Below are 115,343 nucleotides of genomic sequence, written 5' to 3' on the forward strand. Positions count from 1 at the left end.
CCACGGCATTCTCCCCCACCGCGTGAGCGCCCAGAATGAGCTCCCGACGTCGATCGGTGATCATTTTCAGGAAGCCGCGCTGCCGATCATCGATCACCGCACGATCCAGTGACGTGTACGGCACCACCGTGACCACGCACAGTGCGTCGCGACGTCGAGACTCAACTTCGGTGAGACCGACGCCGGCATAGTCGGGATCGGTGAATCCGCCGGCCGGAAGCAGCTGGTTCGGGGTGCGGCGGTTGGCATCCAGAACAGCGTTTTCGGCTGCTGCCTCCCCCTCCGACTGGGCGGCCTGCACCAGCATGTCCCGGCCGTTGGCGTCACCGACGGCGAAAATGTGCGGCACCGAACTGCGAAAATACGCGTCCACCGCAATCGACGAGCGGCTCGTGGCGACGCCGGCGGTCTCGAGGCCGAGGTCGCCGACATCCGCTGGCCAGCCAGTCGCCATGATCACGGTATCGAAGCTGCCGCACAGCGCCTGACCGTTCTCGGTCCAGTTGAGTGTGATCGAGCCGTCCGCGGCGCGGGCGAGCCCGGCAACCCCGCCAATGCCGAGGCGGAGGACGATGCCCTGTTCGATGAAGGCCGCGGCCACCGCATCGGAGATGGATTGATCAGAGGTGGCGAGCACCCGGTCGGCCAGATCGAGCAGGGTGACGGCCGAACCGAAGGAACTGAACACCGTGACCAACTGCGCACCGGTGTTTCCGCCGCCGATGACGGCCAGCCGATCCGGCACCCGCGGGAGGTCGAGCACGTGTTCCGGCACGGTCGCGAGCTCGGCACCCGGAACCGGCAGGCGGCGGGAATGACCGCCCACACACACCAGAATAGCGTCGGCCGTGATCGCGCGCCCGGTCTCCAATCGGAGCGTGTAGGCGTCCTCGAACCGGGCACGACCCTCAAGAATGAGCTCAACGCCCGCGTCTGCAAAGCGGGTCGCCTCGTATTTCAGGGAACGCACCCGATCGACGGTCTGCCGCACTCGATCCACGGTCGCTGGCCAGTCGACCGGGCGTTCGATCACGGAGATACCGTAGGCGTCGGCGGTTCGGATCTCGCGCATGAGCCTCGCGGTTTTGGCGAGTACGCGGGTCGGTACGCATCCGGTGTTCACACAGGTGCCACCGAGGCGATCTGACTCGCAGACGGCAACAGAGGCACCGAGTTCTGCCGCCCGCAGGGCTGCAGCCGTTCCGGCCGGGCCGGCACCGATCACGATCACGTCGAAGTGGTCGGCCATTCGCCCGGTGGACGCGCCCGTGGCTTCGGGGATTGGGGCAGCGGTCATCTCGGTCTCCCACCGTTGAACGTGACCGAATCCTGGCAGCGTCGGCTGGGAATCGACCGGTCTCCCAACGCCCGACGAACCTCGAACGGGGGGTGGGCGTGATCAGGGAATCCAGGGTTGCTGCGCGGTAATCTTGACGCAGCCCACCCGGGGCACAGATAGGATTATTTCAATCTCCGGTGGGCCTTCACACCGTGCGCCCGAGGACGCTCGCACGGATGCGATACCGCCCCTCCGGGGGTGGTTCCACGGCATCCGACGGAGACAATTCATGGATCTCAGTACTGTGACACGTGTCATCGCCGCACACCAGCGCAGCGACCTCGACGTGCTCGGGCCGACCGTGGTGCCGCTGGCCGGCGGATCCGAACTGTTCGCCGACCCGCGCGCCGACCTCACGGGCCTGGTGGATTTGCAGGCCTTCGGCTGGACCGCGCTCACGATCACTGACCAGGGGCTCGAGATCGGTGCGACTTGCACCCTGGCCGAGCTCTCCCGGCTGCCACGGCAGGCGGGGTGGGCGGCGCATCCGCTGTTCTATCAGTGCTGCACAGCCCTGTTCGGCTCGTTCAAAGTGTGGAATGTCGCCACCGTCGGCGGCAACCTGGCCACCTCGCTGCCGGCCGGCCCCATGACCACCCTGGCCGTCGCGCTCGACTCCGACCTGCTGGTCTGGCGCGGCGACGGCAGCGACGACGTCGTGCCGGCCCGCGACTTCGTCACCGGCAATATGACCAACATGCTCGCGCCCGGTGATGTGCTGCGCTCGATTCACGTGCCGTTGGCGTCCCTGAACGCCCAGACGGCGTTTCGCAAGATCGCCCTGTCGCCGCTCGGGCGATCGGGCGCAGTGCTCGCCGGGCGGTTGGACGCTGACGGATTGTTTGTACTGACCGTCACAGCCGCGACGCTGCGCCCGGTGCAGTTGCGCTACCCGGAGTTGCCTACCGCCGAGGTTCTCGCCGGCGATATTGCCGCGATCGACTGCTGGTTCACGGATGCCCACGGCGCCGCCGACTGGCGACGCGCGATGGGCGTGTTGCTGGGCGACGAGATCCGCGCTGAACTGGCTGGAGGTCAGTCATGACCTTTGAAAAAGTGCGAGTGGACAGGACCAGTATCACCTTCGAGGTCAATGGCGCCGAGATCGAGGCGACGCCGAAACCCGGCCAGTGCCTGCGCACGCTGCTGCGCGAACACGAGCACTTTGAGGTGAAGAAAGGCTGTGACACCGGCGACTGCGGCGCCTGCACGGTGCAGGTCGACGGCACGCCCGTGCACTCCTGCATCTATCCGGCATTCCGGGCCGCCGACACGCAGATCACGACCGCGGCCGGCCTCGGCCAACCAGGCCACCTCGCCCCGGTGCAGCAGCGTTTCGTCGACGCCGCCGGCTTTCAGTGCGGTTTCTGCACGCCCGGCATGGTCGTCACCGCCGCGGCGATCGAAGCGGATGCCGGCACCAACCCTGCCGACCTGCCCCGCTTGCTGAAGGGCAACCTGTGTCGCTGCACGGGCTATCGGTCGATCCTCGACGCGATCACCGGCCAGCACACTCCAGTGGAGGGCTCATGCCACGTTGCGCCGGAGCACGAGCAGGCCGAAGCGTCGAGCCTCGGACCGGTACGAACAACCGGCCGACCCGCGCCCCACTCGAATTCGGCTGGACTGGCCCCGACCGGGCCGGTCCCAACTGGCGAGTCAGGGTTCCGCGCGTCCGGGCTGGTCGGCACCTCTCCCGGCGCCATCGCGGGCGAGCGCGTGGTCAGCGGGCTCGAACCGTACACCCTCGACGTCGCGATCCCCGGACTGCTGCACCTCGCGGTGCTGGGGAGTCCGCACGCGCACGCGCGCATCCGCTCTCTTGATTTGGCTAAGGCCGCCGCGCTGCCCGGCGTGCACCGCGTGCTCACCCACGCCGACTCCCCCGCGACCCTGTTCTCGACCGCGCGCCATGAGAGCCGGTTCGACGACCCCGACGACACCCTGGTCTTCGACGCGACCCTGCGCTTTCGCGGGCAGCGCGTCGCGGCGGTCGTGGCCGACTCGGTGGCCGTCGCCGAGGCCGCCTGCCGGCTGATCGAGGTGGAGTACGACTTGCTCGAGGCCGTGTTCGACCCGAAGCTGGCCACGGAGCCCGGCGCCCCGCTCGTGCACGGCGATAAGGACCCGGTCATCTCGCGCCTGGCCGAGCCTGGCCGCAACCTCGTCGCCGAGCTGCACGGCGAATACGGCGACGTAGAGGCCGGCCTCGCCAAGGCGACCACGATCGTCTCCGGCAGCTGGCACACGCAGCGCATCTCGCACACACACCTGGAAACCCATGCCACGATCGGCTGGCTCGAACAGGGCCGGCTGAATCTGCGCACTAGCTCCCAGGTTCCGTTTTTGGTGCAGAAGGAGATCTGCCGCCTGTTCGACCTCGACCCGGCCGGGGTGCGCGTCTTCACCGCCCGGGTCGGTGGCGGCTTCGGCGGCAAGCAGGAGTTGCTCACCGAAGACTTGGTCACCCTCGCCGTGCTGAAAACCGGGCGACCGGTGCAGTACGAATTCACCCGCACCGACGAGCTCACCATCGCCCCGGTACGGCATCCCATGATGCTCGACGTCACCCTCGGGGCCACAGCCAACGGCCGCCTGACGGCCCTGAAACTCGGGGTACTCGCTGACACTGGCGCCTACGGCAACCACGCCCCCGGTGTGATGTTCCACGGCACGAGCGAGTCTGTCGCGCTGTACAACGTGCCCAACAAACGAGTGGATGCCCAGAGCGTCTATACAAACAACCCTCCGTCGGGCGCCTTCCGCGGCTACGGCCTCGGCCAGATCATCTTCGCGATCGAGTGCGCGCTCGACGAACTCGCCCGCGAACTCCACGTGGACCCATTCGAACTTCGCCGGCTGAATTCGGTGCAGCCCGGCGACCCGCTCGTGGTCACGCACGAGGAAGGACCCGACCTGATCTTCGGAAGCTACGGCCTCGACCAGTGCCTCGACCTGGCCGAAGCGGCGCTGGAGCGCGGCAATGGGACCGACGTTCCAGCTGGTCCCCAGTGGCGGGTCGGTACCGGCATGGCGTCGTCGATGATCGCGACGACGCCGCCGCGCGGCCACCGGTCGCAGGCCTCCGTTCAGCTGCTCCCCGGCGGCCGCTATCTGGTGCGGGTCGGCACGACCGAATTCGGCAACGGCACCACGACCGTGCACGGCCAGATCGCCGCGACAGCGCTGCACACAAGCGTCGACCGCATCGATTTGGTGCACTCCGACACAGACGCCGCCGGCTACGATTCCGGCGCGTTCGGCTCGGCCGGGGTGGTGGTGGCCGGCAAGGCCGTGCTCGCCGCGGCGAGCGCGCTGGCCGAAACGCTCGGTTCGGCCGCGGCGTCGTTCAGCGGGCAGAGCGACCCGACGTGGCTGCTCGAACGGGATGGCTTATACGCCAGCGAACCAGCCCCGTCGGCCGGGTCAGCTACTTCAATGCCCTCAAAACTTCCGGGCCAGGGGACGGACGGACTCCACCCGGTCGTGTCGCTCAACCCGGGCTCGATGGAGTCATTCGTCGCGCTCGACGAACTGGCCGCCTGGGCCGCCACGAACGACGTCGACCTCACCGCCGTACGCCGTGAAGACGGCGCCGTGCGCTCCCTGGCCTTCAACGTGCACGCCTTTCGTGTGGCTGTGAACACCGATACGGGCGAGGTGCGCATTCTGCAGTCAATCCAGGCCGCCGACGCCGGCTTCGTCATGAATCCAGAGCAGTGCCGCGGGCAGATCGAGGGCGGCGTCGCGCAGGCGCTCGGCACCGCCCTGTTCGAAGAGGTCGTGCTCGACGGCGCCGGCGCCGTGACCACCAGGGTGCTGCGCAACTACCACGTTCCCCAACTGGTGGATCTGCCGGTCACCGAGGTTTACTTTGCGCAGAGTCACGACGTGCTCGGACCCTTCGGCGCCAAGTCGATGAGCGAATCGACCTACAACCCGGTCGCACCGGCGCTGGCCAATGCGGTGCGTGACGCGATCGGCATCCGTCCCACCGAGTTGCCGATGTCGCGCGACCGCATCTGGCGGCTGCTGCACGGCTGAGCGGTCCCGAAAAATCCGCTCCCCGGGGTTGGATCGCGTCGGAACAGGGCATCCAACCCCGCTCGAACATTGAGGTGTTTCGGGACATTGCGCGAAAAGCGTGCGCAACGCCCCGAAACACCTCAAACTCGCAACTCCACGAATACCCCGCACCGCTGCTCAACTTCTGAGACCTGAGCGACGGGGCGGGGTCGAGTTTTCCGCGGGAATGCGAGTTTTGAGCGAGGAGCGGATGACCCGTCCCCGACGCGGGCCGCCTCGAAACCACGCCCGCCCCGAACGCCCGAGCCGTGAGATATTTCGGCCGGATCACGGGGCATGTCGGGCACGTTTCCAAACCTCCAAATGGGCTGAATCCGATTTCAGTAGGGTGAAAACAGGCACAGCAGCCGCCGGTAGTCACACCCGAAAGGACCGCATGACCTACCCCGATCTCGTCATCCGCTCCGAACGGGTACTGACCGCGCAGGGCTTCATTCCGGCCGCCGTCTGCGTCACGAACGGGGTCATCACCGCGATCCTCCCGATCGATGCGGTCATCGAAGGCCCGCCACGAGCGGATGCCGCCACCCCCGACCAAGCGCCGACCGCCATCACCCTCCGTGAGGAGCGCCTCGCCCCCGACGCGGTGCTCATTCCCGGCCTCGTCGACACGCACGTGCACGTCAATGAACCCGGCCGCACCGAGTGGGAGGGCTTCGCGAGCGCGACCCTCGCCGCCGCGGCCGGCGGGGTCACCACGATCATCGATATGCCGCTCAACAGCATTCCGCCGACCGTGTCGGTGACCGCGCTGGAACGTAAGCGCCAGGCGGCGGGGGCGAAGGCATCCGTTCATGTGGGGTTTTGGGGCGGGGCGATTCCGGCCAACCTCGGCAAGCTGCACGAGCTGAGCGATGCCGGAGTGTTCGGGTTCAAGGTGTTTCTGTCGCCCAGTGGGGTCGACGAGTTTCCGAACCTGTCGCTGACCGAGCTGGAGGCCGCCGCCGTCGAGATCGCCGTGTTCGGCGGGCAGCTGCTCGTGCACGCTGAGGATCCGCAGGTGCTCGACGGCTCGGTGAACGGCGGCGGTGACGGCTACCGCGACTTCGTGGCCAGCCGGCCGCCCGAGGCCGAGACGACGGCAATCGAGCAGGTCATCGAGGTAGTGCGGCGAACCGGCGTGCGCGCCCACATTCTGCACCTGTCCTCGGGGAAATCGCTGCCACTGCTGCGCGCGGCCAAGGGGGCCGGCCTGCCGATCACCGCCGAAACCTGCCCGCACTACCTGTACTTCTCGGCCGAGTGCATCCCTGACGGGGCCACGAGCTACAAGTGCTGCCCGCCCATACGCGACGAGGCCAACCGGGCGCTCCTCTGGGCCGGACTCGGCGACGGTACGATCGACTTCATCGCCTCTGATCATTCACCGGCCACCCGGGAACTCAAACTGGGCCACGGCGGCGACTTCGGCCTCGCCTGGGGTGGAATCTCCGGCCTGCAACTCAGCCTCGCCGCGGTGTGGTCGGCCGGCCGCGCCCGCGGCGTCGGCCTGGAGCAAGTCGTCGAGTGGATGAGCACGGTCCCGGCCCGCTTCCTCGGCCTCGCCGGTCGCGACGGCCTGGCCGGCAAGGGTGCCATCGCAGTCGGAGCGGATGCCGACCTCGTCGCGTTCGCCCCGGCCGAAGATTTCCTCGTCGACGCCGAATCCCTTCGGCACAAGAACAAGGTCAGCGCGTTCGACGGCGCCCTTCTGGTCGGCCGGGTGCGCACGACCTGGCTTGCCGGCCGCGAGGTGTTCTCGGTGCACGACGATGTCGCCGGGCGGCCGACCGGAGCGTTGCTCGCACGGTGATTGCGGCATCCGTTCTTCTCGAAACAACCAGCAGGGAGCACCAGATGTCGATCGTTCTCGGATCCAACCGGTATGGCAAGGCGGAAAACCGCATCGTGCGCATCTACCGGGACACGCCGCGGCATGAGATCCACGATGTGAGCGTCTCGACAGCGCTGCACGGCGATTTCGCGGCGGCGCACCTCGTGGGTGACCAGCTGCACGTGCTGCCGACCGACACGCAAAAGCAGACCGCATAGTCGTTCGCGAAGGAGAAGGGGCTGCTGTCGATCGAGAGCTACGGCATCGACCTCGCCACGCACTTCGTAGACCACATCGAACCCGTCGCGGGGGCGCGCATCGAGATCGAGGAGTTCGCGTGGGAACGCGTGGTCGTCGACGGTACCGAGCACAACCACACCTGGGTGCGGCGCGGCCAGGAAATACGCACCGCGGCGATTTCGGTCGAGGGGACCGGGCCGGCGCAGCAGGTGTGGGTGGTCGGCGGGCTGAAGGACCTGGTGATTCTCAAGTCGACCGGGTCGGAGTTCGCCGGATTCATGCAGGATCCGTACACGCTGCTGCAACCGACCAACGACCGGGTGATGGCGACGTCTTTGACGGCCGGCTGGCGGTTCATGACCACCGACGTGGACTGGGAGGCGACCTATGCCGGCATCAAGCAGATTCTGATGACCCAGTTTGCGCTCGTACACTCGCTCGCGCTGCAGCAGACGCTGTACCGCATGGGCGAGGCCGTACTCGAGGCGTATCCGTTCATCGCCGAGATTCGGCTGTCGGCGCCGAACAAGCATCACTTTCTGTACGACCTGTCGCCGTTCAACGTGGCGAACGACGACGAGGTGTACCACGCGGCCGACCGGCCCTACGGACTCATTCAGGCAACCATCACCCACGACGACGCGCCTGACGCTGGTCCCGCCTGGGACTCGTACACCGGGCTGATTTAGGTACTGTGCCGTACAGCACTGCGGAGATCCCCGGCCGAACCGGGCCGCCCAGCCGATTTCACAGCGTAGAGACGGTAATCTCCGCTGTTGTGCACAGAACCAGTTCTCCCGAAGTCTTTCGCGGTCACATCTTTCACATTTCCGGCGCTCCTAGCGTCGATCAGGCCCGAGAACACCTCGTGTCGGTGCCCGACGGCGCCCTGGTCACCGGCCGCGACGGCACGATCGCCTGGGTCGGCCCATTCGCCGAGCTGCCAGCCCCCTTCGCCGCGCTGCCGGTGACCCGAACCGGGTTCATCATTCCGGGGTTCGTCGACACCCATATTCATTTTCCACAGACCTACACGACGGATGCCTACGGCGGCGGCCAGCTGCTGGAATGGCTCGACGAGTGCGTTTTTCCGTCCGAAGCCCGGCTGGAGGACCCGGGATTTGCGCGACAGGTGGCGCGCGATTTCACCAGAAGGCGGGCATCCGTCGGCACGACCAGCGCCCTCGTGTTCGGGTCGGCGTTTGCGCCGGCGCAGGACGCGCTCTTTGAAGAAACCCAGGCGGCCGGCCTGCGGCTGGTCAGCGGGCGCGGCATCCAAACGGTGGGCACCGACTCGGCCGTCGCGCTCCTGACCAGCGAGGAGCGGGCTCTCGACCTCACCGCCGCCGAGATCGACCGCTGGCACGCCGTCGACACCGGTACGGCCCACACCGCGCTGCTGCAGGTGGCGATCGTGCCGCGATTCAGCCTCTCGGTGACGCCGATGACCTTGGCCGGGCTCGGCGAACTCTACGACTCGGTGCGCGGGCGCGGCGTGTACTTTCACAGCCACCTCAACGAGAACGACCGGCCCGGAACCGGCGAGATCGCCGCCGTGCGATCGGTGTACGGCACGAAGACCTACCTCGACACCTACGACGGATGCTTCCTGCCGGGCTCGGCCCGCGGCGGCGCTTCGCTGCTCGGGCGGCGCAGCATTCTGGCCCACGCCGTGCACTGTCAGGACACGGAGCTGGCCCGCCTGGCCGACACCGGCACGTCGATCGCACACTGCCCGACCTCGCAGGGGTTCCTCGGCTCTGGCACCATGCCGTGGCGCCGCACAACCGGTTTCGGCGTGAACGTCGCGATCGGAACGGATGTTGGCGGCGGCGACGAATGGCTCGTCACGCGGGTGCTCAACGACTGCTACAAGGCGCATTTGTCGGAGCCTGGCGAGGCCGGCGTGGCGATCGACCCGGCCGCGCTGCTGTTCACCGGAACCCTCGCCGGCGCGCGAGCCCTCGACATGGAGGAGCGCTTCGGCAACTTCGACCTCGGCAAGGACGCGGACTTTCTGCTCATTGACCCCGATCGCTGGGAGCCGCTCGCGCTCGTGCTCGCCAACGCCGTGCGCGCCGACGACGCCGCGCTGGCCGCCGAGCAGACCCTGTTCGCGCTGCTGCTCGCTCTACGGGAGCCCGCGATCACCGGGGTGTACGTGCGCGGTCGCCGGGTGAGCGTGGAGTAGTCGCGGCGGCGCGCATCCGTTCGCCGAGCCGGCCGGCCCGCCGCGCGGGAGGTGCGCCAATTCGCGGGTGGCGAAAGGCCTGGCGTCGAGGCCGGCTCAGCTGCCTCGGTAGGTCGAGTAGGCGAACGGCGAGAGCAGCAGGGGTACGTGATAGTGCTCCGCCGCGTCGGCGAGGTCGAACGTGATCATCACCTCCGGGTAGAAGGTGTCGCGCCCGGCCTGCGCGAACCAGGCGCCGGTATTGAAGCTGATGCGGTACCGGCCGGCCGGCAGCGCGGCCGGGCCGAGCGCGGCGAGGCGACCGTCGGCATCCGTTTCGCCGGTCGCGACCACCCCCCACGCGATGCCGACGCGCTGCTCCAGCGCGACCGCCACACCCGCAGCGGGCCGGCCGGTGACGGAATCGAGCACGTGAGTCGTGACGTGGCTGGGTACCGTGAGGTCACCGAGTTCCAGTCCGGGCGCCCGCTCGGTGCCGTCCGCGCTCATACCGCGCCAGCCTCGAGGAGGGCGGCAAGGCGCAACAGGGCAATGTCGCGCAGCTCGTCGGCAACGATCTCCGCCTCAAGGTCGCCCGGCAGCAGTATGCGCCGGTTCAGCTCGGCGAGGATCTCGGCGCGAGTGCGCCCGGCCGCCCGAATCAGAAACACCCGGCCAAAACGGGCCTCATAGTCACGATTGCCAGCCGCGAGCAGGGCAGCCAGCTCGGTATCGTACGCGTCGGCCGAGGCCTGTTCCCGGCGGGAGAATTGCTGCTCGGCCCCGGTTCCGGTCGGCGCCTGACCGATGCGCGGATGCCCCGCAAGGGCTTCATCCACCTCCGCGCGTGCCAGCGGGGTCGCGGCCCGCCGAGCGGCGTCGACCAGCGCACTGGCGTCGACGTAGGGGGCGCCGGCCGCGACCTCGTCGGCCCACCGTTCGACGGCCAGGCAGGTGTGCAGGCGGTCGCGCAGCGCCGAGACCGAGAGAGTCAACATGGTGCCCAATCTACTCACCACGGTGCCTCGAGTTCGTCGAGGTCTTCGTACACCTGCGTGATGGCGGCGATGCGCCTGCGGGTTTCGCGCACGTGTGCCCCCATCGCGCCCGTCGCGAGCAGGTTGATCAGGCTCATCGCAGTGGCGTAGCTGTCGAAGGCCGAAGCGCTATCGATCGGGCATTCCAGCCAGACCGCCGCGCCGTCGGCATGTTTGCGGGCAGACGGGTCGGCGATCAGCACGAGCGGAATCCCCCGCCGCTGGATCGCCGCGACCAGCTGCCCGAAGCCCGCAGTGCGGCGCCGAAAACCGAGCAGAACGACCACGTCGTGCGGGCCGAGGCCGGCCAGATCCTCACCGATCGACTGCCCGGGCAGCGGCGCAAGTCGTACGCTCTGGCAGGCCTGGGCGAGTTGCTGGCGCAGGTGCAAGGCCAGCGGGTAGCTATTGCGCAGCCCGATCACGACGACGTTGCCGGCGTGCGCGATCAGCCGAGCCGCGGCATCCAGTCGGCCGTCTTCGAGGTTCTGCAGCAGCCGGCGCAGGTTCTCCTGCTCACCCTCCAGGTGCGCGGCCAGACGCGACGGCGTACCGGCGGATGCTCCCGGCCCACCCACCGGGGCGCCGTGACTGCGCAGGGTGCGCGCGTGTTCGCGAACCTCGGCGGAATCCTGAAAGCCGAGCCGGCGAAACAGCCGCGACACGGTGGCCTTGGACACACCGCTCAGCCGGGCCAGCTCGGACGCGTTATAGACCGCGAGATCACTCAGATGATCGAGGAAGAAATCGGCAACCCGCTGCTCCTGCGGCGATAACTCGCCGTAGCGACCGTCGATGCGCTGCCCGATGTTCATCGTGTCCGTCACCTCAAAGCCGCACGTGCGTCGAACTCGGAGTCCATCTCGTCCGCGTCGTACTGGTCGGCCAGGGCCAGTACCGCTGCTTCGAACGCATCAAGCGCGACAGCCACGTCGGCCTCGGTGACCGATTCGTCGGGGTGGTGACTGACGCCGCCGAGGCAGCGCACGAACAACATGCCGATGTCGGTGAGCGCCGCGATCGCCATGGCGTCGTGGCCGGCCATCGAGAACAGCGTCGGCGACGACTCACCACCAGCCAAGCGGATGCCGGTCGCCACGGCCGCCCGCAGGTGCGGACTGCAGTGCGCGGCCGGCGCGCCATGAGTCTGAACGCTCGTCAGCGTCAGCCCTCGACGTTCGCAAATTTGCTCCGCCGTCTGCTCGATCAGGGCCCACGCCCGGTCACGTTGCGGATCAAACTCGCCGCGCAGGTCGAGACTGAACTCGACCCGGCCCGGAATGACATTCACCGCGTCGGGAAAGAGCGCGAGGTGACCGACCGTGCCGATGAGTTTGGCTTCGCGCGCGATGCTCTCGATCGCAAGAATGACCTCGCTCGCCCCGGCCAGGGCATCTCGGCGCAGCGCCCACGGGGTGCCGGAGTGCCCGGCAGCCCCCTCGATCACGACCTGGAACCGTCGGGCTCCGGCGATCGACGAGACGACGCCGAGCGCGAGGCCGGCGTCGTCGAGTACCGGGCCCTGTTCGATGTGCGCTTCGAGGTAGCCGATGAGTTCGACCGGGGTGCGCGCCGCCTCGCCGATCAACGCCGGGTCGAGGCCAAACGCACGGTAGGCCGCGTCGAGGCTCACACCGTTCGCATCGAGCAGGCCCCACCACTCGTTCTGCCAGGTTCCGGCGAGGGCGCGGCTGCCGAGCAGGGTGGTGCCGAATCGGGTGCCCTCTTCGTCGCCGAAGGCGGCCACCTCAAGGGCGAACGGTAGGGGGCGACCCGACAGCGCGAGGCGTTCGGCCACGGCGATGGCGAGCAGCACCCCGAGGATTCCGTCGTACCGGCCCGCCGCAGGAACCGTGTCGAGGTGCGAACCGAGCAGCAGCGCGGGTAGCCCTGGGGCGGCTCCTTCGAGCCGACCGCACTGGTTGCCCGCGGCATCCTGCCAGGTGGCCAGGCCGGCCGCGGTCATCCACTCGGCGGCGAGGGCGTTCACTGCGGCGTGTTCGGGCGAGAGGTAAACCCGCTCGATCAGGGCGTTCGGAAGGGAGCTGTGCCGCGCGAGCTCATCGCAGCGGGCGAGAATGCCGGCCGCAGTCGTCACAGGGCATCCTGTCGGGCGTTATCGGCGTACACGTCGTAGGCGGCGCCCACACCGCTGCCACCGACAACGGATGCCCCGGCGCGGCGCAGCACCTGCTCGAGCGCGGCCAGGGTGGTCAGCACGGTGTCTTGGCGGGCGTTGTAGCCCATGGTTCCGATGCGCCAGATTTTGCCGTGCAGCGGACCGAACGAGGTCCCGATTTCAATGCCGAAGTCGTTCAGCAGGGCGCCGCGCACACTGTCGCCGTTCACGCCGTCAGGAATCACGACGGCGACGACGTTGTTCATCTTGTGCCCGAGGTCGCCAAACGTATCGAGGCCGAGACCCTGTACGCCGGCCAGCATCGCCGCACCGTGCCGACGGTGCCGCGCAACGGCCTGCGGCAGCCCTTCGTCGACCAGTAGGCGGGCGCATTCGCGGGCACCGTAGAGCATGGTCGTGGCCTCGGTGTGGTGATTGAGCCTCTTCGGACCCCAATAGTCGAACAGCATCGACAGGTCGAAGTAGTTGGACCGGATCGGGTTGGCATTCGCCACCTCCCCCGGTTCGCGCAGCCCGGCCTCGATGCTCCTGCGGGCGTTGATCACGCCCGCGGCACGTGGCGAGAACGTCGACGGCGCCGACCCGGACGGACCGGCCAGGCATTTCTGCAGGCCGGCGGTGACGGCGTCGAGGCCCCAGGCATCCGTTTGCACCGTATTGCTGCCGAGCGAGGCGGTGACGTCGGTGTAGAACAGCACGCCGTGGCGGGCGCAGATCTCGCCGAGTTCGTCGAGCGGCTGCATCATGGTGGTCGACGTGTCGCCGTGCACGATGGCGAGCAGTTTCGGGCGGGTCTCGGTGATGGCCTGTTCGATCGCGGTGGGGGTGAAGACCTGGCCCCAGGGCACTTCGCGCACGTGCACCTCGGCGCCGGCGCGTTCGGCGATTTCGCGCAGCAGATGGCCGAAGCGACCGAAGATGGGCACGAGCACGCGGTCGCCGGGTTCGATCAGCGAGACCAGGGCGGCCTCGATGCCGGCCCGGGCGGTGCCGTCCACGAGCAGCGTGTGCTCGTTCGTGGTGCCGAAGACGGTGCGGTACAGCGCTTGCGTCTCGGTCATGTAGCCGGTCATGGCGGGGTCGTACTGGCCCACCAGTTGGGCCGCCATGGCGCGGAGCACTCGGGGATCGGCGTTGATCGGGCCGGGACCCATGAGAAGCCGCGCGGGCGGGTTGATCGGAAGGCTGGAAATGTGTTTCACTCCCTCGGCATGGTGAAACAGGTGTTTCAGGTGCTCATTTTAGGCAGCAGACATTTCACGCACGTTACGGGAATGTCGCAGTACTGAAACCGGGTGGCTCAGGAGAGCACTCCGGCCAAATCGGAGGCGGCATCCACGAGCGCCAGGTCGCTGAACCTCGGGCCAACCAGACACAGCCCGAGCGGTGCACGGCCCACCGACAGCAGCGGCGCCGACAGGGCCGGGTAGCCGCCGATTGCGGCCAGGCAGGTCAATGCGAGGGTGGAACTGCGGGTGCGATCGAGGCGTGCCGGGTCGTTGTCGCGGTGGGGCGCGGTCGACGTGGTACTCGGCAGCAGCAGGACCCGGTCGTTCAGAATGTGGTCCAGCCGTTCGCGGGCGACACCGAGCACGCCCCGGGCCGCACGGTCGGCGCTGCCGGTGACCTGCGACGCCCAGGCGAACCGTGCGGCCACGTCGGGCCCCAGTACGCCGGGGTGCGCGCGCACCCACCCGCCGTGGATCTGCCAGGCCTCGGCCGCCTGCACGGTACGAAAGGCCCGGAACAGGGCTGCGATATCGCCGACGTCGACGAGATCGACCGGCAGTCGGCTGGCAGTGCCGAGAAACGCCGCCTGCACGTCGTCCTCCAGACCGAACACAACGGATGCCGCCACCACATACTTCTGCGGCGCAATACGTTGCAGGTGCGATTCCACTGACGCGTCCACGGCCGCCCGAAGCACGACGGGGCTGCGGGTGAGCCAGCCCACCGCATCGAACCGTGGCGCGAGCGGCAGCAGTCCACTGCGATTCACGGCGTCCTGGGTGCTCCGAAGGCCCCACAAACCTTGGTACGACGCGGGCACGCGGATGGACCCAGCGGTGTCGGTGCCGAGACCGATGTCGGCGTGGCCGAGCGCGACCGCTGCGGCAGGACCGCTCGACGACCCGCCGGGCAGGCCAGCGGGCACCCGCGGGTTCGGCGGGGTGCCGTAGTGCACGTTGGCTCCGGCGATGCTGTAGGCGAATTCGTCGGTCTGAGCGATACCGCGCACACTGGCGCCGGCGCCGAGGAGGGACCGCAGGGCCGGGGCGCTTTCCGTCGCAACGGACTGCTCGCGCAGGTACTCCGGAATGCCCGCGCCAACAGCAAAACCGGCCACGTCATAGAGGTCTTTGACGGCGACGGTCAAACCGTGCAGCGGGGCGCCGGTTTCGCAGCCGGATTCGCTGCCGATCAGCGGGTTGCCGAGTACCCGCCAGACGCTGGTGTCGAAGGCCGGCACCGCTGCCGAGCGCGCCGAATCAACCACGAAAGTCGGCTACTCGAATGCGGGCGTGCACGCCGGTGACCCGGTCGACCACCTGCGAGATGTTGAAGTCGGTCGCGGCGCTGAGATAGGCGTAGGCGAGGGTGCGATCCATGCCGTAGCGGGCGGCGAGCAGGTTGATTGCCGCCCGCACGCACTCGCGCACGGCCTCGTCGAGGTCGACGTTCAGCCCGGTCGGCACGAGAAAATCCTTCGTCTCGGCGAGTGGGCCGACGATCAAGCCGAACTTGGCGAGGGCATCCGCCTGGCTGATCACGTCGAAACGTACCCTGACGCGTAGGGAGGCCTCCATGGCCGTCAGGGCGACCTCGCCGTCGCCCTGGGCGAAGTGTGGGTCGCCGACGTAGGCGAGTGCGCCGGGAACCTGCACCGGCAGGTACAACGACGACCCGACGGTGAGCAGATTGATATCGAGGTTGCCGCCGTGCGAGCCCGGCGGCACGGAATGCGCCCGCACGTCGCCCGCGACGGCGACGCCCATGATGCCGAGGAACGGGTTCAGGGGAAATCGCACCACCCGGTCGGCGCCGGGATGGAGCGGCAGTGTGCCCACCTGACGGCCCTCGAATTCCTCAACGGCCGCGAACACGCTCACATTTTCGGTACCGAGCGGATACTCGCCCGGCAGGGCGCCGCGACCGTGCCGGTTGGAGATGATTCCGTAGGGCACGCGTGGTGTCGCCTCGAGCACGGTCATTTTGAGCAGGTCGCCGGGCAGGGTCCCGCTCACGTGGATCGGGCCCGTTACTACGTGCGGGCCGTCGCTGCCCGGGTCGCGGTCGATGTCCGAGGCGGCCAGTGCGACGGCGTCGTCGAGTACGAATTCGCGCGGCACGCCGTGTCGGCCGAAGAACGCGGCCGGGTCGCGGCCCTGATCTTCGAGCACACCCTCATGGCTGATGGTGTCGATGACGACCTCGTCGCCCGACTCGACGGTGATCACGCCGACGTCATTCGCGCAGGGCAGACGACCCCAGAGCACGGTATTGATCGTCGCCGGAAGGTAGTGCGTGGAGCCGATGTTGCCGCGCTGCGGCTGGAGAATCAAAGCGGACATCATGGCCTTCCAGACAAGCAGCGTGCCGAAGGATGCGTCGAGCGGCGCATCGTTGTTGATCCGGCGGGGGCCAGGCCGAATCGGTGCGCATCTTCACGCGTCAGGGTAGTAAATATTGGTGCTCTATCTGCGAGCGTATAGCGCCACGGCCAGTCACCCCCGTGGTGGGGGGATCATGGCCGCCGAACGATTGGCCCGTACGATGGCAGGCATGCAGACGTCGCAGCCCGCCAGCCACGCCGCCGGGCTGGTGCTCGCCGCCGGAGCCGGCTCACGCTACGGTCAGCCGAAGGCGCTCGTGTACGACGACGCCGGGCGTTCCTGGCTTCAGCACGCCGTCGACGTGCTGACAGCAGGCGGATGCTCCCCCGTGATCGTGGTGCTGGGTGCGCGTGGGGCGGAGGCCGCGGCGCTGCTAGCGCCCGCGGCATCCGTTCTGCTCGTGCAGGCTACCGATTGGGCCGACGGGCTCTCTGCCTCGCTGCGTGCCGGGCTGCTCTGCGCTCTCGATCAGCCCGGTCTGACCAGCATCGCGGTGGTTCCGGTGGATGTGCCAGACCTGAACGCGGCGACCATTGCTCGGGTACTCGAAGCCAGCACCGAGAACAGTCTGCGCCAGGCCCGGTTCGCCGGGCAACCCGGTCACCCGGTCGTGATCGGCCGCGCACACTGGGAGCCCATCATCGCTGGTGCGACCGGTGACACCGGCGCCGGTCCCTACTTGCGCTCGCACTCGGCCAAGGCCGTCGAGTGCGGCGATCTCGGCACCGGACTTGATGTCGACCGGCCGAACTGAACCGTTCGTAAACTGCCGGGCCCACCTTAGGAAACCGGGACCACGATCTATCGTGGGCCCAGTTTCCAGGCTCGGGCCCGGAAATAGCGGGGCTAACGTCGGGCGGGCACCCGGGTGAGTGCCGCGTAGGCGCGCGACGCTCCGGACTGCAGGGTCAGGGATGCCGCGAGCGCGTCGAGGCGGGCGCGCGCGGAGCCGGTGAGGAGCAGCATCCGCTCGCAGGCCTCCCGCAGGCCGAGCACGGTCGCGGTGTTGGGCGGCAGAGACGTACCGAAGCCGGCGTCGTCGAGGGCGGTCGCCCCGGCGAACTGGTCGGTGGAGAACGGCAGCACGACGAGCGGCACCCCCTCGCGCATCGCCTCGGTGACCGAATTATTGCCGCCATGGGTCACGGCGAGGGCGGCATCCTGCAGCAAGCGCACCTGCGGCAGGAACCCGCGCACCAGCCAAGAGTCGGGGACGGGACCGAGCACGGTGGGGTCGGTCGCCCCGACAGCGAGAGCGACCCGCACCGGCAGGCCTCTCAGGGCGGCGGCAACGCGCGTAAGCACATCACCACGTACCGAGAGAAAACTTCCAAAGCTGACGTAGACCACGGGCAGGGAGTCTGAAGCCAGCCACGCCTCGACCTCGGGATCGACGGCTTCGGTGCGCACGGCCGAGCCGAGAAAGACGTGCGGCGACAGCGACATGGTGCGCTCGGCGGCGTGCAGCTCGGCCGGGTAGTTGAGCAGCAGCACGTCGCCGCACTCCTGGAAGGCGTCTCGGCTCGGCTTTGCCTGGGGGTCAAGCTCTCGCAGGGCGTCGTTCCACTGGGCGGTGAAGTCGTCGCGTACGGCCTCGCACTCGTCGTGGAGCAGGGCGAGTTCCGTGGCGGCGGGCGAGAACACGGCAGGCCAGGCCGGCGGGTAGCCGTAGACCTCGGTGCCAACCGGCAACGCCGACGGATGCCCGAGCACGACGTCGGCGTAGGGCACCTCGGCGCTGAGCAGCCCGAGCCGCGCGCTGAAAGCCAGGTGGTCGACGATGACTTGGTCCGGCTTCACCCGGGCGACGATGCGCTGCACCTCGCGGGCAATCTCCACCGGGTTGTAGAGCAGGTCGTTGCTGCGCGCCTCGGCTTGAAAACGCAGAGTGTCGACCATGCCGCGGCGGGTGGCATCGAAGAAGCCGCGCAGGGCATCGTCTTCACCGACGGGCTGCTGTTCGGCCCGAATCGTGCCGGGGTTGGAACCGCGGCCTAGCTGCAGATTCTCCCGTTCGAATCCGAACGCGGTTACGATGTCGGCCGTCGCGGGACCGGTCGCGACCACGACACGTTCGCCGGCCTGCGCCCAGGCGGTGCCAAGCGTGGCCAGCGGGTAGAGGTGCGAGGCGTAGTCGGGGCTGATGATCAGCAGGGTCACGAGACGCTCAATTCCCAGGCGATCGGCTCGCTGGCCACAGCAACGTCACGGTATACCTCCGTCAGGGTTGACGCCATGGCTTCGATGGTAAACCTGTTCGCGACCATGCTGCGAGCCCGTGCCGCGTTGGCGCCACCATGCGCTCCCGCCGCCAGGGTCAGCGCGTCCGTGATGGAGTGGCCCAGGGCGTCGCCGTCACCGGTGTCGACGAGAAATCCGGTCACGCCGTGCTCAACGTAGGTCGCCGGTCCGCCGCCATTGGGCGCAACGACCGTTAGCCCGGTGGCCATAGCCTCGAGCAGGGCGATGCCGAACTCCTCTTTCATGCTCGCGCAGACGTATACCCCGAACGGAGCCGCGAGGCCGGGGCGTCCGTAGCGGGCGGCGGCCAACCAACGCGCGACCGTGTCGTTGGCGCGGTGTCCGGCCAGCAGCAGCCCCCGGGCCGATGTCGCCGTGCCCGTCACCGCGGCCTGCATACGCTGCAGCTCAATGCCCTCGTCACGCGACGGATGCTCGAGGTCACCACCCACAATCAGCAGGTTGGAACGAGCCTGCAGGCTCGGGTCGCCGCTCCACGCCTCGACCAGGGCGGCCATGCCCTTCACCCGGTGCAGTCGGCCGACGCTGATCAGCAGGGGCAAACCGCGCCGCTCGAGCGGGAGCGTACCGAGCAGGGCGTCGAGCTGATCGAAAGCCAGAGCGGCCGGTTCGGCCTCGGCCCTGGCGTGCGCCTCGCCGGTGACCAGCAGTCTGCCGCCGGTGAGACCGAGCGAGCCGAGGGCATCCGTTCTCGAACGGTCGATCACCGCGAGGTCGATGCCCTCGGGAATGACGGAATGCCGTTCGGGGTGCGCGTCGATGTCGATGCCGATCAGCCGTTCGATGTCCTGCTGCAGTTGCGGGCGCGGAAAGAGCACGGTGTGGGCGGCATCCGCTGCCAAGCGCTGCACCAGGCGGGCACGAAACCAGAAGTGCTCGACGGCGTCGACCGAGCCGAAGTTGGCTCGGGTGAGGGCGCCGCTCGATTCGAGGGAATCGATCACGCCGTGCGGGTCGGGTGCCACGGTGAACACCACCGGAATGTCGAGGTCGCGGGCGACCGTGGCCGCGGCGAGGCTGCCGACGTCGGCCATGCGCAGGTGAATGGCGTCAACCACGCCGGCCGAGCGCAGAATACGCCGGATGCCGCGCTCAGCCGCGATCCGGCGCGGCCAGGCGTCGATGGAGGGCACCGGGCCGCCGACGAAGGGCACTGCCGCGAACGAGTGTCCCGGCTGGGTCGATCCCACGTCGGCGAGGGCGTTGAGCGCGGACTCGTGGCTGCCGCGCGAGATAGTGATAACCCGGTCGATTCCGGCCGCCGCAGAGCCCGGTCCCCCGGCCGGACCGGCGACGAGGGCGTCGCCGAGGCGCACCAGCAGGGTGGCGATGCCGCCATTGTCGCCGGCGCCCACTTGGGAGAGTTCACCGTCGATGTCGGCGTGCAGGAACAACTGAGCGATTGTGGAGGTCTGGTTCCACGGGGCGTGCGCGGTGGCCGGTGCCGTGAGGTCGAACAGAGCCAGTCGGGCGACGGCCGCGAGCTCATTGGCCTCGGCGCTGGTGTCTGCGGCATCCGCTTGCGAGAGCGCGCTGAGCAGCGAGATTATGGCAGGGTTGGAGGCTCGGTCGCCGAGGGCCGCGATCGCGGCCGCGCGGGTATGCAGGTCCTCGGTGGAGTCGGTGGCGACCCGACGTAAGAGCCGCTCTGGAACGCGGCCGGGAATGAGGCCGATGGTTTCGACCAGGCGGGCGCGGGCGTCCGCTTCGGTCGTGCCGAGCAGGGTGCCCTCAAGAAAGAGACCGACATGATCGGCGGCCGAGGTGCCCCATTGCTCGAGCGTGCGCTGGGCGAGCATGCCGCTGAAACCGCCGCCGCGCACGAGCGTGACCAGTCCGGCGATGGCGTCGTAGCGGGGCAGCCGGGTGCCGAGTGCCCAGGCCGCGTGCTCGCGCAGGAAGGCCGCGTCGTGGTGCAACAGTGCCACGAGCACTTCGTCGGCCGAGTCGTCGAAGACCTGGGCGAGGGCGTGCACGGCCGCGATTGCAGTGAGTTGGTCGCTCGGGTCGGTCGCCGCCTGGGCCAGCAAGCGCACCGCCCGAACGCCGCCGTCGCGAGCGGCCGCGACCGTGAGGTCATCGGCCCGCCGAATTCCGTCGAGAATTGTGGCGGCAGAGCGCTGCTGGTCAAGGGCGGTGTGGGTGGCCACGCTGACTCCTCCCCGCGAAAACTAACGCGGATCGATCACGGCGATTCGGGCTCGCCGCCAGTGAACGGGGATCTGTATCGGCCATTTCAGGCCGAGAACGTCACGAATCCGAGCGTCTGTGCGGCCGGATCAGATTTAGCTAGCCGGGCTAGCTAATTCCCCACTCGTCATCATTGCATGAATCAGAAGACTTAAGCTGGGAGATTTCCAATTTTGAGGCCAACCCCATCAATACAAATAGAGCCACGCCCCAATGAATGGAGCGTGGCTCTAAAAAGGAATGTGATTTAGCCGAACAGAGCGGTCACCTTTGTGAGCGTTTGATAGATGCCGAAGGCAAGCGGAATACCCACCAATGCCCAACCTACGATGAGTTGCAGGGTCTTCATGCGCGCGCCTCCCGGGCTGCCGTGCCGACAAGCGGCTTTTCTGGTTCGTGGTAGTCGGAGTGAACCGGTCGTACAAAGAGGTTTGCCACGAAGCCGACGACGAGCAGCCCGACCATGGTGAGCAGGGCTGGCTGGTAGGCGGCGGCGGTCAACTCCCCCGGAGCACCCTGGGCGTCGAGGAACGAGTTCACGATGAGCGGCCCCGCGATGCCAGCAGCCGACCAGGCGGTCAACAACCGACCGTGGATAGCACCCACCTGGAAGGTTCCGAACAGGTCACGCAGGTAGGCCGGCGCGGTGGCGAAACCGCCGCCGTAAAACGAGATGATGATGAAGGCCAGGACCACGTACAGTGCCGTCGTGCTCGGCCCGAACAGAGCCAACAGGAAATACAACACCGTGCCGACGCCGAGGTAGACCATGTAGATGTTCTTGCGCCCGGTTTTGTCCGAAGTGGCCGACCAGATGAAACGTCCGCCCATGTTCGCCAATGACAACAGGCCCACGAATCCACCCGCGACTACGGCCGAGACCAAAGAGTTGCCGTCGTTCTGCCGGAAGAAGTCCTGGATCATCGGGGCGGCCTGCTCGAGAATGCCTATGCCGGCAGTCACGTTGCAGAACAACACGACCCAGAGCAGCCAGAACTGGCGGGTGCGAATGGCGTTCCGGGCCGAAACGTGATTGGTCGTGACGAGCGCCTGCGCCTTCACCCGCGACGGATCGAACCCGGCCGGAGTCCACCCCGGCGCCGGCACCTTGATCGTGAAGGCGCCGAACATCATGTATGCGAGATAGATCACCGCGAGGGTGAGAAAGAGTTTGCCGACGGAATCACCGCTGGCGACCCAGTTCGCCGATCCGGAATTCGGATCGTAGAAGCTGAGCAGGGCGGTTGAGACCGGGCTGGCGATGAGAGCTCCGCCACCAAAGCCCATGATGGCCATGCCGGTTGCGAGGCCCGGGCGGTCCGGAAACCACTTGATGAGTGTGGAAACCGGGGAGATGTAGCCGATCCCCAGCCCGATGCCGCCGATGAAACCGTAGCCGACATAGACCAACCAGAGCTGGTTGCTGAAGATTCCGAGAGAACCGATGAGGAATCCGCCGGACCAGAACAGCGCAGCGACGAACATCGCCTTGCGCGGCCCGTTCGTGTCTACCCAGGTGCCCATGATGGCCGCTGAGAGGCCGAGCATTACGATGGCGATCGAGAAGATGACCCCGATCTGAACCAGGCTGGCATCAAAGTGCGCTACCAGCGCCGTTTTGTACACGCTCGTGGCGTAGGCCTGGCCGATGCAGAGGTGCACGGCCAGTGCTGCCGGCGGGATGAGCCAGCGGTTGAATCCGGGTGGGGCGATGGTGCGGTCTCGATCGAGCCAGCTCATTGAGGTGTCCTTGCTGCCGGAAGGCGATAGCGACGTTGCTGTCGGATAAAAGCCTATCCGAATGTTTCAACCGAATTTTCTATTCGTAACGTGCCCATTTAACACTTTGAGGGTATTTCCCCCGAAGGGCAAGGCAGGATAGACCTATGACACGCTCAGCTCCGATCGAAGACATCAACGAAGATAATCTCGTTGTCACTCCGCCCAAGACCCATGCGGCGGGAGTCGAAGCAGTGGTCGTGGCGCTCGACCGGGGCATCGCCCAGGCCGGCGTCGCGCGCACCGCCCGTTCGCTGCTGCGCCTGAATCAGCGCGACGGTACCGACTGCCCCGGATGCGCGTGGCCGGAGTCCCAGGGACACCGGAAGACCGCAGAATTTTGCGAAAACGGCGCGAAGGCCGTCGCCGAGGAGAGCACGCTGCGCACCGTGACACCGCAGTTCTGGGCCGAGCACTCCATAGCCGAGCTCGCCACCAAGACCGAGTACTGGCTCGGCAACCAGGGCCGCATCACGCACCCCGTCGTGATCCGACCGGGCGACACGCACTATTCGCAGATCTCCTGGGACGACGCCTTCGAGCTCATCGGCGAGCAGATTCGCGCCACCGTGCCCGACCGCTCCGTTTTTTACACCTCCGGCCGCACGGCTAACGAGTCGGCGTTCATGTACCAGCTGTTTGCCCGGTCAATCGGCACCAACAACCTGCCGGATTGCTCCAACATGTGCCACGAATCGTCGGGCTCGGCGCTGAACCCCACAATTGGCATCGGCAAGGGCACCGTCTCCCTCGACGACATTCACCGGGCCGAGCTCATTATGGTCGTCGGCCAGAACCCGGGCACCAACCATCCGCGCATGCTGTCGGCCCTGGCTGAGTGCAAGGATAACGGCGGCAAGATCGTGGCCGTCAACCCACTGCCCGAGGCCGGTCTGTTCAACTTCATGGACCCGCAGACTCCCAAGGGTGTCATCGGAAAGGGCACCAACCTGGCCGATGAGTTTCTGCAGATCAAAGTCGGCGGCGACCTCGCCCTGTTCCAGGCGCTCGGCCATCTGCTACTCGAACAGGAAGCCCGAGTGCCCGGGTCGGTCATCGACCATGAGTTCGTGGCGGCGAACACCGACGGCATCGAGGCCTATCGGGCAGCCCGTTCGATGATCGACTGGGACGAGACCTTCCGCGCCACGGGCCTCGAACGTGCCGCGATCGAAACGGTCGCCCGCATGCTCGTGGCGAGCAAGGCCACCATCATCTGCTGGGCGCTCGGACTGACCCAGCAGCCGCACTCGGTGAATACCCTCAAGGAAATCATCAACCTGCTGCTGCTGCAGGGGAACTTCGGCAAGCCCGGTGCGGGAGCGTGCCCGGTACGTGGCCACTCCAACGTGCAGGGCGACCGCACGATGGGCGTCTGGGAGAAGCCCAAGGAGCCTATGCTCGCCGCCCTTGACGCCGAGTTCTCGATCGTCTCCCCTCGTGAGCACGGCCTGGACTCCGTCGACACGGTGGATGCCTTCGTGCACGACCGAGTCGACGTGTTCGTCTCGATGGGCGGTAACTTCGCCCTCGCCTGTTCCGACACCGACCTGCTCGAAACGGCCATGCAGCGCGTCCGACTCACCGTGCACGTCTCCACCAAGCCCAACCGCTCGCACGTCATGCACGGACTGACCTCACTCATTCTGCCAACGCTCGGCCGCACCGATACCGATGACAAGCATCCGTCTGGCCGCCAGGTGCTTTCGGTGGAAGACTCAATGTCGGTGGTGCGCACCACCCAGGGGCGCCTGGAGCCGGTGTCGGAGCACCTGCTCGCCGAACCCGTCATCATTGCCCGTATGGCCCATGCCACGCTCGGCGACGACCACCCGGTCGACTGGAAGGCGATGGCCGAGGACTACGACGTCATTCGCGATCACATCTCGCGGGTCGTGCCCGGCTTCGACGACTTCAACGCCCGGCTCAAGACGAAGAACGGATTCGTGCTGCCCAACCCGCCGCGCGACACCCGCAGCTTCGCCACCGATATCGGCCTGGCTCGCTTCACGGTGAGCCCGATCGAGTACCTCTCGGCGCCCGAGGGGCACCTGATTCTGCAGACCATCCGCAGCCATGACCAGTACAACACCACGTTTTACGGGCTCGACGACCGCTACCGCGGGATCAAGAACGGGCGCCGGGTCATCTTGATCCACGAAGACGACGTCACCGAGCTGGGCTTTGTCGACCGCGATATGGTTGACGTGATCAGCACTTTCCAGGGTGTCGAGCGTCGGGCCGACACCTTTCGCCTCGTGGTCTATCCAACGCCGCGGGGCTGCGCGGCCGCGTACTTTCCAGAAGCCAACGCGCTCATGCACCGCGAGCTGGTGGCCCGCGAGTCGAACACACCCGGTTACAAGGCCATGACCGTGCGCTTCGTACCGGCCGCCAGGCCGGCCTGAGCGGCGCCTGAGCTGGGCGGCCGCGCGCGGGTGTGGCGCCACTGCGCGGGTTCTGCGCCAAGTGGCGGGCGCGTCCACGGCACCACTGCCAGGCCCTGCGCGGGACCTGAGCCAGTACGCAGGAGTTCGGGCTCCTGCGCTCTCCTCGTAGAGCACCCTGCGCGGGACCTGAGCCAGTACGCGGGAGTTGCGGCCCGGCCAGAGCTCCCGCGCCACACGCCAAGCTGGAGTTGAGCCAGTGCGCTCGAGTTGCGCCTCCCGCGCAGCGGCGCAGCTCCGGCGAACCGTCAGAGCGCAGGCCTAGGCGGCCTGCTCGTTCCGGCTCACGATGCGGTCGCCGCCGGCATAGATGACCATGGAGTCGCCGCGGAGAAAACCGACCAGGGTCATGCCCACCTCAGCGGCGAACTCAGCGGCGAGTGATGACGGCGCGGAGACCGCCGCAAGCACCGGAATGCCCGCCATCAGGGCTTTCTGGGTGAGTTCGAAGCTCGCCCGGCTCGACACCATGAGCACGGTGCCGGTCAGCGGCAGCCGGTTCTCCTTGACCGCCCAGCCGATGACTTTATCGACGGCGTTGTGCCGGCCGACGTCTTCGCGCAGCACGAGCAGCGCGCCGGTCGCAGCATCGAACAGGCCGGCCGCATGGATGCCGCCGGTCTTCTCGAACACGTTCTGCCCGGCCCGCAGCCGGTCGGGGAAGGTCGTGAGCAGTTCGGCATCCACTCGTGCCGGGTCATCCGCTATGGCGAAGGACGACTTCGTGCGCACGGCGTCGATGCTCTCCTTGCCGCACAGGCCGCAGGAGCTCGTCGTGATCAGGGACCGTTCCAGGCTCGGTGCCGGCGGTGTGACCCCGGGTCCGAGGGTGACGTCGAGCACATTGTAGGTGTTGACACCGTCTTCGGTGGCGCCGGCACAGTAGCGGGCGGTGTTGAAGTCGTCACCCTTGGTGATGACGCCCTCGGACACCAGAAAGCCGGCAGCGAGGTCGATGTCGTTACCCGGGGTGCGCATCGTCACGGCGAGGCGGCGGCCGTTCACTCGAAGTTCCAGTGGTTCCTCGACCGCGAGCAGGTCCTCGCCGGCCAGGGTTGGCTTGCCGACCGTGAGCCGGGTGATTTTACGTCGCGCGGTGATTCTGCTCATGCTGAAAGTCTGCCACGGGTCGGTGCTGGGAGTGGCGTTCGCCACCGCGGATTTCTCGCCTCACGGCGGCCGGAGTCATCGATTTTCCGCTCTCCAGCGTCAACCGAACCATCTCAGCTCTGTACTCCGGGGTTACACCCCCAGCCTTGCGTTCTTTCCGTGCCATATTCGCAATCCAATCAGAGGTTATGAAGAACCACTGACCGGAAACCACGGGTCACCGCAAGCAGAATCGCTCGGCGTGTCGTAGTTCTACCGGCATAGCCTGCACGGGGGCCGCGGTTCAGCCGCCGATGTAGCTCATTTCGATCTTTTTCGCACCGGATGCCCGCAGCTCGCTGGTCTTCGCGCTGCGCAACTGCGAGTACCGGTCGGTGCGCTCCCGCCAGAGGTGCGCCATGACGGTGGAGAGCTCTTCGTCGGAGCAGCCGCCGCGCATGAGTGCGCGCAGGTCGTGGCCCTCGGTGGCGAACAGGCAGGTGAACAGTTTGCCGTCGGTCGACACCCGGGCGCGCGAGCAGGTCTGACAGAAGTTCTGGGTGACGCTCGAGATGACGCCGATCTCGCCGCCGCCATCTTGGTAGCGCCAGCGGCGGGAGGTCTCACCGCTGTAGTTCGGGGCCACCTCCGTGAGCGGCAGCTCGGCGTGGATGCGAGCGATGACGTCTTTCGACGGCACGACAGCGCCCATCTCCCAGCCGTTGCTCGTTCCGACGTCCATAAACTCGATGAATCGAAGAATGTACGGGGTGTCTTTGAAGTGCCGGGCCATGGCGACGATGTCCTGATCGTTCTTGCCGCGCTGCACGACCATGTTGACCTTGATCGGGCCGAGACCGACTGCCTCGGCCACGTCGATACCGTGCAGCACCTTGGCGACCGGAAACTTCACGTCGTTCATGGTTCGAAACGTGGTGTCGTCGAGTGAGTCGAGCGACACCGTGACGCGCCCCAGGCCGGCATCCTTGAGCGCCTGCGCTTTCAGGGCCAGCGCCGACCCGTTGGTGGTGAGAGCGATGTCGATCTCGCCGCCGGAGGGGGTACGCAGCTCGGCCAGCATTGCGATGAGTTCCTCGAGACCCTTGCGCAGAAGCGGTTCACCGCCGGTCAGGCGAATCTTCTCGACGCCGTGCGCGACCGCGATGCGGGCGAGACGGGTCAGTTCTTCGAAGCTGAGCAGTTCGTCGTGTTCCATGAACGCGAAGTCTCGCCCGAAGATCTCCTTGGGCATGCAGTACACGCAGCGAAAGTTGCAGCGGTCGGTGACGCTCAGACGCAGGTCGTGCAGCGGCCGGTTCAGCCGGTCGGTGACCAGCCCGGTGGGGGCCTCGAGCTTCACCGGAATATCGGCCCGCTCTCGGAAGAAGCGCGGAACTGGTTCTGAAACGTCGGCGCCGGTCATGTATCCACCCTAATCCTCGTGCCCCCGCCCGGCATGCCCAGAACACCGGTAATAAGCGGATGCCCAGCGCCGTTACAGAGATGGCCCGGGCCGGGAGAATTCCCGGGCCGGGCCATCCGCTGGTCTGGTGCGCTCCGACCTAGCCCTTGACGTAACCGTTGGGGTTCAGCACGTACTTCGTCGCCGCACCGGCGTCGAATTCGGCGTAACCACGCGGGGCGTCTTCGAGGCTGACGGCCTTGGCGTTGACGGCCTTGGCGATCTGCACCTTGTCGTGCAGGATCGCCATCATCAGCTGGCGGTTGTACTTCATCACCGGGCACTGTCCGGTGGTGAAGGACAGCGACTTGGCCCAGCCGAGGCCCAGCCGTATCGACAGCGAACCGACCTGGGCGGCCTTGTCCTTGGCGCCCGGGTCACCCGTGACGTACAGGCCCGGAATTCCGAGGGCTCCACCGGCCGCGGTGATCGTCATGAGCGAGTTCAGCACGGTGGCCGGAGCCTCGTGGTCGGCGTCCTTACCGTGGCCGCGCGCCTCGAAACCGACGGCGTCCACGCCGGCGTCAACCTCGGGTACGCCGAGGATCTGCTCGATCTGCTCCCCCGGCTCCCCCTTGCTGAGGTCGATGGTCTCGCAGCCGAAGCTGCGGGCCTGCGCGAGACGTTCGGCGTTCATGTCGCCGACGATGACGACGGCCGCGCCGAGCAGTTGGGCCGAGACGGCGGCCGCGAGGCCCACCGGACCGGCACCCGCCACGTAAACGGTCGATCCGACGCCGGCACCGGCCGTGTAGGCCCCGTGGAATCCGGTCGGGAAGATGTCGGACAGCATGGTGAGGTCCATGATCTTCTCGAGCGCCTGGTCCCGGTCGGGGAACTTCAGCAGGTTCCAGTCGGCGTAGGGCACCAGCACGTACTCGGCCTGGCCGCCCACCCAGCCGCCCATGTCGACGTAGCCGTATGCACTGCCCGGGCGGTCAGGGTTGACGTTGAGGCAGATGCCGGTCTTGCGTTCCTTACAGTTGCGGCAGCGGCCACAGCTGATGTTGAACGGTACCGACACGATGTCGCCGACCTTAATGAATTCCACGTCGGGGCCGGCTTCGACCACTTCGCCGGTGATTTCGTGACCCAGCACCAGGTTGCTCGGTGCGGTCGTGCGCCCACGCACCATGTGCTGGTCGGAGCCGCAGATGTTGGTGGTCACGGTCTTAAGAATGACACCGTGGGGTACCTTGCGGCCGACGTTGGCCGGGTTGACGCCCGGTCCGTCTTTGAGTTCAAACGTGGGGTAATCGATGTCGATGACCTCGACGACTCCCGCGCTCTTGTAGGCAACTGCTCTGTTCCCCGTCATGAACTACCTTCCTCATTGATCTTCGCGGGCACGATCGGAGGACCTGACCCACAGTGGATGATTGCTGCTGATTTTTTGACTGCAGCCCTTTCACTCCACCACGGATCACAGAAAATACAATCAGCAAATTCCCAGTTCGCGAGAGCGGGTCAGGGCTTCCACACCTGCACAATGGATGGCCGTGGTCCGGCCCACGCGCCGGCCGGCGCAGCAGCGCCCAGGGGCACGTAATCCGGGAACCGGCTGGCCTGGGCCGCCCAGCTGCCGTTCTCCCCCGGATGCTGCACCGCCACGTAGACCATCGACTGTTCAGAGCGAATGACCGGCCCGCAGGTCTCGGCCTGCCGCGGCACCGAGAGGAACTGTTGCACCCGCCCGCGCTCGGGACCGGTGAGCGGAACTTTGAACAGGCCGTCACAGAAGCCGATCGTGCTCGGGGCGCCGTCGGTGGAGATCCACAGGTTTCCCTCGGCGTCGAAGGCCACGTTGTCCGGGCAGGAGATGGGCGAGACCTTCTCGCTCGGGAAGCCCGCGAAGTAGGTGCTCGAATTCGTCTTCGGATCGCCGCAGACGAGCAGCAGATTCCAGCCGAAGGTCACCGCGGTGGCGTCGGAGCCGGTCTCGGTGATCTCGACGATGTGGCCGTCCCGGTTCATCGTGCGCGGATTGGGTTCGGTGGCGCCCTCCTTGCCCGGCAGTCCACGATCGGTGTTGTTGGTGCAAGCGACGTAGATCTTGCCGGTCACCGGACTCGGTTCGACGTCCTCGCAGCGGTCCATTTTGGTGGCGCCGACGGCATCGGCTACCAGACGGGTGTTCACGAGCGCGTCGTCGGTACTGAAGCCGGGCACCTGGCAGATGCCGTCGATGACGAGAGCCACCCACTGGCCGGTGCCGTCGAACTGGCCGTCGGCGGGCAGCTGGCCGGTGCCGGTGATCTCCCCGGCCGGCGAGTTGCCGGTGAACCGGGCCACATAGAGCGAGCCTCGGGTGAGCAGGGCCTTGTTGTGCACGCGGGCCTTCGGACTCTTCTTCTTGTCGAACCGGTCGTGGGAGACGAACTTGTAGAGGTAGTCGAAGCGTTCGTCGTCGCCCATGTACGCGGCGACATGGCCGGTCTTTCCCACGATCACGTTGGCGCCCTCGTGCTTGAACCGGCCGAGCGCGGTGTGCTTGACCGGGGGCTCGTTCGGGGCCTCCGGGTCGATCTCCACGATCCAGCCGAACCGGTTGGGCTCGTTCTCGTTGCCGGCGACGGTGGCGTCGAAGCGGTCATCGACCCGTTCCCAGAGCCGGCCGGTGGGGCGGTCGGCCAGGCCGTACCGGGCATCCGCTGGGCTGGTGCCCGGCGTGCGGAAATACCCGTTGAAGTTCTCCTCGCCGGAGAGCACGGTGCCCCAGGGGGTGGTGCCGCCGGCGCAGTTGCCGAGGGTGCCGAGCACGGTGCGGCCGGTCGGGTCTGCCCTGGTCTTCAGCAAGTCGCTGCCGGCGGCCGGTCCGGTGATGGTGAACGGGGTGCTCGCGGTGATGCGGCGGTTGAGGCGGTCGCCGACGCGGTAGGTCCAGGGTTGCCCGGCGCGCTTTCGTTCGAGGGCGACCACGGACATGCCGTGGGCCATCATCGCGACGCGACGCTGATCATCCGCTTCGGCCGAAGTTGTGGCTGGCGCGAACATGATGCCCTCGTTGGTGTACTCGTGGTTGGTGACGAGAATTCCGTTTCGCCCCTTGTGATCCTCGAGAATGTCAAGGTAGTCGTTGTTGTAGCCGAACTGGAGCGCCTGCGACGCGGCGCTCTGGTGGGCTGGGTCGAACCGATCGGTGGCGGCGAACAACGGGTCGCCCCAGCGGATGATCGGGTTCCAGGAATACCCCGACGGTACCGAGAAGGCATCGACGGCCGCCGGAACCGGCGCGATCGGCGTGAACGAGAGGCCGCCGCCGGCCGGACCGCCCGGTGCCGCCAGCGCGGGAGTCGTCTGGCCAACCCCCAGCACGATCGCCGCTGCGCCGACGCCAACGCCCGCGAGCAGGGAACGACGGCTCAGTGCCGCTCCGACGATGTCGCGAAAATAGTCGTTCGTACTCTCATTGGGCACCGGGTGAAAGCAGGCATCTGCACACTTGAGGTGACAGGTGACCGCACTGCGCTTACCGAGCGTATGGCCATCCATCGGCAGCAGAGGGATCAGCGGCCGGTCACGATCGGTGACGCTCAAACGGAGATCCTTGGCTTCACGATTCAACATGCGGGCACTCCTCATGGTTTTGTGAGCCCCGAACTGGGGGCAGAACCACCCTCCCGCCGCCCGGTGACTGGACGGTGAACCGAATATGAACGCTCGGTGCCGATCAGTGTTACAGGACGATGAGCCCGATCACCCAGACGGCGGCGAAACCGGCGACGCCCTGGATTGCGGTGGCGGCGCCGGTGCGCTCGAGGATCACACCAATGATGGTGCCGAACAGAATGATCAGACCGATGTTACCGAGGGTGGCCCCGAAGGCCCCGGTCATGGTCGGGGCGATCGTGTCGACCGGCAGACCCAACGCGAAACCACCGACCAGCGCCCCAGCGAGCAGCGCCAGGAATGGGTTGATTTTCAGCTTCGCGGTGGCGAAGACGATGGCGGCGACGAGAGCCACCAGGATGGCGATGCTCAGCATTGAGACGGCCCTTCTATTTCAGGGTGGAAATAATGGGTCTGGAGAACGAGGGAAACGACCTGCGCTGTGGTCTCGCGTACGCGTTCGGCCGCGTGTTCTTGCAGGTCGTCTAGGGCCACCGGGCCACCGGCGATCGAGAATGCGGCAGTGATACCGGATGCTGCGGTGTCGGCCGGCGAGAGCGCCACCCGCCCGGCGATGACGACGACCGGGCATCCGGTCGGCGCCAGACGTGCCACGGCCACGGCGACCTTGCCGCCGAGCGATTGAGAGTCGAAGCTGCCTTCACCGGTGAGTACGAGGTCGGCGCTGGCCATCTTGTCGGACAGGCCCACGGCATCCGCTACCAGAGTGGAACCGGGTACCAGCTCGGCGTGGAGCAACGGCACGAGGGTGGCCGGCATGCCGCCAGCCGCTCCTGCGCCGGGCCGGCCCTGCATGTTCTCGCCGGTTTCAGCGAGCACGATGGCGGCGAGATGGGCTAAGCCAGCGTCGAGCTCAACGACATCGTTGGGCTGTGCGCCCTTTTGCGGGCCGAACACGGCGGACGCGCCGTTCGGGCCGCAGAGCGGGTTGTTCACATCGACCGCGACGCGCCAACTGACCTCGCGGGCGCGCGGGTGCAGGCCGGTCAGATCGATAGCCGCAATCTCGGCCAAGCCGGCGCCGCCGGGCGCGACCGGTTTGCCGGCGGCGTCGAGAAAACGCGCGCCGAGCCCGGCGAGCAGGCCGGTTCCGCCGTCGGTGCTGGCGGAGCCACCGACGCAGAGCAGAATCTCGTCGACCCGCTGATCGAGTAGTTCCCGTGCGAGCAGGCCAACCCCGAAGGTGTCGGCGCGCTGGGGCTGGGGCGGGGCATCCGCTGTCAGGGGCAGGCCGTTGGATTCGGCCGCTTCGATGAGCCCGGTGCGGCCGTCGGCGGAGGTGGCATATCGAGCCCGTCGGCTGCGCCCGAGCGCGTCGACGGTGAGCATGGTGCGGGGCAGGACGCCCCAGACTGCGGCAATGGCATCGAGCGTTCCCTCGCCGCCGTCGGCCATCGGGCAGAGCGTGAGGTGAAGGTCGGGCCGACCGAGTGCAAGGCCGGCGTCGCGGGCACCCTCGGCCATGGCAGCGGCCGCTTCGGCCGCGCTGAGGCTTCCCTTGAACGAGTCCGGCGCGATGACTATGGTGAGCGGCTTCAGCGCCGGGCGATCGTGCATTGGTTCAGGCTAGAACACAACCAGACAGATATTCAGGTGGAATGACACCACATTTCTCTGCAATTCGTGGGCTATTCACTGTGCATCGTGCACATAGCGGGCGGCGACGGCTGCCAGTACGACGCGCATCCGCACGGCGGCATTGAACTGCCGGAGGTTGAGGCCGGTCAGGAGCTCGATGCGGTCGAGTCGCGGATTCTCGCCACGACGCGTTATCGCGCTGCCGCTCCTGGCTGAGCAGCATCTGAACGGTCAGCACGAGCACCTGCGCGACCGGCAGCACCTCGGCGGGGATCCCGGTGACCCCGACGACGGCCACGACCTGTCCGTCGACGATCAACGGAATATTCACTCCGGGCCGGGGTCCCTGATGCTCGTCGCCGGGAGCGATGTGCACCGCTTCCCCGCGAACAGCGGCATCCCGGGCGCCGTCATGCAGGGTGCCGATGCGGGCAGTATCCAGTGACCCGATGATCACCCCGCCCGCATCCATGATGTTGACGTTGTGCAGGAGGCTCGGCGCGACCTGCTCGACCAGGCGCTGGGCGAGCTCACGGGTGATCCTCGCGGTGCCGGGTGCACTGCCGGTCGGTATTTCGTCGGTCACTTAACCATGTAGATCGCAGGCTCCGGCTGTTTCACGAGCATCCGCCCATGGCGCATGTCGGTGGAGTGACATACACTTTTACCTAGAAGACATATTCGATAGCAGGTGATTTCGACGACATTTTGCTCGAACTCATTGTGGGAGTTTTTTAACCCTCGCTCATCAGGTTTTTACCATTATCGCCCACCCCGAGCCACCCGTCACGAGCCTAGGGAGCCCACCTTGCCCCACATTATTGACGCACCGGTCGACGTTGAGCTGTCCCCCGATGGCGACCCACGCGCGTTCATCTGGAATCGGTTCGAACACACCGTCATCGGTCAGCCGCAGGCCGTATTCAAACGCACCCGGTGGTGGGAAAACGAGGGAACCCCCACCCGCATCGACACCGAACTGTGGCGGCTCGATGCCTGCCGTGGCAGCGAAGAGCAGCACCGTTACGACCTGCGCCGCGGCACCGATGGGTCCTGGACTTTAGCATTGGACTGGGGATGAGTACTGCAGCAGGAGCCTTCGCACACCTGCACGTTGCGAGCGCCTACTCGACCCACTACGGGGTGACGCTTCCCGAAGCCCTGGCCGGGCAGGCGGCCGAGCAGGGCGCGAATTTTCTGGCTGTCACGGACCGTGACGGACTCTACGGCGCCGTCAAACACGTGCGCGCCTGCGTGGACGTCGGCATCCGCCCCGGGCTCGGCGCCGAACTCGCCGTGCACGACGACCAGTATCGCCCGCTCGGCCGAGTGGTCGTGCTCGCCCACGGCCAGACGGCGGGTAGAGGCTACGCCGCACTCTGCCGCGCGGTCAGTGCCGCCCACAGCACCGATCGAGACGCGCTTCAACACGGCGCCGCCAGCCACGGCGCACCCCAGAACAGCACAGCCCAGCACAGCACCGCACATGGCGCAGCTGCCGGCCCGAGCATTTCGCGCGCCCGCCTGGCCGATTTGGCCGGCTTGGCCTCCCTCACCGTGCTGCTCGGCCCCGATTCCGACGTCGGCCTCGCGATCGGTCGACGCGACAACACGGATGCCGCGGCGCGGCTCGCCCACTGGCAGCGCGCCCTGCCCGAAGGTGCCGTCGTGCTCGAGATCGTCTGCCACCTCGCCGAGAGCGGCACCATCGGCAGCGTGACCCCGGCCACCCGCCTGCTTGCCCTGGCCGAGAACGCCGGACTGCCCGCCGTGCTCAGCAATGCCGTGCGCTACGGCACCCCCGACGAAGCGGTCACCGCCGACCTCGCCGATGCCGCCCGCTTTCTGCTGCCGCTCGCCGAGCTCGAGACCCCGCAAACCAACGGCCAGGCCTGGCTCAAACCGGCCGGCGCGATGCGCCAGGTGGCGCGCATGGTCGTCGACGCCGGCCTGCACGACAACGGGGCACTCGAACGACTGCTGGGCGACACCGAGCAGCTCGCCGACCGCTGCAGCCTCGACCCCGTGAGCGATATCGGCCTCGGTCACCCGCGCATGCCGGAGGCGCGCATCATCGGCGTCACCGGTGACCCGGTCATCGAATTGTGGCGCCGCGCCCGAAGTGGCATCGCCGAGCTGTACTCCGCGAGCGGCTCACGCGCGGTCGAAGCGGCCCACCATCAGCTCGCCCATGAGATGAAGACGGTCGAACACTTAGGCTTTGCCAGCTACTTTCTCACCGTGTCGCGGGTGGCCGACATTATTCGCGGAATGGGCATCCGCATTCAGGCCCGCGGTTCGGGGGTCGGGTCGGTTCTCAACTATGCGCTGCACACCTCCTCGGTCGAGCCGATCGCGAACGGCCTGCTCTGGGAGCGTTTTCTCTCCCCCGAGCGCCAGACCCTGCCCGATATCGACATCGACGTCGAGTCAGCGAGGCGGCACGATATCTACCGCGAGGTCTTTCGCGCTTTCGGCAGCGACCGGGTCTCGCTCATGTCGATGACCAACGCCTACCGGGGCCGCGGCGCCGTGCGTGACGCCGGCCTCGCGCTCGGCCTGCCCGACGCCCAGATCAACGTGATCGCCAAACAGATGTGGCGGTTCAACGCCCGTGACTTTCGCCGCGCCCTCGAGGAAAAGCCCGAACTCGAGGCCCTTGCCACCGAGGTGCGCGAGTCGCAGCAACTCGATCTGCTGGTCGACCTCACCGCGAAACTCGACCGGCTCCCCCGGCATATCTCGGTGCACCCCTGCGGCGTGATCCTCTCCGACGCGAGCCTGCTCGACCGCACCCCGGTGCAGGCGAGCGGCATGGGCCTGCCCATGTCGCAGTACGACAAGCACGACATGGACCCGATGGGCCTGATCAAACTCGACATTCTCGGCGTGCGCATGCAGTCGGCCATGGCGCACGCTGTTGAAGAGCACCACCGGCTCACCGGCGAGAGAATCGACCTCGACCGGGTACCGCTCGACGATGCGAAAACGTTCGAGCTGATTCGTTCCACCCGCACCCTCGGCATCTTTCAAATCGAATCCCCCGGCCAGATGGAGCTCGTCGGCAAGCTGCAACCCGAGGTCTTCAACGACCTCACCGTGGAGATCTCGCTGTTTCGGCCCGGCCCGATGAAGAACAACATGCCGCTCAAATATTTGCAGGCCAGGCACGGCGAGGTCGCGCCCGACTACATCCACCCCCGCTTCGAGCCTATTCTGCGCGAAACGAAGGGCGTCGTGATCTTTCACGAACAGGTCATGCGGCTGTTCGACGAACTCACCGGCTGCGGCCTCGGCAAAGCGGATGTCTTTCGCCGCCACCTGGGGAAACCGGAGCAACTCCCCCAGATCGAGGAGTATCTGCGCGAGAAAGCGCTCGCCCGCGGCTTCAGCGAGAAAGTCATCGACCAGATCTGGACGGTGCTCGCAGGGTTCGGCAGTTTCGGCTTCGCCAAGGCGCACGGCGCCGCCTTCGCCTTGCCCACCTACCAGTCGGCCTGGCTGAAAACCCACCATCCGGCCGCCTTTCTGGCCGGGCTGCTCACCCACGACCCCGGCATGTGGCCGAAAGACCTCATCGTGGCCGAAGCCCGGGTGCTCGGGGTGCCGGTGCTCCCCCTCGACGTGCAATCGAGCGCGCTGGACTACCGCGTGGAAGATCTCGCCGACGGGAGTCAGGGCATCCGTTTGGCGCTGCCGGAACTGGTCGGCAGCACGGAAGGCGAGCGGGCGCGCATTGCGCAGCATCAGCCGTTCGGCTCGCTGCAGGACTTTCGTGACCGTGTGCACCCGCGGCGGCGCACGTTCGAGGCGCTGGCCCGGGTCGGCGCCCTCGACACGTTCATCGGTTACGACCGCACCCGGCGGCACGAACTGCTCGCGCATATCCAGTCGCTGCGTGGCACGGCCGTGGTCATCCGTGCCGATCAGCTCGCCTTCGAGGTGGAGTTGCCGGTGCCGCGCTACTCCGGCGACCGTGCGGGTACCATCACCTCGCTCGAGCTGCGCGGTCGAACCCAGACCGACCTGGAACTGCTCGATCTGAACCTGGCCATCGGGTCACACCAGATGAAGCGCTTTCACGCCCTGTTCAAGGAGCTGGGGGTGACGCCGGCGAGCGAGCTCGGCAACCTGCCCGGCGGCACCGAGGTGCTGCTCGCCGGGGTGCGGCGAGCCACGAACACGCCGCCGATGCGCGGCGGTCGCCGCGTGGTGTTCATCAGCCTCGACGATGGCACCGGCCCGGTCGCGAACGTCGTGTTTTTTCACGACGCGCAAGAAAGGGTCGGCGGGCAGGTGTTCCAGACCAATTACATGCTCGTGCGCGGTCGCACCCGGCGGTCCGGAGCGCGCGGCGTCTCTGTGACCGGGGAGAACCTGTGGAACCTGTTCGATGTAGCCCGCCAGGTGAAGGAGCGGCACGCCGTCGAACGTGCTGCCGCGGAGGAAGCGGCCAGCGCTGCCGCCTACGCGGCCGAACTTGCGGCGCATCCGGCGCTGCGCACACCGGCGCAGCAGTCGTCGGGCGGTGGCACCCTGCACCAGCTCACTGCGGCGCAGAGTGCCTAGCCAACGAGCGACCGGCCCCGCTGGCCGGGCGCTACTGGCCCGGGGCTACTGGCCCGGGGCTACTGGCCCGGGGCTACTGGCCCGGCGGCGGCGGCGCGTCCGGCGGGGCGGGTGCGGCCGGCGGAGCGACCGGCGCCACGACCGGCGGGGCCACGACCACGGGCGGCGGAATGTACTTCGGGGCGAGTTCGTCGAAGGCATCACCGCCGTACTTGGCGTTGACGACCGACATCACGACCGGCCACATGCGGTGCCGTGCCGTCGCGATCTGGTCACGCCCAAAGAACTGCCGCCGCTGGCTGAGTGCTCCCGTCACACTCACCACGGCGACTACCGTGGCCACCTTGGTGCTTGCGCCGCTCATCCAGGTATCCTTGGCGCCATCCGTCGTTCCGGTCTTGCCGATCATCGGTACATACGGCTTGGTGTTGGCATTCGATTGCTGCCCGGTGCCGCTCGTCATCACCCGGTGCATGGCGTAGGCCATGCCGGCGGCGACCGTCGAATCCACCGATTGCGTGCAGACCGACGGCGGCACTGCGATCTCCGCGCCGCCGCGGTCGACGATACGGTCGATGGCGATCGGCGAACAGGTGACGCCCTTATTGGCGATACCGGCGAAGGCGACGGCCATGGTCAGCGGCGCAACCTCATTGGTTCCGATCACGGTTGCTGCGGACTGCGACAGCGGGTTGCCGTCGGCCCGGTGTACCCCGAACGCCTCCGCAGTTTTGCGGATACCGCAGAGGTCGAGCCGCTTCGCCATGCCGATGAAGCCGGTGTTGATTGAGCCGACGGTGGCTTGCAGCGCACTGTAGTTGGCGCCGGATTCGTTGGCGTCATTGCGCGGGTTGAAGGGTGGTTTCTCCTTGTCGTAGTTCTGGGGTCCGAGGCAGCTGTCCTGAAAGGTTCCCCAGTTGGATTTGCGCCGGGAATCGACACGTTCGTTGAGCGAGTGGCCTTCCGTGAGCCAATCCGCCAGGGTGAAAACCTTGTAGGTCGATCCGGGTTGGAATCCACTTGAGCCGCCCTCGGCGTAGTCGGTGGCGTAGTTGATTCCGGTGTAGTTGGCGCCGGTCGCCTGCACCGTGGGGTCCTGGCTGTAGTCCTTGTTCTGAGTCATGGCGAGCACCCGGCCGGTGCCGACCTGCACGCTCGTGATCACCGCGCCCACGTCCCCGCCGGCGTAAACCTTGGGGACCTGCTGATTCATGGTGGTCACGGCCGCACCCTGCACGTCGAGGTCGAGGGTCGTGTACACGTCATAGCCGCCGCGTCGAAAATTGAGCATGCGGGTGGCCGCATCGGCGCCGAAGGTGGGATCGGTCTGCAAAATCTTGGTCACGTAGTCGCAGAAGAACGCGTTCGCCGCCGCTGTCTGGCAGCCCGTGCTCGGCTCGGTGATCACCGGTTCGACCGGCGCCGCCATGGCGGCGTCATAGTCGGCCTGAGAGATCTTTTTGTAGCGCAGCATCTCGCGCAAAATGTAGTCACGACGTTGTTTGTTGGCGGCGTAGCCGTTGGCGGCCCCGTTAGTCTCGCTCGCGGGCTTGTCGAGCTGAAACTTGACCGGGTTGTTGACGATGGCAACGAGACTCGCCGCCTGCGGCAGGGTGAGGTTGGCCGCGGTCGTGTTGAAGTAGTAGTTGGCGGCCGCCTCGATACCGTAGACGGTGCCGCCGAAGCCGGTGATATTAAAGTACTGCTGCAGGATGTCGTGCTTGCCGTACTTTTTTTCCACTCCGATGGCGAGCCGCATCTCCTTGAGTTTGCGGTCGGGCGTGGTCTCGGTCGCCGCCGTGTAGCACGCGTCGTGCGCCCGCTTGTCGGTGAGCACCTCGCACTTCTGCACGAGCACATTCTTCACGTACTGCTGCGTGATGGATGACCCGCCCTGGGTGTTCCCGCCGGCCACCGTCGTGGCCGTGGCGCGCAGGGTCCCCTGCAGATCGACCCCGCCGTGCTCGTAGAACCGCGGGTCTTCTCCCGACACCGCGGCATCCTTCACGAACTGGCTGATCGCATCCCACCCCACTTCGATGCGATTCTGGTCGTAGAACGAGGCGAGTAGTTCGGCGGTTCCGTCACTGCGGGTGGCGAAGATGTCGCTCTTCTGCGAGAGCGGTTCGATGTTGACGTAGCCCGGCAGGTTCTCGAACACGGAGATCGTGTTGGTGGCTGCGATGCCCGACAGTGCCACGACCGGAGTCACCGAGACGGTAACCAGAACCCCGGCAGCGGCGCTCATGGCGACGAATCCGAGCAGCCCGCCGAGAACACCGTGAAACGTGCGCCGCCACGATTGCGCCGCGCCGGTCGGAACCTCTGTTACCTGCACCACATTGACCCCCAGCTGAGTCCATCCAGTGCGAGAGCCCACGCCTGCACATCGGTTCGTAATTAAATGTCATGTTAGTCAGATGCGGGCGCTCGCGTGTTGGGCTGGCCGTCATGAGAATGTATCGGCTTGGTACCGGTTTGTGAGTAGTATCCGGTGAAAGTGCTGGAGGTGATGAATGCGAACGTTCGGCATCGAAGAGGAATTCATCTTTCTGAAGCCATCGACCTTGCAACCGGCGAACGTCGGCGACGAGGTGCACGCCGAACTCCTCGGCCGCTCCCCGGTGTCGCGGTTCGTCAGCCACGAGTTTCTCGCCTCGCAGATCGAGCGGTCGACGCCGGTGTTTGATCGCTTTGAACAGGCATCCGCTGATCTGCTCGCCTTTCGGTCCCGTCTGGCCCGCGCGGCCGTCAGTCGGGGGGTACTCGCCGCCGGTGTCGGCGCGCCGTTCCAGACCGAGGGCTGGCCCGAGGTGACCGATGTGGAGCGGTATCACACCGTCGAGACCGAGTTTCGCGGCTTGGTTCCCGACCACCTCATCAACGGGCTGCACGTGCACGTCGGCATTCCGAGCCGCGACGCCGGCGTCCAGGCGCTCAATCGGGTGCGCGTCTGGCTGCCGACGCTGCTCGCGCTGGCGGTGAATTCGCCGTTCTGGCACGGTGCCGATACCGGCTTCTCGAGCTGGCGGAGCGTGCACATGCGCCGTTGGTCCACGATCGGCTGCCCGCCGGTCTTCACGGATGCCGCCGATTACGATCGACGCATTCGCCGTCTGGTCGGCGTGGGCGGCACCTACGACCTGCGCACGATCTGGTGGAATGCCCGCCTGGCCGAGGACCATCCGACCGTGGAGATTCGGGTCTGCGACGCCCAGCTCGATGCGCCGTCCACCCTGCTGCTCGCCGCCCTGACCCGTGCGGTCATAACGACCGCGCTGCGCGACGGCGAAACGGATGTCGCCCCCATCGATATCGCGCCGGAACTGCTCGATGCTGGCCTGTGGCATGCCGCTCGCGAGGGCATGGAGTCGACCCTGCTGAACCCCGTGTCGGGAACTCTGGAGGGAGCATCCGCTGTCATTGAGGCGCTGCTACGCTACGCCGGCGATGCCATCGACGAGGGCGGCAATCGTGATCGAATTGTGGGGCTCCTCGCCCGGACGCGGCGGCTCGGCACTGGAGCCGAACGCCAGCGGGCCGCCATGAGGAACGGCGGGCAGCCGGCGCTGGCCGCGCTACTCACGCAAGCGCTGACAGCGCACGACTAGATCTTCAGCGACGGGTGAAGCTTGGCGATCGACCAGATCTTCTTCGAACGGCTCGCGAAGACCGAAACGGCGAACGCTCCGATTCCGAAAGCGATCAGGGCGAGAAGGTCAACCAGAATCGCGCTCGTGAAGCCCTCCGCGATGAGTCGCCGCACCCCGTCGACCGCGTAGGTCATCGGCAAGGCCGGGCTGATCCACTGGAAGAAGCCGGGCGACGTCTGTACCGGGTAGGTGCCTCCGGCCGAGGCCAACTGCAGGATCAGCAGTAACAGGGCCACCAGTCGTCCGCGACCGCCGAGCAGGGCGATCAGGCTGTGGTGAATAGCCGTGAACACGAGCGCGACGATCACCGTGAAGGCGGCGAGGGCCGCGAAATTGGCTGCCTCCAGCCCCACCAGAAAGTGCAGCACTGCGAGCAGCAGCCCGGCCTGCAGAAGCCCGAACAGCAGCCCGGGCGCGAGGCCGGTCAGCGCCACCCGCACCGGCCGGGCAGTGGATGCGACGGCCTGCGGCGACAGCGGACGGAACAGAAAGTACATGCCGATTCCGCCGACCCAGAGCGCGAGCGGAATGAAGTACGCCGCGATTCCCTCGCCGTAGAACCCCACGGCGTTCTCCCGCACGTGCTCGGCAGCGACCGGTTCAGAGGTGACGGCAGCCAATTCGCTGGCCTGCGCGCTGGTGTAGCTCGGCACCTGGGTAACGCCCGACTGCAGCGAGGTACTCAGGGTGTCGGCACCGGTCGCGAGCTGGTCGAGGCCGTCGGCGAGGGTGCTCGCCCCGGTGCTGGCCGTCGTCGCGCCGAAGGCAAGCGTGCTGGCGCCGGCCGCAGCGCTGTCGGCACCGGTGGCGAGCGAGGCTGCGCCGGCGGAGAGCGACGCCGCGCCGGTGGAAACGGATCGGGCTCCGGCCGAGACGTCAGACGCTCCCGTTGCGAGAGTTGCGGCGCTGTCGGCCAATGTGCCGATGCCGGTGACCAGCGGTGTCGCGCTCTGGTTCAGTGTGTAGGCGCCGGTCGCGACTGTCGCGGCGCCCGCCGCGAGGGTAGCGATCGATCCGCCGCCGGTGGCGAGGGCGGCGTTCAGTTGGGTCAGGGTCCAGTCGGGGTGCGCCGCGGTGAACGCGGCGACCGTGCCGAGGGTGGTGGAAACGGTCTGGGTACCGGCGGCCAGCTGGGCGGTCGCGCTGGGCAGCGTGCTCACGCTCGCGTCGAGGGTCGCTGCGCCCGTCGCTAGGGCTGCCGAACCGCTGGCGACCTGCGCCGCGCCGCCCGCAATGCTCGAGGCACCCGCGGCCAGGGTACCGGCGCCGGTGGCGAGGGTGTGGCTGCCCGCATCCACTTGGGAGACCCCACTCGCGAGCGTGGCAGCGCCGGCGGAGAGCGTGCCGAGACCGATCACGAGTTGCGCCGACCCGTCACTCGCGCTCGTGGCGCCGTCGCTGAGAGTCAGGGCACCGTCAGCCGCCAGCGCGAGGTCGTCGTGCACACTCGTAAAGCCGAGGTAGACGTTGTCGAGATAGGTCGCCGAGATTGAGGTCGACAGCTCGGTGCGAATGGCTGCGGTGACCGATTTCGTGACCTGGCCCACGATGAAGTTCGATGCGTCGTCGGTGTACACGCGCAGGCGGGCCTGCTCGGGGGCGAAAACGGATGCTGCGGTGCCGGTCGTCGTGGCGACTGAGTTCACAGCGCCGGGGTTCACAGCGGTCGAGGCCAGGGTGCTCGAGAAGTCGGCGGGAACGACGAGCACGGCGAAATTCTCGTTATCGGCGAGCGAGCTGCGGGCATCCGCTTCGCTGGTGGCACTGCTCCAGGTGAAGCCGGCACTGTCGCTGCCCACGAGGGAGTCGACCAGGGCGGCGCCGGCGTCGATGGTCTGCTCGGTGCCGTCGGTGCCGGTGACGTTCGCGGCCACGTCGTTGTCGACGATGACGGCGTGCAGTTTGCCGATGTTGCCGCTCGTATTCCAGTTGGCCGAGAGGTAGACGCCGCCGTAGATGGCGGGAACGGCAGCGATCATGAGCAGGGCCAGGATGGCCAGGCGAGATGACCGAAAACGGGACAGCTCGATGCTGGGCAATGAGAATGTCTTGGCCATGGTTCAGGCCTTCCGGGTGGGCGCGGTCAGGATTTCGGCGGTGCGAGTGCGGTCGGTGAGGGTGCGGCCGTACTCCAGATCGAGCAGGTACACCGGGCGCGCCGGCGCTGGGTGGACGTCGGCGTCGATGCGTTCGAGGATCTCGACGAGCTCCTTGGGATCCTGCCCGCTCGCCGCGATCGTGAGGTCGTGCCAGCCCGCCATGCGCAGAACGAGCAGTGCGGCCCAGGCGCGGGTGCGGTCATCCGTGTCGCGCAGGGTGTCGACGTCATCGACGATAAGCAGGCGTGGCCGGCCGATCAGAGCCACGACCACGCCGAGCACAGCGCGATCAAGTGGTTGCAGGTCGACGATGCGATCGGTGCCGGTCAGTCGCGGTAGGCCGGCGTGACTTTGCTCGAGGATTTCGCCGGCCCGCGCGTCGACCTGGCGCAGCAACGCGTTCACCCGAACCAAGCAGAGTGCCACCGTTTTCGCGCTGACCAGCGGTTTCCACCACGGTTGGCGCAGCACGAGGGCGGCCGCTATCTGGCGCTCCACCGTGAGATCGTCGTCGAGGCGGTTTACGATGGGCGTCTCGGCGAGGGCCGACAGGTGCCGCACCTGCCCGCCGCTCTGGCGCAGCGGATGCCCGAACACGGTCGCCGTTCCGGCGAACCCACGCAGGCGGCCGGCCAGAGCGAGCAGCAGGGCTGTCTTGCCCGAGGCGAACCGGCCCGACACGACGAAGAGTGCTCCGACCGGAATAGCGAGGTTCGTGGCGCCGATCACGGTCTGACGCCCATTGCGAATCGTGAAATTGCTCGCCTGGATGGCTAGGTCGATTTCAGGCGAGTCGATAGCGGGGGCCGAAGCGGAGTCGAGGGTCATGCAGAGTTCCATCCAACGTTGGGTTGTGCGGGGCGCGATGCCGCCGTAGTATTTTCAATACCGAGAGTATCCAATACCCAAAGTATTCACTTGTCAACAGCAATCCGAAAGGCACTCATGGACGAGAGGCCAGGCACGACACCCGAGATGGCATCAGGAACGGCTCCAGCTCCTGGCACCTCACCCGTTCACGCGGCCGACTCCGCGCTTGCACCCGAGGCGTCGCCCCATCTCGCACCAGCCTTGGCGCGCGACGTCCTGCCACCGGCTCGCAGGCGACCGCTACGCACCGACGTGCGGGCGGATATTCTGCGGGCGGCGACCGAGCAATTCTTCGAATCCGGCTACCTCGGAACCAAGCTCGTCGACGTGGCGACGCGGGCCGGGTACACCAAGGGCGCCGTCTACTCCAATTTCGGCTCCAAGCAAGCCCTATTCGGATCGATCCTGAATGAGCGCCTGGCTACCCTGCTCAGCGGGCGGCTCGCGACCATTCTCGGCGATGAAAGACGGCTCGACGACGCGGCGCTCGCCCGCATCGCCCGCCGTCTGGCCGAGACCCTGGTCGAAGACGGCCCCTGGCACCTGCTGCTCATGGAACTGGCCGTTCATGCGGCCCGCAACCCTCAGGCCGCCGATCTCTATCGCCAGAGTCGGCAGAGCGTGCGCCTCGCCCTCGGCGCGGTGATTCTGGAACGCGCCGACCAATTCGGCATCGACCCGGCTGACCACCGGGTGGACGTGCTCGCACCCCTCGTTATGTCGGCCACCAACATCCTGGCGCTCGAGCGCATTCTCGACCCGGACTACTTCACGAACGACGTGCAGTCGCGCATGATCGAGGCGCTCCTGGTGGGGACTCTGCGATAGTTTTTAGCGCAATTTGAGCCCCACCACCAGCCTGTGGAGAACTTCAACGGGATTGTAGCAATTCGGTCACCTGTGACCCCATGCGAAATGCGTCGCGCCGTCGCCCGCTCGGCGACGGACTCTAGCTCGGCCAGCCCGCTCAGGTGCTGTTCACGCCCGTCGGCTACCACTGGAACTACGGCGACGGCAGCACCATGTCGAGCCCCACCGGCGGAGCCAGCTGGGCAGACCTCGGCCTCACCGAATTCTCCACCGCCCCCACCAGCCACAAATACACAGCCAAGGGCACCTACACCGTCACCCTCACCGTCGACTACCGAGCCGACTACAGCTTCGGCGACCAAGGCTAACGCCCCGTCGAAGGAACCGTGTCCGTGCCATCCGCTCCGTTCACCGTCGTTGCGGCGAAGGAATCCACCGTGCTCGTCGCCGAAGACTGCAACGCCAACCCCCACGGCCCCGGCTGCTGACCGGGCCGCACTACCCCACGGCCCGGAGTGGAAACCGGGCCGCGGGGCTACATTGCTAAGGCAGCAGGCGGTCCCCGGCCTTTTTCGGCAGCCGGGCTGCCGCCGCGCGGGCGATTGCTGTCGCGGCTTCGTCGGCAACTGCGTCAAAGTCGACGCCGTTGATCGAATCAGAAACGGATGCTTCCGCTGCCGACCGTGCAGCTGCGGCAGCGGTCGCCGCCGAGGCACCAACCGATGGTGACGCCGCTGCTGAAGGCGCTGCCGCTGAAGGCGCGGTAGCCACCGAGGGCGACGCAGGGCCGGCCCCGGTCGAACGCGACGACGCACCAGCCGGAGCAGCAGGGGAAGCGGATGCGCCACTGTGCGCGGGCGCGGCGTCCCGCAGGGCGGCTCCGGCCGTTCCGCCGAGCAGCCCACCGAGGAGATCCTTGATACCGATTCCCATGGTGGAGCCGAGCACGGCGTCGACCTCGCTGAAGCCCGACGCAACGTTCTTCGAGAGCTGGCTGGCACCATCCGTTGAAATGACCGTGAGCTGGTCGATGTTGCCCATCGGGGCGGCGAGCTCGTGTGCGATCTGCGGAAGCATTTCGACCAGGCGCAGCTGGATGAGCGCCTCGGACTGCTGGGCGACGGCCTCGGCCGAGAGTCGGGTGGCCGTTGCCTCTGCGGTACCGCGGGCAAGGATGGCGTCGGCCTCGGCCTGGCCCTCCGCGCGGGTGGCGTCGGCGTTGGCGACACGGCTGTCGCGATCGGCGGTGGCCTTGGCCACGGAGGCTTCGGCGGCCGCGATCGCGGTCACGCGGATGCGGTACGCGTCGGCGTCGGCGATTGCGTTAACCTCGGACTCGAGTTCGGCCTTACGCAGGCTGGCGCGTCGCTGGGCGGTGAGTTCCTGCTCCTGTACGATCGCCTGCTGCGCCTTCGCCTCGGCGAGTGGCTTGGAGGCGGCAGCCTCGGCGGCGGCTTTGTCGGTGTCGAGCTGCAGAGCGGCCTTGCGCAGGGCGAGCGTGTTCTGCGCCTCAGCGATGGCCTGCTCGGCGGTGATCAGGGCTTCCTGTGACTCGCGATTGGCCACGTGCTCGGCCACCTCGGCTTGGCGGCGCACCTTGGCCTGCTCGGCACGACCGATGTCGCGGATGTAGTCGTTCTCGTCGGTGATGCCCTTGATCTCAAAGGAGTCGACGTCGAGGCCCTGGTTGGCGAGCGATTCACGAGCCGTCGCGAGCACCGAGCTGCCGAGTTCATCGCGCTTCTGGATGACGGTCATGACGTCGGTCGCTCCGATCGAGGACCGCAGCGAACCGCTCAGTACCTCCTGAGCGAAGCCATCGATGTTCTTGTCCTGCCCGAGAAAGCGCTGCGCGGCAGCGCGAATCGCGGCTGGGTCGTCGCCGACCTTGACGATGGCGACGGCCTCGACCGAGAGCGTGATGCCGTTGCGGTCCTGCGCCACGGCAGTGATCTCAATCGCCCGGCTGCGCAGGCTGATCTTGAACGCCTTCTGAAAGAAGGGGGTGATAAACACGCCCTGTCCGTGCACGACGCGCTGGCCCGATTCCTCGAGCGTGGCACCATCGACGATGGTCTTACGGCTCTTCTTGCCGGTAATGATGAGGGCCTCATCCGGCCCTGCATTCTTATATATCGTCTTGGCGTAGATCAGGCCAATGAGCAGAACCACAACGATCGTGAAAATGATCCCGGGGATCGGGCTGAACAGAAAATCGAGCATGGAGTCCTTCCGAGGCGCAAGCCGCGTACGTCGTTTCGGCGATCCGGTCGAGCGACCTCGGCGCCGATCTGTTCCTCCAGTGTCGCAGGCCACAGCGCCGGATGCGAAAGTCGTCGAGACGCAGTGCCAGCCGGTGTGGCCATTTCGGCCTGCCAACCGTCGTTTCACGGCATCCGCCCTGGCTCATTTCCCTCCCGCGCAGTGGCGCAACTCCTGCGACAGTCGCCAATAGCGGCGGGCTACCCGTCGATGAAGTCCGCAGCGGCGCGCAGGAACGCGGCGGCCGCTAGGGCGCGAGCCGCGGCATCCGTTTCACGAACGCCAGCGCCATCCACCCCACCTGCCTCGCCAGCAGATGCCGCGAGCGGGTCGACCCCGTCCGCGCCGCCCGCAGGCGCTACGCCAGCAGCCGCGTCGAGCAGGGCTGAGATAGCGCCCGGAATCGCTGCCGCGCCGGCCCCAAGGCCTGAAACCGAGCCCGACCCGGTGGCGCCGCCGCCAGCCGAGCCAACACCGCCACCCGCACCCGCGACAGCACCAGCACCAGCACCAGCCAGCGCCCCCAAAAACAGTCGCGACTTCGCCGCCCGCGGACCGTTGAAGTCGGGGTTCTGCCGCGGCTGGCTGGAGAATGCCTCCCGCACCTTGACCAGAAATTCCGCGTTGGTCAGGCGATTCGCGCTCGGAACCACGAGCAGGCTGGCCGCAACGGTGAAGTCACCGTGCCCGCCGGTCTCATAGGCGACCTCGGTGGGCTTGCACGCGCTGAACAACACCTCCCGAGCCAACGCGCGCTTGCCGGCCCGGGCGGGCGTGCCTCGCTTCAAACGGTAGTTCCTGCTCGTCTGCTCATCGGGAATGATGAACCGCGCCCGCCGCCCGTGGGGAACGGATGCCGCACTCAGGTCCGCCACATCGGCCGGCTGCAGCTGCAACCGGCGCTGACCATCACCCGAGTGGCAGGAGTCGAAGAACGCCGTGAGGCTGACGCCATCGGGCAGCTGGTCGAAGATCTCGCCCAGGTCGTCGTCGATGATCAGGTTGCCGTCGCGAAAGTCGATCGGGCAGAGCGCTTCGTCGTACTTCGTCTCCTCGTTGCCAGCCTCGGATTCGTCGCCATCGAGGTCGTCGACGTAGGTGCCATGGCCGGCGTACTGAAAGACCAGCACATCGCCGGCGACACTGCTGGCGACCAGGTCGAGCAGCCCGAGCAGAATGTTCTGCCGGGTCGCCTCCGCGTCGAGCAGGGTACGCACCGCGAACCCGGCGATGCTGAATTGCACAGCCCACGCCTCGGCATCCGCTACGCAGCCGTAGAGGGCATCGCCGCCCGGATAAGCGTTGATACCCACGCAGAGCGCGTGGTGAGTGCCGACCGGCCGTGGCGACGACGGTGCGGGAGCAGGCCAGAGTTCGTCGCCACGGTTCCGGGTCGCCGGAAATGACTGGATGCGCGAACTGCCGGTGACCCGCCGAGCCACGCTGTCCATGGTGGAAATATCGTTGTCGAAACCGCCGTGACTGGTCGAGGTGCTGCGGCTGGTGAGCGGGCCGCTCGTGGTTTTCGACCAGATGATGTCTGCCGCGCCGCCGACCCCGGGTGACCCACTCGCGCCGGAGAGCCCGAACAGCTGAGCCAGCACGGGGTCGGCACGCAGGCATTCCTCGAGGCCGAGAATGGGCGAGAATTCCTCGGGCTCGAACGAGGCCCGCACGAGGTAGAGCAGGGATTTTCCGTAGGCACCGAGGCAGGTGTCGTCGCGTTCGAGTTTCTCGGTCATGGTGAACATGGCGAGGGATTTCACGCCGTGGCCGACCAAGGGCACGATCTGCTTCTCGAAGACGTCGGTGCGCACGGCCGGCGCGAGCAGGCTGAACGTTTCGATGGCCGCCACTCCGGCCCTGAGCGCGGTCGGCAGAAAGAAGGAGTGAAAGATCGACCCGGCGCTGTGCCCGACGGCGTGCACGGTGATCGTGTCGGGATGGGCTGCGCAGTAGGCGCCGAGTGCTTCGGCGACGTAGCGTGCGCCGCCGTCACCGGCCGAGGCTGCCTCCGCCGAACGCTTCATCTGCCCCCAGATCGCCTGGCCCTGCCCGAATCGCGCGGCAAGTTCGAGTACCCGGTCTTTCGCCTCGTCGAGCCAGCCGCGGCGACCCTGGGCCCAGTCGCCGACCGCGCTCGTGATGGCCCCGGCGAGGCTGGTCTCCCAGACGAAGTGGATGGGGTAGACGCCGTTCGACTTCCACCAGTCCACCTGGGTGGCCGCGATGCGCAGCCCGGATTGCTCATCGACGAGCCCGCCGTGGGCATAGAACACCACGGGAACGACGCCGCCGTGCTCGGCCACGAAGGCCGGCAGGTGGGTGGCGAAGATGGCGTCGACGTCTTTCTTCGTGGTCGTGAATGCTCCGGTCGGCGAGAACTTGCCGGCGCTGAGGTTGACCACGTGCGGCCGCAGTTTGTCGAGTTCGCTCTGCGGCAACGGCGGCTGTCGTTTCGTGGACGGTGCCGGCTTCGTGGGGGTCGTCGGTTCGGGCATGGCGCAGGTCCTCTCACGGGTGACGGGCGGGCGCTGCGATTATGGCTCGCACGCGTTACTGCGGTGTTACTGGGCCGCACACCTTGACAGACCCGGGGTTCGGTTGCATATTGCAGACACAAACGGATGCTGCGGGGGTCGCTATGACGACTGGTGCGGAGGCGACCGGTGCGCAGCCGGCCGGAGACACCGTGTCGAGCAACCCGGCGCACAGCGGCCTGCAGGTGAGCCTGACCGTGCTGGCCGAAGGGCCATTCACGAAGGCCAGGGCGGCTGGGCAGGACACGCTGCTCACGACGACCCTGCGAGTGCCGGTCGAGCGCATCGGGCCGGGGCCGCGCAGCGCCCGTTTCGACGTGATCGTGCGGCGCCCGGGCGAGAAGCCGTTCAGTCTCGAGCTCGGATCCCCCACTCCGCCGTGGATGATCGTCGACGAGAAACCTCCCGACACGCTCCCCGAACTGTTGCAGGACAGCCGGTTCTTGGCGCAGCAGGTGTACGCGGTGGCGGCATCCACTCTCGCGCTGTTCGAGTCGACCCTGGGGCGTCGCATGGGCTGGGTCAATGGCGGGAGACTGACTATCAGCGCCTACGACCGGGTCTCCTATCGGGAGTCTGGTTACTATCGCGACGACGGCCTGATTCGCTTTGGGCACAAGCGCGACGGCCGCACCAGCAAGGCGGTGCCGCTCGCCCTGTTTCGTGATCTCGTGGCGCACGAGGTGACCCACGCGATCGTCGATGGCTACCGGCCCAAATGGGCCGACAGCCACGCTGAACTCGACCAGCTCGCCCTGCACGAAGCCATCGCCGACCTCGTTGCGCTGCTGTCGGTGTTCTCGACCCAAAGCCTGGTCGAGCAGCTGCTGACCCAGGCCGAGAACCTCGACCTCGCTACGCTCGACGAAGTCACCCTGCGCGATGACCTGTTTCGCCTCGGCGACGGATTATTCAAACGCGGCACGGCCAGGCCATCGCTAGCCGACGACATCGTGTCCGGCTGGCGCACGCTGTCCGACCCGCACCTGCGTGGCGGCGCAATCGTGCAGGTGCTGCTGCGCGTGGTGGCCCGGCTGTGGCTGCAGCGCCTTGACCTGCCCGGCGGCCGCTCGAGCCTGTACCAGGTGGCGCGCGCCGGGGCATCCGTCGGGCGCCAGGTCTTGAGCATGCTCATTCGCAGCCTCGGCTATATGGGGCCGGTCGATGTGACCTGGGAAGATCTGCTGCGCGGCATTCTCGCCGCCGACCTGGCGGTCGTTCCCGACGACGACCTCGACTATCGGGGCACCGTCGTGACAGCTTTCGCCGAGGCGGGAATCGCGTTGCCGCCGGCCACCGATCTCTCGGGCGTCGCGGAATTTGTGAACCTCCGCTACCCGGTTCGACTGGCCGCGCTGGCTTCGGATCCGGAGGAAATCGTGCGGTTTCTCTGGGAGAACCCCACCCTACTCACGGCGGCGAGAATCGACCCGACCCGGCCGATCGCCGTCGAACGGGTGCGCCCTACCCTGCGGGTCGGCCCCGACGGCTTCGTGGTGTCGGAGATCGGCGCCACCTTCACCCAGGAATTTCGACTGAGCGCCGCGGAAGCCCGCACCCTGGGCCTCGTCACTCGGGCACCGGTGTTTATTCGCGGCGGCGGCCAGCTGCGCTTCGACGAGGGCGGACGCCTCAGCTTCGCGGCCCTCAAACCGATTCTCGACCCTGACCGCCAGCGCGCCAAGCTGGCCGCCGCGCAGTTGGCCACCCGCCGAGCGGATGCCGCCGCTCCCGTCACCCCACCGGCCGCAGCCCCGCCCGTGCCGCAGCGAATTACCCGAAAAATCGCGGCGCCGGCCCCCGAGGTTTCGGCCGACCGCCGGCCGACCTTTCACCCCTGAGTTTCAGAACGCCGTGCCCCACGCCGTCGACTTTCCCGAAGCGGAGGCCTCCAGTTGCGCTCGCTGCGCAAACTTACGCCCGCGCAGCTGCGCGTTGACCTGCTTGATCACCTCACCCCGGCTCGAACCGGACTGCAGCCCGTCCAGCAGAAAGTGCGTGAACGCGCCGTTGTACCGGCCGTCGAAGCTGGCATCGGCGGCGGTCTGGTCGGCGCGGCAGGCGGCGAACAGCACCGGTTTCGCCGCGGCTCTGGAGGTACGAACCAGGTCGCGCAGGGTGCGGGTGTCAGCACCCTCGGCCTCGGCACCGTCCCGGCCGAGCGGTGTCGGCGGCGGTACGAAGCGCGGGCGCCGGTCGTCAAGCGTGGGCACGAGGTCCATGGCGCGCAGCCCGCTGCCGCTGTGACAGGTGTCGAGGATCACATCGAGCAGCACGCCTTTCGGCAGCCGTGCGAACAGGTCGTGCAGCTCGTCGTCGACGATGAGCGAGCCCGGGTCCCACGCGGCGCCGTTCTGCCGCAGGTCGTAGGTGGCGAAGGCCTCATCGACTTGGTCGACTTCGTCACCGTTCATATCGGGCAGCTGCGTGCCGTGGCTCGACATGGTGAAAACGATGTGATCGAGGTGCTCCCCCGGCGTGTTCGCCCGGTCGAGCGCCTCGGTCAACGCGCCAAACACCGCGTCCTTGGTCGCGGCCTGGTCGGTCAGAACGGTGATGCTCGCGTCGGCAAATCCGAAACACGAGGTGAGCAGCGTGCTCACATCGTTGGCATCGTTCACGCAACCATTCAGCCAGCTCGCCATCGGCAGATTCTCGAACTTGTTGATTCCCACGCACAGAGCGAATTGAGTCATGGTGGTCCTCATCCGTCAGAGCCGGTACAAGCGGATGCCGCGGGTGCCGGCTGCACACTCCGCGCGAACCGAGGGTAGCCGCACGGGCGTTACCGGCGAGTTACTCGGACGGCGCTGCCACGGTTCGAAAGCATCCGTTTTGGGGGTGTCGGCATTGACAACCACGCCGGTGCTGGCCATTCTGGGCGGTAGCAGCACCCGTCGTCTCATTGCGGGTCCGCTGTGTACTCTTTCGCGGATCGAGCACTCATGGGATTTTCAGCGGCAGGATTTTCAACGACAGAGGGCTGGGATTTTCGCGTGCTGGGCTACTGGCAGCTGCGCTACAACGGTGTACAGGTCGCGGTCGGCGCACGTCAGCAACGACTGCTCGCCGCCCTCGCCCTGCTGCACGCCCAGCCGCGGCACGTGCTCGCCGCAGTGCTCTGGCCCGACAGCCCCGAGCGTCAGTCGGCCGGAAACCTGCGGGCGAGCGTCTTTCGCATCTCGCACGAATTGCCGCGGCTCCTGAACGCGACTGACCCTCTGCAACTCGACGCCGCGGTGCGCGTTGACCTGCGCGCGGTACGGGAATTGATCACCGAGATCACCCTGAACGGCGCGGGGTCGGTGAGGCCCGAATCGATCGACTTGCTCCAGAAAGCCGACCTGCTGCCGGGCTGGTACGAGGAGTGGGTGATCGACCAGCAAGATCATCTACTGAACCAGCGGGTCGATGCGCTGGAAGCCCTGGCCCGCGCCTATCTGGTCGCCGGCAGTTTCAGCCGCGCCCTCGGGGCAGCACGAGCAGCGGCGGTCGTCGACCCGCTGCGGGAGAGCGCTCAGCATCTGCTCGTACGCTGCCACCTCGCCGAAGACAACTACGCGTCGGCCGTGCAGGTGTACCGCAGTTTTCGGGCACACCTGGGGCGGGAACTCGGCGTCGAACCGTCGGCCCATTTCGCTGAGTTACTCGGGCTGGATTCCGGAGTCATCGACACCCGCCTGCTCGTACGGGCGATGAAAACCAGCTGAGTTCCTGCACGTTTTGCCGGTAAATTTCGCGACACGCCGTGACTTGCAGCTATGGTGACCCGTAGTTTCCGGTCGGTAGCTCGGCGTATCGTGATTCACCCGGCATAGCGTGCAGGACACGTCGCCGCGTGGAACGAAATTAGAACGTCGTGAGGCCGTGCGCGCGAAACTGCTCGCGCACCCGCTCCTGCAGGGCGGCATCCGGCGGTTGCACACGGTGCAGCGGATACGGGATGGCCAGGCGGTTCCATTTGTCCTCGCCCATCTGGTGAAAGGGCAGCACCTCGACCCGGGAGACGTTGGGCCAGCGGGCCACGATCTCGGCGACGGCGTCAACGTTGTCGACGGCGTCGGTCAGCCCGGGAACGAGCACGAAGCGCACCCAGACGTTGGTGCCGCGCGCGCGCAGCCGGTCGCCGAAGGCGATGGTCGGTGCCAGCTCCCGCCCGGTCACCTCGCGGTAGGTGTCGGGCCTGCCCGATTTCACGTCGAGCAGCACGAGGTCGGTGTGATCGAGCAATTCGTCGGAGGCACTCGCGCCGAGATACCCCGAGGTGTCGAGGGTCGTGTGCACGCCGAGCTCATGGCACTCGGCGAACACTCGCGCGACGAAGGCCGGCTGCATGAGCGGCTCCCCGCCGGAGAGCGTCAGACCACCGCCGGTCGCCGTGAACACGGGCCGATACCGACGGATGCGGGCGAGCACGTCGTCGATCGGCGTGAGTGCGCCGTCACGCATTTTCCAGGTGTCCGGGTTGTGGCAGTACTGGCAGCGGAGCAGGCAGCCGGAGAGAAAATAAGTCAGCCGGGTGCCCGGCCCGTCGACCGCGGTCACCAGTTCCCAGGAGTGCACGCTCGCGACCGTGCCGGCGCGATGGGCATCCAGTTGTTCATGGTGAAACTCAGTTTGGCCCAGCTGTATGGCCACCATTTCAGACGCTCGTGTGGAAGGTCCGGCTGATCACGTCGAGCTGCTGCTCGCGGGTGAGTCGCACGAAGTTCACCGCGTAGCCCGACACCCGGATGGTCAGCTGCGGGTAGTTCTCAGGGTGTTCCATGGCATCTTCGAGGGTTTCGCGGTTGAGCACGTTGATGTTGAGGTGGTAACCGTGCGACAGCGTGTAGGCGTCGATCAGGCCGACCAAATTGGTGATCTGCTCCTCGGGCGTGTGGCCGAGCCCGGTCGGCACGACCGTGTTGGTCAGCGAGATACCGTCTTGCGCTTCGGAGTAGGGCAGTTTTGCCACACTCAGGGCCGAGGCGAGCATGCCGTGTGTGTCCCGGCCGTTCATCGGGTTAGCCCCCGGTGCGAAAGGTGCTCCGCCGCGGCGGCCGTCGGGCGTGTTTCCGGTCTTCTTGCCGTAGACCACGTTCGAGGTGATGGTGAGCACCGACTGGGTGTGCACGGCGTTCCGATACGTCGGGTGCGTACGAATCATGGCCATGAAGGTTTCGACGATGGTGACCGCGATGGCATCGACCCGGTCGTCATCGTTGCCGAACGAGGGGTACTCGCCGTCGATCACGTAGTCGACGATGAGGCCGGTGTCGTCTCGCACCGGGCGCACACTAGCGTATTTGATGGCGGCGAGGGAGTCGGCGGCCACGCTGAGGCCGGCCATGCCGCAGGCCATCGTGCGCAGAATGGTGTCGTCGTGCAGGGCCATCTCGAGGCGTTCGTAGGCGTACTTGTCGTGCATGTAGTGGATGCAGTTGAGTGCGTCGACGTAGGTTTCGGCGAGCCATTCGAGGCTCGCGAGGTAGGCGGTCCAGACAGTGTCAAAGTCGAGCACATCCCCGGCCAGCGGTGCGGTGACGGGGGCGATCTGCTCGCCGGTCAGTTCGTCGCGGCCGCCGTTGATGGCGTAGAGCAGCGCCTTGACGACGTTGACCCTGGCACCGAAGAACTGCATCTGCTTGCCGACCCCCATCGGCGAGACACAGCAGGCGATCGCCGCGTCGTCGCCCCAGGCCTCACGAATGAGGTCGTCGGACTCGTACTGAATCGCCGAGGTATCGATGGAGACCTGCGCGCAGAACCGTTTGAATCCCTCCGGCAGGGCGTCGCTCCAGAGCACCGTGAGGTTCGGTTCTGGCGCTGGGCCCAGGTTGTACAGGGTCTGCAGAAACCGGAACGCGGTCTTGACCACGAGGGTGCGCCCGTCGAGACCGATGCCGCCGAGCGATTCGGTCACCCAGGTCGGGTCGCCGGAAAACAGCTGGTCGTATTCCGGGGTGCGCAGAAAACGCACGATCCGCAGCTTGATCACGAGGTCGTCGATGAGTTCCTGCGCCTGGCTCTCGGTCAAGACGCCGGCCTGAAGGTCACGTTCGAGGTAGGCGTCGAGAAAGGCGCTGTTGCGGCCGAACGACATGGCCGCGCCGTTCTGCTCCTTGACCGCTCCGAGGTAGGCGAAGTACAGCCACTGCACCGCTTCGGTCGCGCTGGCAGCCGGCCGGGCAATGTCGAAGCCGTAGGACGCGGCCATCTGAACGAGTTCTTTCAGGGCCCGCACCTGCTCGGCGTTCTCCTCCCGGGAGCGGATGATGTCTTCCGTGCTCGGATGCTCGTCGAGCGCGGCGCGTTCGACCTTCTTAGCCGCGATCAGCGCGGTCACACCATAGAGCGCGACGCGGCGGTAGTCGCCGATGATGCGACCGCGACCGTAGGCGTCCGGCAGCCCGGTGATGAGGTGACTGTGCCTGGCCCGCTTGACGGCCGGCGGATACACGTCGAACACGCCGTCGTTGTGGGTCTTGCGGTACTTCGTGAAGATTGTTTCGAGCTCGGGCGAGACCGGGTAGCCGTAGGTTTCGAGGCTCGTCGCGACCATGCGCCAGCCGCCGTTGGGCATGATGGCGCGCTTGAGCGGAGCATCCGTTTGCAGGCCGACGATGATTTCGTTGGGCCGGTCGATGTAGCCGGGGGCGTGCGCGGTGATCGATGCCGGTGTCGTCGGGTCTACGTCGTAGACGCCGAGCGCCCGCTCCCGGGGAAACATGGCCGACAGGCGGGCCCACAGGCAGAGGGTGCGCTCGGTCGCCCCGGTCAGAAAGTTCGCGTCTTCGGTGAACGGCGTGTAGTTGCACTGAATGAAATCGCGCACGTCAATGCCGTGCTGCCAGGGTCCGGCGGTGAAACCGGCCCAGCCATCGCCGATGCTGGGAGCGGCGGTCGAGGCGGAACGCGGGCTGTCGAGGAGGGTCATACCTCCACGCTAGCGACGGGGCTGGCGGCTGTCTCGGGCCGTAAGTCCCGACTTCTCCGTCAGCGGATGCTTACCGTTTCAGCTCCGGAAACTGGTCGTCGCGCCACTCGTCGGGCAGCCGGGTGCCGGCGGCGGCGGCATCGTCTTCGCGCTCGCGGAGCTCGACCCGGCGGATCTTGCCCGAGATGGTCTTGGGCAGCTCGAAGAATTCCACCCGTCGTACTCGCATATAGGCGGGCAGGCCGGTGCGCGCGTGTCGAAGTACGGCTTCGGCAGTCTCGGCGTTCGGTTCCCAGCCCGGGGCGAGGTGAATGTAGGCCTTGGGAATGTTCAGCCGGGTGGCGTCGGGCGCGGGAACGACGGCGGCCTCGGCGACTGCGGGGTGTTCGAGCAGCACGCTCTCCACCTCGAACGGTGACACCTTGTAGTCGCTCGACTTGAACACGTCGTCGGTGCGGCCGATGAAGGTGAGGTACCCGTCGGCATCCACGTTGGCAACATCGCCGGTGTGAAAGAAGCCGCCGCGAATGGCGTGCGCGGTGAGGTCGGGTTCGCCGTGGTAGCCGCTCATGAGGTTGACCGGGCTCTGGGAGAGGTCGAGGCAGATCTCGCCCTCGTCGGCCGGCAGCTCGGTGATGGGGTCGAGCAGCTTGATCGAGACACCGGGCAGGGGCAGCCCCATCGACCCTGCTTTCAGCACGGATCCGGGCCCGTTTCCGACGATGGCGGTGGTCTCGGTCTGGCCGAACCCGTCGCGGATCGTCAGTTTCCAGCCGTTGTCGATCTGCCGGATGACCTCGGGGTTCAGTGGTTCGCCGGCCGAGAGCAGCTCCCGGAGGGCGGCGGGGCGGGCGCCAACATCCGCTTGGATGAGCATGCGCCAGACCGTGGGCGGCGCACAGAAGGTGCTGACTCTGGCGCGATGCAGCTGCGCAATGAGGGCGTTGGGATCGAACTTGGAGTAGTTGTAGACGAACACGGTCGCCTCGGCGATCCAGGGGGCGAAGAAGCAGCTCCAGGCGTGTTTGCCCCAGCCGGGCGAGCTGATGGCGAGATGCACGTCGCCGGGGCGGAGCCCCAGCCAGTACATGGTGGACAGGTGGCCGACCGGGTAGGAGGTCTGCGAGTGCAGCACCATTTTGGGTTTGCTGGTGGTGCCGGAGGTGAAGTAGATCAGCGAGGGGTCAGCGGATGCGACGACAGTCTCGATAGGCTCCGGCGTGACTCGGTAGGAATCGGCGAAATCGGCCCAGCCGGGTTGCGGGGCACCGACGCCGATGCGCCCGTAGTCGCCGGGAACGTCGGCGAATTTGGCCACGTCGGCCGAGTTGGCGATGACGTGGGTGACGCCGCCGCGCTGCACCCGGTCGGTCAGGTCGTGCGAGGCGAGCACGGCGCTCGTGGGCATGATGACGGCGCCGACCTTCATGATGGCGAGCATGGCTTCCCAGATTTCGCGCTGGTTGCCGAGCATGAGCATGACGTGGTCGCCGCGCCGCACGCCCTGGTGACTGAGCCAGGTGGCGACCTGGTCTGACCGGTGGGCCATTTCGTCGAAAGTGAACTTCTGCTCGCTGCCGTCTTCTTCGACGATCCACAGCGCTATCTTGTCGTTGCCGCGGGCGAGCACATCGAACCAGTCGGTGGCCCAGTTGAAGTGGTCTCCCACGTCTGGCCATTCAAATTGCTGCGCAGCGCGGGCGTGATCGTCGCGCAGGGCCAGAAGCTGGTCGCGCGCTGCCCGGTAGTTGCTCGTGCTCGTGTTGGTGTTCGTGCCCACCTGGTGAGTCATACGCCGTTGTCTCCTCGAACGAGTCGCCAGAGTGAAACGGCGACAGTCCATTCTGGCAGTGCTCGCGGTCGGCCCGCACCGGGCCGATAGTCTGCGAGGGATGACATCTGAAAATGCGCCCGTCCTGCCCGCCATGGTCACGGCCAACGAGATATTCGCGCGGGTCGACTACCGCGCCGCTGTTCGGGCGGTGCAGAAAGCGCTCCTGGGCGGGCTTGACCCGGCGCAGGATTTCGCCCGGCAGGTGCTGCCGGTCGCAAACGGCCAGTTGCTGCTCATGCCCACCGAGGCGCCGGATTTCGTCGGTATCAAGGTGGCGTCAGTCGCTCCGGGCAACCCGGCGCGAGGCGTCGAGCGCATCCAGGGCGTCTACCTGCTGCTCGATGCCGCGACGCTGACCCCGGTCTGCCTGCTTGACGGCGCAGCGATCACGACCCTACGCACTCCGGCCGTGTCGGCCGCCGCCGCCGACGTCCTGGCTCCGGCTACCGTGGAACATCTGGTCGTGTTCGGAACCGGGCCGCAGGCCAGGGGACACATTGAGGCGATGCGAGCCATCCGCTCGATCGATCAAGTGACGATCGTGGCCCGCGACCAGGCCCGTGCCGAATTGTTCGCCGCCCGGGTGCGTGCGAGTAGTCTGCCGGCCCGGGTCGGCATCGCGGCCGATGTCAGTACGGCGCAGCTCATCGTGTGTGCCACGACCGCCCGCACTCCCCTGTTCGACGGAACCCTGGTGCCCGCCGACTGCTGCGTGGTCGCGGTCGGTTCGCACGAAGCGGATGCCCGCGAGCTCGACTCCGGGCTCCTCGCCCGCTCCCAGGTGATCGTCGAAGACCCGGCGACGGCGCTGCGCGAGGCCGGTGATGTGATCATGGCCTCGGCCGAGGGTGTGATTCTGCCGGGCGACCTCGTGCCGTTGCGTGACCTGGCGATCGGTGCGATCGCCGTAGATCTGGGCCGGCCTCGAGTCTTCAAGAGCACGGGTATGTCGTGGGAAGACCTGGTCATCGCAACGGCGGTCTATCGGGCTGGCGAGCTGTGAGAAAAGCGACACGGCTTATCGTTAGGGGTGACCTTCTCGATTCGTTCCTTCGTGCCCGCCGATCTGCCGCGCCTGCTCGCGCTCAACAATGAGGCCGTTCCCGCGGTCAACGAGCTGGATGCCGATGCGCTGACTTCGCTGGCGCTGCACAGCCACCTCGCGTTCGCCGTTGTCGACGACGACGACGTCGCCACGGTGCTCGGCTTCGCCATTCTGTTCGTCGCCGGAGCGGAGTACCAGAGCGAGAACTACCGCTGGTTCTCGGCCCGGTCCACTGATTTTCTCTACGTCGACCGCATCGTCGTGGCCGACGGGTATCGCGGGCAGGGCCTCGGCCAGGTGCTCTACGACGCCATCTTCGGCGCTGCCCGCCGTTTAGAGCTCGCCGAAGTGCTCTGCGAGGTCAACCTGGAGCCGCGGAACCCGGGCTCCCTCGCCTTCCACGACCGGCTCGGCTTTGTCGAGGTCGGCCAGCTGTCGACCAAGGGCGACACCGTCGTCGTGAGCCTGCTGGCGGCATCCGTTTAGTGGGTCGCGGGCCCGTTAGTCGTTTTTCGTGGGCACCGGGCGGGGCAGGTCGAGGCGTTCGAGAATGGCCTGAAGGTCGCCGATCATCGCGAGCTGCCGATTGTTGATCTCCAGCAGCGCTTCGATGTCGGTCTTGGCAGCGATGTTCGTGTCAAAGTCATGCTGGGCCAAGGCTGCGGCGATCGCATCCTGCCGCTTGGCCGAGATGAGCAGAATCGCGCCTTGCAGACCGGCGAGCATGCTCAGGAACAAATTGAGCAGAATGAACGGGTAGGGATCCCACCCTGACGCGAATGAATTCGCCCCGGCCCACAAAATCATGAACAGTATGAAGCCGCCGACAAATTTCCAGCTGCCCATGGAGTTTCGCATGGTGTCGGCGGCCCGCTCCCCCGTGGTCAGGGATTTCTTGTGCTGCTGGTGCCAGGTGATCGTAAGTCCGCGGCGGGCACTCGCGGTCTTCGGCGCGAGGGGCGGCGCCGTAGCAGGACTCGGCTCGGCGGCGGCCGGCCCGGAGGTGCCGGGCGCGGCATTTGTTGACACAGTATTCATGGGCACAGTGTATGGCTGCGGGCTTCAAAAGATCTTGTTGGGGCTTGTACAGCAGCGCCTGCACAGCGCAAACAAATCTCTGTATACACAAACCCCTTTTCGTTGAGAGCACTATTCGGGCTCGCCGCGAATCGCCTGCGATAGAGTCCGTCGAAACGGGGACAGACGAACTGCTCTGTATACACACTTTGTCTGGGAGTTCAAGGGGGAGCGGAAAAATGCTCTCGCCCCCTATGGTCGATCTGACGCGAGTTATCGCTTGCGCAGAACCAAGCCAAGGGACAACCCTCGATGCGAATTACCTGCCCGTTTTGTAAGTCTCAGGCCGACCTGAAACCCAACCCCGCGCAGGCACTGCGCATTACTCTTCCCCTTTACGTTCTCAAGTGCACCGGTTGCGAACGCACCAGCATTCGCGTTGAACCGGTGCGCCTGGCGCACACTCTCGCCACGGCCTAATTGCTCAGCCCACCGCACGGCCGACATCGCCAACCGGTCGCGGACGATTCCCAATTGCAGAAGCGCAGACACCACTGATGATTGCGAGCCGTCCACGTCGGGATGGGTGCTGGTCTCGGCGAATTGCCGTTCAAGCGAGTACCGGATTTCGCGGATCTGAGCCACTTCATTTCGGGAACAGGGCGCCAGCTTCGGAGGGGATGCACCGCAGGTTTCGGCGTCAGTTCAGCCTCAGCCGGCCGAAACGGATGCCGGTGCGCTGGTCAGTCGCGCCAGTGCGTCGTCTTCGTGGTCACTCAGCCGACTTTCGGCCAATGCACCGTCCCCGCCCAGTACAGCCTCGGCGATGCCGCGATGTTCAGCGATCCACTCCTCGGTGACCCGGTACGAGTCCTGCAGCACGGTCAGGCACATGCGCGTCTCGGTCATGAGAGTGCTGTGGATGCGCGCGAGGCTGCGACTGCCACTCAACGCGACGAGGTGTTCGTGAAAGGCCATGTCGGCGTCGCTCATGGCGGCGCGGTCGCCGGTGGCGGCCGCATTCTCCATCTCGGTCACGTTGGCCAGCAAGTTTTCACCGGCGGCGACGTGGTCGGCGCGCACGAGCAGCTTGCAGGCAGCCGATTCGATGGCGGTGCGCAGCACGTACATGTCGCGAATCTCAGCATCCGTCATTTCGATGACGAACAAGCCCCGGTTGCGAATACTGACCAGCAGGCCCTCCTGAGTCAGCCGCTGCATGGCTTCGCGCAGCGGACCCCGACTGACGCCGAGCTCGCGGGCGAGTTCGGCCTCGCCCAGTTGCGACCCGGGGGCCACCTCGCCGTGGGCGATCGCGTACCGCAGCTTGCGGGCGATGATCGACGGGGTGGATTCCTGAATGACGGGTTCCAATGAATATCGCTGGGGCATACCCTTCACAGTTCTTTCTTGAGTGAGTGTCTGAGGTGCACGGAATGAGAATTCCACTGTCGATGCGACCCGGTTGAGCTGACTGTCAATTGTCTACAATTCTAGCTCAAGCTCCCGAAAATGTCGTCCGATTCGAGCAATCCCGTTTGGGGGCTTGACGAACAGTCCTGGATCGGAGGTTTCAGGGACGAGAATCCATTGACGGGTCAGCGTGACGACGCGCGCACATCCTCGGGCGTAGTCCGGGCGAGGAGGCTACGCTGGCGGCATGATCGACGGAGACCGCGCCCCCAATGCAGACAGCTCCAGCAATCCCGACCTCGCCCCTACCCATCGGGGAACTCCGCTGCCCGACTATGTGAACGCCTGGGTTGCTGGGCAGCGCTGGTTCGGCAATAAGGGACTTGTGCCGGCTCTTCGCAGCATCGGGCATTTCTCGCTGGACTCGGTCGAGGCGTCAGTGACTATTCGCGTCGACCTCATGTTGGATACCGCGAGCCTGGGCCTCACCCTGTACCAGCTGCCGACCACAGAACGAGTCTCGGAACTGCCCGGTGCGGCCAATGCCTTGATCACCGTGCGTAAACCCGGATCTGATCACGCGCGTTACATCTACGACGCGACCTATGACCCCGCGTTCGCAGCCGCTGTCCTCACCTTCATGGAGTTGCAGGGCGTGTCAAGCTCGAGCCCGCCAACATCCGATCGCTCCGCCGCGAGCGCGCGCGGCGACGACCTCCGACCGGGTTCAGCGGCCCCGCCGCAGACCGTGGTGGCATCCAGCCGCGTACTCAGCGGTGAGCAATCCAATACCTCCATCATCGTGGAGCGCACCGACGCTGCCGGAGCGCCGATATCGCCGATCATCTGCAAGGTGTTTCGCATCATTCATGCCGGCGAGAATCCGGATGTCACGGTGCAGGCCGCCCTGGCCAGCGCCGGATCAGCCCGGATCCCGCAGCCGTTCGGCGCCATCCTCGGCCAGTGGGATGACCCCGCCGAACCGAGCAGCCGCGCCGTCGGGCACCTCGCCTTCGCCCAGGAGTTTTTACCCGATGCTCCGGATGCCTGGCGTACCGCCCTGGTCGCCGCTGCCGCCGGCACCGACTTCACGGGGCCCGCGTTTCGACTCGGGCAGGCCACCGCTGACGTGCACGCCGACCTCGCCCGCACCCTGCCGACCCTGGATGCCTCCCCCACGGTGATCGCAGTCGAAATGGCCAAGATGCGCGTGCGCTGCGGTCAGGCCCTGGTCGAAGTGCCGGTTCTGGCCCCCTACCGCGATGCGATCGAAGCGGTCTTCGCCCGGGCGGAGGCGGCAGCATGGCCACGACTGCAGCGCATTCACGGCGATTTCCATCTCGGCCAAGTACTCGATGTCGAGGACCGCGGCTGGGTGCTTCTGGACTTTGAGGGGGAACCGCTGCGCACCCTGCGCGAGCGCACAGAACCCGACATTCCGCTACGCGACGTTGCGGGCATGCTGCGCTCGTTCTCCTACGTGGCGGGGGCAATGGCCGAGACGACGGATGCCCTGCCCACGGTTTTCGAGTGGGCCACGGCCTGCCGTAGTGCCTTCCTCGACGGTTACGCCGAAAGGTCCGGCGTCAAGCTGGCCGAGCAGAGCGCGCTCCTCGACGCCTTCGAACTTGACAAGGCACTCTACGAAGCGGTGTATGAGATTCGCAACCGCCCCACTTGGCTGCCCATCCCCCTCGCAGCGATCAAACGTCTGGTCGCGCCCTCGCGCATCGAGTAACGCTCCGATAACGCCTCGCGGGGTAGCTTGACCGCCAGTGGGCACTGGGACCACTTGCGGTCAAGTGCTCATTCCGGCACCGCCAATTCCGGCCCGTGCCAGTAGGGAACAGAGCACACAAGGAGCAGTTCCATGGCAGAAAACAATTCCGGCCCTGGCGGGGACCAGAAATTCGTCAGTGAGGGTGAATTTCAGGCAGGAGAGTCGGCCTCCGGCATCATCTCCGGCGTCACCTTCGGCCCGACGGAAGTGGTCTACTACAAGGTCAACAACCTGGCGGTCTTCGAAGGTGACATCGTGCTGGGCACCGTCGCCGAGCTGGAGCAGACTAAGGATCAGGCGAATCAGGACGACCGTCGCGCCCGGGCCGTCATCATCACCGGCGCGCGCTTTCGCTGGCCGAACGCGCAGGTTCCGTTTCAGATCAACGCCGCCCTGCCCGACCAACAGCGAGTGCGGGACGCGATCACCCACTGGGAGGCGCGCACGCCTATCCGTTTTCCGGAACGTACCCCGGCCAATGCCGCGCAATTTCCGAACTTCGTCGAGTTCAGCGATGCCGGCGGATGCTGGTCGATGCTCGGTATGCAGGGTAACGGCATGCAGACCATCAGTCTGGGTACCGGCTGCACGAGCGGCAACGCAATCCATGAGATCGGCCACGCGGTCGGTCTCTGGCATGAACAGAGCCGCGAAGACCGCAACACCTTCGTAACCATCAACGTGGCCAACATCTCCCCGGGTATGGAGAGCCAGTTCGACCAGCACATCGTCGATGGCGATGACGTCGGCGGCTATGACTACGGCTCGATCATGCATTACCCGCGCACCGCGTTTTCAAAGAATGGGCTGGAGACCATCACCCCGGTGCAGGCCGGAGCCCAGATCGGCCAGCGTACGGCCCTGTCGGCCGGTGACATCGCGGCGGTCAACTTCATGTACCCGCAGACGCCCAGGGCAAGTTCGAGCCCGGTCGTGTCGTGGGGACCGAACCGGCTCGATGCCTTCGTGCTCGGTACCAATCGTGCGGTGTTCCACAAGTGGTTCAGCGGAGCCTGGGGACCGTCGGTCACCGGCTACGAGAACATGGGCGGCATCGCCGAGAGTGTTCCGCAAGCCGTGGCGTGGGGCCCGAACCGGCTCGACCTGTTCATCACCGGAACCGACAGCGCGCTCTACCACAAGTGGTGGAACGGCAGCGCGTGGGGTCCGTCGGTAACGGGCTACGAGAACATGGGCGGCGTCATCCTCGGTGACCCGCGGGTGGTCTCTTGGGGTCCGAACCGGCTCGACGTGTTCGTCGTCGGCAGCGACCATGCGCTCTATCACAAGTGGTTCAACGGGGCGTGGGGCCCGTCGGTGACCGGCTACGAGAACATGGGTGGCATCGTCGTCGGCCAGCCCGAAGTCGTCTCCTGGGGTCCGAACCGGCTCGACGTGTTCGTGATCGGCACCGACCGGGCGCTTTACCACAAGTGGTGGAACGGCTCAGCCTGGGGCCCGTCGCTCACCGGGTATGAACGTCTCGGCGGAGTCTGCACCTCGGCGCCGCGAGTGGTCTCGTGGGGCCCGAACCGGCTCGACGTCTTCGTCACGGGCACCGATGGAGCGCTGTACCACAAGTGGTGGAACGGCAGCGCCTGGGGTCCGTCCGTCAACGACTTCGAGCGGCTCGGCGGCATTGTCGTGGGCGAACCCGAGGCCGTGTCCTGGGGGCCGAACCGGCTCGACCTGTTTGTGATCGGCACCGACAGTGCGCTGTACCACAAGTGGTTCGACGGCAACGGGTGGGGTCCATCGGCGCTCGGCTACGAGAACATGGGCGGCATCGCGACCTCACAGCCGCGCGTGGTGTCCTGGGCACCGGGCCGGCTCGATGTGTTCCTGACCGGAACCAACAGCGCGCTGTTCCACAAATGGTTCAACGGAGCAGCATGGGGTCCGTCGCTCACCGGCTATGAGAGTCTAGGCGGCGTGATCACGTCGTTCGACGAGGCTGAGGCGCGTGCCGTTGCCGAGGGTTCAGACTCGCAAAACCGGGACACGGACTAAGGCGAGGCCGGGCAGAACCGGGTCGGACAGCACCGGGTGGGACTGCGTTGAGACGAAGTCCCCCTCGGTGATGTCCGGGCGACCGGTACCCGGTCGCCCGGACTGATCGGGGGCAGGTGCCGTCCGGGAAGAGACACGGGCGGTTGAGTGCGCCAGGGACTCGCGCGAATCGCGTGTCTGGCGCACTTCCGTTTTCGAGTTCATCTCGCGCACGTGGACACGCACGTTGAGGGCGCGGACGCCGTTGAGCACGGGGCGCGGAACGGTCACGGTGAACGGCAGTTCGGTCGCGCCGCTCGCGGGAGCCGCAGGGCTATCGAAGGTGACGGACCCGACGACGGTACTGGGGGCATCCGCTCGCGAGACGTCTTCGACGAGTACTGTCACGGTGACGGCACCGACCGGGCGGTCGTCGCCGCTGAAAGCGATGATGCCCGTGACCATTTCACTGTTATCGGAGTCCGCTGACATGCACACCATGGTGGCACCACTCGCCCGATCGCGCTGGACGCGCCGGCACCGCCCCGCACCGGCATGCCCTCCGGTGCCATGGGCAAGATGGTCGCCCTGACCATCTCCGAGATGATCCTGGACGGCGCGACCACTCCGACCCACACCGCGTCAATGGGCGAAATGTCTGCCACCTGCATCGCCTCGACCGGAACGGGACTACTCACCGGCACCGCCGCCGCCATGTCGATGTCGATGTCGCCGATTGTGCCGGACTTCGCCAAGCACCCGACCACCGCCGGTCGCCACCCGACCGAGACGACGGGTGACATCGGCCTCGCAGCGCACTGGGTCAAGCGCGTGCTGCTCACCATGTTCCTGTACAAGGCCAAGGCGTACCCGTTCTGGTATCTCATTCCGGAGTGAGTCGCACGCATCTACTTTGCCACCGAAATAGAAGGAGAACACCATGGACACCGCCCAAGCCCACATCGACGTTGCGCCGCTGCCGAGCGCCCGCGAACTGAGCCGACGCAGCAACGTGCTGGTTCCGCTCGTGCGCTTTCTGCAGCTCAACGTCAAGATGTACCTGCTCGCCCAGCGCCACCACGGAAATTCGCGGCCGACCTTCGGTTGATCACGAGCGCGGATCGCCGGCGGCCAGTCCCACGAACATGGAGTCATGCAGCACCGATACGTGCTGATCGATGATGGCCACGGCGGCCACCGGGTCGTGCTCCCGCAGGGCCGTCACGAGCCTCGCGTGCTCACGGTTGACTTCGTGCAGGTAGTCCACCGGGTACGGCAGAAAGTACCGGTACAAACCTTGCAGCGCGGCGCCGTACTGCGCCAGAGCCCAGTCCAACCCGCTGGCCGCGGCGACGCCGAGGTGAAACTGCTCATCGGCCGCGTGGTACTCGGTCCAATTCTGCGCCGCAGCCGCCCGGGCGACGTGGGCGTCGAGACTTTCGAGCTGATCAACCGTGATCTTGAGCGCGGCCTGATGCACCAGCGCGCACTCCAGCAGTACCCGCTCATTGATGAGCCGGTGTACGTCAGCGGCGTCAGCCAGGTATGCGGTGATCGACGAGATCGAAGCGGATGCCGCCGGGTCGGCGACGAAGGTTCCCCCGTTCCTTCCGCGCTTTCGAGCGAGCACGCCCTCATCGGCCAGGCTCTTCAGAGCGCGGCGCACCGTGATCTCGCTCACTCCGAGCGCGGCTGCGACATCGTGATCGGACGGCAATTGCTCGCCCACCACCATGAGGCCGAGCTCGATCGCGAGGGCGATGCGGGCGCGCACCGTGTCGGTGGCGCTCAGGCGAGTGATGCCCGATACCGCCGGATTGGCGAGCGCGGCCACGGCCTCGGTGCTGTTGTCTGCGTGAACCATCACGCATCCACATTAGCCGCACACCTCGATTTTCCCGGCTGGACTAGACAAAAGTGATCATTATGATCTAATTTGATTCTTGCTGATCCGATTCTTCAGATTGAAGGAGTCACCATGCCACGCACAGTGCGCATAGCCGCCGTCCAGGCCGTACCCCGTCCGGTCGGAGCGCCCCTCGGTGATTTCGCCGCCGAGGTGCGCCGCGTCCGTGAAACGGACCCGAGCATTCAATTCATCGTCTTCCCCGAGCTGCACCTCTTCGGAACCGAAGCGACCACCTCGAGCCTGGAGCAGCGGAACGAGCTGCTGCGAGCATCCGCGGTGCCGCTGGATGGCGAGCTCATCGCGGGGCTCGGCGCGATTGCCCGCACGGCCGGCATCTGGTTGCTGCCCGGCAGTATCTGTGAACGTGGACCCGGCGGCGAAGTGTTCAATACGGCCGTGGTGTTCTCACCGACGGGTGACCTCGTGGCCAGCTACCGCAAGATCTTTCCATGGCGACCGTATGAACCCTACGAACCGGGCGATCGCTTCGTCGTGTTCGACGCCCCGGGTATCGGCCGATTCGGGCTGTCGATCTGTTACGATTCCTGGTTTCCCGAGGTCACTCGGCATCTGGCGTGGATGGGGGCCGAGGTCGTGCTCAACGTCGTCAAGACCACCACGCCCGACCGTGCCCAGGAAGTAGTGCTCGCCCAGGCCAATTCCATCGTCAACCAGACGTTCACCGTGAGTGTGAACTGCGCCAGGCCCCTCGGCCAGGGCCGCAGCCTCCTCGTCGACCCGGAGGGTGTCACCCTCACGGAATCGACCGGCGACGACGCCGTGGTTCTGGTGCACACGCTCGATCTCGATCAGGTGACCCGGGTGCGCGAACACGGCACAGCCGGTACCAATCGAATGTGGGAGCAGTTCCTGCCTACCGACGCGCCCCTCGAACTCCCGCTCTATGCCGGACGAATCGACCCGCACCGCTGGACCCCGCAACCTGCTATCACTCCCGCCACTCCCTTGGAAACGGACTTCTGACATGACCGGTACCCCCGCCCTCGCGCGCACCCTCGGCCTGCGCTCCCTCGTGCTCTTCGGCCTGGCCTACATGACGCCGCTCATCGTGCTCGGAATCTTCGGTGTCGTGGCCGAGGCGACCGGGGGCGCGAGCGGATCCGCCTACCTCGTCGCCCTCGTCGCGATGCTGTTCACGGCGTCGAGCTACGGTCGCATGGCCGCCGCCTACCCGGTAGCCGGCTCCGCGTACACCTACGTGCGCCGCACGGTCGACCCTCGCGTCGGCTTCCTCGTCGGATGGGCGGTGCTGCTCGACTACCTCTTTCTGCCCATGGTGATCTGGCTCATCGGCGCCGCCTATCTGGAAGCCCAGTTCCCCGGGGTACCGGCCTGGGTGTGGATCATCGGGTTCGTCGTGATCACCACCCTGCTGAACATTCTCGGCATCAAGGTTGCCGACAAGGCGAACTTTCTGCTCATGGCTTTTCAGGTGCTCGTCATCGGTGCGTTCGTGGCACTGTCCGTCGCCTCGATCGTGGCCAGCCAGGGCGCTGGCGGCCTCGTCAATGCGTCTCCGTTCGCCAACCCGACCTCCACCTTCGCTGGCATCACAGCCGGGGCAGCCATCGCCGCGTACTCTTTTCTCGGCTTTGACGCCGTCACCACCTTCACCGAGGAGACCATCAACCCGCGCAAGACCGTGCCGCGGGCCATCCTGCTGGTCGCGCTCATCGGTGGTGCGATCTTCGTTCTCGTTTCCTACACCACGCAGCTTGTGCGCCCGGGCGGAGTCTTCACCGATTCATCGTCGGAAGCGTTCGACATCGCCATGCAGATCGGCGGCAACGTGTTCGGCGCCATCTTCCTGGCCGGCCTCGTGATCGCGCAGTTCGCCTCCGGTCTCGCCGCCCAGGCCGCTGCCTCCCGACTGCTGTTCGCCATGGGCCGTGACGGGGTGCTGCCCCGCCGCATCTTCGGTGAGGTCAGCAAGCGCTTTCGTTCCCCAGTGTTCAACCTCGTCATCATCGGTGTGGTCGGCTTCATCGCGATCTTCCTCGACGTGGCCACGTCGACCTCGTTCATCAACTTCGGTGCCTTCGTCGCGTTCACGATGGTCAACGTCGCCGTCATCTTCTATTTCGTGCGCCAACGTCGCGAGGGCAACCGTCTCAATCCCGTCTTCTACTTCGTGATTCCGCTGATCGGCGGGCTGATCACGCTCTACCTGCTCACCCGCCTCGACTCGAACGCCATCGTTCTCGGCCTCAGCTGGCTGGGAGTCGGCATCATCGTGCTCGGAATACTCACGCGTGGGTTCCACCGCCAGCCGCCCGAGCTGGAGTACATCGAAGCGGATGATGCTGCTCTCGTCGCCGAGACCCGGTCATCGCGTTTAGGCTGACCAGACAGGCGTGACCGAAACCGGAGGCAGGGCCCGACATGAGAGTCTGCCTCGCCCAGATCGCCTCCGGTACGGATACCGACCACAATCTGACGCTGATTCAGCGGGCGACGCAGCAGGCATCCGCTGCGGGCGCCGACCTCGTCGTGTTTCCCGAGTACGCCATGTACGAGAAGAAGATGGTCGACGCGAGTTTCGCTACGGCGGCCCAACCGGTGACCGGTCCCTTCGTCGCTGCCCTCGCCACCACGGCGGCCAGGCTCGGAATCACCCTCGTGGCGGGAATCGTCGAGACCAACCCGCAGGATCCGCGCCCGTACAACACCATCGTGGTGCTCGGGCCCGACGGCATGCTGCAAGCCCGGTACCGCAAGATGCACCTGTTCGACTCCTACGGATTTGGCGAGTCCGAGTGGATCTCCGCCGCGACCGACCTCACCCCCGTGGTCTGTTTCGTCACGGCACGCTCGGGTGAAAGACTTCGTATCGGCCTGATGACCTGCTACGACCTGCGTTTTCCCGAGCTCGGTCGCGAGCTGGCCGATTCCGGTGCAGAACTGGTCCTGGTCTGCTCGTCCTGGGTTCCAGGCGCCGAGAAAGCCGAGCAGTGGCGCATTCTGGCCCAAGCACGCGCGATCGAGAATTCGTATTTCATCGGCGCGGTCTCGCAGTGCCCGCCGATCTCGATCGGGCGCAGTCTCCTGGCCGATCCCGCTGGGCGGGTGCTCGCCGAACTTGGCCTCACGCCCGACCATGTGACCATCGACATCGACGCAGACGACGTTCGGCAGGCACGAGCGCGCAATCCCGCCCTCGAGCATCGGCGCCACACCATCCACCCGCGCGCGTAGTCCTCCCGCCTGCGGCGGCGCAACTCGCGCGAATCGGGAAGCTGCCCGATCAGGAGGCGGACCGGGCCCGCTTCTTCTGGGGCTGCGGCTTGGGCTTGGCCCGATCGCGGCTCGCCTCGACACTGCGCCGCAGGGCCTCCATCAGGTCGAGCACCTCGCCGCCCTCGCCCTCTTCCTCGGTTTCCCCGAAGGTGACCTCGGTTGACACCGTGTCGCCGCTTTTCAGTTTGGCCTCGATCAGCGCCCGCAACTCGTCCTGGTAATCGTCGGTGAAGGCATCCGGTGCGAAGTCGGCCGCGAATGACTCAACCAGTGCGGCCGACATGTCCAGCTCCTTGGCGCTGACGTTCACCCGCTCGTCGAGAGACGCAAACTTGGCCTCGCGCACCTCGTCGTCCCAGAGCAGGGATTGCAGCATGAGCACGTCGCCGTGCACGCGCAACGCACCCAGCCGGGTCTTCTGCCGCAGGGCGAAGTGCACGATGGCGGTACGGTCGGTGGCCTCAAGAGTGCGACGGAGCAGCACGTAGGCCTTCGACGACTTGCCGTCGGGTTCGAGAAAGTAGCTCTTGTCGAGCATGATCGGGTCGATCTGATCGCTCGGCACGAACTCGACCACGTCGATCTCTTTGCTGCGCTCGGAGGGCAGCGTGGCGAAGTCGTCCGCCGTGAGCACCACGGTCTGCTCACCGTCGTCGAACGCCTTGTCGATGTGGTCGTACGGAACGACTTTGGCGCAGATCTCGCACCGACGTTGATAACGGATGCGTCCCCCATCGGCATCGTGCACCTGGTGCAGTGACACGTCGTGGTCTTCGGTGGCGCTGTACACCTTGACGGGCACATTGACGAGCCCGAAGGTGATCGCACCGGTCCAGATGCTTCTCATACGACCAGTACACACCCGAATGAGACATTTTTCGCCTAGTAGACCGGTGGTTTCCGCGGCACAGTTGACGCATGAACGCCAGCAGCCAGGTGGTCTCCGTTGAGGGTCACCGCATTTCGCTCACCCACCTCGACAAGGTGATGTACCCGGAGACGGGCACCACCAAGGCCGACGTGTTGGCATACTACGCGGCCATCGCGGACGTGCTCATTGCCCACGCGGGGAACCGACCGGCCACCCGCAAGCGCTGGGTGCACGGCGTCGGCACGAGTGAGAACCCCGGCACGATGTTCTTCCAGAAGAACCTGGAACCCGGGGCGCCGAGCTGGGTGAAGCGGCGTGAGATTCAACACAAGGACCACGTGAACTCCTACCCGCTGGTGAACGACATCGCCACCCTCACCTGGCTCGGACAGATGAGCGCCCTTGAAATCCACGTGCCGCAGTGGCAGTTCGGTCGCACCGGCACCCAGCGCAATCCCGACCGGATCGTGCTCGACCTCGACCCGGGTGAGGGCATCGGGCTCGCCGAATGCGCGGAGGTGGCGCGGCTGGCGCGCACGATTCTGCAGGACATGGGGCTGGAACCGATGCCGGTGACCAGCGGAAGCAAGGGCATCCATGTGTATGCGGCCCTCGACCTGTCGTACACCTCCGACCAGGTGTCGGCGGTGGCGCACGAACTGGCGCGGGCCCTCGAAGCCGACCATAGAGACCTCGTCGTAAGCGACATGAAGAAGACCCTGCGCCCCGGCAAGGTACTGGTGGACTGGAGCCAGAACAACGCCGCGAAAACCACCATCACCCCGTATTCGCTGCGGGGGCGCAGCCACCCGATGGTTGCGACCCCGCGCACCTGGAAGGAACTGGCCTCGGCCGACCTCGAACAGCTGGACTACAAGCAGGTGCTAGCTCGCCTGAAACGGCGGGAGGATCCGCTCGCACTGCTGTCGGCCGGGTCGCTCGAGCACACCGTGAACGCGAATGACTCGGCGTCCGCCCTGGTCACACCGGACCGACTCACGGTCTACCGCCACAAGCGCGATGCGTCGAAGACCCCCGAGCCGGTGCCTGAGGCCCCAGCCACGGCATCCGCGGGTCATTCCTTCGTGATTCAGGAACACCATGCCCGCAGCCTGCACTGGGATTTTCGGCTCGAACACGATGGCGTACTGGTGTCCTGGGCGTTGCCGCGTGGCGTGCCGGTGTCGACCGCCCAGAACCGGCTCGCGGTGCACGTGGAGGATCATCCGCTCGAATACGGCAGTTTCGAGGGGAATATTCCAGTCGGAGAATATGGAGCCGGCGACGTATCCATCTGGGACCGCGGCGACTACGAACTCGAAAAATGGCGCGACGACGAGGTGATCGTGACCCTGCACGGTGAACCCGCCGCCGGACTCGGCGGCTCAGCCCGGTTCGCCCTCATTCGCACGAGCGACGGCCACGGCAGCAAACCGGCGAACAACTGGCTGATCCACCGCATGAAGCCACTCACCGCTGGCGCCGACTCCCGCACGAATGCCCGCCCGCACAGCGCACCGGCAGCGAGCATCGCACCATCGAAGAGCACCTACTCCCCGATGTTGGCCGCCGCCGGCTCCGAGGCCGACCTCGGCGACGACGGCTGGGCCTTCGAAATGAAGTGGGACGGAATGCGGGCGCTCGCCTACCTGTCGCTGGCCGAGCAGACCGTGCGCCTGGTCACCCGCAACGGGCACGACGTGACGGCGTCCTATCCCGATCTCGTCGCCGACCTGCTCGCCGCACTGGCGACGAATCCAGAAACGGATGCCGCGGTGCTCGACGGCGAGATCGTGGCCGTCGACAAACGCGGCCGCCCGAACTTCGGCCTGCTGCAGACCCGCATGAAACTCACCGAGGAACGGGAAGTGGCCGCCGCATCGAAACGGGCCGCGTTGCAGTTCATGCTCTTCGACCTGCTCGAACTAAACGGCCGCTCCCTCACCGGGCTCAACTACAGCGCGCGGCGGGACCGGCTGGAGAACGCGGTCACCGCGACCGGCTCCACCCAGGTGCCGCCACGGTTCGACGGCGACTTCGCCGAGGCATTTCAGACCAGCCGCCGGCTCGGGCTCGAAGGCGTCATGGCCAAGCGGCTCGACGGTCGCTACACGGTCGGGCGTCGGTCCCGCGACTGGGTGAAAATCAAACACTTTCGTACTCAGGAGGTTGTCGTGGGCGGCTGGCGTCCCGGCCGCGGCAACCGCACCGGCGCGATCGGGTCGCTGCTGCTCGGGGTGCCGACCGATGCGGGCCTCCGCTACGTCGGCCGCGTCGGCACCGGGTTTGGGGAACGCGACCTCACCGACATCCGTTCTCGACTGGCCCGGCTGGTGCGAAAGACCACACCGTTCAGCGACATTCCTGCAACGGATGCCCAGAGCGCCGTCTGGGTGCGCCCCACCCTCGTCGCCGAGGTCGAGTTCGCCGAATGGACAGCGACCGGTCGGCTGCGTCAGCCCTCGTGGCGGGGCTGGCGCCCAGACAAATCACCAGGAGACGTTGCGATCGACTGACGCGAATTCGCCCCGGTCGCGCCTTCTCGACCGGGCTCGACCGTTGTAGTGTGGCGCGACTGCAGATCGAGAGCCGACACACACCCCAACCCGAAAGGACCGCAGATGAGCGAGCTCCGGAGCGAGCCGGTCTGGCGCACCCGCTACGAGAAATTCGTCGCCGACACCCGAGCACTCTCGGCGGCCCAGCGTCGGCGCCTGAGCCTGATCTCGATGACCCTCGTCGGCGTTGGCGTCGTGCTCTTCATCTGCGTACTCGTCGACGTGCTGCAACCCGACCGTTCAGCAATCTACGACTCGCCGATTCGCCTGTGGCTCGTGGGCGAACGGTCGCCGACCCTGACAGTCGTCATGATCGCCCTGGCGATCGTGTTCGGCCCGGTCGCCCTGCCGATCATCGTGCTGGTGCTCGCCGTCGTCTGGGGCGTGACTGGCAAACATGCCTGGCGGCCGCTCGTACTCGCCGCGGCCATGCTCACCGGGGTGCTGCTGGCGCAGATCCTGGCGCCACTGGTCGCCCGCAGCCGACCGCCGGTCGAGCTGATGCTATTCGGCGCGGATCACTCGTTCTCGTTTCCGTCGGGGCACGTGCTCGGCGCGGCCGACTTCGTGCTCGTGCTCACCTATCTGATCGTGTCGCGGCGAAGTAGCCGCCGAAACGTCATCGTGGGCTTCAGCGTGGCCTTGGTCTGCATCGTGCTCGCCGCTACCAGTCGCCTCTATCTTGGTTACCACTGGACGACGGATGCCCTCGCCTCACTCGCGATCTCGTTCGTGGTGCTCGGCGCAGTGATCGCCTGGGATACCCGTCACGCCCACCGTTCACTGCAGGCGAGAACACTGCGAACGACTTCGCTACAGCCGGGCGCGGCGGGCCCGAACAAAGCAGTAGGCACCGTAACTGATGAGGCCAAGACCGATCAAAATCAACGCGATCGTGCCGTAGGGCAGGGCGGCGAGTGATTTGAGGGCCCCATCGAGTCCGGTGGACTTGCTGGCGTCGTGGGTGAGCGCAGCGGCACCGATGAGGATCGCGACCACGCCGAGGGCGATGCCCTTGGCGATGTAACCGACCACGCCGAGCACGATGACCGCGCGGCCGACCGTTCCGCCCGGCACGGCCAGGTCGGACCGGAACTTCTGCGCGGCACCCTTGTAGATGAAATAGCCCGCAACGCCGAGCACGGCCACTCCCGCCAGGAACAGCACGACGACTCCGCCCGGAGTGGCCAACAGCGATGAACTCGCACTCTGGGTGCTGCCGGCGGAACTGGCCGAGCCACCCTGCGCGAAGGTCAGCGCGGTGGCGCCGAGAGCAAAGTACACGATGGCTTTGGCGAAGTTCGCGACTCGACGTGACCACGTGCGTTTGGGATCGCCGTGCATCACGAATGCCGAGATGACCAGCCACAGCCCGAGGGCGAACAGGCCGACCACGACGGTCCAGAGCAGGAACACACCGCCCGGGCTCGACGCCACCTGGCCGAGCGCCCCGCTCTGGTCAGCCGAGCCACCGCCGGCCCCGACCGCGACGGTGATCGCGATCGAACCGATGAGAATGTGCAGCAGCCCGTTGACGGCGAAACCCAGCCGTGCCAGCAGTTGCAGTGCCGAACTGTTGCTCGCTTCACGAGCGAGGTGTGTCGCCGATGCATTCATCACGGGCTCAGCATAGGTCGAAACGCACGCTCGCGCGGAGAAACTTCTTCGCTGCTTTACGAAATCAGCACCGAGCGATAGCGTCCCACAACGCTGAATCGCGGGGCTAGGAGGCAGCCGCCGACGCGCTGTCTGCGCCCGCGATGTTGACCATCCAGTTAGTGCCGAACTTGTCGACCAGCATGCCGAAGCTGTCACCCCAAGGTGCTCTGCTGAGCGGCATGGTCGCGGTGCCACCGTCGAGCAACTTCTCCCAGTATCCGGTCAGTTCGGCTTCATCGTCTCCGCTGAGGGAGACGGTGACGCTGCTGCTGGTGGGGAGTTCCATACTGCTCGGGGTGTCAGAAGCCATGAGCGAGAAACCGCTGGTAGTGGTCAGTTCCGAGTGCATGATCTTGTCCTTCTCGGCCGGATCTTCGCTCGCGTTGAATTCACCGAAGGTGCTGCGGGTGACCTCTCCGCCGAAGACACTCTGGTAGAAGTCCATGGCTTCGCGAGCGTTGTCACGAAATCCGAGGTAGGGGTTGAGACGACTGCTCATGGTGGTTCTCCTTAGTTCTTGTGTCGGGGTAGTCCTGTGATTATCGCCCGGATCAGTCAACAGCACGCAGGTCGGGCCACGAATTCTTCCGGTCAGGGACGCGGGATTGCCCTGCGTGCTCGCGGTGCGGTAGCGGGTACAGTAACGGGCATGAAGCTGATTGCCATCGACCCGCCCACCCGCAGTTTTTCGCGCTGGCTGACCGACGAAGAGATCGGCCGCGTGATCGCCGCCAAGCGCGGCTGGCGTCAGGCACCCGACGGCAGCGTACAGGCCGGCAAGATTCGCAAGACCCGCATCAGCGCATCACTTGACCAGCTCGGTGCCGCCGCCGTCGACCGCGGCTGGGCCAGCCGGCCCCGGGTCGAGCCGAGCGACAGCAGCGGGCCCACCCACATGATGTGGGGCATCATCGATGCGCGCACCGATGCCGAGATCCTGGCCGAACTCACGGCCTGACCACGAGGCTTGACCTACAACGCGGCTCGGCAGCGCGTAGCGTGGGTACATGAGTCTGAATCCCAGTTACATCACTCCCGGCCTGGATTTCAACCGCGACACCAACTACATCGAAGACCGCATCACCCAGGACGGCCGCGATGGCTGGCCGGTCGAACCTGGCCGCTACCGCCTGGTCGCGGCCCGTGCCTGCCCATGGGCGAACCGCACCACGATCGTGCGTCGGCTGCTTGGCCTCGAGGGTGTCATCTCGCTCGGCCTGCCGGGCCCCACCCACGATAGGAACAGCTGGACCTTTGACCTCGATCCCGGCGGCGTCGACCCGGTACTCGGCATCGAACGCCTGCAACAGGCGTTCTTCGCCCGCTTTCCCGACTACCCGCGCGGCATCACCGTGCCAGCGATCGTCGATGTGCCCACGGGCAAGGTCGTCACCAACAACTACCCGCAGATCACCCTCGACTTCGAGACCGAGTGGACGGCGTATCACCGCCCCGGCGCTCCCGACCTCTACCCGGAAGCGCTGCGAGCCGAAATCGACGAGGTCGCCGATCTCATCTTTCACGACGTGAACAACGGCGTCTACAAGTGCGGGTTCGCCGGGAGCCAGAAATCGTACGAGCGGGCCTACGACGCTCTGTTCGCCCGGCTGGACTGGCTCGAACAGCGCCTGACCGGGCAGCGGTATCTCGTGGGCGACACGATCACCGAGGCGGACATCCGCTTGTTCACCACGCTCGCACGGTTCGACGCGGTCTATCACGGCCATTTCAAGTGCAATCGCAACAAGCTCAGCGAGATGCCGGTGCTCTGGGCCTACGCCCGCGACCTGTTCCAGACCCCGGGGTTCGGCGACACGATCGACTTCGACCAGATCAAGAGGCACTACTACGTGACGCACGTGGACATCAACCCCAGCGGCATCGTGCCCAAGGGACCGGATACCGCCGCCTGGCTGGCCCCGCACGCCCGCGCTGACCTCGGCGGGCACCCCTTCGGCGCCGGCACCGCGCCGGAGCCGCCGTTGCCATTCGAGCGCATAGCGAACTGACGCGGGCTCGGGCGCCGGGCTCGGCGGCAGGCTAGTCGGGCTTCCTGGCGCGACTCGGCTGCACCCGCGGCGGCTCCCCCGGCATCTTCGGAAAGTCCGGCGGAAACGGCAGTTCGCCGAGCCCGTTAGCCAGATCGCGTTCCCACCACGAATACAGGGTGTCGATGGTGCCAGGCTGATCATGCATAATCGCCCACGGGTCTCCCTGGCCCCGCAGCCGATCCGGAACCGTCAGAATCGTGAAGGCACGCGGGTCGGCGCCGGCCAATTCGTCCGACTCCAGCGGGCAGGAGACCGGAGCGTGCGGCAGCGGCCGGGGGCTATAGGCGCCGGCCATGGTGCGATCGCGGTTGGCCTGGTTGTAGTCGATGAAGATACGCTCGCCGCGCTCTTCCTTCCACCAGTTCGTGGTGACCTTCTCGGGCATCCGTCGTTCCAGCTCGCGCGCGCCGGCAATGACGGCGTGCCGCACGTCGAGAAATTCGTGGGTCGGGGTGATCGGCGCAAAGACGTGCAGACCGCGATTACCGGATGTCTTCACAAACGCCGTCAGGCCGGCTTCGGCGAGCAGGTTCTTCAGTTCCACGGCGACCGGAACGGTATCGGCGAAGTCCGTGCCCGGCTGCGGATCCAGGTCGATGCGCAGTTCGTCGGGATTATCGGGGAGTTCGGCCCTGGACGGCCACGGGTGGAACACGATCGTGTTCATCTGCACCGCCCACACCACTGCGGCCAATTCGTCGATCACGAGTTGCGGATGCGTGCGCCCGCTCGGGTAGACCACGGGCACGGCCCGCACATAGTCCGGAGCGCCCTTAGGCGGGTTCTTGGAGAAGAATTGCTCCCCGTCGATGCCGCCACTCAAGCGCTGCAGCGACACCGGACGGTCACCGTTGGCCCCAACAAACGCCTCCCCCACGTCGATGAAGTACCGGGCGAGGTCGAGTTTGGTGATTCCCGGCTCGGGCCAGAGCACCCGGGCCGGGCTCGACAGCCGCACCTCGCGCGCACCGTGCGGGCCGTCGACCGTCAGATTTACCGCATCAGAACTCATGGGCACACTGTAGCCAGATTCGCCCCACTAGGATGCAACCAGCCAATTGGGGCAACTACGCATGAATCGGTGAGTCACATGGACAAGCTTTTCGGCATCATTCGCCTTGTCGCCGCGATGGCCGTCGTCGCCGCCATAGTCGGTCAATTCGCCTATTCGGCCGGGCAGACGGCGATCAACCCGTTCAATTTCTTCGGCTACTTCACCATTCAAAGCAACATCATCGGACTGGTAGCGTGGGCGGCTTCGGCCCGGTTTATCCTGGCCGGCCGCGCGCAGCCTCAGTGGGCCATCTACCTGCGCGCCCTCGCCACCACGGTGCTGGCCATCGTTGGAGTCGTCTATAACACCCTGCTCGCCAATGCCGGGCTGAACTCCTTCAACCTGCAGTGGTACAACGACATTCTGCACATCATCATTCCGATCTACGCCGTACTGGACTGGATCCTGCTGGCAGATCGCCCCCGCCTGCCGCTTCGCCGACTCTGGCTGCTGCTGATCTACCCGATCGTGTGGCTCGCCGTCATGCTCGTGCGCGGTGCCACCGACGGCTTCGTGCCGTACCCGTTTCTCGATCCGGCCTCCGGCTACGGCTCGGTCGCGCTGTACTGCGTGCTGATCGCCGTGGCCACCGTGCTGGTCGGTGCCGGCGTGTACTGGCTCGGAGGACTCCGCACGCTGAGCCCGCGCGACGCCGCGCAACCATAGCCCGCGCAGCCGCGTACTCTGAACGAGTGCCCCCAGTCCTGACCACCCGCAGATGACGCCCGCGCACCCGGGCCGGGCGGCGGCATCCGCGAGCTGGAACGGACACTCGCACGGCAGCTCCGACTACCGCAAACTGCTCGCCGGACTGTTCTTTGCCGGCATCGCCACGTTCGCCCAGCTCTACTCGCCCCAGGCTGTGCTCGCCCAGATCGCCGGCGACGTGGGGGTCAGCGCAGCGGATGCCGCCCTCGTCATCTCCGCATCGACGCTCGGCCTGGCCATCGGCGTGATTCCCTGGTCGCTCGTAGCCGACCGGCTCGGCCGGGTGCGGGCCATGTCGATCGCGGTGATCGCTGCCACGGTGTTCGGACTGCTGGTGCCGTTCGCGCCCACCTACTCGCTGTTACTCACCGGCCGTTTCGTCGAAGGGTTGATGCTCGGCGGGGTCCCGGCGATCGCGATCGCCTACCTCAGCGAGGAGATCGAACCAAGGCACGCCGCCCGTGCGGCGGGCACCTACGTCGCCGGCACCTCGATCGGTGGACTGCTCGGGCGTCTCGTGGCCGGGCCGGTCACCGAACTGACCACCTGGCGGGTCGGCGTCTTCACCGTCGGCGTGCTCTGCGCGGTGTCGGCCGTGCTGTTCATCAGTCTGATTCCGGCGCCTCGCGGTTTTGTGCCGCGCCGGGCACGCGAACGCGGCACGGATCTCAGCCTGGTCAGACTACTCGGCGCCAACCTCACGTCACCGCGCCTGCTCGCACTCTATGCCCAGGGGTTTCTGCTGATGGGCGGGTTCGTTGCCCTCTACAACTACCTCGGTTTTCGCCTAGCCCACGACCCTTTCAACCTTCCACAAGCCCTGATCAGTCTCGTCTTCGTGGCCTACCTCGCCGGCACCTGGTCGTCGGCCCAAGCCGGCATCCTGGCTGCCCGATACGGACGCTGGTCGATTCTGCTCGGCTCGCTCGCCTGCATGACAGTGGGCGTGCTTCTGACCCTGTCGAGCGTGCTTGTGGTCGTTCTGCTCGGCCTCGTGCTGGCCACGGCCGGATTTTTTGCCGCGCACGCCGTGGCCTCCGGGTGGACCGGCGCCGAGGCCACGGTCGGTCGCGCCCAGGCATCATCGCTGTACAACCTGTCCTACTACGCCGGATCGAGCCTGTTCGGCTGGCTGGGCGGCGTGTTCTTCGTGCAGTGGGGCTGGGGCGGCACGGTCGGCATGGTCGCCGGTCTCGCGGTGCTGGCCGCAGCGCTGACCGCTGTCGCTCTGCGCCCCCGAAACCCCCCGCCCCCACAGAACTGACAGCTGACTTCGCAGGTTACCGTTCTAGCATCGGCTCATGAATGAGCAAGTGAAACGCGATCCCCTCCGCCCGGGCCAGGAATCCGTCTGGGACTATCCGCGCCCGCCGCGCGTCGAACACACCGGTGAGCACGTCACGATCGAACTCGACGGCCTGACGATCGCCGACACAACCGACGTGGTTCGGGTGCTGGAAACCAGCCATCCCCCGGTGTACTACCTGCCGCGCACGGCGTTCGCCCCTGGCCTGCTGCAACCCGCACCGGGCCACAGCTACTGCGAATTCAAGGGCGTCGCCGGCTACCTCACCGTCGGTTCAAGTACCCGGGCCGCCTGGTTCTATCCCACGCCGACCGCAGGCTTCGAAACGCTGGCGGACCGGGTGGCGATCTACCCGGGAGCCATGGCACGCTGCACCGTTGACGGTGAAACCGTCCGGGCGCAGGAGGGTGACTACTACGGCGGCTGGATCACGGCAAAAATCGCCGGACCATTCAAGGGGGCCGCGGGCACGTTGGGTTGGTAACGCGCGGTCGGCACTATTTCGTTGCACAGAAATTCTCCGGCGAGGGTACCCTCAGATCAGCTAAGTCAGATGCATCCGACACGTGAGACCCGACAACTCAAGGAGCTGCTGTGACGCATAACGCCGTGGACGAAGAGATCCTCCAGCAGTGGACCCGCCGGCTCAGCCAGGCTCTGCAGATTCTGGACCTGGAACTGGACAACCACCTCATGCTCAACGTCGCCGATGAGGCTGCTCACGCTGTCAGCCCCATGGCCGCCCCGATCACCACCTTCGTCGTCGGCTATGCCGCAGGCCTCGCCGCGGGTAATTCGACGATAGCCTCGCAGTTAGCGATCGCCCGGGCGGCGGAGGTCGTGCTCGACGTCTGCCGGCAGCCGGCAGATGAGAACCCCGACACGGCCGGCTGGGTCAATACTGCTCAGTAACCATGAGCACACTAGCTTTCACGACTGGGCAGCACGCTCCAATCGAATGATGACGGCCTTTGACACCGGCGTGTTACTGCCATCGGCAACGCTGTCGAGCGGCACCAGCACGTTCGCCTCCGGATAGTACGCGGCAGCGCAGCCGCGCGGCGTCGGGTAGGCGACCAGCCGGTAGCCGCGCAGCACCCGGTCGACGTTGTCGCTGAACTCGCTGTGCACATCGACCAGGTCGCCGTCATTGAAGCCGAGATTGATCAGGTCCTTCTTGTTGATGAAGACCACATGCCGACCCTTCTTGATGCCGCGGTAGCGATCATCCAGGCCGTAGATGGTGGTGTTGAACTGGTCGTGACTGCGCAGCGTCTGCAGCACGAGGCGCCCGGGCGGCACCTCGAGGTGTTCCAGCGTGTTCGTGGTCAGCATGGCCTTGCCGGTGGGGGTATTGAAGGTGCGGGAGTCGCGCGGGCCGTTCGGCAGCACGAAACCGCCCTCCTGCCGGATGCGCTCGTTGTAGTTTTCGCAGCCGTCCACGACGTGCGAGATATGCTCGCGAATCAGGTCGTAGTCAGCCTCGAAACCGGCCCAGTCCACCGCCACCTTGTCGGCGAGAACGGCGCTAGCCAGGCGCGAGATGATGGCGACCTCGGAGAGCAGGTTCGGGGACACCGGCTTGAGCTTGCCCCAGGACGGATGCACCGCGCAGACCGAATCCTCGACCGAGACGAACTGCTCCCCACTGGCCTGCTCGTCAATCTCGGTGCGGCCCATGGTCGGCAAAATCAGCGCCTCCTCGCCGGTCACGGCGTGCGAACGGTTGAGCTTGGTGGAAATCTGCACGCTCATCTCCGTGCGGGCCATGGCGGTCTCGGCGATGCCGGTGTCGCTCATGGCGGCGACGAAATTGCCGCCAAGGCCCATCCACACCTTCATCTTTCCGTCCCGCATGGCGCGGACCCCGTCGACGGAGTCCACACCGTGCTCGCGCGGCGGATTGAAGCCGAACTCTTTTTCCAGGGCGTCGAGGAAGGCCGGCGGCATCTGCTCCCAGATGCCCATGGTGCGGTCGCCCTGCACGTTGCTGTGGCCGCGAATCGGCGAGGCGCCGGCGCCGGGCTTGCCGATGTTGCCACGCAACAGCAGCAGGTTGATGATCTCCTTGATGGTCTCGACTCCCTTTTTCTGTTGGGTGAGCCCCATCGCCCAGGTGATGATCACCCGATCGGCGCTGATATACCGCTCGGCCAGTTCATCGATTTGGGCCGAGCGGAGGCCCGTCGCGGCCAGCACGATCCGCTCGTCCAGCTGGGCAAGATGCTCGCGCAATTCGGCCAGTCCGTGACAGTGTTCGTCGAGGAAGGCCTGGTCCAGCACGGTTCCGGGGCTGGCATCTTCGGCGTCGAGAACCCGTTTGGAGACGGCCTGAAGCAGCGCCATGTCACCGCCGATGCGGATCTGCAGAAACTGGTCGGCAATGTCGGTGCCGTGGCCGATGACCCCGCGCACCCGCTGTGGGTTCTTGTAGCGGCGCAGGCCGGCCTCGGGCAGCGGGTTGACCGCGACGATCTGGGCGCCGGCATCCTTCGCCTCTTCGAGCGCGGTGAGCATGCGCGGATGGTTGGTACCGGGGTTCTGCCCCATGATGATGATCAGGTCGGACTTGCCGAAGTCGTCATAGCTGATGGTGCTCTTGCCGATGCCGACGGTCTGGCCCATGGCCCAGCCGGTGGACTCGTGACACATGTTGGAACAGTCCGGCAGATTGTTGGTGCCGTAGGCGCGAGCGAACAGTTGGTAGGCGAACGCGGCCTCGTTGGACGCGCGACCGCTGGTGTAGAACGCGGCCTGGTCGGGCGAGTCCAGCGCATTGAGCTTCGCGGCGATGACACGAAACGCTTCGGGCCAGCTGACCGGGCGGTAGTGGTCGCTGCCGGCTGGTTTGTAGACCGGTTCGACCAACCGGCCCTGCATGCCGAGCCAGTATTCGCTCTTCTCGCGCAGGTCGGCGAGCGAGTGCTCGGCCCAGAAGCTGGTCGGGATGGTGATCGGGGTCGCCTCCCAGGTGACCGCTTTGGCGCCGTTCTCGCAGAATTCGAAGGCCTTACGATGGTCGGGGTCTGGCCAGGCACAGCTCATGCAGTCGAACCCGTCTTTCTGGTTCATCGACAGCAGCGCCCGCATGCCCCGCACAGCGCCCATCTGGGTGATCGCCGGCTCCATCGAGTGCAGCACGCCGGGTACGCCGGCGGCCCAGGCCTTGGAGTGTGTGACCTCGATGTCGTCGTCGGTGACATCGTTGATAGGAGGTTCACTGCTCATACTGCACCGCTCTCGATCTGTCCCGCCGGCCACGTGGTCGACGCTGGCACGATACACCGACCGGGGTGGAAGCATCCGTTCGTCTCATGTGAATTCGCTGTATACCCCCACGGGTATACTGTGGAGATACTTCCCCAACGAAAGGCACCCACCATGTGCAGAGCCGTCACCTGCAAGACCTGTCAAAAGACCACCTGGGCCGGCTGCGGCCAGCATGTCGACCAGGTCATGAAGGGCGTGCCACGCAACCAGCGCTGCGAGGGACACGTGAAGGAGAAGTCCACCGGCGGCTTCTTCGCTCGCCTGCTCGGCCGCTGACGAATGAGCGCGCCCGATAATATCGGTACGCACTAGGTAACGGGCGTAGCGGCTACCCAGATCGGGAGAGGTCAGGCCCAGGTGGCGACATTCAGGCCGCCCAGGACGTTAGAGCGCCGTCTGGACCGGACTCGACCGCAACCACATGCCAGAGGCCGGGTGAAACGGCAGCAGCATGTGCAGCAGCAGCCCGGACAGCGCGGTGAACGTCACCGCACCAATCACACCGAAATTGGTGAACTGGGCCTCGACGTTCACTCCCGCCAGGGTCGTCAGGGTCCAGCCGAGCGCCCAGAGCACGGCCACGCCGAGAGCCCATAGCCAGCGTCGCCGGGCGCGGGACGGCAGTGCGACAGCCTGCGCCGCCCCGAGCACGAGCCCGGTGATCGCTCCCATCAGGGCGAGTTCGGCCAGGGTCGTTCGGTAATTCACCACGGTCGAGCCGAGCAGTAGTCCCAGGCCCATGCCGATCGCGGTGAGCGGAATCCAGATGAGGGGGTTGAGACGTCGCCGGCTGGTCAGCACCTGCCCGACGCCGATCACTACGCCGCAGACCGCCCCGCCGATCAGGGCAGACACCGGATTACTGACCCGTCCGCCCACCGCCGTACCGGCCAGGCCGGCGATCGGAAACGCCAGTACCCCGACCAGCCAGAGCAGCCAGGTGGACAGAAATGTTGGGTTGCGAAAACTGGGATTGCGGTGAAATCGCCGCTGTCGGGTCATGGATCGGCTCCATCGTCGGTGTCCGATCGAAGGCGGGTCCCCGGCCCTCGATACGCAGTCATGTTACGCCGGGCCGATGGTGGTCGGAAGCTGTGAGTATCGTTGACTGCGGCGCGACAATCGTGCACAGCATCCGTTCTGACTTCTCACTGCGGTGCCGGACCGGATCGAAAGGCAGGCCATGGGCCGTACGAACACTCCCCACGGCGATCCTCAAAATGCTGTCTCCGTGCCGCCGGTGAGCCCGGGGCGACGCGAGCCCGGCGAGCAGGTCTATCGATTCAGCAGCACCACGATCGCCAGGTGGAGGCGGATACTGGTCTGGTCGATTCCCGGATTGATCGGGCTCGGCGTGTTCGTACTGGCCGTGAACTGGCTCATCGGCTCGGTATTCTTCGACGCAGACGCGGGAAGCAGCATCGGTTTCATCATCGGCGCCGCCATAGTGTCCGCCGGATTCATTTTGCCGCTGCTGGGTGCCGCAATTTTCGGCGGAGAGTCGTTAGTGCGCGGTGGCGGAGTTGTCGGCGGGCTGCTGGTGGTCGGCATGCTGACCACGGCCACTGGATCAGCACTGGAGCAGGAGCATTGGCGATTTTGGGGCATCGTCATAATCGTGGCCGGGGCCGTCGGCTTCTTCATACTGGGTTTCATCCGCCGGGTCCCGATATGGATCGGTGGTGTCTTCCGAATACGACGCGCGGAGGTTTCCGACGGCATCCTGCCGGGCGAATCATCGCCCGGAGTGCTTCGTGCGGACAGGTTCAAAACCGACGAGGCTGACCGGCCAGACAAGCACCGGAAGTAGCGCCGGGTCTGCCGGCCGCTGCCGCAGCCCGGCCTACGCCGCCGAATCCACCGGCGAAGCCAGCGGCGTGATGTAGGAATAGCCGGTAGCCGTGTTCTTGGTGATCGAAAGCATGAGCTGCATGTGCGGTTCCAGTGCGGTGACCTTGTCGAGCGGGGCTCCGACAATGAGCTGAAAGCCGAGACCCTTCCAGGCGGCCACGGCGCGGCCGGCAAACTCGGCGTCGGATTTTACGAATCCCTCGTCGAGGAAGACCGGGGCGAAGCGCGGCCGGGTACGGCTCTCGTCGCCGAGCTGAAAACGCAGGGCAGCGCCGACAATGAACGCCACGAGCTCCTGCGACTCGCCACCGCTCTTGCCGCCGAGTGAGGAGTAAGTGCTGACCGCGGCGCCCTCCGGTGTGACGCGCACGGCGGTGATCTCCACGTGCTGCCGCACGTCGAGCAGCAGGTCCCGCTGCGAGGGCGTTTCAGCGGTGCCGCGACGGATCAGGCCCATGAACTGCTGCAGCCGGGTGAATCGGTCTTCGGTCTCGTCATCGGTGAATTGCTCCGTCGCACCCGAGGAGAGCACCTTGAGCTCCTTGCGGAACGCGGCCGCGTCATCGCGGTGCAGACGCCGCAGCGCAATCTGCAGCCGGTCGCGGGTCGCACCGAACGGCAGCGTCGCGAGGATCTCATTGATCGGCCGCAGCCGGTCTTCGATTTCTTCGATCGCCGTGTTGAAGGCGCCGGTGAGCGGCACGAGGTCCTGCCCGCTCCACGCCGACAGCCGCCGTTTCCATTCCTGGCGGCGTTCGGACAGGCCGAGGGTGCGGATGGCGTCGAGGATGTCGGTGTAGCTCGTGACCGATTCGAGTGCGACACCGATATTCGGGTCGGGCCAGCGGGCCTGGTAGGCCGAGAAGATGCCGATCATGGTGGCACGATCGCGGGCTGCTCGGTCGCGATCCTGCGCCGACTGGTCGATCAGCCGTTCACGCAGGCGCTTCAGGCCGCCGGCAAAACCGGCGAGGTCGTTCCGTTCGGTGACCAGCGCGAACTGTTCGTCCAGGTGTGCGGCGTGCTCCTCAGACAGAGTTAGGGCCTCGCCCCGTTCGATCTGCTCGAGTCGGTCGTTCACCGTGTCCTGCGCGTCGACGATGCTGCCCTGCTCCTCGCCCAGCACCGAACCGACCCCGTCGGCGGTGTGCTTGAGTTTCTGGGCAGCGTCGAGTTCGAGGGCGAGCCGGCCCTCTTCGTCGCTCAGGGCGCGCAGAATATCGCTGCCGGAGCGCATCCGCTCGTATTCGGATTTCTTGTCGGCAATGCGCGCGGCGGCGGCATCGACGTCGATCGACGACCAGTCCGTGTCGAAAATGTGCTGGTGAGCGGCCTGCTGTAGGCGCAGCTCACCCAGTTGCGCCGACACAGCGGATGCCCGCCCCGCGACAGCATCTGCCGCCAACCCCTGCGCGGCCAGCTCCACCGCAATGTCGTCCAGCCGAGCCCGGCTGGTAAACCCGATGATCGATTTCTGGCCGCTGTTCGCGCCGTGGGCTCCGCGGGAACCGTTTCGGGTTTGCCCGCTCGGGGTTACCCGTGCACCCCCACCACCCAACTCGGACGGGTCAGCCACGCACAACGCGTCAAGATTGGACGATCGAAGGCGCGCCTGCACCCAGCTGCTGAACGGGGAATCCTTCACGTCGAGCTTGCCCGACAGGTACCGGGCGTCGCCGGCCACGGCCTCGTGCGGCTTCAGCGCCACCCCCTCGAAGTGGATGCGCAGCGGCAGCTGCATCGGGTCGATCGCCGCGCTCAGGTGCGCGAGCCGCGTTTCGTCAACGAGCAACACGCGCACGACCGACGACAGCGTCACCTCGGCGGCCTGCCGCCACGCTTCTTCACCCGCAGCGAGGTCGATGAGTTCGGCCACGAACGGCAACTCCTCGGCGCCAATGCCGGCGGCCTCGGCGATCAGCAGCCGCGCCTGGTGAAGCGACTGGGGCACCAGGCTTTCGCGCCCGGTCAAAAACGCGCGCTCCTGTTTGAGTGAACGGATGCCCTCCTCCACCGGGTACGCCTCGCGTTGCAGTGCCGAGCGGGTCTCCTCCAGGGCGGCTTCGGCTTCGGCGAAACCAGCGGCAAACCGGTCAGCGCCCTGCTGGGCGGCTGCGAAGGTGGCGGCGGAATCGATCGGCACGGCCAAAACCTTGACCCGGTCGTCGAAGCCGGCGCGCTCACGAGCAACGTCGTCGTGCTGGTCGCCGAGGTGCACGAGTTCGGTCTGCAGGCGTTCGAGCACGTCGCCGCCGTTGTCGCGCTGCTGCTGTTGCAGCGTAGCCAAGCGAGTCTTGAGCGCGGTCTCCGCGTCGCGGGCCTCGACCTGGGCGGCCTGGCTGTCACGGCGGGCGGCCCGGTTGGTATCGGCGGCGGCCTCGAGCAGGGTCTGCTCGGTCAGCAGCTGCCAGAGCACGAACGGTGTGTCCCCGGCGCGGTGAACGCCAAAGGTGTCGACCAGGTCGGCCTTGGCGGTGGCCGTTCCGTAGGCCTGGTTCAGGTCTGGCAGGCGTTCGAGCACCTGGGCTTTCTGGGCCTCGGTGACCATGGCGCCGTAGGAGCGTTCGAGGTCTTCGAAGTGGTCGACCGCTTTATCGGCGGCGGCGAACGTCGCCGGCTCTTCGAGCACCATCGACTTGTAGAGTCCGTCGACTGTTTTCACCTGCTGCCCGGCCTGAATGCGGGCGAGCAGGCGCAGCGCTTTGCCACCCTCGCCGTTCGCGCCGATTCCCAGCCGGGTGTACAGGGTCTGGGCGAACGCCGCATAGGTGTCGAACACGTCGAGGCCCTCGAACCGGGCCTTGAGGGCCCGCTTGTCAAACCGGTTCTCGGCGCAGGAGGCGAGGTCGCGCAGGTCGAGGGATCCGTCTGTGGTGGCCATTTTCATGGTGACGTCGGCGAATTTGTGGGAACCGCGCGGCACGAAGTAGGCGCGCAGCACGGTGAACCGGCGCTCGTTGTCGTCGATCAGGGTTAGGGCGATGGCGCCCCAGGTGGCCTCGTGTGCGCCGCGCAACACCTGGTCGGTGAGTTCGCCGGTGGCGGCTTCCCGGTTGGCGTCGGTCTTGCCGCGCAGGTAGGTCATCAGGTTGCGCTGGTCGACGCTGCGCGCGCGGCCGGAACCGGCGTCGTTCGAGGCACCGTTGAACGGGGTGTCCGAGGGCATCATCAGGGCCAGATATGCGTCGAGCAGGCTGCTCTTGCCGGTTCCGGACGCACCGGAGACGAGCGTGGCCTGCACCGCGAAATCGATCTCGTGGTGGCCGTGAAAACCGCCCCAGTTCACCAGTTGCATCGATTCGGCCCGCCACTGGGTGGTGCCCTCGGTGGCGCCGTCAATGTAGAACAGCGGGGAATCGTTCATACGAGCAGCTCCTGGTGCGAGGCGGTTAGCGATGGGTCGTCGTGGACGGCGTCGCCGTTTTCTTGGCGCAGCCAGTCGAGCAGTTCGCCGAGGCGTTCCACCGACAGGAGCACCTCGATCACCGCCGAGACGCGAAACCGGTCGGGGTCGCTGGTCTTCAGCAGCACCCGCGCCTTGGCGAGGCTGTCGACCGCGGCCGACGCCCTGCGGGCATCGCCGGAGAGGTCGGTGGCGTAGTCCGGGCGAAAATGCGCGACGTTCTCCACCAGGTTCTCCCGGTCGACGAGCACGATCTCCTGGCCGCCTGCCCGTTCGCTTCGAAACCGCTGGCGCAGCAGCACGAGCAAAATGGTCTCTTCGCGGGTGTACGCAACGTCGTGCAGCAGCGTGGGAAACCGCTCGCCGCCCTCGGCGACCGCCTGGCGTTTGAACGCGACCTCGTAGTGCAGGTCAACCTCCAGGTCGAGAAACACGTCGTTGAGGCGCGACTTGAGCAGGCTCTGCGAGGCGAGCAGCGTCTGCCATTCGGCCGGCTGCAGGGCGGCCGAGATATAGCGGTGCTTCAGCAACAGCACGAGGGTGCGGCGCTGCTCGACACTGAGCCCGCCCTCATCGCCCTCGAACAGCGACAGGCTCAGCGGGTCGCTATCGATCCCGATGTCCTCCAGGTCGCGCGCCAGGTCGTCCGTCAATGCGTCATTCATGCTGGTATCCCAAATTCTGGGCGGCCAGGGCCGCCGCGTCGTCGTCGGTCAGAATGCGGCGCGGTACGTCGAAGAGCCGCACCGAGCCATCCGGTCGCACCGTTTCGAAGCTTTCCAGACCGGCCGAATCGGCTGTCGGGCTCAGCTGGGCGGCCAGCTGCAGCAGGCCGAGAATCTCTACCGGCCGGCGCAGACTCCCGTCGAACCCGTTGAACAAGCCACCAACGGATGCCGCCGCCTCCTCACCGGAACCACCCGCGAACGCCGCCACGAGGGCGTCGCGCAGTTCTTCGAGCAGCGGCCCGCCCTGCTGGCGCAGGTCACCCAGGCTCGGGGCTGCCGGTGCAGTCGAGGAGACGTCGGCCAGCGCGGGCGGGGCCCGATGGGCGACCGGGTCGTAGAACCGCTCGCGCAGATGTTCGACCTCGAGGGTGCCGGGCATGAGCTCTGCGGTGACGGTGGACCGGGGCCCAGCGGTCTGCATCCAGGTCGCGAGTTCGCGGTTGATGTCACGCAGCACTCGTTCTAGCTCGCGGTCTTTCACGACGTCGTGGTTGACGATGTGTTCGCGCAGGGTGGTCGTGAGTCCCTTGCGCTGGGTGAGCACGTCGTCGATGCCTTTGCGCAGCAGCGTCACCGTGCTCATGAAGCTGCGACGTTCGCCAGAGCTCAGTTCCAGGGCGAACGGATGCAGCAGAATCGTCTCGAGGTCGGCCTTCAGCCCCTGCATGAGCGTGTCGTTGCGCAGCAGGGTGAACGCGCCCTCAAAGGCTCGGCCCTCCGCGGTCGACGACATGAGGGCATCCGTTTTGGCGAGGTAGTCGTCGAGAACCTCGCTGATCGGTCGTTCCTCGCCGCGAAAGTCGCTGACGATCTGCCGGTGCATGGCCGCGACGGATTCTTCGACCCGTTTGAAGTCGCTCGGCAACTGCTGAATGAGGTCGATGAGGTTGGCGTAGCCCTCGTGCATCTGCTCGTTCGACGCGGCTGCGATGTCGCCGCCTCCGGCCAGGCGGTCGCGCTCGCTGGTCAGCTCGTCGATCTGCTGGTCGAGGCGGCGCACCCGCTCTTCGCGGTCGGGGTTGGCCTCCGTGGCCCGGTGGCGCACGGTGTCGACGATGGTGCTGAGTCGGGATTCGCTGATCAGCGCCCGATCCCGGGCGAGACCATCAACGAGCAGCAGGGCTTCGAGGGCGTGGCTGGTGAGCGAGTAGTGCTCCTCCTTGCCGGTTTCATCAGCCGTGTCGCGCACTTCGCGGTACAGCCAGAGGTCGTTCATCCACTGCACGCACAGGGCGCGGCCGGTTTTCTCTGGGGCGTCGATGCCGGTGCTGCGGAGGTCGGCGAGGTAGGCATCCACCTGGGTGTGCAGCAGTTCGCACGGCACGCTGCGTCGGTCCCGGCTGAACGAGCTCTTGAACACGGCGAGCACGAACGGCGCCCACTTGCGGTCGAGCAGGCGCAGGGTGGGTTTGTCGAAGGCTTCGCGCACCCGCGCCAATTCGCTCGCAATATCACTCAATAGCTGGTTCCTCTCCAGCTGTCCACTTTAACCGAAACTCTCGGCCGGATCGTACGCTCAGCCGAGCAGGCGCGGCCGCTTCCAGTCGGCGCCGTGCACGTGCTGGTCGAGGAACGCGAACACGGTCTCGTACCAGATCACCGCGTGCTGCGGCTTCAACACCCAGTGGTTCTCATCGGGAAAGTACAGGAACTTGTGCGCGGTGCTGCCGTCGGAATTGGCGTGGTGCTCGGCCAGTTCCGACCACAGCCGCAGGCTCTCGCCGATCGGCACCCGGTAGTCGTGGTCGCCGTGAATGACCAGCATCGGCGTGACGATGTCGCGCACCGCCTGGTGTGGCGAGTTGTCGATCATGCCCTGCGCCGAGAAGATGCTCTGCCAGTACTCGGAGTTATCGGTCGTGCCGTTGAACTGGTCGAGCGACCACAGGCTCGCGTGGCTGACGATGGCGCGGAATCGGTCGGTGTGTCCGGCGACCCAGTTGGCCATGTAGCCGCCGAAAGATCCGCCCATCGCCGCGGTCAGGGACTCGTCGATCTCGGGGAGCGCTTCGGCGGCATCCGTGATCGCGAGCAGGTCGGTGTACGGCTTAGCACCCCAGGCGTTCCAGCCGCGCGCGATGAAATCCAGGCCGTAGCCGGTCGAGAGCGCCGGGTCGGGCAGCAGTACCGCGTAGCCGCGGGCCACGGCGAGCAGCGGGCTCCACCGCCAGCTCCACGCGTTCCAGCTGTTCAGCGGGCCGCCGTGAATCCAGAGCAACAGCGGCACCGGATGCTCCGCCGACGCTCCCGCAGGCAGCAACAGCCAGGCGCGCACCCTCGCCCCGTCGTCGGCCACGGTCTCGACCTCGGTGATCGTGCCGGGGACCTCGGGCAGTGCGGCCGGGGTGGCGAGCGCGGTGATGACCCCGGAGCGGCTGAGGCGCACCGGATGCGCCGGCGTGATCCAAGAGGAACGCAGAGCCACCATATCGCCGGTCTGGGCGTCGACCGAGACGTTGGTGTAGCTGAAGTCGTCGGTCGTGAGCTGTTCGGGCGCGCCGCCGTCGAGCGGCACCCGAAAAATCGGTCCGCGGCCGTCGTGGTCGGCGGTGACGATGAGGGCCTCGCACGCGTCGGTCGGCGAGTCGGTCGGCGCGTCGAAGACCAGACTCGACGGCCAGCGGTCCCACTCGGCGGCGAGGCGACGCGGGTGGCCGCCGTCGAGGTCGGCGACCCATATCTCTTGATCGGCCGGACCCTCCGGCGTACTGACAGCGGAACGCACGAAGGCGATCCGACGGCCGTCCAGGCTCACGGCCGGCGACTCGAAGTCGACCTTCGGTTCGTCGAACAGGGTGGTCTGCGTGCCGGTCGCGACGTCGATGGACACTAGAACGTACCGACCGGAACGCTGCTCGGCCACCCGCAACGCCACGATGAGCGTGGATCCGTCGGGGGTCAGGGCCTGGCCGGCGGTATCCATGGTGCGGCCGGGGGTGGGCGTGAGGTCTCGGGGACGCGGGAGATCGGCGGGGTAGTGGGCGGGGGCATCCGCTTCGCCGTTGATGGTGGGGGCCGCGATCGTGTCGTGCAGGTCGGCGAGGTCGAGCGCGAGCAGGTGCGGCTCCGCAGGGCCAAGGTCGTGGTCCCAGTAGCGCACCGGATAGCTCTCGTGCAGAATGGCCGCGACCTTCTTCTCGGTGCGTTCCTTGCGAGCGGCGCCTTCAGCTTCGAGGTCGGCGGCGGTCGGCAACAGGTCCGCGGCGATCACGAGGGAGTTGGCCGCGGTCGCCACCGCGGCGATACCGGACACTCCCCCGGCGAGGCGCGTGATCGCGCGGGCTTCACCGCCGGCGGCGGGCAGTAGCCAGAGCTGGGCGGCCTCGGCGTCTTTGTCGGCAGCTGCAGTGTCGGGCCGGCCGGACACGAACAAAACGTCGCCGGCGGCGGTGAACGCGGCCTGCGATTCGCCCTTGGCCGACCGGGTCAGGCGGGTCGGCGCGCCGCTGCCGTCAACGGCCACCGACCAGAGCGCGCGCTCGTAGCTGGTCTGATCGCGAGTGAGGGTGGCGACGGTGAGCACGACGCGGTGCCCGTCGGGCGAGAGCGCGAGACCCTCCACGCGGGGCAGCGCGATGTACTCGTCGAGGCTGGAAAAGGGCGTGGGCTGAGACTCCAATGTCATGCTTCCACGGTAGCGGTCGCCCGTGGAGTGCACGACGAGCGCGGTACGGACCCGCGGAAAAAGCGTCCGAGGAAGTCAGCCGGGCGATGATCCGGTCGGTTTTCAGCCGATTCTCCGCGGCTGCGCACATCCCAGGCTTACTGGTTACCGAGCGGCGCGTCGCCGACCAGGTAGAGCCGCTGCGTGGCCCGGGTCATCGCGACATACAACGCCCCGGCGCCCCGATCGGACGCCGCGAGAATGGCCGCCGGGTCGACGACAATCACAGCGTCGAACTCGAGCCCCTTGGCGTCCTGCGGGGTGAGCAGCGCAATCTCTCGGCTCAGGCCGAGCGCCCCGACGCCAATCAAATCGCCGAATTCGACGCGCAGGGTGGCTTCGAGCTCATCGAGCCCGGCGTCGACCACGATCACGGCGAGGGTGCCACCGGCGGCGAGCGCGCGGTCGCTGCGCACCGCCACCGCGGCATCCGCTACCGTTTCGACCGGCCACTCACTCGACCGCACCGTGCGCGACGGCGTGATCGACAAGCCGTGTGAGAGCGCCACCGTTTCGGCCGCCGTGGCGATCTGGCTCGGGGTGCGATAGTTCACGGTGAGCTCTTCGAGCCGCCAACGGTCGGCTTCGGGCGAGCCCTCGAGCACCGGCTGCAACGCCTCTTTCCAGCTAGCGGATGCCGCGGCGCTCGCCGCCTGCGCGATGTCACCGACGATCGTGAACGACCGGCGCGGTCCGCGCCGCAGCACCAGGCGCCACTGCATCGGGGAGAGTTCCTGGGCTTCGTCGATGACGACGTGGCCGTAAGTCCAGCTGCGATCCCGGGCGGCGCGCTCCGACGTCGTCGAACGCTCGTCAAGTTCGGCACTGCGAGCAGCGAGTTCCTTGGCGCTGACCAGGCCTTTCACCTGCATGTTCTCGATGGCCGTTTCGGCGTTTTCCACGTCGCGCTTTCGCTGTTCCTTGAGCGCGCGCTTTTTCGCCTGGTCGACGTCGTTGTACTCGCCGAGCAGTTCGGCGGCCTCGTCGAGCAGTGGAACGTCGGCGATCGTGAATTCGGCGTCGCGCGGGCGCGCCAAGAGTTTGCGCTGGGCGAATCGCCAACGCGGAGTCAGCTCTTCCAGCCATTGCGGCCGCGCATAGAGGTCCTGTAGTAGTTTCTGCGGGGTCAGCGGCAGCCACGCAGTGTTGAGCGCGACTCGCACATCGTCGGCCAGGCGCAGGTCTTCGCGCAGCATCGGCAGGTCGGTGTCGTCCATCGACCGGCCCTGCTTCTGCAGCTGCTCGAGCCAGACCCGGGAAAGCGCGTTGATGGCGGTCTTCACGAACGTCACGCGGGCCTCGTTGTGGGTTTTTCCGGTGCCGCGGGCCCGCGCGATCGCGTGGGCCACGAGTTCGGGCTGCAGCACGATGCGGTCGCCGTTCACAACGAGCACCTGCGGAACGGCGGGGGTGCGCTGCCGGGAGTGCACGGCCCGCGCGATCAGATCGGCCATGAAGGTCTGGCCCTTGAGAGCGGCGACGGCGGGGGCATCCGTTTTTGTGGCGTCGATGCCGGGAAAGAGCTGGCCGACCGTGTTGAGCACAACGCCGGTCTCGCCGAGCGAGGGCAGCACGGCTTCGATGTACTGCAGGAACGACGGTGTCGGGCCGATGATGAGCACACCGCTGTCGCGCAGGCGATCCCGGTGCGTGTAGAGCAGGTAGGCGGCGCGGTGCAGGGCCACGGCGGTCTTGCCCGTGCCCGGGCCACCCTGCACGACCAGAACACCGGCCAGCTCCGAGCGGATGATGCGGTCCTGCTCCGCCTGAATGGTCGAGACGATGTCGGACATGTGCCCGGTGCGCTGCGCGGTGAGGGCCGCGAGCAGGGCGCCCTCGCCCTGGTGCGCGCTGGCCGAAGGGTCAGCGAGCAGGGCGGCATCGAGGATCTCATCTTCAATCCGGATGATGCTGCGCCCCTTGGACAGCAGATGGCGGCGGGCGCGCGCGCCGAGCGGGGTGGCGGCGGTGGCCTGGTAGAAGGCGCTCGCCTGCGGTACCCGCCAGTCCAACAGCAGGGGCTTGTGGTCTTCGTCGCGCAGTCCGACCCTGCCGATATACCGGTAGACGGAATCACCGGAGTCGTCGGGAATCGTCTCGAGCCGTCCGAAGGCGAGCCGGTCGTCGACCTCGCGCAGTTGCACGATGCGGTCCTCATAGAGGCGGGCAAAGGTGTCGCGTTCGCTGCGGGATTGGTGGTTGCCACCGACATCGAGACGGCGCACCGCTTTCAGCTGGCCCTCGGCCTCTGTCGCTAGCGCGTCCAGCCGCGCGTACAGGCCCTGGACATAGTTCTGTTCCCGAACAAGCTCCTGGTCGATCACGGACACCCCTTAAACCGAAGTCCCTAGTTTAGTCGCGGTCAGTGTGGGCCTTGCTGCATGCGACGGCCCCGGATTCAGCCGCGCGCGAACGGTCACGGGCGCGAACCGCGGGGCCGGCGGCATCCGCTCATGTGTCGAATATTTACGGACCTGTTCGCTTATTCAGGGCGGCAGGAACATGCTGTGGTCATGTCAGTCATCAAGGTCGCACCGCTGGAGCATATCCGGCGCGAGCGCAGCAGCATCAAGTGGACTCGGTTTCCCGCCGACGTACTTCCCTTGTTTGTTGCCGAGATGGACTATCCCCTGGCTCCGGCGATTGTGGCCACCCTCGTTGAGCGCGTGCAGGCTTCCGACACCGGCTACCTCGACGGCCCCGGTCCGCTCGCTCCGACTTTCGCCGCGTTCGCGCTCGACCGCTGGGGCTGGTTCGTGGACCCCACCCACGTGCACCTCGCGACCGACGTGAGTGTCGGCATCGTCGAAGCGCTGCGCCTGGCCGTACCGCCCGGTGGGCGGGTGGCGATCACGCCGCCGGTCTATCCGCCGTTCTACGAACTCGTCGAAGAGGCCCTGGCTACCGTCATTGAGACCCCGCTAATCGAGCACGGTGACACCTGGCTGTTCGACTTCGCCGCCCTGGAGCGCAGTTTCGCGTTCGGCATCGATGCCTTCCTGCTCTGCAACCCGCACAACCCGCACGGAATCGTCTGGGCCCCGGGCACCCTCGAAGAACTCGCCCGGCTCGCGGCTCGCTACGACGTGTTCGTGATCTCCGATGAGATCCACGCGCCGCTCACCTACCCCGGCGCGACCTTCACTCCGTTCGCGCCGCTCGCCCTCGCCGCCGGTGCCCGCGCGGTCACGGTGACCAGCGCGAGCAAGGGCTGGAACGTGGCCGGACTCAAATGCGCCATCGTGATCGCAGCTGACGAGGCGACCAACGAGCTGCTGAACCTTCTGCCCGAGGAAGTCGCCTGTCGTACCAGCATCCTCGGCCTGCACGCGAACATCGCGGCGTTCGGTTGTACCGACTGGCTCGACAGTGCCATCGATCAAATTGTCGCCAACGATCTGCTGCTTTCTGAACTGCTCCGCGAACACCTGCCCGCCGTGATCTATCACCGGCCGCGCGCCAGCTATCTTGCCTGGATGGATCTTCGCCACGTCGGCCTTGGGGACAACCCTTACCAGCGCATTCTCGACGACGCCCGCGTAGCCCTCAACAGCGGTGAGTCCTTCGGGCTCGGCGGAGCGGGCTTCGCCCGCCTCAACCTGGCTTGCTCGCCGGCTACCCTGCGCGAGGCCGTCGCCCGCATCGCGGCGCTCGTCGCGCGGGTCGCCGCCGAGAAGTCCGCCCCGCCGCCGCCGGGCGAGGCGGCCGCCTGATGCCGTCTTCCACAACGGATGCTCCGCTCCAGTCCCACACCGACGCAACAGGAAGTTCCATGGCCACGCCAGCATCCGTTTCTCTGCACACCGACGCCACCGAGGTCGTGGCGCCGATCACCGACTGGGACGGCTTCAGCTTCGACACCCGCCAGGTGCACGTCGGTGAATACGCCGATGAGAACCGCGGCGCGCGCATTCCGCCGCTCACGCTGAGCGCCGGGTATGTCTTCGACTCCTTCGACGACGGGGCCGCCCGGTTCAACGGCGCCTCAAGGGAGCCGATCTACTCACGCCAAGGCAACCCCACCAACGCTGTCGCCGAGCAGCGCCTCGCGTCACTCGAGGGTGGCACCGCCTGTGTCGCCGTGTCGAGCGGGCAGGCCGCGATCAGTGCCGCGCTGTTCGCCCTGGCCGAAGCGGGCGAGCACATCGTGTCGACCGCGAGCATCTACGGCGGCACCCGCATTCTGCTCGGCCGCAGCTTTCGCCGCATGGGCATCGAGGTCGACTACGTGTGGGACACCGACTCCGACGAAGCCTGGGACGCCGTGATTCGCCCGGAAACCAAGGCCATCTTCACCGAAACCATTCCGAACCCGCGCAACGACGTCGTCGACATTGCCCGCATCGCCGCCGTCGCGCGCCGCCACGGTATCCCGCTGGTCGTCGACAACACCGTGGCCACGCCGTACCTGATTCGCCCGTTCGAGCACGGCGCCGACATCGTCGTGCACTCGACCACCAAGTTTCTCAGCGGCCACGGCGCCGGGGTGTCTGGCGCGATCGTCGACGGCGGCACCTTCGACTGGGCGGCGAGCTCCCGCCGCTACCCGCTGCTGACCGATTCGCTGCGCCCGGGCTTGCCCTCGCTGCTCGACCGGTTCGGCCCGGCCGCGTACGCCCAGTATGTGCGTGAGGCCGTCGTCAACGATGTCGGCCCGTCGCTCTCACCGTTCAACGGCTTTCTGCTGCACCAGGGCATCGAAACCCTGTCGCTGCGCATGGAACGCCACGTGGACAACTCCATCGCCATCGCGCACTGGCTCGAGGAGCAGCCCGAGGTGGAGGTCGTCGACTACGCCGGTCTGCCGAGCAGCCCGCTGCACGAGATCGCCCAGCGCTACTACAAGGGGCGCACCGGATCGGTCTTCGCCGTCACCGTGAAGGGCGGCACCGCGGGCGCCCGCGCCTTCACCAACGGCCTGCGCGTGTTCAGCCGCATGACCGGAATCGGCGACACCCGCTCGATGGTGCTGCACCCGCTCACCACCACCCACGCATCCTTCGCCCCCGATCTCAACGCCCGTCTCGGCATCACCGCCGGAATGCTGCGCCTCTCGGTCGGCGTTGAATCGCAGGGCGACCTTCTGCTCGACCTCCGCGGCGGGCTCGACCGAGTCGCCGGTATCCTCTAAACGCTAGGTACTCTGAAGTAATGAAGCTCACCGCGCCACCTGTCACTGCGACCACTCGAACCGCACCCATTCGCACCTTCGCCACACTGGGCGCCTTCGTTCTGCTCGTAGCGTTGAGCGGATGCGCCGCCGCCGATTCCGGCACCGGCTCGCCGGCATCCGCTGCGGCCACTGCCGCGCCCACGGCAGAAGCGGATGCTTCCGGCGACTGCACCGGCATCACCGTCGTCGTGGACTTCGGCACCCTCGACGCCGACACTGTCACCGACTGTGTCGATGCGACCGACCCGATCGCCGCCAGCGCAGCACTCACGTCGACCGGCGTCTCGACCGAGGGCAGCGTCGAGTACGGCGACGCCATCGTCTGCCGCGTCAATGACCGCCCGGCCGCCGACGAAACCGTCGTGGTCGACGGCCAGGCGTCGTTCACCGAGACCTGCGCGTCGATGCCGCCCGCCTACGCCTACTGGGCTCTCTGGGTGAAGGCCACCCCCGGCGCTGACTGGGACTATGCCATGGAGGGGCTCGGCACGCTCGAGGTCGAACCCGGCCAGTCACTCGGCCTCGTCTACACCACCGGCACCGAGACGCCCACGCCCGGCAGCTAGTGTTTCGCCTGCGCCTCGCCCCGCTGCGCGCGGCCGTCCTGCTCGCTGCCGGTTTCGTGCTGCTGCGGGTCGTCTACCGTGTGGTCTTCGGCGGCGCCGGCGTTGGCACCGAGCTTCTGCTGGACCTTCCGCGGCTGCGGCTCGACGGCCCGTTCAGCCACATCACGCTGTTCGGACCGATCACCCTGATCGGTCTCGGCAACGCCGCGCTGAGCGCCGTGCCGGTCGCCGCCGTCATCGTGTTCTTCGGGCTGCTCAACGCCGTCATCAACGTGCAGTCCCTGTTCGCCCGCGGTGCCGGCCGCGGGCCGCTGCGCGCCATTTCGCGCTCGCTCGTGATCGCCTGGGCCACCTTTCCGGCGCTCCTGGAGTCGGTGCGGCGCGTGCGGGTCGCCCGTGCCCTGCGCGGTGAGCGGTCGATCGCCTCGCTGCTCGTACCCGTCTTTGAACAGACCATCGAGCGTGCCCTCGCGCTGGCCGCGTCGATGGAGACCCGAGGTTTCGCGTCCACTCGCGCTGTTCCGGGCGTCTGCGGGGTGCCGGTGGTACTCACGGACGCCGCGCTCGACTTTGGTGGCGACTGGCACCTGGACGACCTCAACGTAATCCTGCAGCCCGGCACCCTCACCGTGATCGTCGGTGCCACCGGGTCGGGCAAGACCAGCCTGCTGCACAGCCTGAGCGGGCTGTTCCAGCACTTCTACGACGGCACCCAGCACGGACGTATCCACATTGCCGGCGCCGACCGGGCGTCGACTCCCCCGCGCGACACCGCCGGATTCGTCGGCCTCGTCGCCCAGAATGTGCGCCTCGGCTTTGCGACCGAAACCGTGCACGACGAAATTGGGTTTAGTCTCGCGGTGCGAAACGTCACCCCGAGCATCGTGCACGCCCGAGTGTTGGAGATCGCCGCCCGACTGCGGATCGAGCACCTCGTTGACCGCCCGATCGAGCAGCTCTCGGCCGGTGAGGCCAGCCTCGTCGCTATCGCCGCCGCCCTGGTGAACCACCCCATCCTGCTGCTCGTCGACGAACCGCTCGCCGATCTCGACACGGATGCCCGCGACCGGGTCTGCACCGTGCTCGGCCAGCTCGCCCACGAAGCCGGCGTCTGCGTCGTCATCGCCGAACATAACACCGGCGAATTCACCGCTGTAGCGGATGCCTGGCTCCAGATTCGAGGTAGCCACCTGCACGACCTCTCCCCCCAAGAATTCAGCGCACTGGCACCGAGCGAGACAGACTCGAATGACGTGCTCCCGGCCGATTCGCAGGCAGCCGCGCCCGCCAATCCGCCGGGCACGGGTCTGCCTGAGTTCGCTGCCGGTCCGGGCTTCGCAGCCGCGGCGCAGGGCTCGACTCGCACGACCGGAACCAGGCCTGCGGAACCGCTCGCGAGCATCCGTCGGCTCAGTGTCCGGCATAGGGCTGATCTGGTTGTCGACGACGTGTCGTTCGCAGTGGAGGCCGCCGAGCTGGTCGCGCTGCGCGGCAGCAACGGAGCCGGAAAGAGCAGCTTGCTGCGGGCGATCGCGCTGCCGTCGGCGGCCGAAACCGTCATCGTCGCCGGGCACGATGTGCACTCGCTCAAGCGTCGAGCTCGCCGTCAGCGCGTGGCGCTCGTGCCGGAGAACTTCGACGATCTGCTGTTCGCGATCACCGTGACCGAGGAGTGTCGTCGGGCCGACCATAGGCTGGCCGGCGCCGACACGGCACGGACATTCGCTTACCTGCTCGGTTTCGACACCAAAGCGGATGCCGCCCCCCTGCTCGAGCGCCACCCCCGCGACCTCTCCTCCGGCGAACGGCTCTGCCTCGTGATCGCCATTCAGCTCGCGGCCCGGCCGGACCTGCTGCTCGTCGACGAACCCACCCGCGGCCTCGACCGCGCGGCGCGCGCCTTGGTCAGCGGGGCGCTGGTGACGGCCGCGAGCCACACCTCAGCGGTGCTGTTTGCCACCCACGACGACGACTTCGCTCGTGGCCTCGCCACGCGCACCCTGCGCATGCAGGCGGGCCGGCTCGATGCCACGATCGAGGTGCTCTCGTGACGGAACCGGTCGCGGTCGACCGCAACGACGTCGTCCCGGCACCCGACAACGCCTCCGTCACCGACACCGACACCGACATCGACATCGACATCGACATCGACACTGCCCAGCAAATCGTGGCTCTCGACGCACCGACCGCCCCGCCTGCGCGGGGCAGAATCGGTGACCACCCGGGCCGCCCGACCGATCGCGGGCGCCCGCGCCGCGGCATCCGCTGGACGTCGTGGATTCTCGGTGGCGGCAGCCTTCTCGCGGCCGCCGCCTTCGCCTGGCCGTTCTTCGTGTCGGCGGTGCCGGCCGACGCGCAGGTCGCGGTGCCGATCGTGGCGTTCGCACTCATTCCGGCGCTCATCGTGGCCCTCGCGCTCACCCTCGACCGGGAGATGTATACGGCGAAAACCGTGGCGCTGCTCGGCGTGCTCTCGGCGGTCGGCGCCGCGGTGCGCATTGCGGGTGCCGGTGTCGGCGGGGTTGAGGCAGTGTTCGTGCTGCTGATTCTGGCCGGGCGGGTCTACGGCGCGCGGTTCGGTTTTCTGCTCGGACTGCTCACCATCGCGGTGTCGTCGCTGCTCTGGGGCGGTTTCGGCCCGTGGACTCCGTTCCAGATGTTCGCCTGCGGCTGGGTCGGTGCCGGAGCCGGGCTGCTGCCGCGCGGGAAGAAAGCGACTTCGCCGACCGAACCAGGATCGACCGAACCTTCGCCGGGTGCACCGGCGCAGCGCTGGCGCATCCGCTCGCTGCGCAGGCAGCGCTGGCGTGCGAGCCTCGAAATCGGCCTTCTGGCCGTTTATGGCGTAGTCGCGTCGTACCTGTTCGGGCTCATGATGAACCTGTGGTTCTGGCCGTTCGCGGTGGGCAGCGGTACCGACATCTCCTACACGGCGGGGGCCTCGGCCGGGCAGAACCTCGCCTCCTTCGCGCTGTATTCCCTCGTCACGTCAACCCTCACCTGGGACACCGTGCGCGCCATCACGACGGTCGTCGGCATCATTCTCATCGGCCCGGCCGTGCTCGCCGCCCTGCGCCGCGCCCGCCTGGGCCCGCGCGATTGACTCGTGTTTCAGGCTGGGGGCATCCGTTTCACTCCGGGCGGGACCTGCGCCAATTCGCGGGAGGCGGAACTCGCGCGCACTGGCGCAGGCCCCGCGTCACGCGGCGCGCTGGAGAACCGGCCAGACGCAAACTCGCGCGTACTGGCGCAAGTCCCGCGTAGCGAGAGCCCCCAAGTCACCCCTCTGCCGGATCTCCCGCGCACCGACGCAGCACCCGCGCACCGCAGCGCGGCGGTCCAAGAGGCCGCGCAGCGACTACCCGCGCACTGGCGCAAGTCCCGCGCACCGGCGCAGCACCCGCGCGCGGCCGGACGCACTAGACCGAGAAGTACTTCGCCTCCGGGTGGTGGAACACGAACGCGTCCGTCGACTGCTCCGGGTGAAGCTGCAGTTCCTCCGACAGCACCACACCCATGCGCTCGGGCTTCAGCAGCTCGACCACCTTGCGGCGATCCTCCATCTCGGGGCAGGCCGGGTAGCCGAGCGAGAACCGGGCGCCGCGATACTCCAGCTTGAACATGCCGGCGATATCGGTCGGGTCCTCGCCGCCGACGCCGAATTCCGAGCGGATGCGGGAGTGCCAATACTCGGCCAGCGCTTCGGTCAGCTGCATGGTCAGTCCGTTGAGTTCCATGTAGTCGCGGTACTGGTTCGCGGCGAACATCTTCGCCGTCACGGAGTCAACGTTCGAGCCGGCGGTGACCAGCTGGAGGGCCACGACATCCGTTTGACCGGCGTCCCTGGAACGCACGAAGTCGGCCAGGCACAGGTGCTTGTCGCGGCGCTGGCGGGGAAAGTTGAAGCGAAGGCGGTCAGAGCCGAGCTCGCCGCCGGAACCGCCGTCGGGGGCGAGCAATCCGGCCTGGCCGACCAGACCGGTGGGGTCGTCGCCGTGGTGCAGCACGACCATGTCGTCACCCTCGGCGACAACCGGGAAGTAACCGTAGGCTACGGAGGCGTCGAGCATCCCCTCACCCAGGATGCGGTCGAGCCAGTAGCGCAGACGCGGCCGGCCGACGGTGTCGACCAGTTCCTGGTAGCTGGCACCGTCTTCGGCGCGGCTGGGCTTCAGCCCCCACTGGCCCATGAAGGTGGCACGTTCGTCGAGGAAGGCCGAGAAATCAGCCAGGGCCACGCCCTTGACGATGCGGGTGCCCCAGAACGGCGGAACCGGAATACGGTTGTCGGCAGCGACCTCGGAGCGAGCCGGCATCTCTTCCGGCTCGGTCAGGGTGAGCAGGCTTTTCTTGTGGATGCGCTTCTTGAGCGGCGGCAGGCCGACGGATGCCGGGTCGGCGCCGCGCGCGATGGCCACGAGCGGTTCCATCAGGGCGAGGCCCTCGAACGCGTCGCGGGCGTACCGCACTTGCCCGGCAAAGACGCTGTCCAGGTCGTCCTCGACGTAGGAGCGGGTGAGGGCGGCGCCACCGAGCAGGATCGGCCATTTTAGAGCGAGTCCGCGCGACTCGAGCTCGAGCAGGTTCTCCTTCATCACCACCGTGGATTTCACGAGCAGGCCACTCATGCCGATGACATCGGCGTTCTTCTCCTCCGCGACCCGGATGAACTCAGCGATCGGCTGCTTGATGCCGATGTTGATCACGTCGTAGCCGTTGTTGGTGAGAATGATGTCGACTAGGTTCTTGCCGATGTCGTGCACGTCGCCGCGCACGGTGCCGAGTACGATCGTGCCCTTGCCGGCCGCTTCGGACTTCTCCATGTGTGGTTCGAGCAGTGCAACGGCGGCCTTCATGACCTCGGCGGACTGCAGCACGAAGGGCAGCTGCATCTCGCCGCTACCGAAGCGGGCGCCGACGACCTGCATGCCTACGAGCAGGTGCACGTTGACGATGTCGAGGGCGCTCAAGCCCCCGGCCCTGGCGAGGTCGAGGTCGGCTTCGAGCCCCTTGGCCTCGCCGTCGATGATGCGGCGTTCCAGCCGTTCGCCCACCGGGAGGGCGGCCAGTTCGGCGGCGCGTTCGTCTTTCAGGGCGGCAGAGTCGACGCCGGCGAACAGGTCGAGCAGGGCGACGAGTGGGTCGTAGGTAAGGGTGCCGTCGGCGTCGTATTCGCGGCGGTCCCAGACCAGGTCGAGAGCCACCTTGCGGCGGTCGTCCGGCACAGAGGCGAGCGGCACGATCTTGGCCGAGTTGACGATCGCAGAGTCGAGGCCGGCCTCGGTGGCCTCGTGCAGGAAGACCGAGTTGAGCACCGACCGGGCGGCGGGGTTGAGTCCGAACGATACGTTCGAGACGCCGAGGGTGGTGTGGATGCCGGGGTATTTGGCCTTGATCTGCCGAATCGCCTCGATGGTCTCGATGCCGTCCCTGCGGGTTTCTTCCTGGCCGGTCGCGATCGGAAAGGTGAGGGCGTCGACGATGATGTCCTCGACGCGCATGTCCCACTCGTTGACGAGGGTGTCGACCAGGCGGGAGGCGATGCGCACCTTGTGTTCGGCGGTGCGGGCCTGGCCCTCCTCGTCGATGGTGAGGGCGATCACGGCGGCGCCGTGTTCCTTCACGAGCGGCATGATGCGCCCAAACCGCGAGGTGGGTCCCTCGCCGTCTTCGAAGTTGACCGAGTTCACGACCGGGCGGCCACCGATGAGTTCCATGCCGGACTGCAGCACGGCCGGCTCGGTGGAGTCGACGACGAGCGGCAGGGTCGACGCGCTCGCTAGCCGGGAGACGACCTGCTTCATGTCGGCGACGCCGTCACGGCCGACGTAGTCGATGCAGACGTCGAGCAGGTGGGCGCCGTCACGCACCTGACTGCGGGCGATGTCGACGCAGTCGTCCCAGTTTTCGGCGAGCATGGCGTCGCGAAAGGCGCGCGAGCCGTTCGCGTTGGTGCGTTCTCCGATGGCCAGGAAGGCGCTGTCCTGGTCGAAACTGACGTGCTGGTAGAGGCTGGCGACGCCGGCATCCGCTTCGAGCGTGCGGGGCTTCACCGTGACGCCGCGCAACCGTTCGACCACCTTGCGCATGTGTGCGGGGGTCGTACCGCAGCATCCGCCGACCAGACCCAGCCCGAACTCTTTCACGAACTGTTCGTGCGCCGTGGCGAGCTGGTCGGGCGTGAGCGGGTAGCTGGCACCGGTCTTGGTGAGCTGCGGCAGGCCGGCGTTCGGCATACAGATCACCGGCACGCGTGAGAACTTCGAGAGGTGGCGCAGGTGCTCGCTCATCTCGGTCGGCCCGGTCGCACAGTTCAGGCCGATCGCGTCGATTCCGAGCGGTTCGAGCGCGGTGAGCGCGGCACCGATCTCGCTGCCCATCAGCATGGTTCCGGTGGTCTCCACCGTCACCTCGACGAAAATCGGCAAGCGGATGCCGGTCTCGGCGACGGCCTGCTTGCATCCGTTCACCGCGCTCTTGGTCTGCAGCAGGTCCTGCGAGGTCTCGATGAGGAAGGCGTCAGCGCCGCCGCGGATGAGTCCGAGCGCCTGCTCGGCGAAGGTGGCCTTGAGGTTGGCGTAGGTGGTGTGGCCGAGGCTCGGCAGTTTGGTTCCGGGGCCCATCGAGCCGAGCACCCAGCGCAGTCGGCCGTCGCGTTTTTCGAATTTTTCGGCACTGGTGCGGGCGATCTCGGCTCCGAGCCGGGCGAGCTCCTCGATGCGGTCTTCGATGCCGTAGTCGGAGAGGTTGGACCAGTTGGCGCCGAACGTGTTGGTCTCTATGGCGTCGATGCCGGTCTCGAGGTAGACGTCGTGGATGGCCGCGATAATGTCGGGGCGGCTGACGTTCAGGATCTCGTTGCAGGCCTCGAGCTGCTGGTAGTCGTCGAGCGTGGGGTTGTGCTCCTGCAGCATGGTGCCCATGGCGCCGTCGGCGATGACGACGCTCGACCTGACGGCATCCAGCAGGGCTTGGGACCGAGCCGGGAGCACCGGGGTGAGGGATGCTTCGGTGTCAGTCGTTCGCTCAGTGCTGGTTCGGTCGGTGCTCATTGGATCAGCTTAACGGCGGCCCCGAACGACGCGCGGCCCCGAGGTAACGTTTCTTAGCCTGCGCTCGGTCCGGCCCGCCGCCCGGCGCGCCCTCGAGTGCGGTGCGCCCCGCCGGGTTCCCCGGTCACGATCCACCCGGTCTCGAATCGTGTGGCCGGGCGCGGGGCTTCAATGGGGAGCATGCTCTGACGGTTCTGCTCCAGGGTCGCGGCGTCGATGGCCTTGGCATCGTTTCGGTTGCACACCCACACCCGGATGGTCGGCCAGGCTTCGTCCGATTCGTCGGGAATGGAACAGACCTGCACCACCACGCTGTTTCCGGTGTCTATGATTTTCAACGCTGCACGCACAGTGGACAGGTTCGCGACGGTGACGTTCCCGAGTGCGTCCCTGGTTAGTTCTGTGCTCGTTCGGGCGTTGTGCCAGCTGTCGAAGGTGAGGATGACACGTGTGCTGACCCCTGCTGGCAGTAGGCCAAGCAACCATGACTGCACGAGACGGTCGGGTCGGGTGCCAGGGCGACCCGTTCGGGCTCGCAGCCACAGATCCCACACGCCCGCGGCGAGACGTGGGCGCAGCTGAGCTGGGAAAATCTGCCGCTCGGCGCCCCCGATGAGAGGGCGCCGATTGCGCAAATTCCACGTGGAGCGCAGTGCCCGCTCGAGCGATAGCCGTTTATACCATGTGTTGAACACCGATATCAGAGCCCCCGCAGTGCCGCCATTGTCGAGCGATGCCATGCCGATCCTCCCCCACAGATCCACGTTAGACATGTCCATCGTAACCCAATGTAGGGACGTGGCGCACACCAAGGATGGCCGCGCCCATCGAAGGGTAGGCTGAATGGGCACACAGGGGGCATCCGATGCAGTACGAGTCGCGACAGAAACGGGCACACGCCATGGTGTCCGAACTCGGGCTTCCCCGACCACTCACGGCCGAATTGTTGCACCGGCACATGGAAGCAGTGCGTGGCAAAAGGATCGTGGTACAGAGCGCGCCTGGGCGCATGCTCGACGCCGGGCTCTGCGGGTTGTGGATTGCCGTCGCCGGAGAAAATTTTGAGCGGATCCACCACGCACCGACCGCCTCGGTGATGCATCGCCAACAGTTCATCAATCATGAATTCGGTCACATGATTCTCAATCAGGAACAAGAGCTATTGTCGGCGGAGCGAGTGGCTCTCCTGGCGCCCCTGATTCCAATGGATGCCATCGTCTATGCCCTATCTCGAACCCGCTTCTCCGACGAGCAGGAGGCCCTGGCCGAGGCCATCGGCGATCAGCTCGCCCTCATCATGCTGCACGATGGGCCGCTGGCCGCCCACGGCACCCAAACCGGATTCGGACGAGTTCTCTAGTGCAAGCGATCACCCTCATCACTGCCTCCGCAGTTCTCTGGATCGCAGCGATCCTCTGTCTGCCGTCGTTCATCAGGGGACATCGTCGTTCGCTATTCTGGTTCCTGGCGACATTCGCCCTCACCATGAGCCTGCAGCCGAAGCCCGTTTACGACGCGGTGGATTCGCTTCTCGGCAGCGTCAACGCCACTTATTTTCTGTTCCATGCCCTGGCGATCGTCACGGTCGGTCTGGCCGATGTGATGGTTCAGCAGACCGTATCCGCATCTGGAGTGACGCGCAATCGAAAGATGATCACGGCCATCGTCGGGGGTCTGATCATTACACTCCAAGCTGCCGTCTTCTTCACCAGCGGCTGGCACACGAAGGCTGATATCTCCCGGTCCTTCATCGCTGAGTGGTCCTACACCACCTACGCCGCGACGACATGGGTCACCATTGCAATTTTTTCAATTTCGGTATTATCCGCCTGTTTGGTTGACCTCCGCGCTCAGACCAGGATGGTCACTCGGCTAGCAGTCAAAATTCTGAGCCTTGGATGCCTGTGCATTCTCATCTACGTCGTCAACAGCCTCATCGGTGCTACGCAGACAACACTTGACCCGACTTTCGTCATGCCAGGGTGGCGCGAATCGGTGCAGAAATTCGTTTTGCTCGTCGCTCCGGTCAGTCTCGGGGTCGGCCTCGGATTGACGTCGGCCATCGATGCCCTGGCCGCCAGCCGACAGAGCTATCGCGACCGCGTGCTGCTCTGGCGCATCACGCCGCTGTGGCAGCGGCTTCTCCGCGACACTCCGTACCTCAGCATTGAGCGGCAGCTCTCACCGCGGCAGCTGCTCACGGTCAGTGGACCCGGCGCGCATCTGTATCGACGACACGTCGAAATTCGCGACAGTCTGCTGCTTCGCCCGGAGCAGCCCGTCTCCCCGGCCGAGCTGGCCATTATCGAACTGGCCGAACAGCGAACCCAGCTGGGTTCGCCAGCAACGCACTCCACCCTCGTCGACCGGACACCATGAGCGCGCCGCAGGATCCGGTGAGCCCGCAGCTGGAACTGGCACGCAAACTCAACCTGCTGCTCGATGTCGTCGTGGCCGAGGGCAATACCCCATACACCTTCCGCCAAATCGAGGCTGGACTGAAGGAACGCGGACTCACGCTCTCGCGAGCACGGTGGGCCTACATGATCACCGGCGACGGCCCCCTCGTCACCGATCCGGCGCTCCTCACCGGCATTGCCGAATTCTTCCGCATCCCTCCGGAATACATGCTCGACTCCGGCGGAGACTTACCCGACCGGGTCGACGCCCAGCTCGAATTTGTCAAGAGCCTGCGCGTCGCCCGCGTCGTGAGCTTTGCGGCGCGGATGCTCGGCGACGTTTCTCCCGAAACCCTGCGGTCGATCACCGAGCTGCTTCAGGAGGACGGCGCCTAGGCAGGCCCACCCGCGTAGGGCGGCAGGATCGCCTACGCGGGAAGCCGGCAGCCCGGATGGTTTAGCTGGCAGTCCCGCCCGCGATCGAATACGACCACAGCTCGCTGCTCACACCGACGGGGCGCGCTTTAGGCTCGCCCTCCTTCGGGGTTTCGCTGCGGTGGCCGTGGGCGAACGACGGGGAGGTCAGCCAAGCCTGAAAAGATTCCTCGTCGGCCCAGCGGGTCACGACCAGCCAGGTCAGGCGGTCATCGGTCGGCTTGAGCAGCTCGAAACCCTCAAAACCTGCGCGGTCGTCGACGGCTCCGGCGCGGGCGGCGAAGCGTTGGGCGAGTTCGTCGCCGCCGTCGCTCGGCACGGTGATGGCATTGATCTTGATGATCGTCATAAAACTGCTTCCTGTTCGAAGGCTCGAAGGTATTTCCTCCATGCTTCCACTGTCCGCTGCGAGACCGCGCCGTATCGTCCGGCACCACAGAGGTCGGCGCATCCATCTCCCACCATTCAGCAAGGTTCCCTATGCTGGAAGGGATATGCGACTACTCCTGATCCGCCATGGCCAGACTCCAGGCAACGTTCTCGGACGCCTCGACACCGAGCATCCCGGCCCCGGTTTGACCGATCTCGGCCTGCGCCAGGCCGCTGCGATACCCGATGCCTTGCGCTCCGACCCGATCGACGCCATTTTTGTGTCGACGCTGCTGCGCACGCACCTGACGGCGCAACCGCTCGCCGCCGACCGTGGGCTCGAGCTGCAGGTCGCGTCCGGACTGCACGAGATCGAAGCCGGGTCGCTCGAGGGGCTGCGCGATCGGGCATCCGTTCGCACCTATCTGGAAACCGCGGTGGCCTGGGGTGCAGGCGACCTCGACCAGCGGATGCCGGGCGCACACGACGGTCACGACTTCTTCCGTCGGTTCGACGACGACATCGCGCGGGCCGCTACGGGTTCTGAAGTCGCCGCGGTGTTCAGCCACGGCGCGGCCATTCGCGTGTGGACCGCGGGCCGGGCACAGAACGTGCCCGCGACCTTCGCGGGTGAGAACGAGCTCGACAACACCGGTGTCGTCGAGCTGACCGGCTCGCCCGAAGAAGGCTGGACCCTGCTGTCCTGGGCCGGCCTTCCCGTAGGCGGCATGGCGCTTGCCGACCTCAGCGCGGTCGACCCCCTGGGTGAGGCCCTCCCCGACTGACCTATCGCGGGCAGCCAGCGCTGTTCGATGGCGGTCTCGACGAGCTCGACCAGGGAGATGGCGACTCGCACACGTCGCCAGCGCTGGTCGACGGCGGTCTCGACGAACTCGACCAACGAGATAGCGGTCTACTTCGACACGTTCAGCACAGCATTAAGGACGCTACTGCGGTTTGGCGCGGGGCACCCGCGGGCGCACGAGCGCGTGGCTGTCGCGCAGCAGCTGTTCCACGAGCTCGGCGGGCACGTGGCCGTCAAGCATGATCGTGATCCAGTGCTTCTTGTTGAGGTGGTAGCCCGGGGTGATCCACTGCGGAAACTCTTCACGGAGCGCCCGGCTCTCCTCCGGATCAACTTTGAGCGAGACCGTGAACGGCTCGCCGCCGAGCGCCGAGAGCGCGAAGATCTTGCCGTTGCCGCTGGTCTTGAACACGCTCGTTTCCTCGCCGAACGGAAACGTCTCCACCGCCTGCGGCAGGCTCAGGCAGAGGTCGACGAGCGTGTCAGGAGTCATTCGTGCAATCTACGCTGCAACCAGGTTCATCGCGTCAGCCGTGAGTTCGACCGAGCGCAGGCGACCCTGGATGAACGGCGACTGGTGCGCCAGAATGAGCTCGTCAGCCCCGGTTCCCTCGGCGAATTCCTCGAGGTAGGCGCGTACCTCGTCGGCGGTTCCGACCGCTGAATACCGCATCATGTTGGCGATATTGCGGCCCTCCGGCGTGGTCAGGAAGACGTCGATCTGGTCGTCGCTGTAGTCCGGGGTCGCCGGTCCGCGAGAGAGCATGCCGCGCACCCTGGTGCGGCGGGTGGTCTCGAACTGCGCCACGGCATCCGCTGTATCGTCGGCTGCGATCACATTCGCCGCAACGATGAGGTGCGGCGCGGCCAGCTGCTCCGATGGCGTGAAATCGCGGCGGTAGAGCGCGATGGCGTCGTGCAGCGCATCCGGCGCGAAGTGCGAGGCGAACGCGTAGGGCAGGCCGAGGGCGGCGGCGAGGCCGGCGCCGAACAGGGATGACCCGAGAATGTAGAGCGGCACATTGGTTCCGGCACCGGGCACGGCCTGCACGCCGGGAACGATCGACTGGCCGCGCAGGTAGGCCTGCAGCTCCATAACGTCCTGCGGAAATTGGTCGGAGGCGCGCGGGTCGCGCCGCATCGCCCGCGCGGTGTTCTGGTCGCTGCCGGGCGCGCGGCCGAGGCCGAGATCGATGCGGTCAGGGTAGAGCTCGGCGAGCGTGCCGTATTGCTCGGCGATCACGAGCGGGGAGTGGTTGGGCAGCATGACCCCGCCGGACCCCAGCCGAATGGTGCTGGTCTGCCCGGCGACGTGGCCGATCAGAATGCTCGTCGCCGACGATCCGATGGTGGGCATGTTGTGGTGCTCGGCATACCAGACGCGCTCGTACCCGTGTTTTTCGGCCGTCTGGGCGAGCGCGACACTCGCCGCGAAGCTCTCCCGAGCGGTCTGCCCGGGGGCAATCGGAGCGAGATCAAGAATGGAGAGCGCGATAGTCATACTGGGGGCAACACTCGGGCGGCCAAATCGTTACCCGACACCCGAAACCAGCATGAAAGGGCGTCAGCCGCGCTCTGCCAGCCGACCGATGCCCGGAACGAATCGCCCAACCCGCGCGGCGTAGGAGAGGTAATCGGGGTGCTCGGCCACGAGCATCCGCTCTTCCCACCGCGTTTTCGCTGAGAGCAACCCGACCAGCGGGAGCCACGCCACGACGTGCCAAGCGGATGCCCCCACCAGCACGAGTGCGACACCGCCGATCATGAGCCCCGCGTAAATCGGGCTGCGCATGAGCCCATAGACGCCTCCGGTGACCAGCAGAGCGTCCTCCCGCGGAATCGGACTCGCGGTCAACGCTGGCCCCAGGCCGACGACGCCGAGCACAGCGAGGGCAGCGCCGACCAGGCCGAACGTGATGGCCGCCACGATGATGCCGACGCCGGTCGACCAGAGCGAGCCGTGGGGCAGAAAGGCCAGAGCCCCCAGCAGGAGAAATTGCATGGTGACCAAGCTCAGCGCGAGCGCACGTTTCATAGTCTGAGAGTACGCCCGGGCGGGGAGCCGGCCGATCGACGTTAACTCCAGATCACCACCGTGTAACGAAATGAAACATTTTCGCCTTCTTGCGGACAATCCGTACCGCGGCGACTTAACCTCGTACGCAAAGACCAGCTCCGCCGACGCCGCCGGAGAGTGACATCGGGCTTCGAATCAGATCGCGCCGCACCCGTTCGTGCACGATGGATTCGCGGCAGGCACTGTGATCCGGCACCTGCAATCGCCGGGACGCCTCTCCTCGAGGTGCGTGAGCTGAAGTGGAATTACGCCTATGACCGACGACGAACTCCTTCTTGAAATCGACTACACCGGCTACGACAGCTCGTGCCGCGACCCGCACATTACGCCGGCCGAAGACCTCGTCGAGTGCCGCCGCCTGCGCGGCCACGACGACGACATGCACGGCACCCGGGTCGGCGTGCGCGCTATCCGCTGGCAGGCCGGCGCCGCTCCCCTGGCTGCGTGAAACCGATTCCGGCTTCAGCAACGGATGCGGGGCGCAGCGTCAGTGGCGCAGCGAGATGCCGTGCCCGATACGGCGAAACAGCAAGGCAGCCACGATGGCGCCGACAATGAAGAACGACGCACCCCACCAGTAGGCGACCGCGTAGCTCTGCACTGCGGCCTGGGCTGCGACCGCCGCCGTCGCGGGCAGGTGGGCGGCAACATAATTGGTCGCCGCGGTGGCCGCGAGGGTGTTGAGCAGCGCGGTTCCGATGGATCCGCCGACCTGCTGGCTGGTGTTGACCATGGCCGAGGCGACGCCGGCGAACTGGCCGTCGACCCCGAGCGTTGCGGTCTGCATCGAGGCGGGCATTATCGTTCCCATCGCCAGTCCGAGAATCATCAGCGGCGGCAGAACGTCGAGTACGTAAACACTGTTCAGGTCGAGGTGAGTGAGATAGATCATGCCGATCGCCCCGAGGCTCATGCCGATCGGCACCAGAACTTTGGGGCCGAATCGCGGCACGAAGATGTTCGTCGACAGTTGAGCGGCGAGCACGAGCATGGCGATCATCGGCAAGAAGGACAGGCCGGTCTGCATCGGTGAGTACTGCAGCGACGTCTGCAGGTAGTAGGTCACGAACAGGAAGATGCCGAACATGCCCGCGCCGGCGATGAGAATCGAGATGTACGCGGCGGCGCGGTTGCGGTCCAGCACGATGGCCAACGGCAGAAGCGGATGCGCCGCCTTGCGCTGCCAGAGCACGAAAGCGACCAGCAGAACCCCGGCTACCGACAGCGTGCCCCAGGTCAGAATGGAGTCCCAGCCGTCGGTCTCCGCGTTGGAGAAGCCATAAACCAGGCCGAACAGGGCGCCGGAGACCAGCAAGGTTCCGGGAATGTCGAGCTTGGGCCTCGGGCCGGTGCGGGTGACGTGGCTGACGAAGATGGCCGCGCCGACGATGGCGATCATGGCGATGACAACGTTGATGTAGAGGTTCCAGCGCCAGTCGAAGTTCTCGGTGAGGTATCCGCCGAGCAGCAGGCCCACGGCACCGCCGGCACCGGCGATCGCGCCGAACACCCCGAAGGCACGGGCGCGTTCCTTGGGAATGGTGAACGTCGTCGTGAGCACGGCGAGCGCGGTCGGGGCGAGCAGGGCGCCGAACGCCCCCTGCAGGGCCCGAGCGCCGACGAGCATGCCGAAGCTGTCGGCCGCGCCACCGAGGGCCGAGGCGGCGGCGAATCCAATCAGACCGATGATGAACGTGCGCTTGCGACCGATCAGGTCGGAGAGCCGGCCGCCGAGCAGCAGCAGACTGCCGAAGGCAAGCGAGTAGGCCGTGACGATCCACTGGCGATCGCCGTTGGAGAAGCCGAGGTCGGCCTGGGCCGATGGAAGGGCGATGTTGACGACGGTCGAGTCGAGTACGACCATGAGCTGGGCGAGCCCAACCACGATGAGGGTCCACCAACGGCGGGAGGTGGGTGGTGCGGCGACGATTTCGGGCGACGCGATGGAGGAAGTCTGTGACATGTCGGATACTCTATGCGAAACTGAGTAGTTCCGGATCTTAACAGTTCCTGAATATGCGATAATTTACGAGAACGAAACACCAAGCGTAGTGAGGGGGCCAGTGATGACGCTCGATGCGATCCCGCTCGAGGAGACTCATGAGGAGACCCCGAAACTGGGGCGCAAACGCGACCACACCCGCGACCCCGACATTCTTGACGCCGCCCTCGACGTGCTCGCCGAAACCGGCTACGACGGAATGACCATGGAAATGGTGGCCGCCAGGGCCAAGGCGGGCAAAGCCACCCTCTACCGTCGCTGGCCGTCCAAGGGTGAACTCGTCATCGACGCCGTCGCCTGCATGAAACGCGGCGATTTCGACCGCGACCACCTGCCAGACACCGGCACCCTGCGCGGCGACCTCGTGGCCATGATCAAACCGCACGCCATCGAAGACGGCGCCCGCAAGATGCGCATCATGGCCGGACTCATGTCGATGATCTCCCGCAACCCCGAGCTCGCCGAGGTGGCGCGGGCCGCGATCGTGGAGCCGCGGGCA

Annotated in this window: 94 protein-coding genes and 2 pseudogenes (2 of these 96 only partly in view); 46 read left to right on the top strand and 50 right to left on the bottom strand. The window is 66.6% G+C overall.

The features are described from left to right. Positions 1-1,297, bottom strand: the 5' portion of a protein-coding gene (locus QMF22_RS11740) for a dihydrolipoyl dehydrogenase family protein (RefSeq protein WP_283453750.1). Its footprint begins 155 nt before the window's first position; the window shows 1,297 of its 1,452 coding nt (coding positions 1-1,297); it begins with the start codon at positions 1,295-1,297; its stop codon lies beyond the left edge, outside the window. A gap of 271 nt (positions 1,298-1,568) precedes the next feature. Here QMF22_RS11740 and QMF22_RS11745 point away from each other — a divergent pair, with 271 nt between their 5' ends. From QMF22_RS11745 to QMF22_RS11765, 6 genes and pseudogenes are all read left to right on the top strand, one after another. Continuing rightward, a complete protein-coding gene (locus QMF22_RS11745; RefSeq protein WP_283453752.1) occupies positions 1,569-2,384 on the top strand; it encodes an FAD binding domain-containing protein in 816 nt (271 codons plus the stop codon). Continuing rightward, entirely contained in the window at positions 2,381-5,383 is a 3,003-nt protein-coding gene (locus tag QMF22_RS11750; RefSeq protein ID WP_283453755.1) for a molybdopterin-dependent oxidoreductase, read from the top strand. The genes QMF22_RS11745 and QMF22_RS11750 overlap by 4 nt, the downstream gene beginning before the upstream one ends. 418 nt (positions 5,384-5,801) lie before the next feature. Continuing rightward, complete coding sequence (gene allB, locus QMF22_RS11755; protein ID WP_283453757.1) at positions 5,802-7,217, top strand: allantoinase AllB; 1,416 nt, start codon at positions 5,802-5,804, stop codon at positions 7,215-7,217. A 44-nt stretch (positions 7,218-7,261) separates the two neighbouring features. Beyond that, positions 7,262-7,456 carry a hypothetical protein gene (locus tag QMF22_RS17390; RefSeq protein WP_349357090.1) on the top strand — a complete coding sequence of 65 codons (195 nt, stop codon included), beginning with the start codon at positions 7,262-7,264 and terminating at the stop codon, positions 7,454-7,456. Between the two features lie 15 nt (positions 7,457-7,471). After that, positions 7,472-8,167, top strand: a pseudogene (gene pucL, locus QMF22_RS11760) (factor-independent urate hydroxylase); the annotation flags it as partial. Between the two features lie 89 nt (positions 8,168-8,256). Further along, the gene (locus tag QMF22_RS11765) at positions 8,257-9,669 is read left to right on the top strand and encodes an amidohydrolase family protein (protein WP_283453759.1); all 1,413 of its coding nucleotides are present in this window, start codon (positions 8,257-8,259) and stop codon (positions 9,667-9,669) included. 96 nt (positions 9,670-9,765) lie between these two features. Here the strand turns inward: QMF22_RS11765 and uraH are convergent, their stop codons facing one another. The 7 genes from uraH to QMF22_RS11800 form a co-directional block, all read right to left on the bottom strand. Next, a complete protein-coding gene (gene uraH, locus QMF22_RS11770; protein ID WP_283453761.1) occupies positions 9,766-10,158 on the bottom strand; it encodes a hydroxyisourate hydrolase in 393 nt (130 codons plus the stop codon). Beyond that, complete coding sequence (gene uraD / locus QMF22_RS11775) at positions 10,155-10,646, bottom strand: 2-oxo-4-hydroxy-4-carboxy-5-ureidoimidazoline decarboxylase (protein ID WP_283453764.1); 492 nt, start codon at positions 10,644-10,646, stop codon at positions 10,155-10,157. Before uraD ends, uraH begins: the two co-directional genes overlap by 4 nt. A gap of 14 nt (positions 10,647-10,660) precedes the next feature. After that, positions 10,661-11,512 (bottom strand): MurR/RpiR family transcriptional regulator, encoded by an 852-nt coding sequence (locus QMF22_RS11780; protein WP_283453766.1) that lies wholly within the window; start codon positions 11,510-11,512, stop codon positions 10,661-10,663. Then, entirely contained in the window at positions 11,509-12,783 is a 1,275-nt protein-coding gene (locus tag QMF22_RS11785) for an allantoate amidohydrolase (RefSeq protein WP_283453769.1), read from the bottom strand. Before QMF22_RS11785 ends, QMF22_RS11780 begins: the two co-directional genes overlap by 4 nt. Beyond that, positions 12,780-13,979 carry a pyridoxal-phosphate-dependent aminotransferase family protein gene (locus QMF22_RS11790; protein ID WP_283454092.1) on the bottom strand — a complete coding sequence of 400 codons (1,200 nt, stop codon included), beginning with the start codon at positions 13,977-13,979 and terminating at the stop codon, positions 12,780-12,782. Before QMF22_RS11790 ends, QMF22_RS11785 begins: the two co-directional genes overlap by 4 nt. 146 nt (positions 13,980-14,125) lie before the next feature. Continuing rightward, positions 14,126-15,322, bottom strand: a complete 1,197-nt coding sequence (locus QMF22_RS11795) for an amidase family protein (RefSeq protein WP_283453771.1) — start codon at positions 15,320-15,322, stop codon at positions 14,126-14,128. Next, entirely contained in the window at positions 15,315-16,397 is a 1,083-nt protein-coding gene (locus QMF22_RS11800; protein ID WP_502846953.1) for an acetamidase/formamidase family protein, read from the bottom strand. The genes QMF22_RS11795 and QMF22_RS11800 overlap by 8 nt, the downstream gene beginning before the upstream one ends. A 211-nt stretch (positions 16,398-16,608) precedes the next feature. Here QMF22_RS11800 and QMF22_RS11805 point away from each other — a divergent pair, with 211 nt between their 5' ends. After that, positions 16,609-17,193, top strand: coding sequence for a nucleotidyltransferase family protein (locus QMF22_RS11805; RefSeq protein WP_283453775.1), 585 nt, complete (start codon positions 16,609-16,611; stop codon positions 17,191-17,193). 92 nt (positions 17,194-17,285) lie between these two features. On the opposite strand, the gene QMF22_RS11810 is transcribed toward QMF22_RS11805, so the two are convergent. The 4 genes from QMF22_RS11810 to QMF22_RS11820 form a co-directional block, all read right to left on the bottom strand. After that, on the bottom strand, positions 17,286-18,599 hold the full coding sequence (locus QMF22_RS11810; RefSeq protein WP_283453777.1) for a glycosyltransferase: 1,314 nt from the start codon (positions 18,597-18,599) through the stop codon (positions 17,286-17,288). Continuing rightward, positions 18,596-20,851, bottom strand: a complete 2,256-nt coding sequence (locus QMF22_RS11815) for a glycosyltransferase (protein WP_283453779.1) — start codon at positions 20,849-20,851, stop codon at positions 18,596-18,598. The genes QMF22_RS11810 and QMF22_RS11815 overlap by 4 nt, the downstream gene beginning before the upstream one ends. A gap of 287 nt (positions 20,852-21,138) precedes the next feature. Next, positions 21,139-21,240, bottom strand: coding sequence for an MFS transporter small subunit (locus QMF22_RS17510; protein ID WP_502846946.1), 102 nt, complete (start codon positions 21,238-21,240; stop codon positions 21,139-21,141). Beyond that, positions 21,237-22,631: an OFA family MFS transporter gene (locus QMF22_RS11820; protein ID WP_283453780.1), complete on the bottom strand. Its 1,395-nt coding sequence runs from the start codon at positions 22,629-22,631 to the stop codon at positions 21,237-21,239. Before QMF22_RS11820 ends, QMF22_RS17510 begins: the two co-directional genes overlap by 4 nt. Positions 22,632-22,777: 146 nt before the next feature. Here QMF22_RS11820 and QMF22_RS11825 point away from each other — a divergent pair, with 146 nt between their 5' ends. Further along, positions 22,778-25,078 (top strand): FdhF/YdeP family oxidoreductase, encoded by a 2,301-nt coding sequence (locus tag QMF22_RS11825; RefSeq protein ID WP_283453782.1) that lies wholly within the window; start codon positions 22,778-22,780, stop codon positions 25,076-25,078. Between the two features lie 300 nt (positions 25,079-25,378). Here the strand turns inward: QMF22_RS11825 and fdhD are convergent, their stop codons facing one another. The 6 genes from fdhD to QMF22_RS11855 form a co-directional block, all read right to left on the bottom strand. Then, complete coding sequence (gene fdhD / locus QMF22_RS11830) at positions 25,379-26,227, bottom strand: formate dehydrogenase accessory sulfurtransferase FdhD (protein ID WP_283453785.1); 849 nt, start codon at positions 26,225-26,227, stop codon at positions 25,379-25,381. Positions 26,228-26,510: 283 nt separating this feature from the next. After that, positions 26,511-27,629, bottom strand: coding sequence for a GTP 3',8-cyclase MoaA (moaA, locus tag QMF22_RS11835; RefSeq protein ID WP_283453787.1), 1,119 nt, complete (start codon positions 27,627-27,629; stop codon positions 26,511-26,513). Between the two features lie 139 nt (positions 27,630-27,768). Further along, positions 27,769-28,986, bottom strand: a complete 1,218-nt coding sequence (fdhA, locus tag QMF22_RS11840; protein ID WP_283453789.1) for a formaldehyde dehydrogenase, glutathione-independent — start codon at positions 28,984-28,986, stop codon at positions 27,769-27,771. A 149-nt stretch (positions 28,987-29,135) separates the two neighbouring features. After that, on the bottom strand, positions 29,136-31,235 hold the full coding sequence (locus tag QMF22_RS11845) for a PhoX family protein (RefSeq protein WP_502846947.1): 2,100 nt from the start codon (positions 31,233-31,235) through the stop codon (positions 29,136-29,138). A 109-nt stretch (positions 31,236-31,344) separates the two neighbouring features. After that, positions 31,345-31,653, bottom strand: coding sequence for a GntT/GntP/DsdX family permease (locus QMF22_RS11850; RefSeq protein ID WP_283453791.1), 309 nt, complete (start codon positions 31,651-31,653; stop codon positions 31,345-31,347). After that, positions 31,647-32,855: a glycerate kinase gene (locus QMF22_RS11855; protein WP_283453793.1), complete on the bottom strand. Its 1,209-nt coding sequence runs from the start codon at positions 32,853-32,855 to the stop codon at positions 31,647-31,649. The genes QMF22_RS11850 and QMF22_RS11855 overlap by 7 nt, the downstream gene beginning before the upstream one ends. 66 nt (positions 32,856-32,921) lie before the next feature. Here QMF22_RS11855 and QMF22_RS11860 point away from each other — a divergent pair, with 66 nt between their 5' ends. Next, the gene (locus tag QMF22_RS11860) at positions 32,922-33,092 is read left to right on the top strand and encodes a hypothetical protein (RefSeq protein WP_283453795.1); all 171 of its coding nucleotides are present in this window, start codon (positions 32,922-32,924) and stop codon (positions 33,090-33,092) included. Between the two features lie 13 nt (positions 33,093-33,105). Here QMF22_RS11860 and QMF22_RS17515 read toward each other — a convergent pair. Next, positions 33,106-33,462, bottom strand: a pseudogene (locus QMF22_RS17515) (sugar diacid recognition domain-containing protein); the annotation flags it as partial. A gap of 222 nt (positions 33,463-33,684) precedes the next feature. Between QMF22_RS17515 and QMF22_RS11870 the strand changes: the two are divergent. Together QMF22_RS11870 and QMF22_RS11875 are read left to right on the top strand one after the other, a co-directional pair. After that, positions 33,685-33,957, top strand: a complete 273-nt coding sequence (locus tag QMF22_RS11870) for a hypothetical protein (RefSeq protein WP_283453799.1) — start codon at positions 33,685-33,687, stop codon at positions 33,955-33,957. Continuing rightward, positions 33,954-37,445, top strand: a complete 3,492-nt coding sequence (locus QMF22_RS11875; protein ID WP_283453801.1) for a DNA polymerase III subunit alpha — start codon at positions 33,954-33,956, stop codon at positions 37,443-37,445. The genes QMF22_RS11870 and QMF22_RS11875 overlap by 4 nt, the downstream gene beginning before the upstream one ends. A 73-nt stretch (positions 37,446-37,518) precedes the next feature. Here QMF22_RS11875 and QMF22_RS11880 read toward each other — a convergent pair whose 3' ends face one another. After that, positions 37,519-39,786, bottom strand: a complete 2,268-nt coding sequence (locus QMF22_RS11880; protein ID WP_283453803.1) for a transglycosylase domain-containing protein — start codon at positions 39,784-39,786, stop codon at positions 37,519-37,521. 175 nt (positions 39,787-39,961) lie between these two features. Here QMF22_RS11880 and QMF22_RS11885 point away from each other — a divergent pair, with 175 nt between their 5' ends. After that, positions 39,962-41,056 carry a carboxylate-amine ligase gene (locus tag QMF22_RS11885; RefSeq protein ID WP_283453805.1) on the top strand — a complete coding sequence of 365 codons (1,095 nt, stop codon included), beginning with the start codon at positions 39,962-39,964 and terminating at the stop codon, positions 41,054-41,056. Here QMF22_RS11885 and QMF22_RS11890 read toward each other — a convergent pair. Both QMF22_RS11890 and QMF22_RS11895 read right to left on the bottom strand, forming a co-directional pair. Then, positions 41,053-43,155, bottom strand: coding sequence for a YhgE/Pip domain-containing protein (locus tag QMF22_RS11890; RefSeq protein WP_283453807.1), 2,103 nt, complete (start codon positions 43,153-43,155; stop codon positions 41,053-41,055). The two genes, QMF22_RS11885 and QMF22_RS11890, sit on opposite strands and share 4 nt — an antisense overlap. 3 nt (positions 43,156-43,158) lie before the next feature. Beyond that, the gene (locus tag QMF22_RS11895; protein WP_283453810.1) at positions 43,159-44,025 is read right to left on the bottom strand and encodes a hypothetical protein; all 867 of its coding nucleotides are present in this window, start codon (positions 44,023-44,025) and stop codon (positions 43,159-43,161) included. Between the two features lie 147 nt (positions 44,026-44,172). Between QMF22_RS11895 and QMF22_RS11900 the strand changes: the two genes are divergently transcribed. After that, positions 44,173-44,895 (top strand): TetR/AcrR family transcriptional regulator, encoded by a 723-nt coding sequence (locus tag QMF22_RS11900; RefSeq protein WP_283453812.1) that lies wholly within the window; start codon positions 44,173-44,175, stop codon positions 44,893-44,895. A gap of 143 nt (positions 44,896-45,038) precedes the next feature. Further along, on the top strand, positions 45,039-45,245 hold the full coding sequence (locus QMF22_RS11905; protein ID WP_283453814.1) for a PKD domain-containing protein: 207 nt from the start codon (positions 45,039-45,041) through the stop codon (positions 45,243-45,245). 175 nt (positions 45,246-45,420) lie between these two features. Here the strand turns inward: QMF22_RS11905 and QMF22_RS11910 are convergent, their stop codons facing one another. Continuing rightward, positions 45,421-47,100 carry a flotillin family protein gene (locus tag QMF22_RS11910; protein WP_283453816.1) on the bottom strand — a complete coding sequence of 560 codons (1,680 nt, stop codon included), beginning with the start codon at positions 47,098-47,100 and terminating at the stop codon, positions 45,421-45,423. A 239-nt stretch (positions 47,101-47,339) separates the two neighbouring features. Next, positions 47,340-49,640, bottom strand: a complete 2,301-nt coding sequence (locus QMF22_RS11915) for a caspase family protein (RefSeq protein WP_283453818.1) — start codon at positions 49,638-49,640, stop codon at positions 47,340-47,342. Between the two features lie 143 nt (positions 49,641-49,783). Between QMF22_RS11915 and QMF22_RS11920 the strand changes: the two genes are divergently transcribed. Continuing rightward, on the top strand, positions 49,784-51,520 hold the full coding sequence (locus QMF22_RS11920; protein ID WP_283453820.1) for a gluzincin family metallopeptidase: 1,737 nt from the start codon (positions 49,784-49,786) through the stop codon (positions 51,518-51,520). Between the two features lie 3 nt (positions 51,521-51,523). Here QMF22_RS11920 and QMF22_RS11925 read toward each other — a convergent pair whose 3' ends face one another. Beyond that, positions 51,524-52,375, bottom strand: a complete 852-nt coding sequence (locus tag QMF22_RS11925; protein WP_283453822.1) for a caspase family protein — start codon at positions 52,373-52,375, stop codon at positions 51,524-51,526. A gap of 249 nt (positions 52,376-52,624) precedes the next feature. Between QMF22_RS11925 and QMF22_RS11930 the strand changes: the two genes are divergently transcribed. Beyond that, a complete protein-coding gene (locus QMF22_RS11930) occupies positions 52,625-53,389 on the top strand; it encodes an AfsR/SARP family transcriptional regulator (RefSeq protein WP_283453824.1) in 765 nt (254 codons plus the stop codon). A 139-nt stretch (positions 53,390-53,528) separates the two neighbouring features. Here QMF22_RS11930 and pflA read toward each other — a convergent pair whose 3' ends face one another. The 3 genes from pflA to QMF22_RS11945 form a co-directional block, all read right to left on the bottom strand. Next, on the bottom strand, positions 53,529-54,320 hold the full coding sequence (gene pflA, locus QMF22_RS11935; RefSeq protein ID WP_283453826.1) for a pyruvate formate-lyase-activating protein: 792 nt from the start codon (positions 54,318-54,320) through the stop codon (positions 53,529-53,531). Position 54,321: 1 nt separating this feature from the next. Continuing rightward, complete coding sequence (gene pflB, locus QMF22_RS11940; protein WP_283453828.1) at positions 54,322-56,598, bottom strand: formate C-acetyltransferase; 2,277 nt, start codon at positions 56,596-56,598, stop codon at positions 54,322-54,324. A gap of 70 nt (positions 56,599-56,668) precedes the next feature. After that, positions 56,669-58,390 carry an AMP-binding protein gene (locus QMF22_RS11945; protein WP_283453830.1) on the bottom strand — a complete coding sequence of 574 codons (1,722 nt, stop codon included), beginning with the start codon at positions 58,388-58,390 and terminating at the stop codon, positions 56,669-56,671. Positions 58,391-58,490: 100 nt separating this feature from the next. On the opposite strand from QMF22_RS11945, the gene QMF22_RS11950 reads away from it, so the two are divergent. Both QMF22_RS11950 and QMF22_RS11955 read left to right on the top strand, forming a co-directional pair. Continuing rightward, positions 58,491-59,435 (top strand): ornithine cyclodeaminase family protein, encoded by a 945-nt coding sequence (locus QMF22_RS11950; protein ID WP_283453832.1) that lies wholly within the window; start codon positions 58,491-58,493, stop codon positions 59,433-59,435. A 27-nt stretch (positions 59,436-59,462) separates the two neighbouring features. Continuing rightward, positions 59,463-59,963: a GNAT family N-acetyltransferase gene (locus tag QMF22_RS11955; protein WP_283453834.1), complete on the top strand. Its 501-nt coding sequence runs from the start codon at positions 59,463-59,465 to the stop codon at positions 59,961-59,963. A gap of 15 nt (positions 59,964-59,978) precedes the next feature. Here QMF22_RS11955 and QMF22_RS11960 read toward each other — a convergent pair whose 3' ends face one another. Together QMF22_RS11960 and QMF22_RS11965 are read right to left on the bottom strand one after the other, a co-directional pair. Further along, a complete protein-coding gene (locus QMF22_RS11960; RefSeq protein WP_349357091.1) occupies positions 59,979-60,515 on the bottom strand; it encodes a DUF1003 domain-containing protein in 537 nt (178 codons plus the stop codon). A 690-nt stretch (positions 60,516-61,205) separates the two neighbouring features. Further along, a complete protein-coding gene (locus tag QMF22_RS11965; protein WP_283453836.1) occupies positions 61,206-61,886 on the bottom strand; it encodes a GntR family transcriptional regulator in 681 nt (226 codons plus the stop codon). Positions 61,887-62,154: 268 nt separating this feature from the next. On the opposite strand from QMF22_RS11965, the gene QMF22_RS11970 reads away from it, so the two are divergent. Next, positions 62,155-63,645 (top strand): maltokinase N-terminal cap-like domain-containing protein, encoded by a 1,491-nt coding sequence (locus tag QMF22_RS11970; protein ID WP_283453838.1) that lies wholly within the window; start codon positions 62,155-62,157, stop codon positions 63,643-63,645. A 132-nt stretch (positions 63,646-63,777) separates the two neighbouring features. Beyond that, positions 63,778-65,697 (top strand): DUF8189 domain-containing protein, encoded by a 1,920-nt coding sequence (locus QMF22_RS11975; RefSeq protein WP_283453840.1) that lies wholly within the window; start codon positions 63,778-63,780, stop codon positions 65,695-65,697. On the opposite strand, the gene QMF22_RS11980 is transcribed toward QMF22_RS11975, so the two are convergent. After that, positions 65,668-66,168: a hypothetical protein gene (locus QMF22_RS11980; protein ID WP_283453842.1), complete on the bottom strand. Its 501-nt coding sequence runs from the start codon at positions 66,166-66,168 to the stop codon at positions 65,668-65,670. The genes QMF22_RS11975 and QMF22_RS11980 overlap by 30 nt on opposite strands. A gap of 63 nt (positions 66,169-66,231) precedes the next feature. Between QMF22_RS11980 and QMF22_RS11985 the strand changes: the two genes are divergently transcribed. Both QMF22_RS11985 and QMF22_RS11990 read left to right on the top strand, forming a co-directional pair. Continuing rightward, the gene (locus QMF22_RS11985) at positions 66,232-66,573 is read left to right on the top strand and encodes a hypothetical protein (protein ID WP_283453844.1); all 342 of its coding nucleotides are present in this window, start codon (positions 66,232-66,234) and stop codon (positions 66,571-66,573) included. Between the two features lie 43 nt (positions 66,574-66,616). Then, complete coding sequence (locus QMF22_RS11990; protein WP_283453846.1) at positions 66,617-66,784, top strand: hypothetical protein; 168 nt, start codon at positions 66,617-66,619, stop codon at positions 66,782-66,784. Here the strand turns inward: QMF22_RS11990 and QMF22_RS11995 are convergent, their stop codons facing one another. After that, positions 66,785-67,540, bottom strand: coding sequence for a FadR/GntR family transcriptional regulator (locus QMF22_RS11995; RefSeq protein ID WP_283454098.1), 756 nt, complete (start codon positions 67,538-67,540; stop codon positions 66,785-66,787). It abuts the gene before it with no gap. Positions 67,541-67,654: 114 nt separating this feature from the next. On the opposite strand from QMF22_RS11995, the gene QMF22_RS12000 reads away from it, so the two are divergent. The 3 genes from QMF22_RS12000 to QMF22_RS12010 are packed head-to-tail and all read left to right on the top strand — an operon-like array spanning position 67,655 to position 70,801. Then, positions 67,655-68,569 carry a carbon-nitrogen hydrolase family protein gene (locus QMF22_RS12000; RefSeq protein ID WP_283453848.1) on the top strand — a complete coding sequence of 305 codons (915 nt, stop codon included), beginning with the start codon at positions 67,655-67,657 and terminating at the stop codon, positions 68,567-68,569. Between the two features lies 1 nt (position 68,570). Then, entirely contained in the window at positions 68,571-69,950 is a 1,380-nt protein-coding gene (locus QMF22_RS12005) for an APC family permease (RefSeq protein WP_283453851.1), read from the top strand. Between the two features lie 38 nt (positions 69,951-69,988). Then, positions 69,989-70,801, top strand: coding sequence for a carbon-nitrogen hydrolase family protein (locus tag QMF22_RS12010; protein ID WP_283453853.1), 813 nt, complete (start codon positions 69,989-69,991; stop codon positions 70,799-70,801). A 49-nt stretch (positions 70,802-70,850) separates the two neighbouring features. On the opposite strand, the gene ku is transcribed toward QMF22_RS12010, so the two are convergent. Next, positions 70,851-71,690, bottom strand: coding sequence for a non-homologous end joining protein Ku (gene ku, locus QMF22_RS12015; RefSeq protein WP_283453856.1), 840 nt, complete (start codon positions 71,688-71,690; stop codon positions 70,851-70,853). Positions 71,691-71,761: 71 nt separating this feature from the next. Between ku and QMF22_RS12020 the strand changes: the two genes are divergently transcribed. Together QMF22_RS12020 and QMF22_RS12025 are read left to right on the top strand one after the other, a co-directional pair. Beyond that, entirely contained in the window at positions 71,762-74,230 is a 2,469-nt protein-coding gene (locus QMF22_RS12020; RefSeq protein ID WP_283453858.1) for an ATP-dependent DNA ligase, read from the top strand. A 105-nt stretch (positions 74,231-74,335) separates the two neighbouring features. Next, entirely contained in the window at positions 74,336-75,193 is an 858-nt protein-coding gene (locus QMF22_RS12025; RefSeq protein ID WP_283453860.1) for a phosphatase PAP2 family protein, read from the top strand. Here QMF22_RS12025 and QMF22_RS12030 read toward each other — a convergent pair. Together QMF22_RS12030 and QMF22_RS12035 are read right to left on the bottom strand one after the other, a co-directional pair. Next, the gene (locus tag QMF22_RS12030; RefSeq protein ID WP_283454099.1) at positions 75,086-75,889 is read right to left on the bottom strand and encodes a DUF1206 domain-containing protein; all 804 of its coding nucleotides are present in this window, start codon (positions 75,887-75,889) and stop codon (positions 75,086-75,088) included. The genes QMF22_RS12025 and QMF22_RS12030 overlap by 108 nt on opposite strands. A gap of 106 nt (positions 75,890-75,995) precedes the next feature. Next, positions 75,996-76,430, bottom strand: coding sequence for a VOC family protein (locus tag QMF22_RS12035; RefSeq protein ID WP_283453862.1), 435 nt, complete (start codon positions 76,428-76,430; stop codon positions 75,996-75,998). A gap of 150 nt (positions 76,431-76,580) precedes the next feature. On the opposite strand from QMF22_RS12035, the gene QMF22_RS12040 reads away from it, so the two are divergent. Then, entirely contained in the window at positions 76,581-76,889 is a 309-nt protein-coding gene (locus tag QMF22_RS12040) for a hypothetical protein (protein ID WP_283453864.1), read from the top strand. Between the two features lie 49 nt (positions 76,890-76,938). Continuing rightward, a complete protein-coding gene (locus QMF22_RS12045; protein WP_283453865.1) occupies positions 76,939-77,940 on the top strand; it encodes a glutathione S-transferase family protein in 1,002 nt (333 codons plus the stop codon). A 31-nt stretch (positions 77,941-77,971) separates the two neighbouring features. Here QMF22_RS12045 and ligD read toward each other — a convergent pair whose 3' ends face one another. After that, positions 77,972-78,994, bottom strand: a complete 1,023-nt coding sequence (ligD, locus tag QMF22_RS12050) for a non-homologous end-joining DNA ligase (RefSeq protein ID WP_283453868.1) — start codon at positions 78,992-78,994, stop codon at positions 77,972-77,974. Between the two features lie 78 nt (positions 78,995-79,072). Here ligD and QMF22_RS12055 point away from each other — a divergent pair, with 78 nt between their 5' ends. The 4 genes from QMF22_RS12055 (at position 79,073) to QMF22_RS12070 (ending at position 81,962) form a co-directional block, all read left to right on the top strand. Further along, a complete protein-coding gene (locus QMF22_RS12055) occupies positions 79,073-79,702 on the top strand; it encodes a Pr6Pr family membrane protein (RefSeq protein WP_283453870.1) in 630 nt (209 codons plus the stop codon). Positions 79,703-79,754: 52 nt separating this feature from the next. Next, entirely contained in the window at positions 79,755-81,008 is a 1,254-nt protein-coding gene (locus QMF22_RS12060; protein ID WP_283453872.1) for an MFS transporter, read from the top strand. Between the two features lie 37 nt (positions 81,009-81,045). After that, the gene (locus QMF22_RS12065; RefSeq protein ID WP_283453874.1) at positions 81,046-81,534 is read left to right on the top strand and encodes a DUF427 domain-containing protein; all 489 of its coding nucleotides are present in this window, start codon (positions 81,046-81,048) and stop codon (positions 81,532-81,534) included. A 110-nt stretch (positions 81,535-81,644) separates the two neighbouring features. After that, on the top strand, positions 81,645-81,962 hold the full coding sequence (locus QMF22_RS12070) for a DUF6457 domain-containing protein (protein ID WP_283453876.1): 318 nt from the start codon (positions 81,645-81,647) through the stop codon (positions 81,960-81,962). A gap of 18 nt (positions 81,963-81,980) precedes the next feature. Here the strand turns inward: QMF22_RS12070 and QMF22_RS12075 are convergent, their stop codons facing one another. Next, positions 81,981-84,278 (bottom strand): FdhF/YdeP family oxidoreductase, encoded by a 2,298-nt coding sequence (locus QMF22_RS12075; protein ID WP_283453878.1) that lies wholly within the window; start codon positions 84,276-84,278, stop codon positions 81,981-81,983. A gap of 153 nt (positions 84,279-84,431) precedes the next feature. Here QMF22_RS12075 and QMF22_RS12080 point away from each other — a divergent pair, with 153 nt between their 5' ends. Next, positions 84,432-84,596 carry a DUF8730 family Cys-rich protein gene (locus QMF22_RS12080; protein ID WP_166784319.1) on the top strand — a complete coding sequence of 55 codons (165 nt, stop codon included), beginning with the start codon at positions 84,432-84,434 and terminating at the stop codon, positions 84,594-84,596. 108 nt (positions 84,597-84,704) lie between these two features. On the opposite strand, the gene QMF22_RS12085 is transcribed toward QMF22_RS12080, so the two are convergent. After that, positions 84,705-85,322 (bottom strand): hypothetical protein, encoded by a 618-nt coding sequence (locus QMF22_RS12085; RefSeq protein ID WP_283453882.1) that lies wholly within the window; start codon positions 85,320-85,322, stop codon positions 84,705-84,707. 181 nt (positions 85,323-85,503) lie between these two features. On the opposite strand from QMF22_RS12085, the gene QMF22_RS12090 reads away from it, so the two are divergent. Then, entirely contained in the window at positions 85,504-86,130 is a 627-nt protein-coding gene (locus QMF22_RS12090) for a hypothetical protein (protein ID WP_283453884.1), read from the top strand. A 33-nt stretch (positions 86,131-86,163) separates the two neighbouring features. Here the strand turns inward: QMF22_RS12090 and QMF22_RS12095 are convergent, their stop codons facing one another. The 5 genes from QMF22_RS12095 to QMF22_RS12115 all read right to left on the bottom strand — a co-directional run bounded on the left by QMF22_RS12095 (position 86,164) and on the right by QMF22_RS12115 (position 96,296). Continuing rightward, on the bottom strand, positions 86,164-89,535 hold the full coding sequence (locus tag QMF22_RS12095) for an ATP-binding protein (protein WP_283453886.1): 3,372 nt from the start codon (positions 89,533-89,535) through the stop codon (positions 86,164-86,166). Beyond that, positions 89,532-90,239: a DUF4194 domain-containing protein gene (locus QMF22_RS12100; protein WP_283453889.1), complete on the bottom strand. Its 708-nt coding sequence runs from the start codon at positions 90,237-90,239 to the stop codon at positions 89,532-89,534. The genes QMF22_RS12095 and QMF22_RS12100 overlap by 4 nt, the downstream gene beginning before the upstream one ends. Then, on the bottom strand, positions 90,232-91,761 hold the full coding sequence (locus tag QMF22_RS12105; protein ID WP_283453890.1) for a DUF3375 domain-containing protein: 1,530 nt from the start codon (positions 91,759-91,761) through the stop codon (positions 90,232-90,234). The genes QMF22_RS12100 and QMF22_RS12105 overlap by 8 nt, the downstream gene beginning before the upstream one ends. A 57-nt stretch (positions 91,762-91,818) precedes the next feature. Continuing rightward, on the bottom strand, positions 91,819-93,927 hold the full coding sequence (locus QMF22_RS12110; RefSeq protein WP_283453892.1) for a S9 family peptidase: 2,109 nt from the start codon (positions 93,925-93,927) through the stop codon (positions 91,819-91,821). 137 nt (positions 93,928-94,064) lie between these two features. Continuing rightward, positions 94,065-96,296, bottom strand: coding sequence for a HelD family protein (locus QMF22_RS12115; RefSeq protein WP_502846948.1), 2,232 nt, complete (start codon positions 96,294-96,296; stop codon positions 94,065-94,067). A gap of 183 nt (positions 96,297-96,479) precedes the next feature. On the opposite strand from QMF22_RS12115, the gene QMF22_RS12120 reads away from it, so the two are divergent. The 5 genes from QMF22_RS12120 to QMF22_RS12140 are packed head-to-tail and all read left to right on the top strand — an operon-like array spanning position 96,480 to position 102,808. Continuing rightward, the gene (locus QMF22_RS12120; protein ID WP_283453897.1) at positions 96,480-97,679 is read left to right on the top strand and encodes a MalY/PatB family protein; all 1,200 of its coding nucleotides are present in this window, start codon (positions 96,480-96,482) and stop codon (positions 97,677-97,679) included. Between the two features lie 59 nt (positions 97,680-97,738). Then, on the top strand, positions 97,739-99,097 hold the full coding sequence (locus QMF22_RS12125) for an O-acetylhomoserine aminocarboxypropyltransferase/cysteine synthase family protein (RefSeq protein ID WP_283454101.1): 1,359 nt from the start codon (positions 97,739-97,741) through the stop codon (positions 99,095-99,097). Between the two features lie 20 nt (positions 99,098-99,117). Beyond that, positions 99,118-99,705 (top strand): hypothetical protein, encoded by a 588-nt coding sequence (locus QMF22_RS12130; protein ID WP_283453900.1) that lies wholly within the window; start codon positions 99,118-99,120, stop codon positions 99,703-99,705. Next, entirely contained in the window at positions 99,705-101,756 is a 2,052-nt protein-coding gene (locus QMF22_RS12135) for an ATP-binding cassette domain-containing protein (protein ID WP_283453902.1), read from the top strand. The genes QMF22_RS12130 and QMF22_RS12135 overlap by 1 nt, the downstream gene beginning before the upstream one ends. Next, positions 101,753-102,808: an ECF transporter S component family protein gene (locus tag QMF22_RS12140; RefSeq protein WP_283453904.1), complete on the top strand. Its 1,056-nt coding sequence runs from the start codon at positions 101,753-101,755 to the stop codon at positions 102,806-102,808. The genes QMF22_RS12135 and QMF22_RS12140 overlap by 4 nt, the downstream gene beginning before the upstream one ends. A gap of 316 nt (positions 102,809-103,124) precedes the next feature. Here the strand turns inward: QMF22_RS12140 and metH are convergent, their stop codons facing one another. Continuing rightward, the gene (metH, locus tag QMF22_RS12145; protein ID WP_283453907.1) at positions 103,125-106,757 is read right to left on the bottom strand and encodes a methionine synthase; all 3,633 of its coding nucleotides are present in this window, start codon (positions 106,755-106,757) and stop codon (positions 103,125-103,127) included. Between the two features lie 53 nt (positions 106,758-106,810). Next, a complete protein-coding gene (locus QMF22_RS12150; RefSeq protein WP_283453909.1) occupies positions 106,811-107,239 on the bottom strand; it encodes a hypothetical protein in 429 nt (142 codons plus the stop codon). A gap of 527 nt (positions 107,240-107,766) precedes the next feature. On the opposite strand from QMF22_RS12150, the gene QMF22_RS12155 reads away from it, so the two are divergent. From QMF22_RS12155 to QMF22_RS12165, 3 genes are read left to right on the top strand one after another with little or no spacing between them, the layout of a single operon-like run. Then, positions 107,767-108,117, top strand: coding sequence for a hypothetical protein (locus tag QMF22_RS12155; RefSeq protein ID WP_283453911.1), 351 nt, complete (start codon positions 107,767-107,769; stop codon positions 108,115-108,117). Then, a complete protein-coding gene (locus QMF22_RS12160) occupies positions 108,117-109,136 on the top strand; it encodes a DUF6545 domain-containing protein (protein ID WP_283453913.1) in 1,020 nt (339 codons plus the stop codon). Before QMF22_RS12155 ends, QMF22_RS12160 begins: the two co-directional genes overlap by 1 nt. Further along, on the top strand, positions 109,133-109,552 hold the full coding sequence (locus QMF22_RS12165; RefSeq protein WP_283453915.1) for a hypothetical protein: 420 nt from the start codon (positions 109,133-109,135) through the stop codon (positions 109,550-109,552). Before QMF22_RS12160 ends, QMF22_RS12165 begins: the two co-directional genes overlap by 4 nt. A 61-nt stretch (positions 109,553-109,613) precedes the next feature. Here the strand turns inward: QMF22_RS12165 and QMF22_RS12170 are convergent, their stop codons facing one another. After that, entirely contained in the window at positions 109,614-109,940 is a 327-nt protein-coding gene (locus QMF22_RS12170) for an antibiotic biosynthesis monooxygenase family protein (protein WP_283453917.1), read from the bottom strand. 145 nt (positions 109,941-110,085) lie between these two features. Here QMF22_RS12170 and QMF22_RS12175 point away from each other — a divergent pair, with 145 nt between their 5' ends. Further along, a complete protein-coding gene (locus QMF22_RS12175) occupies positions 110,086-110,745 on the top strand; it encodes a histidine phosphatase family protein (RefSeq protein WP_283453919.1) in 660 nt (219 codons plus the stop codon). A 162-nt stretch (positions 110,746-110,907) separates the two neighbouring features. Here QMF22_RS12175 and QMF22_RS12180 read toward each other — a convergent pair whose 3' ends face one another. The 3 genes from QMF22_RS12180 to QMF22_RS12190 all read right to left on the bottom strand — a co-directional run bounded on the left by QMF22_RS12180 (position 110,908) and on the right by QMF22_RS12190 (position 112,800). After that, on the bottom strand, positions 110,908-111,258 hold the full coding sequence (locus QMF22_RS12180) for an MmcQ/YjbR family DNA-binding protein (protein ID WP_283453921.1): 351 nt from the start codon (positions 111,256-111,258) through the stop codon (positions 110,908-110,910). Between the two features lie 9 nt (positions 111,259-111,267). Further along, on the bottom strand, positions 111,268-112,266 hold the full coding sequence (locus QMF22_RS12185) for an LLM class flavin-dependent oxidoreductase (RefSeq protein ID WP_283453923.1): 999 nt from the start codon (positions 112,264-112,266) through the stop codon (positions 111,268-111,270). A gap of 63 nt (positions 112,267-112,329) precedes the next feature. After that, positions 112,330-112,800: a methyltransferase family protein gene (locus tag QMF22_RS12190; protein WP_283453925.1), complete on the bottom strand. Its 471-nt coding sequence runs from the start codon at positions 112,798-112,800 to the stop codon at positions 112,330-112,332. 295 nt (positions 112,801-113,095) lie between these two features. Here QMF22_RS12190 and QMF22_RS12195 point away from each other — a divergent pair, with 295 nt between their 5' ends. Next, positions 113,096-113,290 carry a hypothetical protein gene (locus QMF22_RS12195; protein ID WP_283453926.1) on the top strand — a complete coding sequence of 65 codons (195 nt, stop codon included), beginning with the start codon at positions 113,096-113,098 and terminating at the stop codon, positions 113,288-113,290. Positions 113,291-113,329: 39 nt separating this feature from the next. On the opposite strand, the gene QMF22_RS12200 is transcribed toward QMF22_RS12195, so the two are convergent. Next, positions 113,330-114,805 (bottom strand): MFS transporter, encoded by a 1,476-nt coding sequence (locus tag QMF22_RS12200; protein WP_283453928.1) that lies wholly within the window; start codon positions 114,803-114,805, stop codon positions 113,330-113,332. A gap of 103 nt (positions 114,806-114,908) precedes the next feature. On the opposite strand from QMF22_RS12200, the gene QMF22_RS12205 reads away from it, so the two are divergent. Next, positions 114,909-115,343: the 5' portion of a TetR/AcrR family transcriptional regulator gene (locus QMF22_RS12205; protein ID WP_283453931.1), read on the top strand. 240 nt of this gene lie beyond the right edge of the window; 435 of the gene's 675 nt are visible here — the first part of the coding sequence; the start codon lies at positions 114,909-114,911; its stop codon lies off the right edge, out of view.

Origin of the sequence: Cryobacterium sp. PH31-L1, from assembly GCF_030063145.1 — a bacterium.
Lineage (GTDB): Bacteria > Actinomycetota > Actinomycetes > Actinomycetales > Microbacteriaceae > Cryobacterium.

Bases quoted from the DNA above. Each gene is read 5' to 3' on its own strand.
- QMF22_RS12005 (WP_283453851.1), top strand. From the start codon at position 68,571: ATGACCGGTACCCCCGCCCTCGCGCGCACCCTCGGCCTGCGCTCCCTC.
- QMF22_RS12040 (WP_283453864.1), top strand. From the start codon at position 76,581: ATGAAGCTGATTGCCATCGACCCGCCCACCCGCAGTTTTTCGCGCTGG.
- QMF22_RS11965 (WP_283453836.1), bottom strand. From the start codon at position 61,886: ATGCCCCAGCGATATTCATTGGAACCCGTCATTCAGGAATCCACCCCG.
- allB (WP_283453757.1), top strand. From the start codon at position 5,802: ATGACCTACCCCGATCTCGTCATCCGCTCCGAACGGGTACTGACCGCG.
- QMF22_RS11975 (WP_283453840.1), top strand. From the start codon at position 63,778: ATGGCAGAAAACAATTCCGGCCCTGGCGGGGACCAGAAATTCGTCAGT.
- QMF22_RS11790 (WP_283454092.1), bottom strand. From the start codon at position 13,979: ATGGGTCCCGGCCCGATCAACGCCGATCCCCGAGTGCTCCGCGCCATG.
- QMF22_RS12175 (WP_283453919.1), top strand. From the start codon at position 110,086: ATGCGACTACTCCTGATCCGCCATGGCCAGACTCCAGGCAACGTTCTC.
- QMF22_RS11930 (WP_283453824.1), top strand. From the start codon at position 52,625: ATGGGATTTTCAGCGGCAGGATTTTCAACGACAGAGGGCTGGGATTTT.
- QMF22_RS11825 (WP_283453782.1), top strand. From the start codon at position 22,778: ATGACACGCTCAGCTCCGATCGAAGACATCAACGAAGATAATCTCGTT.
- QMF22_RS12185 (WP_283453923.1), bottom strand. From the start codon at position 112,266: ATGACTATCGCGCTCTCCATTCTTGATCTCGCTCCGATTGCCCCCGGG.
- QMF22_RS12075 (WP_283453878.1), bottom strand. From the start codon at position 84,278: ATGAGCAGTGAACCTCCTATCAACGATGTCACCGACGACGACATCGAG.
- QMF22_RS11970 (WP_283453838.1), top strand. From the start codon at position 62,155: ATGATCGACGGAGACCGCGCCCCCAATGCAGACAGCTCCAGCAATCCC.
- QMF22_RS12130 (WP_283453900.1), top strand. From the start codon at position 99,118: ATGAAGCTCACCGCGCCACCTGTCACTGCGACCACTCGAACCGCACCC.
- QMF22_RS12085 (WP_283453882.1), bottom strand. From the start codon at position 85,322: ATGACCCGACAGCGGCGATTTCACCGCAATCCCAGTTTTCGCAACCCA.
- QMF22_RS12060 (WP_283453872.1), top strand. From the start codon at position 79,755: ATGACGCCCGCGCACCCGGGCCGGGCGGCGGCATCCGCGAGCTGGAAC.
- fdhD (WP_283453785.1), bottom strand. From the start codon at position 26,227: ATGAGCAGAATCACCGCGCGACGTAAAATCACCCGGCTCACGGTCGGC.
- uraD (WP_283453764.1), bottom strand. From the start codon at position 10,646: ATGTTGACTCTCTCGGTCTCGGCGCTGCGCGACCGCCTGCACACCTGC.
- QMF22_RS12055 (WP_283453870.1), top strand. From the start codon at position 79,073: ATGGACAAGCTTTTCGGCATCATTCGCCTTGTCGCCGCGATGGCCGTC.
- QMF22_RS12095 (WP_283453886.1), bottom strand. From the start codon at position 89,535: ATGAACGATTCCCCGCTGTTCTACATTGACGGCGCCACCGAGGGCACC.
- QMF22_RS11745 (WP_283453752.1), top strand. From the start codon at position 1,569: ATGGATCTCAGTACTGTGACACGTGTCATCGCCGCACACCAGCGCAGC.
- QMF22_RS11805 (WP_283453775.1), top strand. From the start codon at position 16,609: ATGCAGACGTCGCAGCCCGCCAGCCACGCCGCCGGGCTGGTGCTCGCC.
- pflA (WP_283453826.1), bottom strand. From the start codon at position 54,320: ATGGTGGCCATACAGCTGGGCCAAACTGAGTTTCACCATGAACAACTG.
- QMF22_RS12000 (WP_283453848.1), top strand. From the start codon at position 67,655: ATGCCACGCACAGTGCGCATAGCCGCCGTCCAGGCCGTACCCCGTCCG.
- QMF22_RS11990 (WP_283453846.1), top strand. From the start codon at position 66,617: ATGGACACCGCCCAAGCCCACATCGACGTTGCGCCGCTGCCGAGCGCC.
- QMF22_RS11980 (WP_283453842.1), bottom strand. From the start codon at position 66,168: ATGTCAGCGGACTCCGATAACAGTGAAATGGTCACGGGCATCATCGCT.
- pflB (WP_283453828.1), bottom strand. From the start codon at position 56,598: ATGACCCTCCTCGACAGCCCGCGTTCCGCCTCGACCGCCGCTCCCAGC.
- QMF22_RS12200 (WP_283453928.1), bottom strand. From the start codon at position 114,805: ATGTCACAGACTTCCTCCATCGCGTCGCCCGAAATCGTCGCCGCACCA.
- QMF22_RS11945 (WP_283453830.1), bottom strand. From the start codon at position 58,390: ATGACTCACCAGGTGGGCACGAACACCAACACGAGCACGAGCAACTAC.
- QMF22_RS12025 (WP_283453860.1), top strand. From the start codon at position 74,336: ATGAGCGAGCTCCGGAGCGAGCCGGTCTGGCGCACCCGCTACGAGAAA.
- QMF22_RS12010 (WP_283453853.1), top strand. From the start codon at position 69,989: ATGAGAGTCTGCCTCGCCCAGATCGCCTCCGGTACGGATACCGACCAC.
- fdhA (WP_283453789.1), bottom strand. From the start codon at position 28,986: ATGACGGGGAACAGAGCAGTTGCCTACAAGAGCGCGGGAGTCGTCGAG.
- QMF22_RS11900 (WP_283453812.1), top strand. From the start codon at position 44,173: ATGGCATCAGGAACGGCTCCAGCTCCTGGCACCTCACCCGTTCACGCG.
- QMF22_RS12180 (WP_283453921.1), bottom strand. From the start codon at position 111,258: ATGACTCCTGACACGCTCGTCGACCTCTGCCTGAGCCTGCCGCAGGCG.
- ku (WP_283453856.1), bottom strand. From the start codon at position 71,690: ATGAGAAGCATCTGGACCGGTGCGATCACCTTCGGGCTCGTCAATGTG.
- QMF22_RS12165 (WP_283453915.1), top strand. From the start codon at position 109,133: ATGAGCGCGCCGCAGGATCCGGTGAGCCCGCAGCTGGAACTGGCACGC.
- QMF22_RS12065 (WP_283453874.1), top strand. From the start codon at position 81,046: ATGAATGAGCAAGTGAAACGCGATCCCCTCCGCCCGGGCCAGGAATCC.
- ligD (WP_283453868.1), bottom strand. From the start codon at position 78,994: ATGAGTTCTGATGCGGTAAATCTGACGGTCGACGGCCCGCACGGTGCG.
- QMF22_RS12080 (WP_166784319.1), top strand. From the start codon at position 84,432: ATGTGCAGAGCCGTCACCTGCAAGACCTGTCAAAAGACCACCTGGGCC.
- QMF22_RS11820 (WP_283453780.1), bottom strand. From the start codon at position 22,631: ATGAGCTGGCTCGATCGAGACCGCACCATCGCCCCACCCGGATTCAAC.
- QMF22_RS11845 (WP_502846947.1), bottom strand. From the start codon at position 31,235: ATGTTGAATCGTGAAGCCAAGGATCTCCGTTTGAGCGTCACCGATCGT.
- QMF22_RS12125 (WP_283454101.1), top strand. From the start codon at position 97,739: ATGGCCACGCCAGCATCCGTTTCTCTGCACACCGACGCCACCGAGGTC.
- QMF22_RS17390 (WP_349357090.1), top strand. From the start codon at position 7,262: ATGTCGATCGTTCTCGGATCCAACCGGTATGGCAAGGCGGAAAACCGC.
- QMF22_RS11960 (WP_349357091.1), bottom strand. From the start codon at position 60,515: ATGAATACTGTGTCAACAAATGCCGCGCCCGGCACCTCCGGGCCGGCC.
- QMF22_RS12110 (WP_283453892.1), bottom strand. From the start codon at position 93,927: ATGACATTGGAGTCTCAGCCCACGCCCTTTTCCAGCCTCGACGAGTAC.
- metH (WP_283453907.1), bottom strand. From the start codon at position 106,757: ATGAGCACCGACCGAACCAGCACTGAGCGAACGACTGACACCGAAGCA.
- QMF22_RS12170 (WP_283453917.1), bottom strand. From the start codon at position 109,940: ATGACGATCATCAAGATCAATGCCATCACCGTGCCGAGCGACGGCGGC.
- QMF22_RS11875 (WP_283453801.1), top strand. From the start codon at position 33,954: ATGAGTACTGCAGCAGGAGCCTTCGCACACCTGCACGTTGCGAGCGCC.
- QMF22_RS11800 (WP_502846953.1), bottom strand. From the start codon at position 16,397: ATGTCCGCTTTGATTCTCCAGCCGCAGCGCGGCAACATCGGCTCCACG.
- QMF22_RS11890 (WP_283453807.1), bottom strand. From the start codon at position 43,155: ATGGCCAAGACATTCTCATTGCCCAGCATCGAGCTGTCCCGTTTTCGG.
- QMF22_RS17510 (WP_502846946.1), bottom strand. From the start codon at position 21,240: ATGAAGACCCTGCAACTCATCGTAGGTTGGGCATTGGTGGGTATTCCG.
- QMF22_RS11920 (WP_283453820.1), top strand. From the start codon at position 49,784: ATGACGACTGGTGCGGAGGCGACCGGTGCGCAGCCGGCCGGAGACACC.
- QMF22_RS12155 (WP_283453911.1), top strand. From the start codon at position 107,767: ATGCTCGACGCCGGGCTCTGCGGGTTGTGGATTGCCGTCGCCGGAGAA.
- QMF22_RS12120 (WP_283453897.1), top strand. From the start codon at position 96,480: ATGTCAGTCATCAAGGTCGCACCGCTGGAGCATATCCGGCGCGAGCGC.
- QMF22_RS11885 (WP_283453805.1), top strand. From the start codon at position 39,962: ATGCGAACGTTCGGCATCGAAGAGGAATTCATCTTTCTGAAGCCATCG.
- QMF22_RS11895 (WP_283453810.1), bottom strand. From the start codon at position 44,025: ATGACCCTCGACTCCGCTTCGGCCCCCGCTATCGACTCGCCTGAAATC.
- QMF22_RS11850 (WP_283453791.1), bottom strand. From the start codon at position 31,653: ATGCTGAGCATCGCCATCCTGGTGGCTCTCGTCGCCGCCATCGTCTTC.
- QMF22_RS12030 (WP_283454099.1), bottom strand. From the start codon at position 75,889: ATGAATGCATCGGCGACACACCTCGCTCGTGAAGCGAGCAACAGTTCG.
- QMF22_RS12195 (WP_283453926.1), top strand. From the start codon at position 113,096: ATGACCGACGACGAACTCCTTCTTGAAATCGACTACACCGGCTACGAC.
- QMF22_RS12100 (WP_283453889.1), bottom strand. From the start codon at position 90,239: ATGAATGACGCATTGACGGACGACCTGGCGCGCGACCTGGAGGACATC.
- QMF22_RS12035 (WP_283453862.1), bottom strand. From the start codon at position 76,430: ATGAGCAGTCGTCTCAACCCCTACCTCGGATTTCGTGACAACGCTCGC.
- QMF22_RS11910 (WP_283453816.1), bottom strand. From the start codon at position 47,100: ATGCTCGATTTTCTGTTCAGCCCGATCCCCGGGATCATTTTCACGATC.
- QMF22_RS11985 (WP_283453844.1), top strand. From the start codon at position 66,232: ATGCCCTCCGGTGCCATGGGCAAGATGGTCGCCCTGACCATCTCCGAG.
- QMF22_RS11950 (WP_283453832.1), top strand. From the start codon at position 58,491: ATGACATCTGAAAATGCGCCCGTCCTGCCCGCCATGGTCACGGCCAAC.
- QMF22_RS12045 (WP_283453865.1), top strand. From the start codon at position 76,939: ATGAGTCTGAATCCCAGTTACATCACTCCCGGCCTGGATTTCAACCGC.
- uraH (WP_283453761.1), bottom strand. From the start codon at position 10,158: ATGAGCGCGGACGGCACCGAGCGGGCGCCCGGACTGGAACTCGGTGAC.
- moaA (WP_283453787.1), bottom strand. From the start codon at position 27,629: ATGACCGGCGCCGACGTTTCAGAACCAGTTCCGCGCTTCTTCCGAGAG.
- QMF22_RS11750 (WP_283453755.1), top strand. From the start codon at position 2,381: ATGACCTTTGAAAAAGTGCGAGTGGACAGGACCAGTATCACCTTCGAG.
- QMF22_RS12090 (WP_283453884.1), top strand. From the start codon at position 85,504: ATGGGCCGTACGAACACTCCCCACGGCGATCCTCAAAATGCTGTCTCC.
- QMF22_RS11995 (WP_283454098.1), bottom strand. From the start codon at position 67,540: ATGGTTCACGCAGACAACAGCACCGAGGCCGTGGCCGCGCTCGCCAAT.
- QMF22_RS12020 (WP_283453858.1), top strand. From the start codon at position 71,762: ATGAACGCCAGCAGCCAGGTGGTCTCCGTTGAGGGTCACCGCATTTCG.
- QMF22_RS11855 (WP_283453793.1), bottom strand. From the start codon at position 32,855: ATGCACGATCGCCCGGCGCTGAAGCCGCTCACCATAGTCATCGCGCCG.
- QMF22_RS12190 (WP_283453925.1), bottom strand. From the start codon at position 112,800: ATGAAACGTGCGCTCGCGCTGAGCTTGGTCACCATGCAATTTCTCCTG.
- QMF22_RS11915 (WP_283453818.1), bottom strand. From the start codon at position 49,640: ATGCCCGAACCGACGACCCCCACGAAGCCGGCACCGTCCACGAAACGA.
- QMF22_RS11925 (WP_283453822.1), bottom strand. From the start codon at position 52,375: ATGACTCAATTCGCTCTGTGCGTGGGAATCAACAAGTTCGAGAATCTG.